The sequence below is a fragment of the Serratia sp. 201 genome, assembly GCF_037027545.1.
Lineage (GTDB): Bacteria > Pseudomonadota > Gammaproteobacteria > Enterobacterales > Enterobacteriaceae > Serratia > Serratia bockelmannii.
Map to the genome: position 1 here is coordinate 1 of NZ_JAXCHC010000004.1, position 115,343 is coordinate 115,343.

104 protein-coding genes, 1 tRNA gene and 6 pseudogenes are annotated in these 115,343 nt (G+C 51.1%); 81 read left to right on the forward strand and 30 right to left on the reverse strand.

Annotation, left to right across the window (positions count from 1 at the left end):
• The first annotated feature begins 439 nt into the window (after positions 1–439).
• From WA302_RS18750 to WA302_RS18905, 32 genes are all read left to right on the forward strand, one after another.
• The gene (locus WA302_RS18750; RefSeq protein WP_336064654.1) at positions 440–1,357 is read left to right on the forward strand and encodes a ParA family protein; all 918 of its coding nucleotides are present in this window, start codon (positions 440–442) and stop codon (positions 1,355–1,357) included.
• Positions 1,354–2,016 carry a hypothetical protein gene (locus tag WA302_RS18755; RefSeq protein WP_089186702.1) on the forward strand — a complete coding sequence of 221 codons (663 nt, stop codon included), beginning with the start codon at positions 1,354–1,356 and terminating at the stop codon, positions 2,014–2,016. The genes WA302_RS18750 and WA302_RS18755 overlap by 4 nt, the downstream gene beginning before the upstream one ends.
• Positions 2,009–3,358: an SPI-7-type island replicative DNA helicase gene (gene dnaB-PI / locus WA302_RS18760; protein WP_197804291.1), complete on the forward strand. Its 1,350-nt coding sequence runs from the start codon at positions 2,009–2,011 to the stop codon at positions 3,356–3,358. Before WA302_RS18755 ends, dnaB-PI begins: the two co-directional genes overlap by 8 nt.
• 2 nt (positions 3,359–3,360) lie before the next feature.
• Positions 3,361–5,097, forward strand: coding sequence for a ParB family protein (locus tag WA302_RS18765; protein ID WP_336064655.1), 1,737 nt, complete (start codon positions 3,361–3,363; stop codon positions 5,095–5,097).
• A complete protein-coding gene (locus WA302_RS18770) occupies positions 5,097–5,819 on the forward strand; it encodes a DUF2786 domain-containing protein (protein WP_336064656.1) in 723 nt (240 codons plus the stop codon). Before WA302_RS18765 ends, WA302_RS18770 begins: the two co-directional genes overlap by 1 nt.
• 204 nt (positions 5,820–6,023) lie before the next feature.
• Positions 6,024–6,653 carry a DUF2857 domain-containing protein gene (locus WA302_RS18775; RefSeq protein WP_336064657.1) on the forward strand — a complete coding sequence of 210 codons (630 nt, stop codon included), beginning with the start codon at positions 6,024–6,026 and terminating at the stop codon, positions 6,651–6,653.
• Entirely contained in the window at positions 6,650–6,913 is a 264-nt protein-coding gene (locus WA302_RS18780; RefSeq protein ID WP_043143926.1) for a ParE family toxin-like protein, read from the forward strand. Before WA302_RS18775 ends, WA302_RS18780 begins: the two co-directional genes overlap by 4 nt.
• 113 nt (positions 6,914–7,026) lie before the next feature.
• Positions 7,027–8,307, forward strand: a complete 1,281-nt coding sequence (locus tag WA302_RS18785; RefSeq protein WP_336064658.1) for an STY4528 family pathogenicity island replication protein — start codon at positions 7,027–7,029, stop codon at positions 8,305–8,307.
• A 762-nt stretch (positions 8,308–9,069) separates the two neighbouring features.
• Complete coding sequence (locus tag WA302_RS18790; protein ID WP_336064659.1) at positions 9,070–10,356, forward strand: MFS transporter; 1,287 nt, start codon at positions 9,070–9,072, stop codon at positions 10,354–10,356.
• Positions 10,353–12,086: a ThiF family adenylyltransferase gene (locus tag WA302_RS18795; RefSeq protein ID WP_197665649.1), complete on the forward strand. Its 1,734-nt coding sequence runs from the start codon at positions 10,353–10,355 to the stop codon at positions 12,084–12,086. Before WA302_RS18790 ends, WA302_RS18795 begins: the two co-directional genes overlap by 4 nt.
• A complete protein-coding gene (locus WA302_RS18800; protein WP_089181336.1) occupies positions 12,076–12,801 on the forward strand; it encodes a methyltransferase domain-containing protein in 726 nt (241 codons plus the stop codon). Before WA302_RS18795 ends, WA302_RS18800 begins: the two co-directional genes overlap by 11 nt.
• Positions 12,789–13,616, forward strand: a complete 828-nt coding sequence (locus tag WA302_RS18805; protein ID WP_336064660.1) for a YqcI/YcgG family protein — start codon at positions 12,789–12,791, stop codon at positions 13,614–13,616. The genes WA302_RS18800 and WA302_RS18805 overlap by 13 nt, the downstream gene beginning before the upstream one ends.
• A gap of 2 nt (positions 13,617–13,618) precedes the next feature.
• A complete protein-coding gene (locus tag WA302_RS18810; RefSeq protein ID WP_336064661.1) occupies positions 13,619–14,410 on the forward strand; it encodes a class I SAM-dependent methyltransferase in 792 nt (263 codons plus the stop codon).
• Entirely contained in the window at positions 14,410–15,573 is a 1,164-nt protein-coding gene (locus tag WA302_RS18815) for a diaminopimelate decarboxylase (RefSeq protein ID WP_336064662.1), read from the forward strand. The genes WA302_RS18810 and WA302_RS18815 overlap by 1 nt, the downstream gene beginning before the upstream one ends.
• Positions 15,551–16,108 carry a GNAT family N-acetyltransferase gene (locus WA302_RS18820; RefSeq protein ID WP_211130724.1) on the forward strand — a complete coding sequence of 186 codons (558 nt, stop codon included), beginning with the start codon at positions 15,551–15,553 and terminating at the stop codon, positions 16,106–16,108. Before WA302_RS18815 ends, WA302_RS18820 begins: the two co-directional genes overlap by 23 nt.
• Before the next feature lie 794 nt (positions 16,109–16,902).
• Positions 16,903–17,652 carry a PFL_4669 family integrating conjugative element protein gene (locus tag WA302_RS18825; RefSeq protein ID WP_072008282.1) on the forward strand — a complete coding sequence of 250 codons (750 nt, stop codon included), beginning with the start codon at positions 16,903–16,905 and terminating at the stop codon, positions 17,650–17,652.
• Entirely contained in the window at positions 17,649–18,221 is a 573-nt protein-coding gene (locus WA302_RS18830) for a hypothetical protein (RefSeq protein ID WP_195880173.1), read from the forward strand. Before WA302_RS18825 ends, WA302_RS18830 begins: the two co-directional genes overlap by 4 nt.
• A 13-nt stretch (positions 18,222–18,234) precedes the next feature.
• On the forward strand, positions 18,235–20,274 hold the full coding sequence (locus WA302_RS18835; RefSeq protein ID WP_336064663.1) for a DNA topoisomerase III: 2,040 nt from the start codon (positions 18,235–18,237) through the stop codon (positions 20,272–20,274).
• Between the two features lie 714 nt (positions 20,275–20,988).
• Positions 20,989–21,456, forward strand: coding sequence for an STY4534 family ICE replication protein (locus tag WA302_RS18840; protein WP_089186710.1), 468 nt, complete (start codon positions 20,989–20,991; stop codon positions 21,454–21,456).
• Between the two features lie 72 nt (positions 21,457–21,528).
• The gene (locus WA302_RS18845; RefSeq protein ID WP_089195180.1) at positions 21,529–22,080 is read left to right on the forward strand and encodes a single-stranded DNA-binding protein; all 552 of its coding nucleotides are present in this window, start codon (positions 21,529–21,531) and stop codon (positions 22,078–22,080) included.
• Between the two features lie 15 nt (positions 22,081–22,095).
• Complete coding sequence (locus tag WA302_RS18850) at positions 22,096–22,332, forward strand: DUF4160 domain-containing protein (RefSeq protein WP_012146806.1); 237 nt, start codon at positions 22,096–22,098, stop codon at positions 22,330–22,332.
• Positions 22,313–22,585, forward strand: a complete 273-nt coding sequence (locus WA302_RS18855) for a DUF2442 domain-containing protein (RefSeq protein ID WP_049209680.1) — start codon at positions 22,313–22,315, stop codon at positions 22,583–22,585. Before WA302_RS18850 ends, WA302_RS18855 begins: the two co-directional genes overlap by 20 nt.
• A gap of 146 nt (positions 22,586–22,731) precedes the next feature.
• Positions 22,732–23,376: a PFGI-1 class ICE element type IV pilus protein PilL2 gene (gene pilL2, locus WA302_RS18860; protein ID WP_089186713.1), complete on the forward strand. Its 645-nt coding sequence runs from the start codon at positions 22,732–22,734 to the stop codon at positions 23,374–23,376.
• Positions 23,373–24,116 carry a hypothetical protein gene (locus tag WA302_RS18865; protein WP_197804672.1) on the forward strand — a complete coding sequence of 248 codons (744 nt, stop codon included), beginning with the start codon at positions 23,373–23,375 and terminating at the stop codon, positions 24,114–24,116. Before pilL2 ends, WA302_RS18865 begins: the two co-directional genes overlap by 4 nt.
• 10 nt (positions 24,117–24,126) lie before the next feature.
• The gene (locus tag WA302_RS18870) at positions 24,127–24,837 is read left to right on the forward strand and encodes a TIGR03759 family integrating conjugative element protein (RefSeq protein ID WP_089186715.1); all 711 of its coding nucleotides are present in this window, start codon (positions 24,127–24,129) and stop codon (positions 24,835–24,837) included.
• Entirely contained in the window at positions 24,816–25,508 is a 693-nt protein-coding gene (locus WA302_RS18875) for a transglycosylase SLT domain-containing protein (RefSeq protein WP_089186716.1), read from the forward strand. Before WA302_RS18870 ends, WA302_RS18875 begins: the two co-directional genes overlap by 22 nt.
• A gap of 2 nt (positions 25,509–25,510) precedes the next feature.
• Positions 25,511–25,693: a hypothetical protein gene (locus WA302_RS18880; RefSeq protein ID WP_126027005.1), complete on the forward strand. Its 183-nt coding sequence runs from the start codon at positions 25,511–25,513 to the stop codon at positions 25,691–25,693.
• The gene (locus WA302_RS18885; RefSeq protein WP_089186718.1) at positions 25,690–25,917 is read left to right on the forward strand and encodes a hypothetical protein; all 228 of its coding nucleotides are present in this window, start codon (positions 25,690–25,692) and stop codon (positions 25,915–25,917) included. Before WA302_RS18880 ends, WA302_RS18885 begins: the two co-directional genes overlap by 4 nt.
• Positions 25,918–25,919: 2 nt before the next feature.
• A complete protein-coding gene (locus WA302_RS18890) occupies positions 25,920–26,444 on the forward strand; it encodes an integrating conjugative element protein (RefSeq protein ID WP_089186719.1) in 525 nt (174 codons plus the stop codon).
• On the forward strand, positions 26,441–27,067 hold the full coding sequence (locus tag WA302_RS18895) for a restriction endonuclease (protein ID WP_089186720.1): 627 nt from the start codon (positions 26,441–26,443) through the stop codon (positions 27,065–27,067). The genes WA302_RS18890 and WA302_RS18895 overlap by 4 nt, the downstream gene beginning before the upstream one ends.
• Complete coding sequence (gene traD / locus WA302_RS18900) at positions 27,060–29,174, forward strand: type IV conjugative transfer system coupling protein TraD (RefSeq protein ID WP_089186721.1); 2,115 nt, start codon at positions 27,060–27,062, stop codon at positions 29,172–29,174. The genes WA302_RS18895 and traD overlap by 8 nt, the downstream gene beginning before the upstream one ends.
• The gene (locus tag WA302_RS18905) at positions 29,155–29,913 is read left to right on the forward strand and encodes a TIGR03747 family integrating conjugative element membrane protein (protein WP_089186722.1); all 759 of its coding nucleotides are present in this window, start codon (positions 29,155–29,157) and stop codon (positions 29,911–29,913) included. Before traD ends, WA302_RS18905 begins: the two co-directional genes overlap by 20 nt.
• A gap of 96 nt (positions 29,914–30,009) precedes the next feature.
• Here WA302_RS18905 and WA302_RS18910 read toward each other — a convergent pair whose 3' ends face one another.
• The gene (locus WA302_RS18910) at positions 30,010–30,639 is read right to left on the reverse strand and encodes a hypothetical protein (RefSeq protein WP_336064664.1); all 630 of its coding nucleotides are present in this window, start codon (positions 30,637–30,639) and stop codon (positions 30,010–30,012) included.
• A gap of 176 nt (positions 30,640–30,815) precedes the next feature.
• Here WA302_RS18910 and WA302_RS18915 point away from each other — a divergent pair, with 176 nt between their 5' ends.
• The 19 genes and pseudogenes from WA302_RS18915 (at position 30,816) to WA302_RS19005 (ending at position 48,032) form a co-directional block, all read left to right on the forward strand.
• Positions 30,816–31,145, forward strand: a complete 330-nt coding sequence (locus WA302_RS18915) for an integrative conjugative element protein, RAQPRD family (RefSeq protein ID WP_089186723.1) — start codon at positions 30,816–30,818, stop codon at positions 31,143–31,145.
• On the forward strand, positions 31,145–31,387 hold the full coding sequence (locus tag WA302_RS18920) for a TIGR03758 family integrating conjugative element protein (RefSeq protein ID WP_043143717.1): 243 nt from the start codon (positions 31,145–31,147) through the stop codon (positions 31,385–31,387). Before WA302_RS18915 ends, WA302_RS18920 begins: the two co-directional genes overlap by 1 nt.
• A 62-nt stretch (positions 31,388–31,449) precedes the next feature.
• Positions 31,450–31,815: a TIGR03745 family integrating conjugative element membrane protein gene (locus WA302_RS18925; RefSeq protein ID WP_049209667.1), complete on the forward strand. Its 366-nt coding sequence runs from the start codon at positions 31,450–31,452 to the stop codon at positions 31,813–31,815.
• Positions 31,816–31,826: 11 nt separating this feature from the next.
• Positions 31,827–32,192, forward strand: coding sequence for a TIGR03750 family conjugal transfer protein (locus WA302_RS18930; protein ID WP_086580534.1), 366 nt, complete (start codon positions 31,827–31,829; stop codon positions 32,190–32,192).
• Complete coding sequence (locus WA302_RS18935; RefSeq protein WP_336064665.1) at positions 32,189–32,860, forward strand: PFL_4703 family integrating conjugative element protein; 672 nt, start codon at positions 32,189–32,191, stop codon at positions 32,858–32,860. The genes WA302_RS18930 and WA302_RS18935 overlap by 4 nt, the downstream gene beginning before the upstream one ends.
• Positions 32,857–33,765 carry a TIGR03749 family integrating conjugative element protein gene (locus WA302_RS18940; protein WP_336064666.1) on the forward strand — a complete coding sequence of 303 codons (909 nt, stop codon included), beginning with the start codon at positions 32,857–32,859 and terminating at the stop codon, positions 33,763–33,765. Before WA302_RS18935 ends, WA302_RS18940 begins: the two co-directional genes overlap by 4 nt.
• Positions 33,758–35,250, forward strand: a pseudogene (locus WA302_RS18945) (TIGR03752 family integrating conjugative element protein). Before WA302_RS18940 ends, WA302_RS18945 begins: the two are co-directional and overlap by 8 nt.
• Before the next feature lie 149 nt (positions 35,251–35,399).
• Positions 35,400–35,825 (forward strand): TIGR03751 family conjugal transfer lipoprotein, encoded by a 426-nt coding sequence (locus WA302_RS18950; RefSeq protein WP_336064667.1) that lies wholly within the window; start codon positions 35,400–35,402, stop codon positions 35,823–35,825.
• Positions 35,825–38,680: a conjugative transfer ATPase gene (locus WA302_RS18955; RefSeq protein WP_336064668.1), complete on the forward strand. Its 2,856-nt coding sequence runs from the start codon at positions 35,825–35,827 to the stop codon at positions 38,678–38,680. The genes WA302_RS18950 and WA302_RS18955 overlap by 1 nt, the downstream gene beginning before the upstream one ends.
• Entirely contained in the window at positions 38,677–39,072 is a 396-nt protein-coding gene (locus tag WA302_RS18960) for an acetyltransferase (protein ID WP_336064669.1), read from the forward strand. Before WA302_RS18955 ends, WA302_RS18960 begins: the two co-directional genes overlap by 4 nt.
• Before the next feature lie 374 nt (positions 39,073–39,446).
• Positions 39,447–40,076 carry a hypothetical protein gene (locus tag WA302_RS18965; RefSeq protein WP_145957285.1) on the forward strand — a complete coding sequence of 210 codons (630 nt, stop codon included), beginning with the start codon at positions 39,447–39,449 and terminating at the stop codon, positions 40,074–40,076.
• A gap of 5 nt (positions 40,077–40,081) precedes the next feature.
• Positions 40,082–41,287 (forward strand): XRE family transcriptional regulator, encoded by a 1,206-nt coding sequence (locus tag WA302_RS18970; protein ID WP_336064670.1) that lies wholly within the window; start codon positions 40,082–40,084, stop codon positions 41,285–41,287.
• Between the two features lie 31 nt (positions 41,288–41,318).
• On the forward strand, positions 41,319–41,837 hold the full coding sequence (locus WA302_RS18975; protein WP_145957284.1) for an RFX family transcription factor: 519 nt from the start codon (positions 41,319–41,321) through the stop codon (positions 41,835–41,837).
• A gap of 216 nt (positions 41,838–42,053) precedes the next feature.
• On the forward strand, positions 42,054–42,887 hold the full coding sequence (locus tag WA302_RS18980; protein WP_089186731.1) for a TIR domain-containing protein: 834 nt from the start codon (positions 42,054–42,056) through the stop codon (positions 42,885–42,887).
• Between the two features lie 343 nt (positions 42,888–43,230).
• On the forward strand, positions 43,231–43,635 hold the full coding sequence (locus WA302_RS18985; RefSeq protein WP_060558333.1) for a TIGR03757 family integrating conjugative element protein: 405 nt from the start codon (positions 43,231–43,233) through the stop codon (positions 43,633–43,635).
• Position 43,636: 1 nt separating this feature from the next.
• Positions 43,637–44,644, forward strand: a complete 1,008-nt coding sequence (locus tag WA302_RS18990; RefSeq protein WP_443018046.1) for a TIGR03756 family integrating conjugative element protein — start codon at positions 43,637–43,639, stop codon at positions 44,642–44,644.
• Positions 44,645–44,654: 10 nt separating this feature from the next.
• Positions 44,655–46,136: an integrating conjugative element protein gene (locus WA302_RS18995; protein ID WP_336064728.1), complete on the forward strand. Its 1,482-nt coding sequence runs from the start codon at positions 44,655–44,657 to the stop codon at positions 46,134–46,136.
• 16 nt (positions 46,137–46,152) lie between these two features.
• Entirely contained in the window at positions 46,153–46,524 is a 372-nt protein-coding gene (locus WA302_RS19000; protein ID WP_336064671.1) for a hypothetical protein, read from the forward strand.
• Positions 46,521–48,032 carry a conjugal transfer protein TraG N-terminal domain-containing protein gene (locus WA302_RS19005; RefSeq protein WP_336064672.1) on the forward strand — a complete coding sequence of 504 codons (1,512 nt, stop codon included), beginning with the start codon at positions 46,521–46,523 and terminating at the stop codon, positions 48,030–48,032. Before WA302_RS19000 ends, WA302_RS19005 begins: the two co-directional genes overlap by 4 nt.
• 54 nt (positions 48,033–48,086) lie before the next feature.
• On the opposite strand, the gene WA302_RS19010 is transcribed toward WA302_RS19005, so the two are convergent.
• Both WA302_RS19010 and WA302_RS19015 read right to left on the reverse strand, forming a co-directional pair.
• A complete protein-coding gene (locus WA302_RS19010) occupies positions 48,087–48,470 on the reverse strand; it encodes a hypothetical protein (protein WP_336064673.1) in 384 nt (127 codons plus the stop codon).
• A 1,100-nt stretch (positions 48,471–49,570) separates the two neighbouring features.
• Positions 49,571–49,779, reverse strand: a pseudogene (locus WA302_RS19015) (tyrosine-type recombinase/integrase); the annotation flags it as partial.
• Between the two features lie 497 nt (positions 49,780–50,276).
• On the opposite strand from WA302_RS19015, the gene WA302_RS19020 reads away from it, so the two are divergent.
• From WA302_RS19020 to WA302_RS19030, 3 genes are all read left to right on the forward strand, one after another.
• Positions 50,277–50,618 carry a hypothetical protein gene (locus tag WA302_RS19020; protein WP_336064729.1) on the forward strand — a complete coding sequence of 114 codons (342 nt, stop codon included), beginning with the start codon at positions 50,277–50,279 and terminating at the stop codon, positions 50,616–50,618.
• A 175-nt stretch (positions 50,619–50,793) separates the two neighbouring features.
• On the forward strand, positions 50,794–51,318 hold the full coding sequence (locus tag WA302_RS19025) for a YagU family protein (protein ID WP_336064674.1): 525 nt from the start codon (positions 50,794–50,796) through the stop codon (positions 51,316–51,318).
• Between the two features lie 367 nt (positions 51,319–51,685).
• Positions 51,686–51,871 (forward strand): hypothetical protein, encoded by a 186-nt coding sequence (locus WA302_RS19030; RefSeq protein ID WP_336064675.1) that lies wholly within the window; start codon positions 51,686–51,688, stop codon positions 51,869–51,871.
• Between the two features lie 37 nt (positions 51,872–51,908).
• Here the strand turns inward: WA302_RS19030 and istB are convergent.
• From istB to WA302_RS19045, 3 genes and pseudogenes are all read right to left on the reverse strand, one after another.
• Positions 51,909–52,642: pseudogene (gene istB / locus WA302_RS19035) on the reverse strand (IS21-like element helper ATPase IstB).
• Positions 52,643–52,698: 56 nt separating this feature from the next.
• Positions 52,699–53,078 (reverse strand): annotated as a pseudogene (locus tag WA302_RS19040) (Mu transposase domain-containing protein); the annotation flags it as partial.
• A 639-nt stretch (positions 53,079–53,717) separates the two neighbouring features.
• Complete coding sequence (locus tag WA302_RS19045) at positions 53,718–53,882, reverse strand: hypothetical protein (protein ID WP_443018047.1); 165 nt, start codon at positions 53,880–53,882, stop codon at positions 53,718–53,720.
• 633 nt (positions 53,883–54,515) lie between these two features.
• Between WA302_RS19045 and WA302_RS19050 the strand changes: the two genes are divergently transcribed.
• Positions 54,516–56,135, forward strand: a complete 1,620-nt coding sequence (locus WA302_RS19050) for an ISL3 family transposase (protein ID WP_336064676.1) — start codon at positions 54,516–54,518, stop codon at positions 56,133–56,135.
• Positions 56,136–56,932: 797 nt separating this feature from the next.
• Positions 56,933–58,582, forward strand: coding sequence for an electron transfer flavoprotein-ubiquinone oxidoreductase (locus WA302_RS19055; protein WP_443018048.1), 1,650 nt, complete (start codon positions 56,933–56,935; stop codon positions 58,580–58,582).
• A 32-nt stretch (positions 58,583–58,614) separates the two neighbouring features.
• Here WA302_RS19055 and WA302_RS19060 read toward each other — a convergent pair whose 3' ends face one another.
• From WA302_RS19060 to WA302_RS19115, 12 genes are all read right to left on the reverse strand, one after another.
• Positions 58,615–59,376 (reverse strand): FadR/GntR family transcriptional regulator, encoded by a 762-nt coding sequence (locus WA302_RS19060; RefSeq protein WP_336064678.1) that lies wholly within the window; start codon positions 59,374–59,376, stop codon positions 58,615–58,617.
• A 169-nt stretch (positions 59,377–59,545) separates the two neighbouring features.
• Positions 59,546–64,330 (reverse strand): NAD-glutamate dehydrogenase, encoded by a 4,785-nt coding sequence (locus tag WA302_RS19065; protein ID WP_336064679.1) that lies wholly within the window; start codon positions 64,328–64,330, stop codon positions 59,546–59,548.
• A gap of 274 nt (positions 64,331–64,604) precedes the next feature.
• Complete coding sequence (locus WA302_RS19070; protein ID WP_336064680.1) at positions 64,605–66,203, reverse strand: APC family permease; 1,599 nt, start codon at positions 66,201–66,203, stop codon at positions 64,605–64,607.
• A 129-nt stretch (positions 66,204–66,332) separates the two neighbouring features.
• On the reverse strand, positions 66,333–67,268 hold the full coding sequence (locus WA302_RS19075; protein WP_336064681.1) for an electron transfer flavoprotein subunit alpha/FixB family protein: 936 nt from the start codon (positions 67,266–67,268) through the stop codon (positions 66,333–66,335).
• A gap of 2 nt (positions 67,269–67,270) precedes the next feature.
• On the reverse strand, positions 67,271–68,020 hold the full coding sequence (locus WA302_RS19080) for an electron transfer flavoprotein subunit beta/FixA family protein (RefSeq protein ID WP_336064730.1): 750 nt from the start codon (positions 68,018–68,020) through the stop codon (positions 67,271–67,273).
• A 28-nt stretch (positions 68,021–68,048) separates the two neighbouring features.
• Entirely contained in the window at positions 68,049–69,485 is a 1,437-nt protein-coding gene (locus tag WA302_RS19085; protein ID WP_336064682.1) for an aldehyde dehydrogenase family protein, read from the reverse strand.
• A 337-nt stretch (positions 69,486–69,822) separates the two neighbouring features.
• A complete protein-coding gene (locus WA302_RS19090) occupies positions 69,823–71,496 on the reverse strand; it encodes a thiamine pyrophosphate-binding protein (protein WP_336064683.1) in 1,674 nt (557 codons plus the stop codon).
• 13 nt (positions 71,497–71,509) lie between these two features.
• Positions 71,510–72,697 carry an NAD(P)/FAD-dependent oxidoreductase gene (locus WA302_RS19095; RefSeq protein ID WP_336064684.1) on the reverse strand — a complete coding sequence of 396 codons (1,188 nt, stop codon included), beginning with the start codon at positions 72,695–72,697 and terminating at the stop codon, positions 71,510–71,512.
• A 20-nt stretch (positions 72,698–72,717) separates the two neighbouring features.
• Positions 72,718–73,527: an NAD-dependent epimerase/dehydratase family protein gene (locus WA302_RS19100; RefSeq protein ID WP_336064685.1), complete on the reverse strand. Its 810-nt coding sequence runs from the start codon at positions 73,525–73,527 to the stop codon at positions 72,718–72,720.
• Positions 73,528–73,587: 60 nt separating this feature from the next.
• A complete protein-coding gene (locus WA302_RS19105; protein ID WP_336064686.1) occupies positions 73,588–74,790 on the reverse strand; it encodes a pyridoxal phosphate-dependent aminotransferase in 1,203 nt (400 codons plus the stop codon).
• 27 nt (positions 74,791–74,817) lie between these two features.
• On the reverse strand, positions 74,818–76,488 hold the full coding sequence (locus WA302_RS19110; protein WP_336064687.1) for a hydantoinase B/oxoprolinase family protein: 1,671 nt from the start codon (positions 76,486–76,488) through the stop codon (positions 74,818–74,820).
• A gap of 23 nt (positions 76,489–76,511) precedes the next feature.
• Positions 76,512–78,614: a hydantoinase/oxoprolinase family protein gene (locus tag WA302_RS19115; protein ID WP_336064688.1), complete on the reverse strand. Its 2,103-nt coding sequence runs from the start codon at positions 78,612–78,614 to the stop codon at positions 76,512–76,514.
• 382 nt (positions 78,615–78,996) lie between these two features.
• Between WA302_RS19115 and ydiJ the strand changes: the two genes are divergently transcribed.
• A complete protein-coding gene (gene ydiJ / locus WA302_RS19120) occupies positions 78,997–82,038 on the forward strand; it encodes a D-2-hydroxyglutarate dehydrogenase YdiJ (protein ID WP_336064689.1) in 3,042 nt (1,013 codons plus the stop codon).
• A gap of 204 nt (positions 82,039–82,242) precedes the next feature.
• On the opposite strand, the pseudogene WA302_RS19125 reads toward ydiJ, so the two are convergent.
• Positions 82,243–82,461: pseudogene (locus WA302_RS19125) on the reverse strand (integrase core domain-containing protein); the annotation flags it as partial.
• A 13-nt stretch (positions 82,462–82,474) separates the two neighbouring features.
• Between WA302_RS19125 and WA302_RS19130 the strand changes: the two are divergent.
• The 13 genes and pseudogenes from WA302_RS19130 to WA302_RS19195 all read left to right on the forward strand — a co-directional run.
• Positions 82,475–82,615: pseudogene (locus tag WA302_RS19130) on the forward strand (Rpn family recombination-promoting nuclease/putative transposase); the annotation flags it as partial.
• Between the two features lie 1,912 nt (positions 82,616–84,527).
• Complete coding sequence (locus tag WA302_RS19140) at positions 84,528–85,427, forward strand: integrase domain-containing protein (protein WP_336064691.1); 900 nt, start codon at positions 84,528–84,530, stop codon at positions 85,425–85,427.
• A 557-nt stretch (positions 85,428–85,984) separates the two neighbouring features.
• Positions 85,985–86,323, forward strand: coding sequence for a hypothetical protein (locus tag WA302_RS19145; RefSeq protein WP_094143130.1), 339 nt, complete (start codon positions 85,985–85,987; stop codon positions 86,321–86,323).
• An 88-nt stretch (positions 86,324–86,411) separates the two neighbouring features.
• Entirely contained in the window at positions 86,412–86,786 is a 375-nt protein-coding gene (locus WA302_RS19150; RefSeq protein ID WP_262190613.1) for a hypothetical protein, read from the forward strand.
• A 101-nt stretch (positions 86,787–86,887) separates the two neighbouring features.
• Entirely contained in the window at positions 86,888–87,427 is a 540-nt protein-coding gene (locus WA302_RS19155; RefSeq protein WP_084827132.1) for a hypothetical protein, read from the forward strand.
• A complete protein-coding gene (locus WA302_RS19160) occupies positions 87,424–87,798 on the forward strand; it encodes a hypothetical protein (protein ID WP_262190608.1) in 375 nt (124 codons plus the stop codon). Before WA302_RS19155 ends, WA302_RS19160 begins: the two co-directional genes overlap by 4 nt.
• A gap of 134 nt (positions 87,799–87,932) precedes the next feature.
• Positions 87,933–88,418 (forward strand): hypothetical protein, encoded by a 486-nt coding sequence (locus tag WA302_RS19165; RefSeq protein ID WP_084827133.1) that lies wholly within the window; start codon positions 87,933–87,935, stop codon positions 88,416–88,418.
• An 85-nt stretch (positions 88,419–88,503) separates the two neighbouring features.
• Positions 88,504–89,106: a DUF3085 domain-containing protein gene (locus tag WA302_RS19170; protein ID WP_336064692.1), complete on the forward strand. Its 603-nt coding sequence runs from the start codon at positions 88,504–88,506 to the stop codon at positions 89,104–89,106.
• A gap of 75 nt (positions 89,107–89,181) precedes the next feature.
• Positions 89,182–90,189 carry an ArdC family protein gene (locus WA302_RS19175; RefSeq protein WP_336064693.1) on the forward strand — a complete coding sequence of 336 codons (1,008 nt, stop codon included), beginning with the start codon at positions 89,182–89,184 and terminating at the stop codon, positions 90,187–90,189.
• Between the two features lie 11 nt (positions 90,190–90,200).
• On the forward strand, positions 90,201–90,479 hold the full coding sequence (locus WA302_RS19180; protein WP_049209639.1) for a TA system toxin CbtA family protein: 279 nt from the start codon (positions 90,201–90,203) through the stop codon (positions 90,477–90,479).
• Positions 90,472–90,744 (forward strand): hypothetical protein, encoded by a 273-nt coding sequence (locus tag WA302_RS19185; RefSeq protein WP_103681924.1) that lies wholly within the window; start codon positions 90,472–90,474, stop codon positions 90,742–90,744. Before WA302_RS19180 ends, WA302_RS19185 begins: the two co-directional genes overlap by 8 nt.
• 110 nt (positions 90,745–90,854) lie before the next feature.
• On the forward strand, positions 90,855–91,778 hold the full coding sequence (locus WA302_RS19190) for a DUF1281 domain-containing protein (RefSeq protein WP_336064694.1): 924 nt from the start codon (positions 90,855–90,857) through the stop codon (positions 91,776–91,778).
• A 114-nt stretch (positions 91,779–91,892) separates the two neighbouring features.
• Positions 91,893–92,582 (forward strand): N-6 DNA methylase, encoded by a 690-nt coding sequence (locus tag WA302_RS19195; RefSeq protein WP_262190599.1) that lies wholly within the window; start codon positions 91,893–91,895, stop codon positions 92,580–92,582.
• A 53-nt stretch (positions 92,583–92,635) separates the two neighbouring features.
• On the opposite strand, the gene WA302_RS19200 is transcribed toward WA302_RS19195, so the two are convergent.
• From WA302_RS19200 to WA302_RS19215, 4 genes are read right to left on the reverse strand one after another with little or no spacing between them, the layout of a single operon-like run.
• Positions 92,636–94,348, reverse strand: a complete 1,713-nt coding sequence (locus tag WA302_RS19200) for a hybrid sensor histidine kinase/response regulator (RefSeq protein ID WP_336064695.1) — start codon at positions 94,346–94,348, stop codon at positions 92,636–92,638.
• Complete coding sequence (locus WA302_RS19205; RefSeq protein WP_262190595.1) at positions 94,345–94,848, reverse strand: molybdopterin-dependent oxidoreductase; 504 nt, start codon at positions 94,846–94,848, stop codon at positions 94,345–94,347. The genes WA302_RS19200 and WA302_RS19205 overlap by 4 nt, the downstream gene beginning before the upstream one ends.
• Entirely contained in the window at positions 94,841–95,827 is a 987-nt protein-coding gene (locus WA302_RS19210) for a glycosyltransferase family 9 protein (RefSeq protein ID WP_262190594.1), read from the reverse strand. The genes WA302_RS19205 and WA302_RS19210 overlap by 8 nt, the downstream gene beginning before the upstream one ends.
• Positions 95,828–95,833: 6 nt before the next feature.
• Positions 95,834–96,667: a helix-turn-helix domain-containing protein gene (locus tag WA302_RS19215; protein ID WP_079451172.1), complete on the reverse strand. Its 834-nt coding sequence runs from the start codon at positions 96,665–96,667 to the stop codon at positions 95,834–95,836.
• A 664-nt stretch (positions 96,668–97,331) separates the two neighbouring features.
• Between WA302_RS19215 and WA302_RS19220 the strand changes: the two genes are divergently transcribed.
• From WA302_RS19220 to WA302_RS19230, 3 genes are all read left to right on the forward strand, one after another.
• A complete protein-coding gene (locus tag WA302_RS19220; protein ID WP_336064696.1) occupies positions 97,332–98,780 on the forward strand; it encodes a UvrD-helicase domain-containing protein in 1,449 nt (482 codons plus the stop codon).
• Entirely contained in the window at positions 98,774–100,474 is a 1,701-nt protein-coding gene (locus WA302_RS19225) for a TraI domain-containing protein (RefSeq protein ID WP_336064697.1), read from the forward strand. The genes WA302_RS19220 and WA302_RS19225 overlap by 7 nt, the downstream gene beginning before the upstream one ends.
• An 85-nt stretch (positions 100,475–100,559) precedes the next feature.
• Positions 100,560–101,591, forward strand: a complete 1,032-nt coding sequence (locus WA302_RS19230; protein WP_143779448.1) for a tyrosine-type recombinase/integrase — start codon at positions 100,560–100,562, stop codon at positions 101,589–101,591.
• A 192-nt stretch (positions 101,592–101,783) separates the two neighbouring features.
• Here WA302_RS19230 and WA302_RS19235 read toward each other — a convergent pair.
• The 6 genes from WA302_RS19235 to aspA form a co-directional block, all read right to left on the reverse strand.
• Positions 101,784–101,859: transfer RNA gene (locus tag WA302_RS19235), tRNA-Phe, on the reverse strand.
• Between the two features lie 160 nt (positions 101,860–102,019).
• Positions 102,020–102,595 (reverse strand): division control transcriptional repressor DicD, encoded by a 576-nt coding sequence (gene dicD / locus WA302_RS19240; RefSeq protein ID WP_004929655.1) that lies wholly within the window; start codon positions 102,593–102,595, stop codon positions 102,020–102,022.
• A gap of 42 nt (positions 102,596–102,637) precedes the next feature.
• Positions 102,638–104,353 carry a protein-disulfide reductase DsbD gene (locus WA302_RS19245; RefSeq protein WP_261456582.1) on the reverse strand — a complete coding sequence of 572 codons (1,716 nt, stop codon included), beginning with the start codon at positions 104,351–104,353 and terminating at the stop codon, positions 102,638–102,640.
• On the reverse strand, positions 104,329–104,652 hold the full coding sequence (cutA, locus tag WA302_RS19250) for a divalent cation tolerance protein CutA (protein ID WP_004929657.1): 324 nt from the start codon (positions 104,650–104,652) through the stop codon (positions 104,329–104,331). Before cutA ends, WA302_RS19245 begins: the two co-directional genes overlap by 25 nt.
• Before the next feature lie 109 nt (positions 104,653–104,761).
• A complete protein-coding gene (locus WA302_RS19255) occupies positions 104,762–106,063 on the reverse strand; it encodes an anaerobic C4-dicarboxylate transporter (protein WP_016929379.1) in 1,302 nt (433 codons plus the stop codon).
• A 125-nt stretch (positions 106,064–106,188) separates the two neighbouring features.
• Positions 106,189–107,625, reverse strand: coding sequence for an aspartate ammonia-lyase (gene aspA / locus WA302_RS19260; protein ID WP_004929659.1), 1,437 nt, complete (start codon positions 107,623–107,625; stop codon positions 106,189–106,191).
• 369 nt (positions 107,626–107,994) lie between these two features.
• Between aspA and WA302_RS19265 the strand changes: the two genes are divergently transcribed.
• From WA302_RS19265 to WA302_RS19285, 5 genes are all read left to right on the forward strand, one after another.
• A complete protein-coding gene (locus WA302_RS19265; RefSeq protein ID WP_004929660.1) occupies positions 107,995–108,483 on the forward strand; it encodes an FxsA family protein in 489 nt (162 codons plus the stop codon).
• A gap of 189 nt (positions 108,484–108,672) precedes the next feature.
• Positions 108,673–108,966: a co-chaperone GroES gene (locus tag WA302_RS19270; RefSeq protein ID WP_004929661.1), complete on the forward strand. Its 294-nt coding sequence runs from the start codon at positions 108,673–108,675 to the stop codon at positions 108,964–108,966.
• A gap of 44 nt (positions 108,967–109,010) precedes the next feature.
• Positions 109,011–110,657, forward strand: a complete 1,647-nt coding sequence (gene groL / locus WA302_RS19275; protein WP_004929662.1) for a chaperonin GroEL — start codon at positions 109,011–109,013, stop codon at positions 110,655–110,657.
• A gap of 224 nt (positions 110,658–110,881) precedes the next feature.
• Entirely contained in the window at positions 110,882–112,507 is a 1,626-nt protein-coding gene (locus WA302_RS19280) for a methyl-accepting chemotaxis protein (RefSeq protein WP_049295091.1), read from the forward strand.
• Between the two features lie 303 nt (positions 112,508–112,810).
• Complete coding sequence (locus WA302_RS19285) at positions 112,811–113,155, forward strand: DUF4156 domain-containing protein (RefSeq protein WP_025305007.1); 345 nt, start codon at positions 112,811–112,813, stop codon at positions 113,153–113,155.
• A gap of 87 nt (positions 113,156–113,242) precedes the next feature.
• Here the strand turns inward: WA302_RS19285 and epmB are convergent, their stop codons facing one another.
• Positions 113,243–114,271, reverse strand: a complete 1,029-nt coding sequence (epmB, locus tag WA302_RS19290) for an EF-P beta-lysylation protein EpmB (protein WP_049295092.1) — start codon at positions 114,269–114,271, stop codon at positions 113,243–113,245.
• Positions 114,272–114,313: 42 nt separating this feature from the next.
• On the opposite strand from epmB, the gene efp reads away from it, so the two are divergent.
• The 3 genes from efp (at position 114,314) to WA302_RS19305 (ending at position 115,334) form a co-directional block, all read left to right on the forward strand.
• Positions 114,314–114,880: an elongation factor P gene (gene efp, locus WA302_RS19295; RefSeq protein WP_004929666.1), complete on the forward strand. Its 567-nt coding sequence runs from the start codon at positions 114,314–114,316 to the stop codon at positions 114,878–114,880.
• 70 nt (positions 114,881–114,950) lie between these two features.
• Positions 114,951–115,082, forward strand: a complete 132-nt coding sequence (locus WA302_RS19300) for an entericidin A/B family lipoprotein (RefSeq protein ID WP_004929667.1) — start codon at positions 114,951–114,953, stop codon at positions 115,080–115,082.
• 120 nt (positions 115,083–115,202) lie between these two features.
• Positions 115,203–115,334: an entericidin A/B family lipoprotein gene (locus WA302_RS19305; protein WP_004929668.1), complete on the forward strand. Its 132-nt coding sequence runs from the start codon at positions 115,203–115,205 to the stop codon at positions 115,332–115,334.
• Positions 115,335–115,343: the final 9 nt, after the last annotated feature.

The following is a 115,343-nucleotide window of genomic DNA, read 5'->3' on the forward strand; positions in this document are numbered from 1 at the left end:
ACTCGGACAACCGGCGCTGGCGCCGCGTTGAACAGCGCTTCAGCGCTGGCCCGCAGGGTGAGGTCTTTAGACCGAATAATCGAACGCAGTTCGATGGAGAGTCCGTACCCCAGAAAGCGAAAAACCCGCCATAGGCGGGTTCTTCTGAATAGGGCGACCGGACTCGGACAACCGGCGCTGGCGCCGCGTTGAACAGCGCTTCAGCGCTGGCCCGCAGGGTGAGGTCTTTAGACCGAATAATCGAACGCAGTTCGATGGAGAGTCCGTACCCCAGAAAGCGAAAAACCCAGCCATAGGCTGGGTTCTCTAAATAGTGGTGCCCGGACTCGGAATCGAACCAAGGACACGGGGATTTTCAATCCCTGTGCTTGTTGCAAAATTGTTAAAGGATATATGATTTAACCGTTTACACGCGAATTGATAAATTCGAGTGTAAAACATGCATAAATTAGCTAAATCCATATCTATGAGTGTTAGCCACCCGGCACCTCGCGTTATCCCTATGGTCTCAACCAAAGGGGGCGAAGGTAAATCCACTCAAAGCGCCAACCTTGCCGGCTTCCTTGCCGATGCAGGTAAAAAAACTCTCCTCATCGATGGTGACCACTCCCAACCCACCGCAAGCAGCATTTTCTCCCTGGAATATGAAGCCCCCAACGGTTTGTATGAACTGTTGATGAAGACAGTCGATCTCAATCACCCCGAAGAAATCATCTCCCGTTCTGTTATCCCAAATTTAGACATCATCGTTTCCAACGATCCCCACGACCGTTTATCCTCTGCCATGTTGCATGCCCCTGATGGTCGTATGCGGCTGAAGAATGTTCTGCAGCACCCTTTGTTCAACGAGTACGACGTTATCGTTATTGACTCCAAAGGTGCAGCGTCTGTGATGCTCGAACTCATTCTTGTTGCCAGTACGGAGTTCGCCGTCGGTGTTATCAAGCCTATATTGCCGGATACGCGTGAGTTTCTGCGTGGCACATTGGGGTTGATGGAGGGATTATTGCCGCTGACCAGCTACGGTATTGCGTTACCGCGTATCCGTATTCTGACGAACTGCATGGAGTATACGAATCTGGATTGGCAGACCCTGAACAGTCTGCGCGGCATTATCGCAAACGGGCAGTATCTGCGTGCAGATACCTTCGACGTCTCCCTTCTCGACACCATCATCCCCAAGCTTGAAATTTACAAAATGGGGCATGCTTCCGGCCAACCTGTTCATCGTATCGAAAGAACCACCACCCGTACATCAACGCTCGCTGCTGCTGACACTATGTATGAGCTGGCCAGCGAGTTGTTCCCTGACTGGGTTGCCGACTTCGACGTTCTGCGTCAGGAGGCAAATCAATGAATATTGAACAGCTAGTGACCTTTCTTAATGAACAGCGCGAGTTAGCCGCACCTGCACCGTGGCAGGTTCTTGAGCTATACAGCGATGCAGTAACTGTCGTGGATACCAACGGTTTTGAGCATGTGGAAATCCCTAATGTCGCGATTGTTCCAGACTGGGAAAAACTTGGGCTTGAGCACTGGTCGGATAACGGTGGGAGCCGTGATGTGAGTCTTGAGGAGCAACGGGCTAATGGTTATCTGGCCGCAGCAGCACCACAGCTACTGGCTTACGTCAATGTGCTTAACCGTAATTTGGAAACCACGGAGAATGCGCTGCGCCGCATGTTGAAAATGCATGCGTTGATGATGGCAAAAACCAATCATGCTGCCAGCTTCTATGATGCCGAATGTCTTCACGAAATGGCCGAGGCTCCGTATGAGGCAGCCGCGGTACTTGAGCACATCCGTGGCGCTGATGACGGTAATACGGACCTAAAGGCAACTTGCGTAGGGTGCGGTTGTACAGATGACCACGCTTGCCTGGATAAAAACAGCAAGCCATGCAGTTGGCTTAAGGTCAATCGGGAAACTGGGATAGGGGTATGTTCATGCTGTCCGACTTTTCTTAAGCACCCGTTAACAACTGACGGTGAAGGATCGGAGGTGCGTCATGGCTGATATGCATATTCCTTATTCTTCGGATGCCGAGCAGGCCGTTCTCGGTGGCTTGATGTTGGATAACGAGCGTTGGGATGACATTCTTCCATTAGTTGGAGATCGTGATTTTTATCTGGCGGTACATCGTCGCATTTTCCAGGCTATGGCTCGCCTGATGGCTGTTCAGCAGCCGATTGATCTGATTACGCTCCATGAGTCATTGGAACAAAATGGTGAGCTCGAGCAGGTCGGCGGTTTTGCCTATCTGGCGGAGTTGTCTAAAAACACACCGAGCGCAGCCAATATTGTCGCCTATGCCGGGATTGTCGCTGAACGAAGTCGACTGCGTAGCCTGTTGCAGATCGGGCGTGAATTGAGCGCAGATGCTGCTCATCTCCGCGCAGATTCTGCCGCCCTGACCGAAAGGGCAGAACAGCAATTGTTCCAGCTCTCGGAACAAACACAGTCACAGCAGAATGTCAGCCTGACCGATGGGCTGAATGCTGTCGTGACCTATCTGGAAACGGTGAATGGCGGTAATGGTATCACCGGCACCCCGACCGGCTTCTCTGAGCTCGATGTGATGACGTGTGGTTTGCAACCGGGGGATTTGGTTTTGGTTGCGGCACGGCCATCGATGGGTAAAACCGCCTTTGCGTTGAGTGCTTACACCGGCGCGCTTCGTGGCACGGAGAAACCTGCATTCTTCTTTAGTCTGGAAATGCCGCGCGAGCAGTTGCTCCAACGCCTTATTGCTGTTGACGGGCGGGTTGAACTTTCAAGGCTGCGCAGCGGCCAGTTGGATGATGAAGACTGGGCGCGTATTTCCAAAGCGATGGAGCGGTTGTTGCCATTGGAAAACCGCCTGATTATTGACGATGAATCGTATTTGACCCCCGCACTACTGCGTTCCAGGGCACGGCGCTATACCCGGTTGTATGGTTATCCGGGTTTAATTATGGTCGATTACCTGCAGCTGATGCGTTGCCCTGGCCAGGAAAACCGCACCCAGGAAATTTCAGAAATTTCCCGCAGTCTGAAAGCACTGGCCAAAGAACTTGATTGTCCCGTTGTGGCGCTATCTCAGCTGAACCGTCAGTTGGAAAGCCGTGCTGACAAACGCCCCTTTAATGGTGACCTGCGAGACTCCGGTGCGCTGGAGCAGGATGCTGATGTGATCGCCTTCATCTACCGGGATGAGGTCTATTACGCTGACTCTGATGATGCCGGCACGGCAGAAATTATCATTGGTAAGCAGCGTCAGGGGGCAACGGGCACCGTTCGCGTCAAGTTTGAAGGACAATTCACCGCGTTCAGTGACTTTCACGATGGTCAGTATGACCAATACTCGGGGAGGGCGTAACTATGGCGCGTACTAAAACCAAGATCCTCGATCTGAACAGTGCTTTGCTCCAGCAGGGAAAAACAGCTGCAGGCACTCATGCAGTAACTTCGACATCATCTGTACTGCCAGTGAGTGATATGCCGTTGGTGCTTACTCTCGACCAGCTAAGCGTATCGCCGTATAACCCACGAATTTCGAGGAATCCTGAATATGATGAAATCAAGGCAGGGATTAGGGTTCGCGGTCTGAGAACTGTGCCATTAGTTACTCTTGATCCTGAACAACCCGAACTGGGTTATTTTTTCAGTGATGGTGGCAACACCCGTTATTCAATCTTGCAAGAACTATGGCAAGAAACAGGGGATGAACGGTTTTACCGCATTTCTTGTGTTTTCAAGCCATGGCCCGGTCGTTTGTCCTGTCTTCTTGGCCATCTGGCCGAGAACGAACAACGGGGAGATCTGGCGTTTATCGAAAAAGCGCTGGGGATCAGGGATGCCCGTGCCCTGTATGAAGAAAAATTGGGTAAAGCTGTTTCTCTGCGTGAGCTCTCAAGTTTAATGAGTGCTGATGGATATCCGGTGCATTTCTCCAGTATCAGCCGTATGGAAGATACGGTGAAATACCTATATCCATTCATGCCATCTCTTCTTAAATCGGGATTGGGAGCCCCCCAAATTCGTCAATTGCTTGCTTTACGAGCTGAAGCTGAAAAAACTTGGGAGGAACATAGTGTTACTGTCGAGGTTCAAGAACCGTTTGATAGCGTCTTTGGCAAAGTCTGCAGCCAATTTGATGACCCCGAAATCTACTCACTGGATATGTTTCGTGATGAGTTGATTGGTGCGCTCATCAACGCGTTGCCACACCCGTTGCTCAATTATGACCGCTGGCTACTGGAGCTCGATCCCAAAGAGCAAAACCGGCGTAAGCACCTCGGTGAGCCTGAGCCGGCATTAACGCCTGAGCTGTCAGGCAAGGGCAATACTGTCGAGTTGGCGCCAGCACTGCAGCAGGAAAATACCAGCGGACCGACGGCACCTGAAGTACAGGGGGAGGGCTCTTCTTTGGTACTGGACAGCGCGTTGCATGAGTCAACGGGTGATGCCTATGATGAGTCACAGAACGCTCAGAAAGAGGAAACGCCCACAACTCAAACTGAACGCCGTGTCGAAACTCAGCCTGACTTATATGGTGCGCCTCCGGTGTTGTCGGGTGACGTTGAAACGGCTTTAGATGGTGAGAATACCAGCGTCCCCCTGTCGGACCCTAGTGAGTCGACAGCCCCTCACAGCAATACCGTGGCACAGCCAAAGCAAGGTGTAACCCCTGTTGCAGAGGTGCCTTTTGCCGAGGTAGGGCTTGAGCCGGTCTCCTCCATTTGGGCTATTTCTTCCCTGCAGGATGATATCGAGCACCTGCAGGTGATCACCTTCCGATTGGCATTCGAACTGGCCGAAGTGGCGGGCTGCGAGGCTGAAATCAAAGCTGATAAAGCCGACTTGCAGGCTGCCGGCTACGCATTGACTGCCGAACGTCCCTCTCGCTTCACCGCGTTACTCCTGACCCTTGCCGGCAACAACCCGGACGGCGCCTTATCCAGCTCGCTCAATGAAGCCCTCATCGGGTCGGAAAATGCTGCTGACTGGCCGTTGCTTGACGATATTCATGCCGTGAAATTGATGCGTCTTATTCGCGTCTTACGCCGTCTGCGTGAACTACAGCGTGACTTATCTGCAACAGAGGAGACAGCCTGATGAGCCATTCACAACGACAGGTGCGCCTGGTGAAACTGGTGCGAAAACTGCTTGAGCTGGCCCGTAGCAACAGTAATGCGCATGAGGCTGGACTGGCGTTAGCCCGGGCGCAAAAACTGATGGAGAAATACGGTATCAGCGAGCTGGAAGCCAGCCTGTCATCTATTCAGACGGCACCGAGCCGGGGAGCGCCTTCCGAAGCGAAACAAAAACTGCCTGAATGGATGTCCGGGCTGGCGTGGGCGATTGCCCGCGCCTTTGGATGCCGTTTGTATTTTTCCTGGCGGGATAGCGAGTCTGGCCCGCGCCGCAACGTGACGTTCTACGGTTTTAGTGAGCGGCCGGCCGTTGCGGCTTATGCGTTCGATGTGCTGAGCCGGCAGTTGAAAGATGCGACTGCAGACTACCTGAAAACCCAGAATAAGCGCCTGAAAATGAGCACGCGGCGTGCCCGAGCTGAGCAGTTTCGTGCCGGCTGGGTTGTCGGCGTTCGCAGAGTCATCACGACGTTTACCGTGTCAGAACAGGAATGCGAGCTGATGGGAGCCTGGCTGGAAAGCCAAAAGATGGGGGAGCTGCAAACGCGCGCCTCGAAAACCTGCCGCGGTGATGATATTGCCCGTTTACGTGGATTCGAAGCAGGCCAGAACGCCCGTTTACACCAGGGTGTTCAGGGGGCTGTGACCACTGGCATTGGTTATCAGGGAGGACGCAATTCATGAACCTTTATCTATTCCTTATCACAATGCTGTCCTTCATTTTTTGGTTCCTGTTTATGCGCGACGTTCCTGATCCCAGAACGTGGTTTAAGGACAAGGGCAAAAACTTCATTTCAGCGTTGCCATTCCTGTTCGTTTCCATGGTGTTGCTGGCATGCTTGTTTGCTGTTTTTTCGAGATATTTTTCCAAAATCCAGGGGGGGCACTATGAGTAATAGCTTGTCTCAGGCGACGAACAGCCTGCTCACTCAGCTCGTGATGGAGCTTAAATCAGGCTATATCCGCCGCTGTGAATCTCTGGGGCTGACCACGGAGGAGATGCAGCTGCTGCACGGTTTGACCATTGAAGACCTGCATTACCTGATGAACAGCTCTGTATCGGTGCTGACCTTTCAAATCCATCACGAGAATTTCTCCCTGATGCTGCAACATGCGCGCCGTGAGCAGCAGCGCATGCAGCGGATTGACCGTGCACTGGCGTTGGGGGGCTCTATCGAAATGATGCAGCATTATTTTGGTCTTTCCACCGTTGAAGTTGCCGCCCGCCGGCGCATGACCGGTATCAGTATTCGCCAGGGGCGCTGTGCAGCGCTCAGCGACGACGAGAATGCGGCATTGTGGCGCCAGTGGCAAAAAGCCGACATCGATGACGCCTCCAGTGCGGATGGACTGGACGTCATGATGCTGGCCGCCGAACAGATGGATGTTTCTCTGACGGCTGTCTGGCATGCAGTTCGCAGCTTCGATGCCCTTCAGACTGCGACGGCCAGAAAAGCCATTCAGGCCGTGCGTACGCCACGCGCTACGCCGGGAGCAAATACAAGGAGGTTGGCATGAAGCCTGTGATGTTAATGCCGGGGTTGCAGGTCCCCCGTTCGGCGCCACCATCCTGCCAGAGAAAGGCGAAGGAGCAGGTCAGGCGTTTCCGCCGCGGGGAACGTAACTATAAGCACCTTCATGTTAAAGGCAAGCACGCCCCCGGGCGTGCCTGGATGAAGATTGATATCGGTACCAGCTGGCGACTGCTCAGCCGAAACAGTGGTGATGACTGGGAGCTGTTGACCCATGAACGCTACAACAACGAACTGTGGAAGTGATGACACTGACCCTGTACCTGATGTCGGGTACAGGCCTGAGTTCCGTTAGGCCAACAACCGCTTGATGCTTTCGCCCTGTGGGCGTGGGCTGCGTAAAAGGATGCGCAAAATCGATGAGCATAAATAAAACACCTGATGACAGCCTGATCACCTTTACGCTCGAACAAATGAATGCCCGCCTGGCGGAACGAATAGGCGCGGAAAAGCACGCGGGGAGTCCCGATGTCACGAATCTGCGCAGCGGCCTGCTGTACATGGGCAATGTGCATGACTCCATCCCCCGCCGGTTGCTTCTGGACACCCGCCTGTCACCGCTTGATAAAACCGCGTGGATAATGATCCGCCTGTACGCACAACAGAACCAGGGCGCCGTGTTCCCGACCTATGACGAACTGCAGCTGCAGCTCGCCTCGCCGTTTAACGGTAAGGCGTCCCGCGAGACCGTCAGCCGCGTGCTGCTGATGTTACGCCTGACCGGCTGGCTCAGTTTGTGCCGGCGTGTGCGTGACGACAAGGGGCGGGTGAAGGGCAACATCTATGCCCAACATGATGAACCACTCTCGGCCCTTGATGCGGAGACATTGGATCCGACCTGGCTGGATACGGTCGCCATGGGCTGCGCGCATAAAAACCGCACCGTCAGCCAGACGGCCTGGTCGGTACTGACCGATATTCAACATGACCCGACAATGCGTCATCAGCATTCCCAGATGGCGGCGATTGCTGAACGGCTGGGGTCGCCACAAACCCCGCAACAGATGGCCGTCAGAGTGTCTCAACGACAGGAAAATATCCCCAGTTCGGACGCCGAACTCAGTAAGAAATCCCCGGGTTCGGATACCGAACTGAGTCAAATTAAGCCCGGTTCGGATACCGAACCCAGTGTAAAACAGGGAGGAAAAACACCGAGTTCGTTTTCCGAACTCATGGTGAAATCAGTTACTTACGGTGCATCAACGAAACCGAACTGTAACGTACGTTCTTTCACACAGAGTGTGAATAAAACAACGTACGTACCTGAGTTGCCGGCCGAACTGCAGAACATCATCGCGACGGATGATCAGCGGCAGATTGGTGTCCAGCTTAAGGCATTGCCTGCAGAGGTTTCCCGTCAGGTGCTGGAGAGTCTTGAGCAGGCGATGGCCAAAGGCACCCTGAATAACCCCACAGGCTGGCTGCTGGCGGTGATCAAGCGCGCCCGAAACGGTGAGCTGTATGCGAGTGCCAAATCCCCAGAACCTGCCAGGCCTGTACCGCGACGCCAAATACCTTGCTCTGCGGCGCCAGCAAAACCAACAGATACGGTCCGCCAACACCTTGCTTCGCGGGAGCATGTCAGCGACATAGTTGCGAAGTTACGTTTGGGAATGGCACGCGCAAAAAATAAGTCATAAATCTGAACAGGAATAGTTGTTTAAAAAACACACAGTGTTGGCACTGCCAACAGTGGCTAAAAAATGAGCAAAATTCATGTCATCACTTTTCCTTTGGAAATGAAAAAGAGTTTTGGATTGTTGCTAATAGTGTCTGCCGAAAACCACACGCCTTCACAGATGGATGCTCCTAATAGCGGCCTGGTAGCTTTTACCTGGAGCGGGGATGAATTATGCGGTTCATCCACCACAACTCGCTTACTGGGAGGTAAGGCCCCGCTCAGGAGGTGCCTGTACTGTATTTTTATGCACTAGCACTTCACGGGGCTAGTGGGCAGTGGAGAGTTAATTATTAAATAAATTTACTAATAATTCAAAAAATTGTGCACTAATTTTAATGAAACAAAATATTTCCAATGATGTCAAGATAATGCGTGCATAAAAATAGTTATATATTACAATGCGTTATGAGTTAATGGTTTGGGTGATTAATGTTTGATCGATTCGTATGATTTATGATAAAACTTTTTTGTCACAGCAAAATGTTATCATTTTTGTTGTATGACATAAACAAATTACTAACTCAAAGGATGGTAATATGAATAATTCTACGATCAAACCGACTAAAAAACTGAAAGTAAAACGTGTTGATGTGACCAAACTTAAAGAGCAACAGAAAAAAGTTCTATCTTGTGGCATGACCTGTGGTGCGAATTAATTAAATAGTATCAATGTGTTAGGGTGGCGATCGATTGATCGCCATTTCTAACTTAAGGAAAAGTCATGGTAATAATTGATCCAGAGATAAAAAAACTATTACACAGTTGTTCTGCAATGAATGCGATTAGAATGGTTACTGGTTCTTTTCATGTTTTTTTCCTTTTTTCAATGGGAGTTTCAATCTCAGAGATAGCAATTTTGCAAATGGTTTTTAGCATATCTATCTTTGTATTTGAGTTGCCAACCGGAATATTGGGTGACAAGCTAGGTGTAAAACAAAATGTAATTCTATCTTGCTTTTTTTATGCTCTATTCTTTCCATTATGTACGTTTGCTCCGAACATGTATTTACTGATTATAGCTGAAATTTGTTATGCCCTCGGCGCATGTTTTTGTTCTGGTGCAGATAGTACATGGATTAAGGGGTTAGTCGATAGGCTGCCAGGAGAAAGTCGTGAGTCTAATATATATCACCACTACATGTCATATGTAAGAGAAGTAAATGCATTAATGAACTCTGTATCAGGTGTCATTGGTGTAATTATTGTTGTATTAATTGGGAGTTATAGTGCCGCGTATTACTTATGCGGTGCATCATTTATATTTTTGGTGTTCGCTTTTAGTAAAATAGACTCAGTGAGCGAAAAGAAAGATGTACAAAACATTAAAGAAAGATTTAATGTTTATTTGCATACAAAAAGTGCATTACAGTTGTTAGTATCAACAAAGGTTGGTATTTACTATATATTAATATGCGGATTGGTTGTGGCAGCAATGCAACCTGTGTTTCATTTCTGGCAACCATTCATTTTAAATCAAACTGGATTACTGAATAATGCCACAAAGAATCAAGAGATCGTGATCTTAGGCGGGTGTTTTTTCTCCTATTCATTTACAAAGTATCTCTTCAATAGATATTTTAGGAAAGCTTTATTGACTAGATACAACCCAATGAAAATTACTTTGTTGGCGACAGTTTTTGCGGCTGCATCTATGCTTGCACTGATTTTAATAAATGGGCAATGGCTTCCAATAGTGATTTTCACTATGTTCCATAGCTTCTTTTCAGTCCCGATGAGTCAATTCGACTCTGAGTTCTTTAAACACTTAAATAATAATAACTCAAACACTGTTTTATCTATTGTTAGTTTGCTTGCGCGTGTTTTTGGTATCGTATCTCTTCTCATCATAGGGGTTATGGCAGAAAGCTTACCTTTATCATCGGCGTTTGTGTTTTCTTTTATTTGTATATTAAGCGTGATTCCGGTCACTATCGCATGGATAAGATATATTGATAAGAATGAAGAAAACAAAGAAAACAAAGATGGAATCATTGGAGTTGCGGAATGAAAATTCAATTAAATAGATCTCTTCCAATAAAGTATGTAGAAGCAGAAAACAAAATTGTATGCGGTCAAACCTTTATGGACATAACGGAGATAGAAGATTGTCCTGCATTCTTACTTGAACTTCTTGAGGAACTGAACGTTCCTGCAGAATTTGACTATATTGCCGAAAGATACAATCAGCCTGCTTCTGAAGAGGCTTATAATATAAGCGAAATTCTTAACAATTTGATTGAGGAAAAAATAGTATCATATACTTGGGAGCAAGATCGTTATGATAGGCATAGATTGTTCTTTGAACTCTCAGGAATGAATCAGGCCGATTCAATGAACGCCTTGAGGGACGCAACCGTTGGAATCATTGGAACTGGGGGCATCGGTTCCAATGTTGCGACTCTTTTAGCTGCCGCGGGTATCGGTCGCCTAAAAGTTAGTGATGGCGATTTAATTGAAGAGTCTAATTTAACTCGTACGACTACGTTTAAGGAATCGCAGATTGGTACGCCCAAAATTGATTCTTTAAAAGCGAATTTAGCAGAACAAAACAGCTCTTGTGAAATACATACTTTGCCACACCTCCTATCCAGAGATAAATTACACGAGTTTATCTCTTTCTTTTCGGACTGTGATATTCTTGTTTTATCAGCAGATCCAAGTAATGCATTTGAATTGATTGGGGTGTTGCATAGTGAGATCAACATCCCCGTTATTAATGCGGGCTATTTAGGAAGGATGGGTTTAGTTGGTCCAATGATGGATGCATATTCGAAACCAGGGTTCGAACAATTGTTTAAAACAGATGTGTTTGAGAATGTAAATACTACTGTTAAAATAAATAAAAAATATCAAGCTCCATCATATGGCCCATTAAATTATATAGTTTCATCAATATGTTCGAACGAGGTAATAAAATTTGTTGCCACTGGACATAGTATTCTTAAAGAGAAAAGGCTAATAATAAATCCGGATAATTATGAAACGCTAGTTTATGATTATAAAAAAGATCTGAACTTAAATAGTCTTACGCAACATTATCCAGACAATGAAGTGACTGATCAATTTGATATAATTGCAGATTTTTATAAGAATCATAGAGAGGGAGCAAGTTTAAATAGAGTAATTCTCGATGACTATGTAAGAGAGGTAATACTCAAAAAAGAGTATGCTAGTGCGTTGGACATAGGTTGCGGAATAGGCACATATAGTAGAATGCTCGACCTTTGTTCTGCTCGAGTTGTAGCATTGGATACTAATAAAAAAATGCTAGATGTTGCCAGAGAGAAAGGTGGGGGAATTGAATATATTCAATGTGACTTAATTGAATATGAGAGTGATTGCTTGTTTGATTTTGTTATTTTGTCCTTAGTGCTAGATCATATTAATGACTATTATTCATATATAAAAAAAGTTAGGTCCGTAGTGAACCGAGAAGGTAGAGTTCTATGCATAGTACCGAGTCATGTAAAAGACTCGTGCACTAGCCATCAGAACGACAAAATGGTAATAGAAAATTACTTCTACGAAGGAACTCAAACTAAAAGTAGACTTGACGAACATGGGAATTTTTTATGTGAGCTTAATTCATTCAAAAGAAACCTATCAACTTATGTAAATAGCTTTATCGACGTGGGATTCTCATTGGTCTCAATTAAAGAGCCACGGCATCCTGATAAAATGCATTTAGGTTATAATTTTCCTTACTTCACAGTATTGGAGTTTAAATATGGGAATTGACAATGTATTTATTAATAAAGACAAAATGAAGTCATTTGAGTTTAATGAAGATGTATGCAATGTTTTTGATGATATGGTTTCACGAAGTGTTCCAGGATACGAAGACATCCAGGATCTAATAGCATTGATGTTTGATTCTTTTTCATTAGAAAAAATATTTCTTGATGTAGGGTGTTCTACCGGGACAACAATGAATAAGCTGTTATCAACGACACAAGTTAAGCATTGTTATGGAGTCGATGTTTCTGCATGCATGCTTGAAAAAGCAAAAGAAAAGTGTGAGCCTTACAAAGAAAAAGTTACATTAAGTGATCATAACTACCTAAGCGGAGTAAATAAAAACATCTGCGATATTATGAGACCTGATTTTGTTATTCTAAATCTTGTGCTTCAATTTATACGTCCACCAGAAAGAGAGGAGTTTATAAAAAATATAAAGTCATCATGTTCCGATCAAGTCACTATGATTGTCTTCGAAAAGATTATATTTGAGGATCCTGTAATAAATACAACCTACATTGAATCGTACTTAAAATGGAAATATAGTAGAGGATATTCTAAAACTGAAATTGAAAACAAAAGATTAGCTCTAGAGAATAAATTGATACCATATCTTGATTCTGAGAATATAAAATTGTTTAATCGCTGTGGTTTCAGTATGGTCGAGCATTGTTTCTCCTTTTTAAACTTTAGAGGATATCTATGTCGTTGTTAATAGCGGATGTTTTAAATGACAGAATTTATGTAAAGCTCAGTGAATATGAAGTTATTCATATTGAGTCGGCCTCTATTATTAATGAGAATATATTTCATGAAGTGAAAAATAAAAACCATGATGTTATTGAAAAGATAAACGATGTGATTCGAGATGAACTCGACTTTAAAATAAGCCAGGATATTGACGAAGTGATTTTAATTAATGAAGATAAGTATAATCTAAAACAAAAAAGCATAATGGCATTCTCCAATGTGAAGTGTATATATGCACATAGAGGACGACATTGGTTTGATATATTTGATGAAAATGACACAAGCTTTACAGAAGTACTGAGTCGATACTTAAAAACTTATGACATTCATAATCTTGATGGCCTGTATTTGATTTTTGAAAATACAAATGTGACCAATGATAATGACCTAGGTATTAAATTAGCCAATTTCCTAAAAACAATTCAGGACAACTTTGCATCTAATTTGCTTAAAAATATAACAGATGAAAAATGGCGTTTTAGAATAGATGGGGTTGAACTTTACCTACTCGTTTTCTCAAATCATTACCCAAAAAATCACTCTAGGTATTTACCGCTTAACAATACCATTTCATTTCTTATTCAACCAGATCAATCGTTTGATCGGTTTGCTGATAATGATTCTAATCTTATAACAAAAGATAACAAAGAAAAAATCAGGGAAAACTATAGGAAAGAAGGGTGTATCTACAATTATTTACTTTCTGAGTCAAGTGACCATAGAGCTAAATTTGTAAAATCAACTGATACTACTAATGTTATAAACTGGTGGAGTAACTAGAAATGTCTGCTAACAATATCAAAAACTGTGATTTAGTGAAATTATCCTATCCTGATTTCCTTGGTTTTTTTGGAGTGGATAATACTCCTCCTGGAGGAAATGTAACATTGGAAAGCTGGATAAAAAATAGCAAAATAAACAAGGAGTCTTATCTCCTTGACTTGGCTTGCTCAACAGGATTTTCATCAAGAAATATATCGTTAAAAACTGAATGCCGAGCAGATGGAATAGATATATCGCCTCCATCAATTGAGTCAGCAAATGCCTTAGCAATTAAAAATGGGATTGGTACACGAGTAAAGTTTTCTGTTGCAAATGCGGAAAGCATTCCATTTTCTGATAACACTTTCACTCATATTACAGCAGGGTGTTGTTTCGGCTTCATTTCTGATAAAGAGACTGCCTTAAAAGAATGTCATAGAGTTTTGCGAAATGATGGGTATTTGTGCATTTCACCTTTCTTTTATGAATTAACACCAGATAGAGAGCTAATTGATTTGGTGGAAAAACATATAGGGTATCGTCCAGATACAAATAGAGATTATGATTATTGGTATGGTTTTTTCAGTACACGATTTCATCTTATCAGTGAGGAGCTTTTTGATTTGCCTGTTTATACAGATGATGAGATCGAGTTAATTACTCAAACAGCTATTTGTAGCAAGCCTCCTTTCTTGATGTTAAGCGAAGAACAGCAACAGATTTCATTTGATAGATATTATAATACTCGTGTTCTTCTCAATGAGCATGCTAAATATCAGTCAGTTGCATTATGGACAATGAGATCTAAATAATGGCTATTAATTTTAATGAGCTTATTAATAAATATAATAAAGAAGATTATTATTACATTATAGATCTAGATGCTGTCAGGAAAGCAGTGCGCAGATTAAAATCTCATTGGGAGTATTACTTTCCTCAGTTGGAGGTTGCATACTCTTATAAAAGCAATAACTTATCAACGGTGACGGAGTTAATGCTTTCTGAAGGTTTATCTGCCGAAACAGTATCGTTACACGAAATAAATCTTGCTTTAAATGATGGTTTTACAGGCGAGAGTATTTATTTTGATGGGCCAGTTAAACTAAATGAAGAAATTGAGTTCGCTATATCAAATGGTATTAAAATACAGTGTGATAATGCTCTGGAGGTAGAGAGGGTTATACTCATTTCCAACCATATTAAAGTAAAGCCAAAAATATCGTTTCGTCTAAGTGTCGATTATAAATCTATGGGGTTATCTCGTTTTGGAATGAATCGGGATGAATTTCATGAGTCATTGTTGTTACTCCAAGAAAATGGTATTCATCTTAACGGGCTTCACTTTCATTCTGGCTCAAATCTCACATCTCATGACTACCTGATAAAAGCATTAGAGTATTATTCAATTGAAATCAATAAGTTAAAGGATATCATAAATTTTATCGATATCGGAGGGGGCTATCCTGCATCCACTGCAAATTGTGATGCTGTTTTGGTCAATGATAATTATCCAGGACGTGTGCGTGAAGCACTTTTAAAACATGGTATAGATATCAATAAGGTTAGTGTTGTAATTGAGCCTGGTAGGATCTTAACTGAGGATTATGGATATCTAATTTCCGGAATAGCCTCAGTAAAAGAACGCAATGACATTAATATTCTAACCCTATCGGTACCAGGTACAAGTGTGAGATCGGCGCAGTATCATAATAATAGATTTGCGCTTATCATTCCTCAGAGAGATGGAAGTATTGAAACTAGCTTAGCTCATGTTTTTGGCTCTAATTGCTATGAGTCTGATATTATTGCGATGAATATGTCAATACCTGTTGATCTTTCTATTGATGACAAGGTGCTAATATCATCATGTGGTAGTTATGATATAATGAATTCATCGAATTGGATTAGAAGCAAACCTAAGTTAATTGTTATCTCTAACGGGGAGCACCTTCATGATAATTACAGACCTGCCTGAGCAACTTATTACGGGGCGAAAAGTAAAACTATTGCCTCCAGATGTATCATATTATCGTGATGTCTATTCACTTATTTCAAAATTTTCTAAAATACATTTTGAGTTTCTTTTGTGGTCAAATTTAGAGCACACTCTTGATACCTGTTATAAAAATCTTGAAATTGCCTCTGATAATTTCATAAATGACAAAGATGAATACAGGTTCTTAATTATGGATATTCATTCAAATAATTTAGTTGGATGTATTAGCTTATTTATTGTAAATCCTAAAATACCTTTCTATGAAATCGGTTATTGGGTTTCAACTCAATTTATGGGTAAGGGGTTTGTTAAAGAAGCTTGTATTTTAGTAAGAGATATTGCTTGCCATTACTTAAAGTGTCAAAGATTAGAGATCACAATGGCCAGCAGGAACGTACGAAGTGCAGAAGTAGCTCTTCGTACAGGATTCCAGTTAGAAGCTAAACTGAGGAAACATCGATTGGATGGCTTTGGATATATTGATGATACTTGTATATATAGCTATCCTATATAATACCATATATCGTCAGTCGAGTAAGGTAAACATGGATCTATAAGGTCGGAAATCTCTACATCTATAAATTAATGCTTTAAAAAAGTGGTGCCGAACTGCAATTTTGCAACATAATGACGGTCGGCATCTATTGCCTTAGTAGAACGAGCCAGTACACCGTGATGAAAAATTACATCTGCAATAAGAGCTTTTGTTGGGTTGGATAAATTTTTACACACTATCGTATAGAGTCTCGATTGATGCAAGGATATCGGTTCTCTGATACTTCTAGCTTCACTCGTATGTTGTAATGATATGATTTTACGCTATTGTAGTAGATCTACATATAGCGACTGATTTGCTGCTGGGTCTCCTTTTTGCCCACGTAGCCACCCATCATGTTTTCAAACTGCGGATGAAGGGCTCTATCTGACAGTTATCTCATCAGCCTTCACCGCCAACTGACGCATTGCTTTATTCTTTAACGCCATATAACTTGCTGATTTCAATTTTATATCCTGGCTTACACTAGTGCTATGGAATATGGCATCACGTGGTTGGCTACGCCTCTCATATACCATCGCAGAGTGTTGCTTATCAGAGAAGTATCTGTATGAGCTGACATGGAATCAGCCACAGATGAAACCTGTTGCGCTTAAAAAGTAGTCACTGTTGGCACTGCCAACAGCGGCTAAAAAATGAGCAAAATTCATGTCATCTCTTTTCTTTGGAAATGAAAAAGAGTTTTGCATTGCTGCTAATGGTGTCAGCCGAGACTATTTCAAGCCACACACATTTCCGGAAGGATGCTTCTAATGGTTGAATCAGCAAAGAATAATGAACAAAAACCGGCGGCTGCACGCGCTGGTGCATTAAAATCCACTCTTACCGTAGAGCTTCATACCCTCTATGCCATTCGTTTATGGGAAGGGCGACGTAGCCAAAACGCTGATCCTGAAACATCGGGGAAGCGACGCCCTGATATTTATAGTATGCCCCGTTTTATTCTACGAGCAGGGCAGATCAATGAGGCTTCTGGTGAAGATAACCCTTATGCTGATGCTGCAATGGTCGCCCTGGAAGAGACCTTAAATAAAGGTACGCAGTTACTTCAACAGGCTGTTGCCGAGCTGGACAAAACACTGGCAAACATCCCTGCACAAATTTCTCTTTCAGATGTTGCTTCCGTGTCTCCTTTAAATATTGGTGTATTTAGTCGCACTCCTGTGGGATATCGCTGTGTTTTCCTTCTGGTCGGTTATGACCAGCTTGCGATGAAAGCCTTTCAAGCCTGGCACTATGGGCTTATATCACGTTCGGAACGCGACACTCTATTGGACCGAGGGGGGCATTGGATCCGTAGCGTATACGGTGTCGTCCAACACTATCGTCCCGCGAAGGTGACTCGAGATGATATTCGTCTCGAAACCCCCGCAGGTAAGGATGCGATCACCCGTTTGGGTATGCCTGACGAAGATATTATGTCGGGCGCAATACGCTCCTCTTTCTCTCCACCACTCAAGACCTCTGCATTAATTTCCTCTAAAAAAGGAGCTAAATCATGAGTATGAATCGACAGGTAACGTCTTTTTTGATGCCAGGTGTACTCTGCACCGCGTTATTGTTAACGGGGTGCGCAGGCACCGAATTGGGTGAATGGAACAAAAAAATCAGTGACGCTGCCCATTCGCTGGCAACCGGTGGCAGCGGCGGCTCCAGTGAGGGTAGCATGCCCTGGATGACCCGGGCCGGTATTTCGGGGCCCCGGCAGGACGTGCAACATACGTATAGCCTCCCGGTGGATGTTGATATCGCGGCGGCACGGCTGAAAAGTCATTATCAGTTCATCTCCTCCGAGGAGCTTGAAAGTCTGCGCCAGCGTGATCAGCACGGTGACTGGAGTGCGAGCTCCATTGATGAAGCACGTCCGGTCTGGTCAGCAAATCGGGGCAGTTATTACAAGATGGGGCAGGAATGGAAAGGCAATGATCGCCTTGAGCTCGAAGTGGTCAAGTCCGGCGTTGGCAGCCGTCTGAAAGTGACATACAGCTCACCGGATGCGTCACACCTGACCGATGCTTACCTTGGGAGACTGATGACGCAGTTGCAGCAGGTTGCCAAAGGTCAGGGCTGAGGGAGGTTATCTGATGCAGCTCTACCTGTGTGAGAAACCCAGCCAGGGTAAAGATATCGGCGCCATTCTCGGGGCGACCCAGCGTAAGCAGGGCTATCTGGCGGGCGCCGGCGTCATCGTTACCTGGGCAATCGGGCACCTGCTGGAGCAGGCTCAGCCGGAAACCTACGGTGAACAGTTCGGTAACCCCTGGCGAGAGTCTGTGCTGCCTATCGTGCCTGCTCAGTGGAAAATGGCGGTAAAAAAAGACACTGCCGATCAGTTTGCGGTCATCCGTGGGTTGCTCAAACAGGTTGATTCTGTGGTGATTGCGACCGATGCGGATCGTGAGGGGGAAGTGATTGCACGAGAATTACTCGAGCATTGCCACTTTACCGGCCCGGTCCAGCGGCTCTGGTTGTCAGCGCTGGACGAGGCCAGTATCCGGCATGCTCTGGCAAACAAACTCCCTGGCGAGAAGACCGCACCACTGTATGAGGCCGGCCTGGCACGCGCCCGGGCTGACTGGATGACGGGGATGAATTTAACCCGACTTTACACGCTTAAGGCCCGTGAGCAGGGATACGGCGAGGTGTTATCGATCGGGCGGGTGCAGACCCCCACGCTGGCGCTGGTCGTGAACCGTGACCGCGAAATCGCCAACTTTATTTCCAAGCCGTACTGGCAAGTCAGGGTCTCGCTGCAGAAGGGGGGGATCGCTTTCCCTGCAAACTGGGTACCTGCCGCCAACTACTGTGATGAGGAGAAGCGTTGTATTCAGCAGAATGTGGCGCAGGCCGTCGTGCAACTGTGTCAGCAAACAGGTCATGCCGTTGTGCTTGAGGTAGGGACCGAGCGCAAGAAAGAATCGGCGCCGCTGGCCTTTGACCTGGGCACCCTGCAGCAGGCTTGCTCACGCAAGTGGGGGATGAGCGCCAACCAGGTGCTGAGTATCGCGCAGTCGCTGTATGAAACGCACAAAGCGACCACATATCCCCGGACGGATTGCGGCTATCTGCCGACATCGATGCGGGAAGAGGTTGCCGATGTGCTGAGTGCGGTTACCCGCACGGATCCAACGCAGAGCGAAAACGTGGCCAGGCTCGACAGGGCCTTTGTTTCCCGCATCTGGAACGACAAAAAAATCACGGCGCACCATGGGATTATCCCGACCAAGCAGCCGTTCGATTTGAGCAAGCTGTCTGCCGATGAGCTGAAGGTCTATCAGCTGATCCGTCAGCATTACCTGGCACAGTTCTTGCCGTTACATGAAGTGGATGTAACTGAGGCTACCTTTAATATCGGCGGACAATTGTTCCGAACCCGTGGCAAGGTCGAGGCGGTGGTAGGCTGGAAAGCACTGTTCCAGCATGACGTGAGCGAGGCGAAAGAGGAGTCGGCAGACACGGATGATGTCCGGTTGCCGGCGCTGGTAAAAGATGAATCCGTCGCGGTTGCCGGCGCGGAGCTTAAAACGCTGCAGACGAAGCCCCCTGGGCATTTTACTGACGGGACACTGATCGCCGCCATGAAAAATGCTGCGGCGTTCGTCAGTGACCCGCAACTGAAGAAGGTGCTGAAAGAGAATGCGGGACTGGGTACTGAAGCGACACGCGCCGGTATCCTGGAAACGCTGTTTAAACGCGGCTACCTGGAGAAGAAGGGAAAAATCCTGCTCTCCACGCCGATTGCCGGCGAACTGATAGATGCGTTACCGACCGCGCTGACCAACCCCGGGATGACGGCGCTGTGGGAGCAGGCGCTGGACGAGATTGCCCAGGGGCAGATGACACTCGAGACGTTCATGAGCCGCCAGGCACAGTGGACGGGCCATCTGGTGGAGAAAGGGAAGACGCAGGCGGTGAAGTTCACCGCGCCTCCTTCACCGCCGTGCCCGACATGCGGTGGGACGATGCGCCGGCGTGCGGGTAAGAAAGGTAGCGGTGCCTTCTGGGGCTGCAGTAATTATCCCACTTGCCAGGGTATCATCAACATTGATGCAAAAGGTGGTCGTAAGGCTAAGCGCTATAAAGCAAAATCACCGGCTAAAAATAAAACAATCGGAGCGGAGTAAGAGATTGTCTGGTGTACATAGCTGAAAGTTTTGCTAATGTGGGCGAGCTTTGATGCAGAGCACCCCGTGGCTGCGGATGGCAGGAAAGTTTAATGCATGGACAATTCTGCTTCAGCCCGTATCGATGGCCTCCACACTCAGGTTGATTGATTAAGCGCATGCGACTTCGTGAAAAGCGCGCCAGGAGTTTACTATCTCTCCTCGAAGTCAGATGAGATCTACTACCAGTTATGGTGCAAACTCCGCGGCGCAGTCTTTGACTGTGCCGTTTTTGTTTTCTCAATTCACAAAATTGATATTCCTGGTTGACAGCAGCAGCACCTGAACTAAAAATGAACAGGCTTACTTGTTGTCTTCGGACAACCACCAATGCTCAGTGGGTCTGTGATGAGCGCCTTCGGGTGACCCTGCTGTTAATTGACAGCCACTAATGATCCCATTACCTGAGAGGATCGCCTTCGGGTGGTAACAAAAGAACGCTTCCTTAGCCTGAGAGGGAGTACGTAGCTTAGCTGCGTGGTACATCTGCCCGCCTTTGAGAGTAGATATCGTTGATAGTGAGCGCGACTTTGCGTAACGATTAAGGCTTATTCAATCTGATCAGACTGTCAGGATATGGCGTATGGCCATACCTGGCTCCCGACGGGAAATACTTTTCCCGTCAGGGAAGGTGTATTTCTCCGTCACCGAATCTTTACTCCTGGAGAAAACATCATGTCTACCCAATCTCAGCAAACATCTACCAAAACTGAATACTTCAACCTGACTATCAAAGGGATGGGGTACCTCAGCAACATTCGTCAAGTTAATGGCCCGAATGGCACCTTTATCAGCTGTGTCATCAATGGACTTTCCGGTCCTACCGATAACGCCAGTTACACGCGTTTCGATGTGACGGTCGCTGGTAAAGAAGCCAGCAGCCTGATCAACCGCTGTCAAAAGTCAGTTGATGAAGACAAAAAAGTCCTGATTGGTTTTGTGCTCAGCAATCCCAAAACGGACATCTTCACGCTCAACAGCGGCGAACATGCCGGTGAACAGCGCGTCAGTCTTAAAGCCCGCCTTATCAAGGTCGATTGGATCAAAATCGGTCAGGAAAAGGTATATCAGGCTGAGAAATCCGACTCTACGCCGCCTCAGCAGGGTTCCGCACAGCAACAATACGCGGAAAACTCTTTCTGATAACGCCCTCTACGCCTCGATTTTTCGGGGCGTTTTTCCCTTTCTAATTCTATTCCCTATGAGGATTCGATTATGGCGTCTCGCGGCGTAAACAAAGTCATACTTGTCGGTCATCTCGGCCAGGATCCTGAAGTCCGTTACATGCCAAATGGCGGTGCGGTGGCTAACATTACCCTGGCGACCTCTGAAAGCTGGCGCGATAAGGCAACCGGTGAGCAGAAAGAAAAAACCGAATGGCACCGTGTTGTGTTGTTCGGCAAGCTTGCTGAAATTGCCGGTGAATATTTGCGTAAGGGCTCACAAGTCTACATTGAAGGCTCCCTGCAGACACGCAAATGGACCGATCAGGCCGGTGTTGAAAAATACACCACTGAAATCGTCGTCAACATTGGCGGCACTCTGCAGATGTTGGGTGGGCGTTCGCAACCTGCCAACGCAGGACAATTAGGTCAGGGCAGTTGGGGCAAACCTCAGCAACCGCAACCTTCGCACAGTGGTACGCCGGCTCAGCAACCCCAACCAGCGCAATCGGATGGGAATGCCGCGCCGATGGATTTTGACGATGACATACCGTTCCTTGGGTTTGGTTATGGTATCGCAAAATCAGCCATTTACGCTTTGTGATCGTCGGGAGACATTATGCCGACAATACTTAGAGTAGGTGGTTTTCGCTTTTACTTTTACAGTCATGAACCTAACGAACCGGCGCATGTCCATATTGATAAGGGCAATGCAACCGCTAAAATATGGTTACATGATGTCAGTATTGCGCGTAGTGTGGGATTTGCATCACATGAACTGCGTATACTGCAGCGTCTGGTGACTGAACATCGGACACTTTTACAGGAGGCCTGGGATGCTTACTTTACGCAATGAAAATGATCTGCGTGTAATGAATGTCCGCATCGATGATGACCGTTTGTCGGTTGATTTGATGGATGGCCGAACTATTTCGGCACCGTTAGCTTGGTATCCCCGGCTTGCGGCCGGTACGCAGGCGCAACGGGAAAACTGGGAACTCTGCGGGGCTGGAATGGGTATACACTGGCCAGATCTGGATGAGGACTTAAGTACGGAAGGGTTGTTGATGGGAGCGAAAGGCATTACTCGTACCCCTTCATTATCCTGATGTTGTTCCTCGTCATCTGACACTAAACGCTGACCTTCGGGTTGGCGTTTTTTTTTGAATAGCAATAAAGAGTTGTTAATTGAGCCTCCCGGACGGTAACCGCACAGTGACACCTGCCAATTGTCACTGAACAGGAAATCTTCCGGATGAAAAAAACAATTCTCTTCTCTTCCCTGGCTGCACTCATGCTGACCGGGTGCGTTACTCAGCAGCCACTGCAGCAACGCGATATTTCCCCTGTCACGCCTTCGGTTACCGTCACCCGCAACGTTCAACCGGTCAGCCCGGATGCTTACGGGCAGGTGCCTGAGGTCGTGCGCTACGACCGTTATTTACTGGTCAGCACCGACCCGGCAGCCGTTCAGCGTGATCCGCTCTCGCAAATCATCGATATCCGTATTCCGGCATCAGTAAAACCGACGGTGGCTGACGCGTTGCGTTATGCGCTGCGCCAGTCTGGCTATTCCTTGTGCGCGACCGGACCTGCAAACGGCGTGCTGTACCGGCAGGCGTTGCCGGCGGTGCAGTACCAACTGGGACCGATGCGTTTGCGTACCGCGCTGCAGGTACTGGCAGGCCCCGCGTGGCAGCTCGAGGTAGACGACGTGCAACGTGTTGTCTGCCACAGCCTGCGTGACGGGTATCAGTTGCCGGCGACACAGCTGCCGCCAGTGACGGTGGCGCCGGCCAGGGCGGTTTCAGCACCGGTTTCAGCGCATCCTGCTGCGACGGTCATTGCACCTCAGCCCGTTAACGCGGTACCGACAACCGGCGGGTGGCTGAAAAAATGACTGAGCATAATGAAGACATGGTGCCGATGACACCGGCAAAAAAAGGGTTGCTGCGAAGCCCAACCTTCTGGGGGGCAACGGCCGGCGTCGTTGTTGTCCTGGTGGCTGGTCTCGTCGGTTCAGGGGCTATCAGGCATGTGGACCAGCGTATTGCCCTGCTTGAGCAGGCACAGAAAGCACTGGCACCGCAGGATGGCATGAACTCTATGGCCGATGAGCTGCAGGCGCAGGCTAAACAGCTTAAAAGCCTGGCTGAACGTCAGGACTCGCTCACGCGGCAGATTGGTGCGCTGACGCTAACCAATGGGTTACCGGAAAAACTTGAGCAGCAACTGCAGGCTCAACAGGTTGAGTTAAATGCGCTGAAAGACAGCATTGAGTCCGTGAAAAAGTCAGCGACTGAAAAGCTTGTACCGACTGTAGCCCCCTCAACGGACGTCCCCGCTGCACCTTCAGCGACCGCCAAAATCACCCCAAAGCACAAGCCCACGCCAATTAAATCCTCCCCGCGTAATGCGGGACCTCGTGTGGCGCGCAAAGCGCCATTCGTGCTGACCGGGGTTGAGCAGCGCGGGACATCGGCCTTTGCGGCTGTGGCGCCGCTGGGGTTCAGTGATTTGTCGCAGGTGCGGTTAATCGGGGAAGGGGAGTCGGTCGCCGGCTGGATCCTGGTCAGTGCCGGCTATGGGCAGGCGACATTTCGTGTGAACGGCCGCCTGCAGACTGTCAGCGCTCAGTAAGGAGAAGATGATGAAACTGAAATACAGCGTGATTGCCCTGATGCTGCTGAGCCCGTTATCACAGGCAGCGCAGCAGACGACTATTGAGAACAGCCAGTCTACCCTGAGCGAGATTCAGCAGAGCCAGGCCAACAAGACGGCGCAGCAGGGCAGACAGTGGGGCCTCAGTGGGGAAGAGTACCAGCGTTATCAGCAGTTGATGGATGGCCCTCGCGGGACGCAGTCTCCGGGGCTTGATCCGTTAACTGCCCTTGGTATCGAGGCACAGAGCGATGCCGAACGTAAAAAGTACGCGCAGCTGTGGGTAAAGCAGGAGTTCGCCCGCACAGAAAAAGAACTCAAGTTCCAGCGTGAGGTGGATGCGGCCTGGCAGCGCCTTGGTGTGTTGCCGGTGAACATGGGGAATGCGGCCGGTATCGCACATGACACCGGCGGGCGACTGGCGCTGTTCGTGAAAGCGAAGGACTGCGGGCAGTGCGATGCACGCCTGGCGGCGGTGCTGGCAGATAACCGGCCGGTCGACATTTACCTGGTTGACAGCAAGGGTAATGACAGTCTGCTGCGCGAGTGGGCCCGGGCGCATCACATTCCCGTCGACAAGGTACGCGCACGTCAAATCACGCTGAATCATGACGGTGGCCGCTGGATGAAATTCGGCAACGGCCTGATGCCAGTGGTGCTGCAACAAGGGGAAAACGGATGGACACTCGCCGCATTCTGACCCGGGGGCTATTGCCCCTGTTTGCCCTCCTCACCGTTGTGAGCGGTGGCGTCGTTCACGCCGCCACCCAACAGGTTCCTTCCGGTTATCGGGAGGTGGCGCTGCGCCACGGGGTGCCGCCGGAGTCCCTGTACTCGGTGGCACTGGCCGAGACATCGATGGCGCCGAAAAGCATCATCTCTGTGACTCGCGGGGCTGGCCCGGCCCCGGATGTTGAGCGTCCCTGGCCCTGGACCATTAACGTGGCCGGCAAAGGATATCGTTACGCCAGCCGCCTGCAGGCCTGGGAAGCACTGCAGCGCTTTTTGAAAACACATCCTCGCAAGCGCATCGATGTCGGGATTGCCCAGGTCAATCTGGGCTGGAACGGCCATCACTTCACGTCGAGCTGGGAGGCGTTTGACCCTTACACCAATCTCAACGCGGCAGCGGCCATCCTGCGGGAATGCTATGACCGCAATCCCGGAAGTTGGCTGGTTGCCGCCGGGTGTTATCACCACCCCGCCGGCGGCGCACCGGCAGCCCGGTATAAATCCATCGTGAGTGGCAAGCTGGCACGCCTGAACGGCAGGGATTCCGCTCCGAATCGGAAGGTCAGTACAACCCCCACGGCCACGGCGTTACCGGCACAAACGGCGGCGCTGACGTGGGTTGAACCACGGAGCCAGTAAGCATGATGAACGTTAGTTTGACGAAGCAACTGGAAGAACTGAAAGACCAATTGCCGGCGGCGCTGGCTACATGGCAGCAGTCGAAAGGCGGGAAAATCACCGTTGGATGGATGCATGCCGCTAACCCTGAAGTCATCGGCGCTTTGCTTGAGCTGCTCGATGGCCATGAGCAGGAGGACGCATGAAAACGCTTGAGATGATTAAAAACCTGGCAGAACGCAACGCCGTTGTTGTCAGTGCTGACGTACTCGCTGTGTTTGCAGCGCTGGAAAAATCGCATCAGCGCATCGGAGAGTTGGAGTCTCAGCTGCAATCGGGGTTTACGCCGGAGGCGCTGGCTCAGGAAGAACGAGCGGAAAATGCCGAGCAGCGCGTAGCAGAGTTGGAATTCATGCTGAGGAACACATAATTATGAAAAAATTGAATTTCCTGCTGTTTGGCCTGAGTCTGGTGACCACCACTGCGCTGGCCAACCTGAACGTGATCGCCGATATCGGTGGTGAAGATGCTTCGCCATATTTTGAAGGTATCAACCGTCAGGAGGGAGCGCAATCGTCTCCGGTCGTGCCGCCAGCGCCGGCATCGCCCGCTGAGGCCGAGGCGGCCGCGTTGCCTGTGGCAACGCCAGAGCTGACACCCGGCGATGTGGCTGACAGACCGCTGCAGTTACCGGGGATTGGTTCGTTGTTTATTGTGGGGGATGACGATGCCAGTCGTCTCTGGCTGCAGGCGAATGCGGAACAACTCAAATCCCGGCATGCTGTGGGTCTCGTCGTTAACGTCAGTAACCTGCCTGCCCTGCAGGCGCTGCGTGAGCTGGCGCCGGGTGTGCCGATGGCGCCAGCCTCCGGCAGTGAGTTGGCGCGCCGGCTGCAGCTGTCGAATTACCCGGTTCTCATCACTGATACCGGTTTGTCCCAGCAGGTTACACCATGATGTCTCCGCAGCATGTCGGTATCGCGCTGATGGCGAATCCGGTGCTGGCCGTCCTGCTGACAGGGCTGTTTATTGCGGTGATGGCCGGGTTGAATCTGCGTGGCCGTGAGTCGGCCTCCGTACGCCGCCACCGGCGTTACCGTGCGACTGCTGCCCGTGTTCTGCAGCGACTGCCCCAGTTGGGCGGCAATGGTCAGCGTCTGGCCTATCTGCGCAAAATCAATCCCTACGTTTTTGAAGAGCTGCTGCTCCTGGCGTTCGAGCGTCAGGGGTATGCGGTTATCCGCAATACCTCCTACAGCGGCGACGGCGGCCTGGACGGTCAGGTCATTATTGAAGGCAAGACCTATTTCATCCAGGCCAAACGGTACGGCCGGGCAATCACACCGTCTCATATCAAGAGTTTTGGTGCATTGCTGAGACATCACCATTGCGACGGTTTTTTCATTCATACCGGCCGTACCGGCCAACTGAGCCATGCTTTGCTGCAGAACCATCCCCACGTCCACCTGGTTAGTGGCCAAAAGCTGCTGGCGTTACTTGCCGGCAATACAGAGTGGATGTTTTTTTTAACCGTGAATTCGGTCACCAACCTGAATGATAAGGAAGGTCGTCATGAGTAATCGCCATGTGATGGAAGCGCTGCTGCGCCCGGCGGTAGAATTGAATACCGCGATCGTTGCCGGTGCTGCGGCAGCGATTTGTTTTGCTGCTCCCTGGTCGGTCGCCCTGGCGCCGTCGGTGAGTTATGTTACTGCCGGCGGGTTTGCGGTGCTGTCCGCGGTACGAGCACGGCAGGGCCTGCGGGTGGTCCGTTATCGCCGTAATCTGCGTCGGTTACCGCGCTATGTTATGACCAGCGCACAGATCCCGGTGAGCCGGCAGCGGCTGTTCCTAGGGCGGGGTTTCCGTTGGCAGCAAAAGCACACCCAGCGCCTGATGGATACCCGTCGGCCGGAAGTGGAAAAATATGTCCAACCGTCGCAGTTGTACCAGATGGCGCGCCGACTGGAGCTTAAAACCGAATATACCTTGCCGTGGTTGTCCCAGCTGCTGCGCAAGGATTCTCCACTCAATCCGGTGCGGCCGCTGCCACCGGTCGGGGGGAACCCGGCGATCCATGGTATTGAACCCGATGAGCTCGATGTCTCAATGGCACTGGGTGAACGCGTAGGGCATAGCCTGGTGTTGGGCACTACCCGTGTCGGTAAGACCCGCCTGGCGGAACTGCTGATCACCCAGGATATTCGCCGCGGTGATATCACCATTGTGTTTGATCCGAAAGGGGATGCTGACCTGCTGCGGCGTGTTTGGGCTGAAGCCCACCGTGCCGGCCGTGGGGATGAGCTGTTCATCTTCCACCTGGGCTGGCCGGATATCTCGGCACGCTATAACGCCGTCGGGCGCTTTGAGCGTGTGTCCGAAGTGGCCGGGCGTATTTCCGGGCAACTGAGCGGAGAGGGCAATAGTGCTGCGTTCCGTGAGTTTGCCTGGCGATTCGTCAATATTGTGGCGCGTGCCCTGGTCGCGCTGGGTCAGCGTCCGGACTATCAGTTGATCACCCGTTACGTGAACAACATCAGCGAGCTGTATGAGACCTACGCAAAGAAAGTGATTGAAGCGCGTATGCCGGCGCTGCAGCAACAAATCGACAACAGCCTGCAGGTGCTGACGGAGGACGATGTCCCGCGCAATATGCAGGGCCAGCCGAACGCGATAAAAATCATGGCGGTGGAAATGGCGCTGAGTTCCGAGGCCGGCAAGCAGCTGTATGATCCCATTCTCGATGGACTGCGTAGTGCCGTGAGATATGACCGTACCTACTTCGATAAAATTGTGGCGTCACTGCTGCCGCTGCTGGAAAAACTTACCACCGGCAAGACCGCCGAGCTCCTGGCGCCGAACTATATGGATATGAGCGACCCGAGGCCCATTTTTGACTGGGAACAAGTTATCCGCAAGCGCGGTATTGTCTACGTGGGGTTGGATGCCCTGTCGGACGGGGTGGTCGCCTCTGCCGTCGGCAACAGCATGTTTGCCGACCTGGTGTCGGTTGCCGGTCATATTTATAAACACGGCATGCACGGCGGGTTGCCGACCCGGGCAGACGGTAAACTGCCGATCAACCTGCATTGTGACGAGTTCAACGAGCTGATGGGGGACGAATTTATCCCGCTTATCAACAAAGGCGGCGGCGCCGGTATGCAGGTGACGGCCTACACGCAAACCGAGTCGGATATCGAGGCGCGCATCGGCAGTACCGCGAAGGCGGCTCAGGTGACAGGTAACTTCAATACCCTGATTATGCTGCGTGTGCGTGAGAACCGCACTGCGCAGTTGCTTACCACACAGTTGCCGGAAGTGGATATCTACACCAAAACCCTGGTATCAGGGCATGCCGATACGGCCGATGTGGAGAAGGGACAGGATTTTACCTCCAATACCCAGGACCGCGTCGGTACTGTGAAAGCCCCTCTGCTTGCCCCGGCGGATGTGATTAACCTCCCGAAAGGGCAGGCGTTCGCGCTGCTGGAAGGTGGTCAACTGTGGAAGATTCGGATGCCACTGCCCAGCGGCGACAGGGATGATGCGTTGATGCCGGCCAACCTGCAGAAGATTGCCGAGGAGATGCAGCGCAACTACCGTACCAGCGAGTCCTGGTGGTCTGCCAGCACGGTAATGCCGGATGTTGCCATCCAAGGGGGGCTGAATGTCGCAAGCGGTGAATAATCAGCCTCAGCAGCTCGCACAACCCCGTAAGCATGGGCTGTTTTACAATGTACTGTGGGGCTGGCCGTGGATGCTGATCGGTATGTTCCTGGCTTCGCTTTTGGTGAGCCTGGTGATCGAATATGTCGGGATGGCATTCATCTGGCCGGAGCTTGGCGCGTCGCACAGTGAAGCGGTGATGAACACCGAGTTGGGGTATCTGTCCTCTGAGTTTACACGCAGCCTGCTGTTGTCTGAACCGTCAGTGACCGTCACCCGCTGGATTATGATGGCGTATCAATGGACCTTCGTGGACAGTGGCTTTTTGGACTGGATTAAGCAGGCGTATGACACGCAGGTACACAGCCAGAATGCCGTGGCCAGGGAGTTGAACAGCTGGAGCGGTTGGCTGGCAGCCACGCTTAAAGAGTACCTGATGGCAACGGTGTACGTCACCGTGATCACCCTGGTACGCGTGACCATTTTAGTGCTGTCCATCCCGCTGTTTATCCTGGTGGTCCTGGTTGCGCTGACCGAGGGGTTGGGGCGGCGTGATATTCGGCGCTATGGTGCCGGCTATGAGTCAAGCTTTGTCTACCACCACGCCAAGCTGATGGTGAAGCCGGCGGTGTATATCCCCTGCATGCTGTACCTGTCCTGGCCAACGGCGGTATACCCCAATCTGCTGTTGTTGCCGGCCGCTATCCTGCTCGGCATTGCGGTGACAGTGACGACAGCGTCGTTTAAGAAATATTTGTAGGTCAGAAATCCAGGCTGGACGGCGGCGTACAAAACTGGCTTTTGTGCGCTGCCGTCAGCAGACAAGCCGCTCGCGGCGCGGCAGTTCTTAACTAACTTAGTGTACGATAGAGGATTTTTTTATTAACTCACCTGCTTTATATAATCTTGACATTTTGTTTAGACTAATAATGACAAGGAATAAACCTGATAAGGTTAAGTAGATGGTTATTCCTATCTGCGCGTTAGTTGTTAATTTTCTGAAGATGTCACCTATTATTGAATCTCTAAAAGGTTGGTAAAATATTGGGCTGAATAGCATTGCTGCACCAATGAAATAGATCGTTGATGTTGTTATTGATACTATATTTTTATAAAGTGTGTTGTTATAGCGTTGTCTTTTCCAAATAAAGGTCCTATCTACTACATTAATTTTTAGGTAGTTTGAGCAAGTATGATAATCCTCGATGCCTTCAACTGGATTGAGCATGTTAAGTAAGGTGTATCTTTCATCTCGTGTTAACCCTTTCTCTCTTATTATTGCCGCGTAGCCATACTCTCCGGCAATTTCCTTCAGTCTTTGCTCACCTAGCTGGTTACCAAGTTCGAATGTAAATTTGCTTAACTTTGAGTACCTTTCGAATAGGTGGTCTGTTCTCAAACCCCATTTTTCTTTATGCCCAATTGCGGCTAATAATATTGTTAGTGTAGGTAGTATTATTTTGGTGAATATATCAATTGCACTCATTTTGCGATGTCCTTTCGAGTGTTAGGTAATTGAAAAAACTAATTTGATTTGTAACACGTCGTTGAGTATTACCCTATTTGGGAAATTTTCAAAATTCCATAAAGAGTTATCCGCTGACCTCCCGCCCCATCTGCCGCACCCTGAGAGCACCCTAAATCATCAAGGAGTGCTTGTGTATGCCTATCCCCGTTGTTCGTGGTCTCGGCGCCAGCTGTTTGCTGGGGCTGACTTTGCTGACTGCATTGCCTGCCTTTGCCGCTGAAAAAGATGAGTTGGCTTCTGCCCAGCGCATGCTGATCCAGGTACAGGCAGCGCTTGAACGTGCGCGTGTCGCCGCCGTTCAGGCTGATCCGTCGGAGCGCGGTCGTTTCTTCTTCGACTATGCCCGCGCTACCGCCGATCTCAAGACCATCAATGCCGGCATTGACCGCTATCTGGAACCTTCGCGCGCGCAACCGCGTGATGGTAGCGCGGTGGCTGGCAATTATCGTCGGGAGCGCCCCTGATGGCCATGAATGCGGCGCAGGAACAGGCCTTCAAGGCGGCCAGCGGCGGCGTTGAAGTTAATATCCTGTCGCTGATTTGCATCGGCGGGTTGCTCGCGGTGCTGTTTGTCTGGGCGGCCTGGGCTTTGGTTGATGTTTACCAGGGCTGGAGCAACGAAAAAGTACGCAATGGGGCGTTGGTTCACTTCGTCATCAAAACCGTGCTGTTGCTGGTTGTTTCAATCTGGATGTTTGCCAGCTGACCTGTGAAGGCGCTGGACCGTATTTCACGATGATATTTTCACACACCAATAAGGAATGTTTTATGAATGCTGTAGTTCGTCTTTTCCGTCAACTCTGCGCGCGTGCCGCAGTAGCCACTTCCCTGGCGTATGTCGCCAGCCAGCCGGTGCAGGCGGCTCTGCCATCGGTTGAGCCCCCGTCCTCCGGCGGTGGCGGTGGTCTGATGGATACCATCAAAGGCTATTTCCAGGACGGGATCGTTATTATCGGTCTGGTCGCCGCTGCGGTGGCCTTCCTGATTGTCGCCAACGCCGCGATCCATACCTTTGCCGAGGTCCGTGATCAGAAGGCGACCTGGGCCAAGTTCGGCGCCATCGTGCTGGTTGGTGTGGTGCTGCTGGTCACTGTCATTTGGCTGGTTGGCAAGTCTGCCGAAATCCTGTTCTAAGGTTACCCGCCATGCAGACTATCCGATTTTTACCTGACCGCCTCAATGCCGAGCCCGTTGTTTTCCGGGGGTTTACGACCCCGGAGATGGGACTGGCGGCGTTAGCCGGCGTGGGACTGGGTCTGCTCGTGTCGTTGCCGTTTCTTCCTCTTGCCGGTTGGGTCGTGATACCCACCGGCATGCTGGTGACGCCGCTTCTCGTCATCTGGTTTGGAGGCAGTCGGCTGACGCGCCTTAAGCGCGGTAAACCGGAGAATTATATCTGGCAGCGCCTCGAGGCGCGTAAACGTCGCATGGGGTGGGGGGATCCCACCCTGATTATCGACAAACAGGGCTGGTCGTTGCGTCGCAGCCGCGTTGTTAAGAGGTCCACATGAGCCGTTTCAGACATGCGGTTAAAAACCGCGATCAGCACATTCTCACGTTACGTATTGCCTGCGGTGTGCTGGTCGTTTTCCTTCTGGTGGCCAGTATCGGCTGGATGCGGGCGCCAGATAATTTGACTATCCATAACCCGCCAGACCTGCGCAGTGGTTCTACCCGTGCCTGGTGGGAGGTGCCACCGTCCACGGTTTACAGCTTCGGTTTTTATATCTTCCAGCAACTCAATGCCTGGCCAAAGAACGGTGAGGTGGATTACCCGGGTAAAATCAATGGCCTGTCACCGTACCTGACGCCGTCGTGTGAGCGCTTTCTGAAAGCGGACGCCAAAAAGCGTAGCGAAAGCGGTGAGCTTGCCGGCAGAACGCGCGTGGTGTTCGAAATCCCTGAGCACGGCTACAACGGCCGCTATAACCAGAGCCCGGTGACGGTCAAAGGCCGTGATAACTGGGTAGTGCGTCTTGACCTGGTGGCGGATGAGTCTTTTGCGGGCGAACCGGTGAAACGTGCACTGACACGTTACCCGCTGAAAGTGGTGCGCGCAGAAGGGGATCCGGAGCGTAATGAGTTTGGTCTGGCGCTGGATTGTTACGACAGCATGCCACAGCGTCTTGCTGCGGCGCCGGCGGAACCCGCGCCTGAGAAAAAAGGAGTCTTCCAATGATGAAAGCACGTGTTCTGGCGCTTTCCCTGAGTGTACTTCCCCTGGCGGCGACGTTCAGCGTGCCGGTTACCCAGGCGGAAGAGCTGATGAAATGGGAGCGTATCCCGTTGCAAATCCCGCTGGCCGTCGGCAAGGAGCGGGTGCTGTTTGCCGATAAAAATGTCCGCGTCGGTTTCCCGCCGGCGCTGAACGGCAAGCTGCGGGTACAAAGCAGCGGCGGTGCGGTTTACCTGAAAGCCGATGCGGCTTTCCCGCCAACGCGTCTGCAGCTGCAGGACGTCGAAAATGGGGAGATTATTCTCCTGGATGTGACGGCATCGGACAAAGGCTCGGCCGAACCGGTGCGCATTGTTTACAGCGGTGACGTGACCGCAGTCAGCAGCAGTAATGACACGCCTGCTGCTTCAGGGGGAAACAACGCGGCGCCCGGGGCGGATAACGGCACCCAGGCGAAGCGTAAAAAAGTCAAATACAACGCGCCGCTGCCGGTCGTCCTGACGCGTTACGCAGCACAAAGTCTGTACGGCCCGGTGCGCACGGTTGAAGCGGTGCCAGGCATTCATCCGGTCAACCCGCACCTGCCGAAACGTATCACCACTCTGTACCCGTCAGAGCCGGTGGCCATCACGCCGCTGGGCGGCTGGGGCATTGGCAGCCGCAACGTGGTGGCGCTGAAAGTGCAGAACACGGCCAGCCGCAAAATCACGCTCGATCCCCGGGTACTGCAGGGGCAGTTTGTGACGGCGACGTTCCAGCACCGCTATCTCGGCCCGGTGGGGACCCCGGAAGACACCACAACGCTGTATCTGGTCACGTCCGGTCGCCTGGACGGGGCGTTTGTCGCGGAGCCATCAGTGGTTCGCAAAGCCGTAAAAGCGGTGAAGAAGGGGACTGGTCATGGCTGATGTGAAATCCAACATGCTGCCGAAAGTGATTGTGTTCGGCGTGCTGGCTGCATCCATTGTCGTCGGACTCAAAGCCTGCAGCGGTGGTAAAACGCAGGAGGAGACTCAGCAGGCGCATAACGTGCTGGCCAGCATGTCGCCGGAAGAGCTGCGGGCGCTGGGCGTGGAGGGGGATACCCCGGAGGACACGCTGCGTACCCTGGTGGGCACCCTGCGTACTACGCGAACCCAGCAGGCCGAGTTGCAAAGCAACATCGACAAGGTGTTGAAAGAAAACGAAGCGCTGCGCAAGCGTAATACCAATGTGTCCGGCCAGGTCAATGAGGCCGTGGCCGGCTTCCAGAAGCAGGCCGAACAGCGCCAGCAGCAGCTCCAGCAGGAGCAGCAGACGCTGATGGGGAAAGTCCAAACGCTGACCGAGCAGTTGGCCGGAAATAAAGACAAGGCGAAGAACGACAGTGATATCCCGCTCGGTCTGGGGCTGGATGGCATGGGCGCGGGCGAGGGCAGTGCGGCGGCAGGCCAGGACGGGTTGATGTGGGTCGGACCGAAGGACATGAAAGAACCCGACCCACGTAATCCGAACAGCGCCAAAGACGGCCCGCAGTTTCCGACGTCGTTCTTGTCGGACAACGCTATCACGCGCCAGAAAGCGGCCTATGAGCAGCAGGTGAAAGGGCATACCAATGAAAAAGGGGCGGAGGAGAGCGCCGAGCCGGTGTTTACCCTGCCCGAGAACTCCACCCTGGTGGGCAGTAGGTCCATGACGGCGCTGCTGGGCCGCGTGCCGATTAACGGCACGGTGACCGACCCCTACCCATTTAAGCTGATGATTGGCAAAGACAACCTGACGGCGAACGGCATCGAGCTGCCGGACGTGGAAGGGGCGATTGTCTCCGGGACGGCCAGTGGCGACTGGACGTTGTCGTGCGTGGCCAGGTCAACAGCATCACCTTCGTGTTTGCGGACGGGACGGTACGCACCTTGCCGCATCCTGACACCAATATGAAGGCCAATAGCAACAACAATAGCGGTAACAATGGCAAAGACGTCAGCACCACCGCCGGCATTGGCTGGATCTCTGATGACAACGGCATCCCGTGCATCGGTGGAGAGCGTAAGTCCAATGCCTCGACCTACCTGCCGACTATCGCCGCCTTGTCAGCCGCCAGCGCCGCCGGGGAAGGGATCAGCCAGGGGCAATACACCACGCAAAACAATGTGAATGGCATCACCTCGACCATGACCGGTAATGCCGGCCAGGCCGTGCTGGGCAAGGCGCTGTCAGGCGGGATGAAAGAGACCGCCGATTGGGTGCGTGAGCGCTACGGCATGATGTTCGACGCCGTGTACGTTCCCCCGGGCCAGAAACTGGCCGTGCACATTACCCGCCAGCTGGCGATCGACTTTGAGACCAAAGGGCGCAAGGTGCGTTACGACTTCAGCCTGCCTGGCGAAGACGGTAGCACCGGCGGACTGGATTAACACGTCATTCAGAGGAGGAGAAGCATGCTGTGGCGTCAATGTGAAAAGATGAGTCGCCCACAGAGTTGGGCGCTGGTCTTGCTGTCCTGCAGCGCGTTTTGGTTAGGTGTGCTGCTCCTGCTGTGTTTGCTTGTAAGGGAATGATAATCATGCGGAAAAATCTGTTTAACCGGGGCCTGGCGACCGCTGTCATTGTCAGCGCCATGGCGTTGGCCGGCTGTTCGACGTCGAAAGAAGAAATGCTGCCGCCAGGCGACAGCTCGATGCTGGAATTATGGCAAGGTGAGGATGGTGGTGGCACGGTGCGCAATGCGGTGGCGGCGCGCGACAGCCTGCGCCGGCCGCTCACCGAGAGCGAAAGCCAGGCAACAGCCGCGAGCGATCGCAGCTACAGCCGCACGCAGGAAAGCGAAATCAGCCAGCAGTTCCCGCGCCTGCCGAATCCCGACCTGGTGATGTACGTGTTCCCGCACCTGGCGGATGGCAACGCGCCGGTGCCGGGCTACAGCACCGTGTTTCCCTTCTACAGCCAGGTGCAGTATGCGATGCCGGGTGAACGGACGGAGGCTTACTGATGCGGTTTTCCCTGTTTGATAAAAAGCGCCTGATGCGAAAAAAGCCGGCTGCTGCTGCCCAGGGCGCACTGAACGTGACCGAGGATGGTGTGCCGCTGTCTGTCGACGGCCGTGAGCCATTACGGCGCCAGGGCAAGATGACGGTAAAGGATGAGCAACAGGTGTATCACGCCAATCCGTCCATCGTTGATTACCTGCCCTGGGCGGAGTTTCTCGACCGTGAGCAGTGTATCCTGCTCGATGACGGCGTATCTGTCGGCGCTGTGTTTGACATCACGCCGGTGGCGACCGAAGGGCGGACGGACGATCGCCTGGAGCAGATGCGTGACACGGTGGAGGATGCCCTGCAGGACTCGTTTGACGAACATGATGAAAACCCCTGGATCGTGCAGTTCTTCTGCCAGGATGAGAACAATGTCGAGGCGTATATCGACAGGTTGCGACGGTATGTCAAACCCCACGCGCAGGGCAGTGCGTTTACTGAAGACTGGCTGAAAGAGACCGAGCGCCATCTGCGCGGGATTGCCCGTCCGGAAGGCCTGTTCAAAGATACGCTGATAACAGACCAGCCGTGGCATGGGCAGCAGCGACGGACCCGCATGGTGGTCTATCGCTGGGTGGGTAAGAGCAATCATGATCCGATGCCACCGATTGCCATGCTCAATCAGACCTGTGAGCGCGTGACCGGTGCCCTGGCCGGTGCCGGCGTTGCCTGCGTGCGCCAGAACGGTGCGCAGGTCCATGACTGGTTGCTGCGTCATTTTAACCCCAGCCCGGAGTGGGTGGATAAAGAGACGCTGTACCGCGATGCCGCCTATTTTGACAGCCGTGACACGCCGGAAGGTGCGATGCCGGTGCAGAATGATTTTGCCGAAACCCTGCTGTTCACCCCGCCCGTATCCGATCCTGACCACGGTGTATGGTGGTTCGATAACCAGGCGCATTGCGCGATCCCGGTCGAGAAACTGCGCCGTCCGCCGGAGCCGGGCACGATCACCGGTGAAATGAAACGCGGCGAGAAGAAAATCAATGCGCTGATGGATCTGTTCCCGGAAGGGACGATGGTATGTATGACCATCGTGGTGCAACCGCAGGACACGCTGGAAAACGATTTTAACCGACTTGCTAAGAATGCCGTCGGTGAGAATACCGAATCCGGGCGCGTGCGTCAGGACGTGGCGCAGGTCAAGGAATACCTGGGTAATCGTCACAAGTTGTACCGTGCCGGTATCACCTTCCTGCTGCGTGCCGGCGATCTGACCGCGCTCAATCACAAGCGTGTCGATCTCACCAACGTGCTGCTCGGCGCCGGCCTGCAGCCGGTTCGCCCGGAGTTTGATGTGGCGCCGCTCAACACCTACCTTCGCGCATTGCCGATGTGTTTTAACCCGGAGACGGACAAGAAACACTGGTATACCCGGCTGACCTGGGTGCAACATCTCGCGGGGCTCTTACCGGTGACTGGCCGCGAAACCGGGACCGGTCACCCCGGCATGAGTTTTTTCAACCGCGGTGGGGATACGCTGACGTTTGACCCGCTCAACAAGCACGACCGGAGTCAGAATGCGCACATGCTGTATTTTGGTCCGACCGGCGCGGGGAAATCGGCCACGTTGTGCGCGACCCTGTCGCAGCTGATGGCAATACACCGGCCGCGGCTGTTTATTGCCGAAGCAGGGAACTCGTTCGGGCTGCTGGCCGATTATTTCGAAAGCCTGGGGCTCAGTGTCAACAAGGTGAGTATCAAACCGGGCAGTGGCGTCTCGCTGCCGCCGTTCTCCTACGCGCATAAACTCGTCGACGATGCGTTAACCTCGCTGGCCCTGGATGAAAATGAACTGCCGGACATCGATGCCGATGACGACGAGGATGAAGATAAGCGCGATTACCTGGGAGAAATGGAAATCTCGGCGCGCATGATGATCACCGGCGGCGATGCGAAGGAAGAACATGAACTGAAACGCGCCGACCGCGCGATGATCCGTGAGGCGTTGCTGATAGCAGCGCGGCAGACCTATGACGAAGGACGGCAGATGTTGCCGGCAGACCTGCAGAAGGCACTGTACGCCATATCCAAAGACGAAGGGAGTGATATCCGTAACGTCCAGCGCCGGGCCAAAGCGGCCGAAATGGCGGAGTCGCTCGGGATGTTTACCCAGGCCGGCAGCTTTGAAGCGGAGCTGTTTAACCGTGAGGGCAGCCTGTGGCCAGAGGCGGATGTGACCCTGATTGACCTGGGGCATCTGGCACGTGAGGGCTATGAGGCACAGATGGCGCTGACGATGGTGAGCCTGACCAACACCATCAACAACATTGCCGAACGAGACCAGTACTCGGAGCGGGATATTGTGTTCGCGGTGGATGAGGCGCACATCGTGACGGTGAACCCGCTGCTGGCGCCGTACATGACCAAAATCGTCAAGATGTGGCGTAAGCTCGGCGCCTGGCTGTGGCTGGCCACGCAGAACCTGAAAGACTTCCCGGATATTGCCGAGAAGATGCTGAACATGGCGGAGTGGTGGGTTTGTCTGACCATGCCGCCGGAGGAGGTCAACGACATTGCCCGCTTCAAGGCGCTGACCGAGGAACAAAAGGCGGTGTTACTGTCGGCCAGCAAGCTGTCCGGCTGCTATACCGAAGGTGTGGTGCTGTCGAAAAAACTCGAGGCGCTGTTCCGTGCTGTACCGCCGAGCCTGTACCTGGCGCTGGGGATGACGGAGAAAGAAGAGAAGGCCGAACGCCGCGCGCTGATGCAGGAATTTGGCTGCAGCGAGCTCGATGCGGCGCGCAGGGTAGCGCAAAAGCTTGACCGACTGCGCGGTCTGGCGGCGAACGGGGAGGCAGCGGTAGCATGATGACGCTGAAATATCCGGAACCGGTTGTTCGACCGCATGGCCAAGTCTGCCGTGAGCCGTCGTTATTCACCCTTCCTCCGCAGGGCGTGGTCACCTTAAGCGAAACGGATGCGCTGGCGCTTGATACGTTCTGTGCGGCTATCCGCGATAGGCTGTTGGGACCGATCCAACTTACCGCCCACCCGCATCGTATCGGGAGTCGTACCAGTGTGGCACTGCATCTCGAGGGGCGCCTTGGGCGTTGCATCGATGTGCTGATCACGGTGACCGGCAGTACGTTGTGGCCCCAGAAGGAGGAGTATGATCACCCGCGCTGGTATGTCACGGTGCCGGACGCGGCCGATGTAGTGTATCTGTTGCTTCATTTGAGCGAACGATGCTGGGTTAATTAGGTGAAATTTTATTATTCTGCGCTGGCCTGTTGCCCGGTTTTTTATGCGGGGGATGAGGAAAATATGATAAGTCGGTGTTAACGTCCTGCTAGAAAGAGTTGTGGGGTTTGGATTCTGATGTACGTCAGCATATGGATGTCCACTATGTGCTAAAAGCGGACGCTAATTCACTCCAATATATTGTCTTTGGTATCAATCGGTTGCTATAGCGCTGGCTTCATAAATGGCTGTCAGAAACAATACTTCCACTAACGGAGTATCAATATGAGTTGAAGTTTCCCTGCAATTGAAAACGATAATTTTCATTAAAATCCTCGCACGCGAAAAAAAACGGGTGTAAAATCCTCGCTAACGAAACATGAGAGGGCGGCAAGATGCATCAAGATATCCCAAGTACCTTAGTAAAAAACTTAACCAAGGATTTGGTTATGGGGATCAATGAGTCACTCTATGCAGGAGCAGAACGAGCTTTTATTCGTGCCAAGCATGATGCTACAGGTCATCGAGCATCTATCCTCGGGAACATGCGCCATTGGTGTATGAACGAAGAGTTTCATAAGTCCCTACTAGCGAACGGTTGTACTCCTAGCGCATTGAAGGGTAACAATTTAGTTACTGGGAAAAGCGGGATTTTCAATATCGGACGCATCAATGACAATAACGTGTCATGGAACAATTTAACGCGAGCAAAAACCAGACAAAGACTGGCTGAGCATAATCGTTTCATCGAATCACTTATACAGCCGAGCCTTTTTGGTGACCCTGATGATATCCCTACAGCTACCGTGTTTTTTCTGGCTCGCTTTTCGGGTAGTTTCTCCGAGCAACCAGAAGCTCCTCTTTCAGTAGAACTGGTTGTTCCAAGTCATAACATGCGATCTTGGCTTTTCCGTGAGGATATAGCCCTGTTTTTGAGTAGGTATGATCAGGTCACCTCGCAAAGCGACAAGGCGTTACCAAAACTTAAAAGCAATAAAGTTAAAAAAGATGGAACAGAGGAATAAATTGAATGAGTAGAGGTATTGCAGAGTTCCAGCCAGACAGGTTAGTGCAGGTACTCGCAGCGAGGAGACTCTCTCAAACTCAACTAGCTACGATGGTTGGGGTATCCCCTGCAACTGTCAGTAAATGGCGTTCGGCACAGCAAGCTCCTGAGGCAGATGCACTTCAGAGGCTAGCTAGTGTAGTTAATGTTGCTCCTGAATGGTTCACCCGTCCACTTCCTGCAAAAATGTCCAAACCACTTTTTCGCAGTAATGCGAGCGCACATGCGGCCGCGCGAGCTATGCTGGGGGCTCGAATAGAATGGGCTAATGAACTGGTGGTCAGGTTAGAAGAATATGTAGATTTACCTGATATTTGTTTACCGATTCGCTTTTTCTCCAATATTGATGAGATAAGTGATTCTGATATTGAAGATGCTGCGCTTGAATGTCGAGCTATATGGGGTTTAGGAAAGAACGAGATCCCTGATTTGGCATTAGCTGCTGAAAGTAATGGTATAATCTTAATCCGGGAAGAAACTGGTATTGCGCAAATCGAAGGGCTATCAGCATGGAGCTCTGAGCTTGAAAGGCCATTTGTTCTGCTTTCTTCTGATAAAGATAATGCTTTCAGGAGCCGCTTCGATCTTGCTCATGAGATTGGGCATCTTATCCTACATAAGCATGTGGGCAATGAACTTGACTCTGAACGTTATAAACTCAAAGAGAGTCAGGCTCATAAATTCGCAGGAGCCTTGCTGCTACCAGCAGAGCCACTAGCTGAACAGATCAGATTGCCTGTGACGCTTGATAGTCTGTTATTATTAAAACAGCGTTATGGCGTTTCCGTCGCAGCAATTATCATGCGTTTACATGCTCTGAATTTAATATCTGATGAAGATAAATTAAATCTCTTTAAGCGTCGCTCTGCTCGCTGGGGTGCAAAATCTGAACCGGGGGATGACTACCGACAACCTGAATTGCCTCGATTACTTAAACGCACAATCGACCTATTGCTCTCTTCAGGGTTGTTTACCTTGGATGGTATTACTGGTTTCTTTGGGTTGTCAGCCACGGATCTCGAAATGCTACTGGGTTTGCCAGTTAACTATCTTAAAGGGCAAGCCTCAGTTGTGCATTTGGCAACTTTAAAAAATCAGATCCAGAAGGCACGAGAACAATCTTGGTCAAATGAAAGCAGTGTAGTCGAATTTATCAGCCGGAAAAAATAGAATGGTTTTATCCAATCAAGGAAGATAGAATATGAAGAATTTCAATTGCCTTAGCTTAGCTATTGATATAAGGACTATTTTTGAAAAGGAGAATGATATGTTGAATGATCTATCGTTCCCTTTTTTTTATCAATTTCCCAAAGACTGTTGCCAGAGTGCGTCTATATTTTTGGGGGTGTGTCTCAAACAAGTTTTTCCAGATGCAGAGGTTAAAATTGTTCGAGGTACAACAAGAGGTGATGATAAATATCATCACTATTGGGTTGAAGTGGATAAAAAAATCTATGACCTTACACTGGATCAGTTTGAAAAATGGTTAGAGCCTAAGTTTTCAGGAGTATCCAAACCAATTTATTCCGAAAAAATACATCCGCTTGCTAAATATTATTTTTATAAAAAGAAATATAACATAACAGATGCTTTTGTTGATTTCATAACCGAGTATGCAAATCTCAATGAGGTTTTGAATGCCTTCAATTACTGCTATATCGAATTAGGAAAACTAGGATGGTTTTCTGATTTTAAAGATTTAAAACGAGATTTATATTGAGGTTATTTAATGGTAATGTTTTATGGCTCATTGCGAAAGGAGCGTGTAAATACAATTAAAGGAAGAAGGTTGTTTAATTTTTTAGATTGTTATTGAATTTAAGTATAACTTCTTTTTTTTGTTAATGGAGGTCTGTAATCCACGAAAGCTAGCTTATAGATTATATTTATAACGATTCACCACAACTTACGTAACATCCACTAAAAGGAATTAAAAATGTATTATCAAGTACTAATCGAAACATCGGAAAAGGTTGGAAAAGCTGATGGGAACAAACAGTACTTTGAACTGGATAAAACTGATTTGACGGAAATTGAGGAGCGAATTGTCTATCCATTTCTTAGGAAAGAAGATTTCCAGTTTGATGGTTACTTTCTCAAGGTTGCTGAAATTAAGCGAATTACAATTAAAGAAACGCAAAAGACAACAAAGGAGCTGTCAAAATACGAAAATGATAATATGCCAGCGGGCATAATCATGTTTATATCACCTAAAGATATTGTTAGTTATGATGAGCACACCAAAGATATTACTACGATGATTTTTGACAAAGCTAAATCTTCTTTGCCAACTAAGAGTGTGACGAAAAATAATCTCCCTACACTGGATTTAACAAAGGTTTTTATTGTTCACGGCAGAGATGATCTTGCAAAAACGGAGACTGCACGATTTATCGAGAGGCTTGGTTTTTCCGCAATTATTCTTCATGAACAGGCAAGTTCTGGAAAAACAGTCATTGAAAAAATCGAAGCGCACACAAATGTAGGATTTGCCATCGTTTTGTACACGCCCTGTGACACTGGTGGCCTTGTTGGTGAGAATATACAGAAATCACGAGCAAGACAAAATGTTGTATTTGAACATGGTTATTTAATCGGCAAGCTAGGGCGTCACAATGTTTGTGCATTGGTTAAGGGAGATGTAGAAATTCCAAATGATATTAGTGGGGTGGTTTATATACCTTTAGATAGCCATAATGCATGGCATCTTTCAGTTGCAAAAGAGCTACGTAATGCTGGGTACTCCGTCGATATGAATAAAGTAATTTAGGCTAATACCTAATTTCTCGGAGCAGCAGAATGGCTACTTGAGATCAGTACACTGGTTGATTGGGCAGCGTTGTTTGTTCATCTGCTTCTTATTCACTATGATGCATAATACGTCATTTTAGCCGACCAAACTAAAGCAAAGCAGATAGATTGATCAAACCTCAGGTTTAACTGTGCTGATATTTTTCGGTTAATTCAATGTCTGCTCCCCGCACTTAACCGACAGAGGCCTGACTAAAGTATCAGCGGTTAAAATTATCACAATCCAATAAAGACTTCTTTGCTGTCTTTCTGAGCGCTCCATAGCACCCTGTGTGGATTCTATCCACGCAGGAGTGCACGCCATGAAAATCAGCACGTTGCTGACGTTGTTTCCTCTGCTGATGCCGGCATCGGTGCTTGCCGGCACGGTACTGTATACCGATTCCCACCATCCCCCGACGAATAATGATGCTTCCGTGACCGTGATTTATCTTGACGGTCCGGAGCAGTTGCAGACGCAGCTCTTCGGCGCACTGTCGTCGAACCCGGATGAAGCGCAGCGGCAGGCGCAAGCCGTACTGCAGTCACCACAATGGCAGGCGCATGAACAGGAGCTGGCCACGGTTTACCGTGCGGTGGTGCGCGCCTGGGAACTGGGCGTCAAAAAAGTCCCCGCTGTCGTGTTTGACGATCGGGATGTGGTGTATGGCACCGCTGATATCGCCCGGGCCACCGCGTTGCGCGCGAAGTCACTGGAGGGCCAGTGACATGCAACGATTTCCCTTGCAGTTGGCGTCTTCCGGACAACCCCGGCTGACCCTTAAATCCCTCGGTGTGGCCATGATGCTGTCTGCGGCCGGCGTGCCGGCGGCGAATGCCGCGCTCAACAGCGCACAGATTGTTGTCAGTGCGGTGTCGCAGTCCTGCATCAGCTGGCGCGTCAGCGGCATTTGCTACTGGTTGTTCTGCAGTTGGGGCGGCTGCACTGTCCGAACTTCGGTCAAAGTTAGCCATTTCATCCCGGAGGCGGTGGTGTCGGCGTATAACACCCCGGGAGGCAATCCGTGGCGTGAGATGTCGATGGTCAGTCAGGCCGCCGGCGGACTCGAGAGCAGTATCACCAGCGCACTGGGCGGCGTTGCAGCCAGCGGTGGCAACAATGAGCTGAAAACCCCCGGGCAGCGCAAAACCAACCTGCATTTCAAATACGCTGACGCCATTGGCCATCCGGCGACGACCCTGATTGGCGGCAGCATTGCCGGCTATTCGTGCCGCAGTGCGGCGACCCCCTTCGTGCCGTATTTCCTCAGCACGCTGGACAGCCTGGCATGGCGTACTGGCATGCCGGAATCCCTTTATCCCGAAGCGTTGGTGCCTGGTCAGCGTGAGGTCGGCAGTCAGGCGGCCGCGAATATGTGGGGCAACGTCTACCCCCGTTCGGGATTTGTGACTCAGGTCGATGACGACAAGGCGGGGGCTCTGGTGGCACAGCGGGTGGCGGACATCATCACTCGCTCTGGTCAGCCGCACGTCTACCAGCCCCTGATGGGTCAGCGCTCGGAAGGTTACTGGCCACCAGGGGCCGTTCAGGAAAATACCGGAACCAGCAACCACAAATGGCAGCGCCTGGCGCCGCAGCTCAGCCAGTCCTGCGCCGTGTTCCCGGATGGCGATCATCCGCCGGCTGCGGATGCGAACGCTGCCTTTGCCCTGTGGCAACCCTACAGCTGCTGCCAGCGCCGCGGGCAGCGTTTCCTCTACAGCACGGATTTTTGAGGCATAAATGATGAAAAAACCAATGAATAAATCTCTCTGGGGACGGCGCAGTCTGCTGTCCCTGTTGATTGCCGGCAGCCTGGCACTGGCCGGCGTGAACGCACACGCTGACGACAATGACGATAACGGCACCCTGTTTGGCATTTCGTTGCCCCAGGTGAATGACAGTAATGTGGGGTACGGGAAGAGCGCCAGCGGCGCGGTCTCGGACAAGCTGTTCTATTCCCTGGGCGGTGGCTCGGTGATTTCACAGCCAGCGACGCGTGGCAATATGCAGCGGCTGGGGATGAATCTGGGCTGGAGCTCGGATTTGATGTGCGGCAACTTCGACCTGAAGAGCACCATCGGTAACCAGCTCAATGGCGTGACGGACGGGTTCAAGAGCCTGATGGGTAACGTTATTCAGGGCGCTACCGGTGCGGTAGCCAGTCTGCCGGCGATGGCTATTCAGCGTGCTAACCCGGGCTTGTATGAAATGCTGATCAACGGGGTATTGCAGGCCAATGTGGCATTCGACAAAGCCCAGCTCAATTGCCAGAACCTCTCCAAACGGATGATGGATATGGCGGACTCCGGCGGCTGGAGCCAGGCGGCAGCGATGGAGGAGGCCAAAAGCCTGATCAATAACGGGGATGCCGATGCAGTGCGGTCGATGAATGCCACGGAGAAAGTGACCGGACAATCCGGCCAGACCTGGATCGGTGGACAGAAGCGTGGCGGCGCCGGTCAGCCGGCGATTAAGCCAACGCACGATCTGGCTGCAGCCGGCTACAACATGATGAATGCGTTGCCGGTCACCAGCACCTCCAGCGTATCCGGCAGCAGCTGTACCGGCGGTGCCTGTACCAAATATGCCAGCAGTGAAGAAGCGGCAGCGGCTGTAGTGAAGGTGTTGGGCGACACCTCGCTGCGCACCTGCAAGGACGCAGCGCAATGCACCAGTGGCGAAGGGACCGAACAGCCAGGCAGCACCGTCGCCGGTACGGGGTTTGCGCCGATGCTGGAAGATGCGACGAAAACGAATAACGAGCAGTTGGCCAGGCTGGTCAACGGGGCAGAAAAACCTACCGCGGGCAACCTGGCCAAACTCAAGACGGGCAGCCTGGCGGTGACCGCCGGCGTTATCAAGGCACTGCAGCGCGATCCGGATAATGCCGCCCTGGTTGGGCGCCTGGCCAGTGAACTGGCGATGGCGGATACCATCGAAACGGCCTTTATCATGCGGCGCATGATCACAACCGGGATGTCTGAGCCGAATGCCTCTGCGCAGAAAGTCGCGATGGAAGAAGGCGATCGGCGTATCGAGGCGCTGGATCGTGAGATCACGGCGCTTAAGAACGAGATGGAGATGAAGCGTGAGATTGCGCGTAACGCGGTGCTGACCATCATCGACAGGGAGAACAATCGGGCGGAAACCAACCCGCAGCGTCAGTCGGTTGACAGCCCGGATACCAAGTTCAACCAGCTGGCCGTGCCGGAAAGCGACCAGTAATCGTGAGGATGAATCAATGACCGGAACAGAGAAGAAAGCGGTGACGCCCGCCAGGGGGCACCGATTTGGTCTGCGGGCTAAGCGTGTTCTGCAGATGTTGGGTATGTTGGTGATAGCGATGATTGTCGCGCTGGGCATGGCTCACTGGGGTGTCAATCACCCGGGAGAGAGTGCCGCGCTGCGTGACTGGGTGCACAGCACCCGTTATGGCTGGCTGAGCTGGCGCCTGGCGCTATACGCCGCGCTGGTCTGGGGATTCTGGAAAATCTGGCACGCGCCGGGTTGCAAACCGGCATACCGGCAACCCCTCAAGCGCATGGCCATCGCCTGCGCGGTATTTGCCCTGGCCTGTGAATACAGTCTCTTTGGTGGAGGGCTGTCGTTATGATGACCAACAGCTATCTGGAGTATTTTCTGACGCTGCTCGGCTGGCTGATTAACAATGGCCTGTGGGAGCTGCTGGTCAGCACGGGGCTGTTTGTGCTGCCGTTGCTGTTCAAGGTGGCAGCCATCTGGCTTAAGGTGCGAGAGGAAGGGGAGGATGAGGGCAACAAAGGGATGTTGTCTTTGCCACGCATCGAAAATCTGCTCTACGGGGCATTCTTTGTGATGCTCGCCTGCTGTCTGCCGCTGATGAATGTTAGCCTCGACACCATCAAGTACGACAGCAGCCGGGCGGCGACCTGTGGTACATGGACACCGAAAAAGCCGGATGAAACGGGCTACGCCAACATCATGTCGAGTATGAACGGCCAGACGGCGAAGGTGCCGGTGTGGTGGTTGGTGGTGCATAAACTCTCAAAAGGCATCACGTCGGCGGCCGTTGCAACCATTCCGTGTCGGCCTGATCTGCGGCAGGTGCGTTTTGAGGTTCAGCACAGCCGGGTCAATAATCCTGCACTGGCGAAGGAGCTGCAGGACTTCACCAACGACTGCTATGCGCTGGCATTGTATACCTGGCAGAACCGCGACCAGGGCCAGACGACGGACAAAGCCACCCTGCGTGACATCGAGTGGCTGGGGTCGAAAACCTTCCTGAACGGCGGGTACTACAACAACCTGCAGTCCAAAACTCCGCGTAGCAGTTTCCCCTGGAATGAGGGGCGGGACAGCGGCCGGCCAAACACTGGACGAGGGGGCTATCCAACCTGCAGCGAGTGGTGGTCAGCCGGCGAAACGGGGCTGGAAGCCCGCGTGGTGAAACAGGTCGATCCGGGCGTCATGCTGCGGATGTCTGCCGCGCTGAAGATGATGGGGCAACCGGATGCGGACTATAAAGAGGCGGTGGTGCGCCGCCTGGTCAGTCCGGATAACCTGACTGTCTCCCAGGGCGGACGCGCTTATGCCGGTTACGGCGGCAATGCAGACTTTACCCTGGACAACTCGGTTAACCGTATTGCCTCTATGGGCGGGACAGCACTGGGGAGCCTGGCGGCGTATCCGGCTTTTGATGCGATGCGTCAGGCATTGCCGATGGTACAGGCGGTACTGTTGATGGCGGTGTACATCATGGTGCCACTTATCCTGGCCTTTGCGGCCTACGAGTACAAGACGGTGATCACCGTGACGTTTGTGGTGTTTGCGCTCAATTTCCTGACGTTTTGGTGGGAACTGGCGCGCTGGCTTGACAGCTGGTTACTGGAGGCATTGTATAGTTCGGACTCGCACAGTCGCTGGAATGTGGCCGGGTTCCAGAATAGTGCCGATGACCTGATTATGAACCTGGTGATGGGCTGCATGTTTGTTGTGTTGCCGGCGGTGTGGCTTGGGGCATTATCATGGGCAGGGGTTAGTATCGGGCAGGCAGTTGGTAGTGCTTTAAGAACTGGCGTTTCCAAAGCCCAAGAAACTGGTGGAGACGCAGTTAATACACTCAAAAAATCCATTAAATTGTAATATCGATGCTTTTATGGGGAGTATACGCAAGTATTCTCCCCGTATTTTTACAGTTCAATCAAACCGTTCTGAAGTGAGGTCATCAGAGCTTGAGTAATAACCGTAACCGTCATTACCATGCCTGATTGATGGACCAGATGCCCTTTCTTCATCGAATGTATTCTCATCAGATGGGGCGACATTTTGAAGAATAAACGCGATCGCCCAAATAAAAAACATACTGCCAGCAACGATAAGTCCCCCGAACAGCATAGCTGTGACCGAACCGATGAAAGCGATAACAATCGGAACATGGCCTATCCAGGCAGGAAGCCTGTTTTCTCGTGCCTTAGATACGCAAAGCCGATCCCATCTCATAATCACATTTTTCAGACGACTCCACTTATGGGCAGCCCAGACACCGCGCTGATAGGCCTGTTGATCTCTGGTTTGGCTCATAATGCCTCCATTCGCCTGATTAGTCGTTTGACCACTTTAGCCTAAATAACGACCAATGGCTATTCATCAGGTTCCTCAGGTGGTAAGCGACCAAGACCGCCTTTTCAAATGGGATTTTCTGAGTATTATTAATTAATGGTTTTTTATATGAACAGAGCATGATTTTCAGAATTTTCATTTTTTATACTGAAAAATTCTTGCTCTCAACAAAGCTTGAAATACTATCTGGTTTTATAGTGTTAAAATCAACGGGTGCCTGTCTTTAATCAGAGCTAAGGAATATAACGCTAACACTCCCATCCCTTAAGTTTTTTGCATAAATTGCTATGCTTAAAATCAAGTTGGTTAGCAAGGAGGTATATCTTTTCATTTAATTTTGAATCATTGAAATTGTTACTTACCCAAAACCAAGAGAAGTAGGGGGAGCATTAGTGTTAGGGTAACGAAACAGATTTAACCCCAAGGGAACTCTCTTTCATTTTCACCATTTAAAACGTCCTTTATATAAATTACTATTAAAAATAAGTTTAATAATGCTGCAATTAATAAGTTGTAGATAATCGTGTGTGTGTAAGTTAAAAATATGAAGTTAAAAGCTTCTGGTAAATTTGGAGTAAGAATGGTAATTTAAAAAATATTATTTATTTGAAGTGATCCTGTGGTTGTGGAGAAAGACATTAATGCGGAATCCGATAGGAATACCATTATTTTAGTTATGCTTAATCTCCAAAATCCATTAAAAAAATAAGGTTTTCAATGTTAACCAATATCCAAATGGTCGTAAAGGAAACTGATGCAAAATATGATAAATCCTCCGCTCTACCAAATGTTCAGAGTCACCATATCGGTTGATTGAAAATATTAGCATCAAAATGGTTAAAATCGCCAGGCCGTTAAGTGTGCTAATGACTCACCACTTAGTTTTTTCTTCTTCGTGTTTTTTCTCTTGTTTTATATGTGTTACTGCGTCTGCAATGTCTTTTATCAATTGTTTTGTGAGTTTATTTTATTTTATTTTTGAATCGTGATTGTTCATCAGTATTTTTCTCTGATGCCCGTGCGGCAACATGGGGTGAAGTGCATGTTTGTTTGTAAAATCATTAAATCACAATATGCAATCTAACGGCATCGTTCGTGCTTCCGGTATCCTGTGCCAAAAACGTGACAATGCCGCTGAACTTGCTCAAATACTCACCACTCAGATGGGCATATTTATTGATCATCTCCAGCTTCTCCCATCCCCCAGTTCTTTTAACACCATCAATGGGGTTCCGTTCCGAACATACCAGCTTGCCCATGAGTGGCGGAGTCGGAACCTCGTCAGAAATGGCGGGGTTTTTTGCTTTTACAGCCACGCCGCCGGGCGATCGCCGGTCTCCAAAACCGTGTGAAGCAGGTTCCACTCCTTGTGGGGCTGCCAAATTCGCCATGGGATTTGAAGACCTCAGCAGAGGCCGCGTTTCGGGAGGTGTGAGTGGTATCAGTGTTACCTACAGGTAGGCGCTGAGATAAAAGTAGGTAGCAGCTATCATGCTGGCGATACTTACAAGAGTAAGAATATAAAACCAGGTTGAACCCATGTTAACCTACCAAGGCTAGTGTGATGTTTTCCATTATAGCAAGTTTGCTCCCCCGTGATTTGACAGCTACTTATTAAGCTTTCTTTACAAAAATATGCGAATTTGATCAGGAGAGAATTTTATTGTAAGTAAAGCTCATTGAGATGAAAGTTTAGTGAAAAGCATCTTTTTTGTGATCCGTTTTGGGGGTATGTTTCCCTTGGTTCCTTCAAACGAGGTCGATATAATGAAGAATGTTCTTAAGGTAGTATCTATTCCTTTCATCGCAACTGCACTCTTTTTTAGTGTTAGTGCGTTATCTGCGACAGCCAATGCTGATAAGCAGCGTTCTCCAGTTTCTCAGGACGCGCGGGATTTTCCACCACCACCGCCTCCTGGTGAGCACATGTCGAAGCCGGGACTTTGTAATGGAGGGGAGTTATTCTGTACAGTATCTACCAGTGATAATCCGACAGAAACGATCAACAAGCTGACATCGGTCATACCAGCCAGTCAGGCTAAGCATTACGAAGTTCGCATCTCGGTTATAGCATTACCTGAAAAACGTGACCATCAGCCAGCGCCATAAAGAGTTTATTAACTAGCATTACAGAAAACCTCGCTTCGGCGGGGTTTTAATGATTGAAAAGAAAGTATCAATGCGAGCAGGTCAATTTTGAGTGTACTTATCTGATGTGAACAATTGTAGATGGAAGCAGATCTCGAGTAGAGTAAGGATACTAACTATCCAAATGGAGTTTGATATGTCCTTATTTTCCATGACAAAACCAGGGGGGCGTAATTATGCAGTTGCGTTATGGGCTGGTTTTTTAGGTGGTAATCTGTCTAGTTTTGTTAAGTGGGGTACAGAGAACCCCCTGCCACCACGTACTGCAGACCGAGCCATACCTCCGGCCGAAATGCTTCAAGACCTTGGATTTAAAGTCAATGAGATGGTATATACTTACTCTGGACATATTGTTAACTGGGGTATTGCGGGCATTCACCACTTGTTTTCAATCGTTTTTGCGATGTTTTATTGTTCAGTTGCTGAGGTATTCCCATCAATCAAGCTTTGGCAAGGGGCTGCTTTCGCGATACTGGTAACGATAGGGTTCCACGGTGTTTTGCTACCAGTTTTCCACTGGGCACCTCCGTTGTGGCGACTTCCTTTCGATGAGATTTTCTCAGAGACGATTGGGCACATTCTTTGGATGTGGGCGATTGAGGTAGTTCGAAGAGATATAAGAAATCGCATTACGAAAAAGCCTGATCCAGAATTCCAATAGCAGATAAACCATCACTTCAGAGCCCTCGCTAACTGCCGGGGCTTTTTTGAGCACAACAGGTAAGAGGATTACAAGCGTTGGGTTATAGACAGCGCGGAAACATGAGCAGTTATCTGGCGGGCCTGAGAAGCCTCATTTGCCTGATAGCTGTTGAATTAAGCAGTGCTCTTTCCGTTGTGGTGAAGAACAAGATGACAGTCAGGTCGCAACATCGGAACCCTTGAGCTGGCGTGTATGAGGATAGCAGAACGGCGACTTCCTGCAACACAATCTCATCCGATGACCAACCGTTTGGGATTTTTGTTATACCTTAAATTGTTGAGTTGTTCTAATGTTTTTTCTCTCATTAATATAAGTGGAGAGGGCTATGAGTCAGTTTGGAAATACAGATAGCATCAGCTACGAGATCGGTCGAGCGGTTCGCAGTCTTTACCGCAAGGGTTACGTTGTTTGTTTGAATGGCATACTCGCTAAACTAGCAGAGGAAAGCGTTACTGAGCAGCGTTTTATCCGCAGGCGTGTTCTAACTAGGGCTATTGAAGAGTTAACTTGATTAATGTGTTTTGATGCGTGTTTATGTGAGGCCACGACTACAAGCCCTGCTTAATTCGCTGGGGCTTGTGTGAAGTGGCCGACAAAAACTGGCCACTGCGTAAGAATTTAGAATGGTAGCCCTCCCCCTTGATATTCAGCGTCGTTGAGTGATGCAGCAACCTATCCAGGATCGCCGTTGCCAGCACGTTATCGCCGAACATCTCTCCCTAGTCCGCGAATCTCTTGTTCGACGTCAGGATGATGCTGCCTTCTCGTAACGCCGATTCAGCAGCCTGAAGAACAGGCTTGCCTCCTCACGATTCATCGGCAGGTAGCCGATTTCATCAAGGATCAGCACGCGTGCATAACTTAGTTGCTGCAGTTGACGCTCCAGCCGGTTTGCCTGCCGCGCCTTCATCAGCGTCGCTATCAGCCTGTCCAGCGACATGAACAGCCCCGATGCCCTGCATCAGCCGCTTTCACGCCCAGCGCCACCGCCAGATGCGTTTTGCCCACGCCCGGTGGGCCCTGCAGGATCACGTTTTCGCTTCGCTCTACGAACGCCAGGCCGGCAAGCTCTCACCACCTTACGGTCGATGCCCGGCTGGAAGCTGAAGTCGAACTGCTCCAGCGTTTTCACCCAAGGGAGCCGGGCTTGCTTTAGCGGGGACTCTATGCCGCATTGATGGCGCCCGCTCCATTCCTGTGCCGCCTGCTCCAGTAGACTTTCCATCCAGTACCCCAGATGCTCTATTTTCAGACGACCCAGCAGCGTCTCAAGTTCATGCATCACAACAGCTCCTCATAAGCGCTCAGCGGTCGGTGTTCTACCCTGCTCATCTGTTGTCACAGCGGTGCATGGTGCTCCGGAACGGTCTGCCACCCAGCACCACGATTGTTCAGGCGATGAGTGGCCACAAGCTGCTCATTGCCGTAGATCCTCTGCTCATCATCCAGCGTGATCCGGATGGAGACCGGACGGGTGCACAGGTCTTGGGCTCGGAGTAACGATTACCACGCACCTCGATATATCCGTCCCAGACCACATGACGGATATCGAAGTCCGTTGCCGGCAACGCTTGCAGGTGCGCTTTTTCTTCCTCGAAGCGGATCGCCGGCGTTTGCCGGAACTGGCGCAGCTCGCGCTGGTTCGCAACCTCGGTAACCCATTGCTCCAGCAACAGATTAACGTGCGTGAAGCTGTCGAACTGCCTGTAACGGACGAAGATTCAGGTATCACCTCTGTTCAGGTGGCCAAATTCAGTAAACCACTTTAAGCCGATACAGAGTTCTCGACCGATAGTTCTGCAGATCGAGTTATCGATTCAGCGATGGGGGTCGTATACGGATACGCGGTTTGATGGTATTCACTGGGATACGCATGGGCGGCAGTACAGCGCCTACCAGTGCCTCTATTCGTTTTATGCCTGGGCGTGTGTTCAGTAACACTGTGCCGGGAGGGATCCCGACAGAAAAAAACTGGCGCGGAACTTGCGCCAGCTAAAGCGGACTATCCAGAGTAGGTGCTAAGCTATGACTGCTTTCAATAAAACGATAGCAGCAAAATTGTGAGAAGCCAGAAAAAAACCGCCCGAGCCGGGCGGTAACACGAAGAAGAGCTACATGTAACGATATTGTCAATGAGCTGCAGGACAGCTGCAGCACGCTTAAAAATTAGACTAAAATTACTTGATTTTGCAATAGTATCAGAGTGGGATATCCTAAAATAAGAATTTCCCTAGGATGTGGTGGTTACTGATTACAGGGGGGAATGGAGTTAAGCAGGGATGGCTCGTCCTTTGCGATGAGGTAAGAACATGCTGCGGCGCGTTGATGTGCACAAAAAAACCGGCGAGGTGGCCGGGTTAATCGTGTGTCAGATTGTATAACTGGAATACAAGCACGCAAAGGAGAATGAATGATGCCGCAGCAACGCTGATTGCTATGGTTGGTAGTATATAGCTATTCATACTGGAGAGCAGGAGCACTCCTGAAAAGAAGAACATGCGAAGCTCAACAAAATAAGGCAATTAAGCAAGGCCATGAAAAAAGAACAAGTCCCACATAACCAATAAACATAATTATTTTTTTTCGGCTCATCTTATCCCCTAGAAAATCGAATAGCGGGATTGTAAACAGAAAAAAGAAAATCGGGACTGCCGTCATCAGCAAACTTTTCCCGGTGTTAAAGTTTTAGGTGCTAATCAGCCAGTTTGGGATATAGGTCAGGATAATAAATAGTGGAATATTTCACCTATAATTAATCCGGCAGAGTACAATGATGATTTTTATTATTCTTCCCATTGCTCAATGGGATTCGATCGGAACCATAAGTTTGTCTCTTCTGTGTTGTAACAAATAACGGTGCCTCTTCAAGCCAGTGACGAATATAGAATCCAATGAATGCCATTGGTGCCGCTAACAGAAAAGGACGTTGCCATGACCAATCTAATAGCGACTCTTAGGCGAAAATAATGCAACCCCCGATTGTCAATGCACTGAATATAAAACCACTGATGCAACCAACTTCTACCTAATTGGTCATAAATGATCGGTGATGATCTTTACTGTCAATACCGATCGAATTCTGGGTCTTCCGCAACTTGGGTGGAGAAATATTGATGAAACTTTCTAGTTAACAAGGATCTAAGCTGTTTTAAGTTATGAACAACACTATGCCTTCACTTAAGACGCTTTTGCAGTTGCCTTGCGGGTGGCAATCCAGCCGACAAGATGTTAGTTCTGATGGGATAACCCTCCATCTTCGTGCCACGCGTAAAACTGCACTATGTCCTGAATGCCTTAAGCGCAGCAAATCGGTTCATAGTTGTCGGCGGCGCCGAATACAGCATCTACCTTGTTCAGGCCAGGCGCTATGGCTGGTATTTTCCGTCCGTCACTGGTACTGCCGTAACCCAGCTTGTTCACGCAAAATTTTTGCCGAGTCGCTGGCTCCCTTCGCAGGGGCACGGCAGCAGTCTTCACAGGCGTTACAAAATTTACAGCGTCAGCTGGGACTAATAGCCGGAGGTGAAGCTGGAAGACGGGCGGCAACGGCAGCGGGTCTCCGTAGCAGTGCAGATACTCTTCTTCGCAGAGTTATCAATACCCCGGAGACGAAACTACCAGGCACGCCCCATGTTGGCATCGACGAGTGGGCGTGGCATCGGGGCCACCGTTACGGCACGTTAATAGTCAATCTTGATACTCACCGTCCCCTAGTCCTGCTTCCCGGCCGCGATCAGCGTACGTTGGCTGCCTGGTTCAGAAAATATCCGGAAATACAGGTTGTCTCGCGCGATCGCGGCGGTATCTATGCTATAGCAGCACGTGAAGGCGCTCCTCAGGCCAGGCAGGTGGCCGATCGCTGGCACTTGTTGAAAAACATTGGTGATGCACTCGAACGGATGATGCACAGACATATGCCGCTGATACGTCTTGTTGCCGGTGAGTTGTCACCAAAGAAATCACCTGAGCCAGAACGGGTACAACCAGCTCCATATATCCGTCGCCCGGAGCGACTTAAGCAGCAGACTCGTAATAAACGCCACCAACGCTGGGTGGAGGTAATCACCCTGCATAAGAATGGATGTGGGCTCCGTCAAATATCCCGTACCACCGGGTTATCACGCGTAACTGTCCGGCGCTGGCTCCAGTCAGGTACATTCCCTGAAATGTCGACCCGTCCTCGGAAACCAAGCCTTCTGGATCCCAGGCATGAGTGGCTGGAGGAACAGCGTGAAAGCGGTAACCACAATGGTAGCCAGATATGGAGGGAGATGGTGGCAAAGGGGTTCACCGGTAGTGAAACCACCGTCAGGGATGAGGTTGCCAAATGGCGTAAAGGTGGGAGCACATCTGTTACTGCGTCAGCCCGTCTTCCATCAGCTTCGCGCGTGAGCCGTTGGTTGGTGCCCTGGCGAATAATAAGGGGCGAAGAAAATTATGCCTCCCGCTTCATCGGGCTGATGTGTGAAAAAGAGCCGCAGCTGAAAATAGCACAACAACTGGCATTGGACTTCTACCGGATCCTGAAAACCAAAAATAAGCCACAACTTAGCAGGTGGTTCACTCATGTCAGCGAAAGCGGCCCGGTTGAGCTTCAGCGTGTTGCTGCCGGGATGGAAGCTGATGCAGCAGCAATATGTGAAGCCATTACCAGCAGATGGAGTAACGGTGTAGTCGAAGGTCATGTAAATCGCCTGAAAATGCTAAAGCGGCAGATGTATGGGCGTGCTGGGTTCGAGTTACTGAGGCGACGGGTGATGAGTCCTCTGGCCTGAAAGGTTCCACCCAAGTTGCGGAAGACCCATTTTTACATCGGTACTAACACTTTACTTTACTCGGCGGAAAATATCGCGATACCGGAAGTTTCACAACCACTTGAGAACCTCAGAATTAATCTAATTAATACCAGAAGTATCGGGGCGATTATATCGAAAGAGGCATATGAATGGAGGGTTCCGATACCCAGAGTTGCAAGGGAAATTATTATCAATGTTAGATTCAGTGATGTTTTATGACTAATCCGGTCACCAATCAGACCGAAAACGCTCTCGCCAAAAAGGCGTGCAAAAAAAAGCAACAGAAAATGTTGCGAAGGACGCAATAAGCTGCATCGCCGGAGAATCGTTAGCAATAAAGATCTGTCCCATTATCGCGGCCAGCTATCCGTAAACGGAGAATTCAAACCATTCGATAAAACTGCCGTCCATTGCGACAACAACCACCCGTTTGAGAATGACGCTCTCTTTCTTTTACGCAGAACTCGCGCTTGTTTGACAGGAATGGCTTTCTAAATTTACGCTCTTGCCCATCATTTTCTCCACGTCATCTGACATTATCAGTGGCGACAGACTGGTAGTAGTTCATGCCGTCTAATTAGTGAAATTGATGCATATTAGATCCTATTGCAAATGCTAATATGCATTAAATATCATTACGTTATGTTGATTTTCTCTCAGTGAATTTCATTGTCACACTGTCTGTCATCTGATAACCTGATGACGGTAAACTCTATGTTAAATGAAATAAGTTTTACTGATGCATCTTCAGTACAAGAAAGATCGGGAGCATGATGATGGAATGTGAATCAATGGAGTTTGACGTTGTTATCGTTGGTGGCGGCCCCGCCGGGCTATCAACTGCTTGTATGTTGATGAAGCTAGCCAGCAACAACAATCGTGAGCTCAGCGTATGTGTAATTGAAAAAGGTTCAGAAATTGGCGCTCATATTCTTTCCGGAGCTATACTTGATCCGCGAGCATTAACAGAACTGTACCCGGATTGGCAGGAGCGCGGGGCTCCTGTTGGCGTCCCCGTGGTTAAGGACGATATCTATCTACTGACCAGCGAAAAGTCAGCCCATCGTATTTCGGACCGTTTTGTTCCGCATACTATGCATAACCAAGGAAATTTGATTATCAGCCTGGGTAATGTGTGTCGCTGGCTTTCCCTGCAGGCTGAAGAAGCAGGGGTTGATATTTTCCCTGGCTTTGCGGCCACGGAGATTATCTATGACGAACAGGGGACGGTACGCGGCGTATTAACTGGCGATATGGGCGTAAAAGCTGATGGCGAGCATAAATCCACTTATACCCCAGGGATGGAATTATTGGCTCGTTATACCGTGTTTGCGGAGGGGTGTCGCGGTCATCTCGGTAAGGAACTGATTGCCCATTTTGGCCTTGATGAACATGCCGATCCTCAGCATTATGCTATTGGTATTAAAGAGTTATGGGAAATTCCTGCCGAGCAGCACCAGCCCGGATTAGTGGTACATTCAACGGGTTGGCCGCTGGACAAAGAAGCTTCCGGCGGCGCATTTTTCTATCATGGAGAGGATAACCTGATTTCGGTAGGGCTAATTGTTGACCTTAACTATAGCAACCCGTGGATGAGTCCGTTCGACGAATTCCAGCGGATGAAGCACCATCCGGTATTCAGTCGTTATTTGGCGGGCGGAAAACGTATTTCTTACGGTGCTCGCGCCATTGCTAAAGGCGGTTTTAATTCATTACCCAAGATGCATTTTCCCGGAGGCTTGTTAGTTGGTTGCGATGCCGGGACGTTGAATTTCGCCAAGATTAAAGGTACACATACGGCGATGAAAAGCGGGATGATTGCCGCTGAGGTTATCTTTTCTGCTCTTGCAAAGGAACCGGATGCGTCACGGGATCTGGATGAATACACTCAGGCCTTTGCTGATTCATGGGTCTATGATGAGCTGTATCGGGCACGTAACTTTGGTCCAGCGTTGCATAAATTCGGTAAACTGGCTGGCGGGGTATTTAATTACCTTGAACAGAACTGGTTCCAGGGAAAGCTGCCGTTTACTTTGCGCGATCGTCTCCCGGATCATCAGAGTCTGAAATTGTCCAGAGAAAGCCATAAGATTAGCTATCCCAAACCCGATGGTGTCCTGAGTTTTGATAAATTATCGTCAGTATATCTATCAAATACCAATCACGAGGAAGATCAGCCCTGCCATCTGAAATTGTTAGATCAGCAATTACCAATTGAGGTCAACCTGCCCGACTATGATGAACCGGCACAACGTTATTGCCCGGCAGGAGTGTATGAGGTTATCAATGAATCAGGAAAAATGAAATTACAGATCAATGCACAAAACTGCGTTCATTGTAAGACCTGTGATATTAAAGATCCCCATCAAAATATTTTCTGGACTCCACCAGAAGGTAGCGGTGGACCTAACTATCCAAATATGTAAGCTATTTGCAGGGAGCTGGCGCTTCCTGCATTTCATTCGTCGTCAGCTAAATATTTTTCCAGATCCTGGTAATACTGTGAAGCATTCGATAGGTGCGCATTCATTAATTCGCGGGCCAGATTACTATCTTTGTTGGTAATCGCACTCAGTAAAGCCTGGTGCTCGCGTAGAGCATTACTACGATAAGTATTGTTAGAAAAACGGCGGGAACCTTTATATTTGATGCTTAAGCCCAGAGTGATCTGGTTACGCAGGTAAATCAAAAAGTCCGGGAAAAACTTGTTATTTGTCGCCTGAGCTACGGCCAGATGAAAGCCAAAATCCTCAAGCCCAATGTCGCTTTCGTTTTCAGCATATGCTTTTTCCAGCTTTTTATATGCCGCGGTGATATTTTTCATCTGCTGTGAGCTACGTCTTTCTGCTGCGAGACCAGCCGATTCAATTTCCACCGCCTTGCGCAACTCCTGCATCAGTGCAATATTTTCTAAGTCGGTGATATCGTTAATCGAAATTTTAAAGGGTTCTGACGGGAGTGGATCAATAACAAATACGCCAATCCCTTGTCGTGACTGTAACAACCCATCTGACTTTAATGAGGCGATAGCTTCACGAACCACACTACGACTGACATTATATTTACCAATGAATTCTCTTTCGGTAGGAAGTTTTTCACCTGGGCTGTATTTACCAGAACGAATGTCATTGCTTATTTTTTCAACAAGCCGCTCGGTCAAGCTCTCCTTACGATTAAACGGCTCAACGGTATCAATGTTCAATGGATCGTTATAAAACATATAGTTACTCTTATTCACCGGTTCAAGTTTGCGCAAAACTTACACGACATATGATATCATATCGCTTAACATTCGCACTAGTAATATACTTTGCTCTGCGATTAATTATGCTCATAACCAAACGCTCTGCTTTACTTCTGCAAGCGGAGCGTTTCTTAATTTTATATACCTAATTTGTGTTGCTTTTTGGGGTTATATCCCGTAACTCACCAAGGATAAGTGCAAAGACAGAAATTTCATCTGGATCATTGTCAAAGAAACAACGCGTCTTTTCATCCCAGGCAGCGAGTACGCTCTGCTGTTTAGCCAACCAGCTGCCCACCGTATCTGCCGATACGCTATTGTTGCGTAACAACGCCACAATCAGTTTTCGGTAGTGGCGGGTGAGATCGTAAAGCCAATTTTCCTGTGCCACGGATTGCCATTCGTTAATAGGCTGATAGCGCTCAAGCGCCTGCTCAATGCGGTCGAGCTTCAATCGTGCGCGCAGCGCCAGATAGAGATGGGCAACATCTTCCAGCTCACGCCCGCTGAGGCGAGAAACAACAATAATTTCAGGCAAAGCAAGATACAATTTCTGGTTGCACACCAGTTCTATCAGTTGGGAATCGATACCAACTGCCTGTAATTCCTTCACCTTACCTGAGTGGTTGTCGCAGCCATAGGCTGGAAGCAATGTCGGCATGATGGCAAACAGCCGTTGTATATCAGCGCTGAATTGCGGTAACTGTTGGAGAAACTCTGCCAGATTCTTCTGGTTCATCAGCAGCCAACCGCAGATGCCTTCGGCGAATCGCATCAGCGCTTCGAGTAGTTCGGCCTGAACTTCCCATTTCAGACTAGCTTCTGAACGTTCAATTTCCTGCCAGTAGCTCCCTAGAGAAAAGAGCTGTTTGCTGAGCAACCAGGCAATGGCGGTATCGGCGGCGGAGACATGACATCTCTTCTGAAGCAGATGACTGAAGTTAAGCCCCGGGCGGTTGACCATTTCATTAGCGATTCGCGTTGCGACGATTTCCCGATATAGCGGATGTTGCGCTATTTCCTGGCGAAATTTTCTCGTCAATACTGGAGGGAAGGCGAGCAACGCCTCTTGCGCTGCACAAGGCCAGGCAGAGAGATCGCTTTCAATAAAAGCCTGTTTAAGATTGCTTTTGGTGTAGGAAAGAAGCACCGCCAGCTCTGGTCGGGTCAGCCCTTTATTATCACGCTTACGTGCCAGCAGAGAGGCGTCGTCAGGCAGATATTCCAGCTCGCGATTCAGTTCGCCGCGCTGCTCAAGTTGGTTAATCTGCTGGCGACAGAGATCGAGATTCTGTACCGCGCTACGCTCTGCCATGCTGAGAGCCAGCACCTGGCGGCGATTATTGTTCAGTACGCTGTTGGCTACTGCATCGCTCATTGAGCTCAGGAGGGTGTTGCGTTCATTCAGCGTCATTTTCTGGCGTGCAACCTGCATATTAAGCAGGATCTTAATGTTAACTTCGTGATCGGAACAATCCACGCCGCCGGCGTTATCAATAAAATCGCTATTCACTGCGCCGCCCAACGAGGCGAATTCACAGCGCGCCAGTTGTGTAAGACCGAGATTGCCGCCTTCTGCGACCATTTTGCAACGCAGTTCACTGGCGTCAATGCGCAGACTGTCGTTATTTTTGTCGCCGACATCTGTATGGCTCTCGCTGCTGGATTTGACATAAGTGCCAATCCCGCCATTCCATAGCATATCGACTTTACTGCGTAGCAGCGCCTGGATTAGCTCATTAGGCGAAAGCGTATTTACCTCAATGGAGAAGCGGCGACGCATTTCCGGGGTAATAGTGATACGTTTTTGCTCCCGAGAGAAAACGCCACCGCCAGACGACAGCAGTTCAGCACTGTAATCGTTCCAGTTTGAACCCGGCAGCGTGAACAAGCGGTGGCGCTCCTGGAAGCTGGCGACGCAGTCAGGATCTGGATCGATAAATATGTGTTTATGATTGAAGGCGGCAACCAGACGAATCGCTGGGGAAAGTAGCATCCCGTTGCCAAACACATCGCCCGCCATGTCGCCGATACCAACTACCGTAAAGGCGTCGCTCTGGGCGTCGCGCCCCTGCTCATAGAAGTGGCGCTTAACGGATTCCCATGCCCCTCGGGCGGTAATCCCCATTTTTTTATGATCGTAGCCATGGCTGCCGCCGGAGGCGAAGGCATCGCCCGCCCAGAATCCGGCGACATTCGCCAGATCGTTCGCAATATCGGAGAATGTAGCAGTCCCTTTATCTGCCGCCACAACAAGATAGGGATCGTCGCCATCGTAACGCCAGGTATCAGACGGTGGTATCACTCGGTTATCCACGAGATTGTCAGTTAGCGATAATAAGCCGCGAATAAATAGTTGATAGCAGGCGATACCTTCGGCATGAATTTCTTCGCGACTGGCGTTTTTGGCCACTTGACGCACTACGAAGCCTCCTTTTGCACCTACCGGCACAATCACCGCGTTTTTAACGCGCTGGGCTTTGACCAATCCAAGAACTTCGGTACGGTAATCTTCATTTCGATCTGACCAGCGCAGACCGCCGCGCGCGACTTTCCCGAAACGAAGATGAACGCCTTCCACCCGAGGGCTGTAGATGAAAATTTCATATTCAGGGCAGGGCTGGCGGATACCTGAAATAGTCCCCGGTCGTAATTTAAAGGCGATAAAAGGCAATGACTCCCCGTCAGCTGTACTTTGCCAGAATGAGGTTCGCACTATCGCCAGGATAATATCATTCAGGGAACGGAAAACCCGCTCGTCGTTAAGGCTGGTGACCTGCTCCAGTTGTTCCAGCAGGCGCTTTTGATGGTGTTCAACGCGAATTTCACGCTTTTCGCTATCAGGATCGAAACGTGCTTTAAACAGCAGGAGTAACTCTCTGGCGAGAAGAGGATATTGCGCCAGGATATCGATAATATACTGTTGACTGAATCCCAGCCGTAGCTGGTGCATATAGCGTGTCAGCGCACGTAAGACGGTAATATCGCTACCGGTTAAACCGGCATCAAGCACCAGGCGATTCAAACGGTCGTTTTCCGCCTTATTTTGTAAAATCGCGAGGATGCACTCACGCCATGCTTGTAGGGTGGCGATATCTGGTGCTTGCTCCAGTGGCGTATAGAACAGTGTGAACTGGTGGAGCCACAACATTCTATCTTCGGTAACAACGGGCCAGGTGTTTTCACTTTCCACCGTGACGCCGGTATTATCGAGGATCGGTACTATCCCGGAAAGCATAAGCGGTTTTTCACAGCTAAACAGCTTGATGTTAAGTCGGGTATCGTCATTGCCGTCGGGAAGATCGACGTGGATCGTTAGCGGGTTATTTTCCTTCAGCAGGCATAACGAACCGATATCTTTTACCGCATCTTGAGCGGGGTTGGTCTCTTTATATCCTTGAGAAAAGGCCTGTCCGAAGCAGTAAAACATGGTATTGCCTGCTTCTTCGCCTAACTGTGATTGAAGGGCCTCATATAACTGATCCTGCCAGGAGAGCGAAACGTTGGCGATATCCTGATTAAGAGAAGCTTCATCAAGGTTCAGTGGAATGGCAGCGCTTCGGGTCAGATAAAAATGCGTACGGGAAAGAATGGAGTCGCTGTAGAAGGTGTTGAAGGTGATATTCGATGCGGAAAAATGTTTTCGCAAAACCTCCTGGACACGTAAACGCAGCGCTGTGCAATAGGTGTCTTTGGGCACAAAATAGAGGCAAGAAATATACTCTTCTCCGGGTGCTACACGAAAAAAGAGCGTGGAACGGCGGCGTTCCTGTAAATTGTAGATGCCCATTGCTGTCTGCCGTAGTTCCTCTGCGTTGGCTATCAGCAACTCTTCCCACGGATAGGTATTAAGAATACGGGTCAATTCACGGGTATTATGGCCATCAGGTTGAAGCCCGCTTAGTGTCCTGACCTGAGCGATTTTTTTACGGACCAGCGGAATTTGTTCCGGGGGCGTAATGATCGCATTGGCAGTAAATAAGCCATAAAAACGTGCCGCACGCTGTTGGTCGTCGAGGACCACCATGAGTTGATGGTAATAATGCTGGCGATAGACTTCGGCGCTATGCACATCTTTTTTAATGGCGATTAATCCGTGAGGAGCCGCGAGTTCTTTACTTAATATTGTGCCATCCTCAGCGTCTTCGCTGAAAATAACCGGGCCAAGTTGCTGAGTACGCTTAACCAATGGAACGCCATCCTGTTGCTTAATAATGAGTTCTTCACACCCCAGAAAGAGAAAGTTGTCTTTGGTTAGCCAGTCGATAAAGGCGTCGGTTTCGCAGCACTCATTTTCCGTAATGGCGTGACTCTGCGCCGCCCGGCTGGTGACGGCATGGCGAAGGCGGGCAATGATCTCCTCGCGATTTTGCCGGGCTTGGTAGAGCAGATCCAGCACGTTGGCTAACTTCGACTGAATATTATCAAGAGTACGATCATCACTATGACGATCGATTTCGATATACATCACGGCTTCGCGGCTGGTGGGGTAAAGTTCGGCATCATCGTAGCTGACTATGCGTTGTTGACGATCCCGCTGGACCCCTAACACGACATTCTGCAGATGGTGAATAGTAATGTTATTGCGATTCAGTTCAGTACGTATCGACTCCACAAGCCAGGGCATATCTTTGGCGATGACGATCAGTATGGTGTGCGCTGTGGTGACAGTATCGTCGGGATGAGAAGTGCTCAGGATCACCGTCGCTTTCTCGATCGGGGAGGATTGCAGCGCCTGCCAGCAGGCACGTAAACTGAGAGCATGCTGGGGTGGTGTTTTTTCATTGAGAGTTTCTACTGACAACGAATGCAGAAACAGCCTGGCAAAACGTAGATAGTCATTATCTTCCTCTGCATTGCTGGTTTCAGAAGCGTGGGTGAGCGTCTGTTTGATAACGGGTTGTTTCTCTTGCAAACGTATGTTCGTCATTGTCTCAATGTGTCCGTTATGATCGGGAAAAGGGATAAGTGGCTGAGTCACTATCTGGTTTGTTCGCGTACCACGGAATACTGTTATTTATAAACGAAAGAACAGGGTGTATACGTTATATCTTCAGGCGGCCTCCTGTTTGCTTGCCAGCAATTCCCCGGTCACGACCTAAGCGTGCGTCACCGGGGATGCGTTTTGTCATTCAGTCTGAAGTATGACGGTTATATAGCTTGTCCGCTTAACCTGAAATAAAGGTCTGGTCTGTCGCCCCCCCTTATTCAGAGATAAATAGGTTGATTTTATCTTTAGGAATTCCGGTAAACGTTCCCCAGTAATAACAAACGATTGCGATAGCGGCTACGATATAAAGGTCATAAGGATGTGGGATAATATCTTTGCCGCCAAAAGAGCCGAGATATGAGATCCCTAATAACAGAATATAGTAACCAATTAACCATAATGAAGATTTAATCTGCTGTTTAATACCAACATATTCTTTCGGCACAATCTTAATGAAGCAAAGATAAGCGATATACAACACGATTTGTGAAACGAAGAGCCAGCTCAGGTTGTCCCAGCCGCACCAGTAAACGATAAGCGTGGCGATAACAAAAGAAATCGGTCCGACGATAGTGAAGCTACGCAGGTAAAACGGACGCGGCATATCAGGAGCATTACGGCGCAGAGCGGCGACACAAACAGGTGCTATCGCATAGCTTAATACCAGAGACGCGGAAACGACGCTAATCATCGCTTCCCATGAAGGGAATGGCATAGTCCAGAATACCGCAAGCACAAAGGTCAGCCACAGTGCAGGGCGCGGAATACCAGACTCTTTATCAACATGGGAGAAGTACTTGAAGAACGTTCCAGAACGTGACCAGGCATAAACGATACGCGGCGTGGCGTTCATAAAGATGTTGCCGCAACCACTGGGGGAGACAATCGCGTCCATTACCACCAAGATCGCCAGCCAGCCTACACCGAGATAGATAGCAATATCGTGGAAGGGCAGTTTAAAATTCGCCGCAACGCCGCCCCAGCCATTTAGTAACATATCTGACGGAACCGCTCCCAGAAAAACGATTTGCAGCAATAAATAGAGCGTCCCGGAGATAATAATCGACAAAATCAGCGCGATCGGGATCGTTCGTTGCGGATTTTTAACCTCATTAGCGACTGAGACAATCGGCGTCAGGCCGAGAAATGCAAAGATGACCCCACCTGCCGAGACCGCCATCTCTATACCTGAGAAGCCAAAAGGTGCAAATCCATGAGCGATAAAGTTTTCTGGCTTAAAGAAGGTGAAAAGGACGACAATAATGAGTATTGGCACGGTGAATTTTATAATGCTTATAAGATTATTGAAGGTAGAGAATGTACTGATACTGCGGTAATTGAGCCAAAAGAAGAAACACAACATTAAGAACTGGCAACCCCAGCCTAACATCGTGGGATCGCTGGTGCCCGGATGGGCCATAAATGGAAACCAGGCGGCGGCATACTGTCTGGCGGCCACTACTTCGATGGCCACCATACTGGATGAGTAGATTACCGTAATTAAACCGATTAAATAACTCATCAACGGGCCGTGGGAGATCATTAAATAGCTTATCGCACCGCCGGTTCGCGGTAGTGCAGCGCTAAGCTCGCAATAAACCAATCCCAATGTTAGCACCGCGACAGCAGCAAAAAGCCAGGATAATATCCCTGCCGGTCCTGCGTAGGTCGATACATGGCTGGCGGCAAATAACCATCCCGAACCGAAAATAGTGCCCAGTCCAATAAACGTCAGATCGAACGTGGATAGTTTTTTCTTGAAATGAGTTGCCTGGTTATTGCTCGTTTCATCACCTCTGAGTAATGTAGACATTATTACCTCGCACTTATTGTTAGCACTCCCCACATTTTATTTTAAGGGTGTGGGGAGTATTATGTTATTTGAGAAACAGATGTTGATAGGGGATGTAATAAACACCGTCCCTGATAATAAAATAAATAACTAATTTGCTAACTTTTGGCTTAGTTCCGGTAAGATCTCAAACAGATCGCCGACTAAACCATAATCAGCGATTTGGAATATTGGCGCTTCTTCGTCCTTATTAATCGCAACAATAACTTTGGACTCTTTCATACCTGCGAGATGTTGAATCGCACCCGATATACCCACCGCGATATAGAGATCGGGGGCGACAACCTTTCCGGTTTGACCAACTTGCAAATCATTCTGGGCATAGCCGGAATCCACGGCGGCGCGTGACGCCCCGACGGCAGCACCCATAATATCGGCCAGTTTCTCGACCAGGGCGAAGTTTTCCCTACTGCCGACGCCCCGGCCGCCAGAAATGACAATCCGCGCCGCATTCAGTTCTGGGCGTTCGGATTTAACCAGGTCTTCTTTCACAAAGCGGACCTTGTCGCTGAGGAAAACACTGGAGATACTGTCTACGGTAGCGGAACCGCCTTCAGCTGCTGCCGGCGGGAAGCTGGAGGTTCGGACGGTCAGCACTTTCAGGCAATCGTCTGATTTCACTGTGGCAATAGCATTACCGGCGTAAATCGGCCGCTTGAAGGTATCCGGGGAGATTACGGCAGTAATATCCGATAATTGCGCCACGTCGTACAGTGCGGCTACGCGAGGCATAACGTTTTTACCCGCGGTGGTCGCTGGCGCCAAAATATGGCTATACTCCTGGGCCAGTTCGACAATCAGCGGTGCGACGTTTTCTGCCAGTTGATGGGCATAGGCTTCGTTGTCGGCCAGTAAGACACGTGAGACCCCACTGATTCTGGCCGCCTGTTCGGCAACCGTCTGACAATTTTTACCCGCGACCAGAATATGAATTTCATGGCCAATCTGGCTGGCGGTACCTACGGTATTCAACGTAGCAGGGTTGAGCTGCGCGCCATCGTGTTCAGCAATAATTAAGGTTCGCATAGTCAAATCACCTTCGCTTCATGTTTCAGTTTATTCAGTAATTCATCCACGGAACAGACCCGTACTCCGCTTTGTCTCTGGGACGGTGCTTCTACAGCCAGCGTTTGCAGGCGAGCACGGGTATCGACGTCATAATCGGCGGCAGAGATAACGTCTAATGGTTTACGCTTCGCTTTCATAATATTGGGCAGTGATGCATAGCGCGGTTCATTGAGGCGCAGGTCGGTGGTAACAATTGCCGGAAGCGTCAGCGACAGGGTTTGCAGTCCGCTGTCCACTTCGCGGGTTACCTCAACGCTGCCTTCGTTGATATTGACCACGGAGGCAAAGGTCCCCTGTGGGTGGTCGGTCAACGCAGCCAGCATTTGTCCGGTCTGGTTTGCGTCGGAATCAATGGACTGTTTGCCTAAAATCACCAGATCCGGGCGCTCAGCTTTCATGACTGCGGCCAGAAGTTTGGCGACGGCGAGTGATTCCAGGTTATCTTCAGCTTCCACGAGAATAGCGCGGTCAGCGCCCAACGCCAGTGCGGAACGCAACTGTTCCTGGCAGGCCTGACTGCCAATTGACACGACGACAATTTCGTCAGCGATCCCTTTTTCCTTCTGGCGAATTGCCTCTTCAACGGCGATTTCGCAGAACGGGTTCATCGACATTTTCAGGTTACTGGTATCAACGCTGGTTTGCCCTGGCTTGACAGAAATTTTTACGTTGTAATCAACAACGCGCTTCACCGCGACTAAAATCTTCATCTTTACGTCACTCATGTTGTTACAACCATTAAGGCTGAATGTAAGAAGTTTTCACCGATGTATAGAACTCAAGGGCGTAACGACCTTGTTCACGGGGACCGTAACTGGAGGCTTTACGGCCACCAAAAGGAACATGCGGATCGACCCCGGCAGTTGGCGCATTTACCATCACCATTCCTGCCTGGGAATAGCGCTTAAAGGCGGATGCATACTTCAGGGAACGAGTCACGATGCCAGAAGAGAGGCCAAAACGTGTGGCGTTGGCCAGCGCCAGCGCTTCATCGAAATCAGTGGCTTTCATCACCGATGCTACCGGGCCGAACACTTCCTCCTGGTTAATACGCATCGTGTTGTCGGTGGCGATAAACAGCCCTGGCGACATATAGAAACCCGGAGTCGGGCAGTCAAGGTGTTCACCGCCGTAGACCAGTTCCGCTCCTTGTTCCCTGCCGATATTGACGTAGTTAAGATTGCTCTCCAACTGACGGGCATCGACTACCGGGCCGATATTCGTGTCGGCAGCGAAAGCATGGCCGACTTTGAGCGCCTTCAGTCGACCAGTTAAGCGTTCGACGAACTGGTCATGAATGGCCGCGCCCACAATCAGACGTGAAGAGGCGGTACAGCGCTGACCGGTAGCGTAAAACGAACCGTCGAGAGCACATTCAACCGCGATATCGATATCGGCGTCGTCCAGTACGACCAGTGGATTTTTACCGCCCATTTCAAGCTGACAGCGGATCATTCGCTCGGCGGCGATTCTGGCGATGTTATGACCCACACCTTGAGAGCCAGTAAACGAGATGGCATCAATACCCGGATGTTCGATCAGCGCCTGGCCGACGATGGAACCTTTGCCTAGAACCAGATTGAATACTCCGTCCGGCAACCCGGCCCGGTGAAGAATATCGGCCAGCGCGACGGCGCTCGCTGGAACCAGCTCTGCCGGCTTGAGTACTACGCAGTTACCAAAAGCAAGAGCTGGAGCCGTTTTCCATGCCGGGATCGCCAGCGGAAAATTCCACGGCGTAATCATACCGATCACCCCTACCGCTTCGCGAGTGATCTCCACCGTCATGCCGAGACGAGTGGAGTCAAGGACTTCGCCTGGGATACGTAGTGCTTCACCCGCCATAAATTTGAAGATCTCACCGGCACGAGTGACTTCGCCAATCGCTTCGCGCACAGTTTTTCCCTCTTCGCGGGCAAGCAACTGGCCAAGTTCTTCACGGCGAGCGAGGATTTCGTTTCCGGTAATATCCAGAATGCGGCTGCGTAACTGCACCGGGCTGGTGGACCAGGTGGTGAATGCTTCGCGGGCGGCATTCACTGCCGCATCGATCTGCGCTGCGTCGGACACCACTGCCAGACCAAGCACATCATTCGTATCAGATGGATTGATGTTGCGCATGGAGGCATCCGTACCCCCCCATTTTCCATTGATGAAGTTCTTGTAAATTTCCATCGTGGCCTACTCATTTAGCTCTTGTGGGGTAATAAGATGTCAGACAACCTATCGCATCTTTTCGGTATGCGCAATTCATTAGTTACAAGTATGTAAAATACTTATTGCATAATTTGAGGCGCATTACATTTTTTCCACAGGGTCTTATTTAACGCATTGATCTGATGTGAAAATAAAAATGTGCGCTGCATCATACTTTTCACTTCTCACGCTTCTCATAACGGAGACTTATATCTACTGATTAAAACGCGAAGCGTTGGTTGTCAGGTGAAAGCGAACGACTTCTGTCAGATAGCGCCGACAACCGATAAGTCACGATTGCCGGCTTTGCTATAGATCAGCGATTACGTAACGCCGAAAGTGTCGTGTTAGGGGAGATAACTTCTTGATCGAGCAGAATCTCGATCAAGGCTGGTTTACCAGCTGCGCGGGCACGCTCAAAGGCCTCAGCAAACTGTTCGGTGCAGGTGACCTGTTCCGAATAAGCGCCGTAGGCTTCCGCCAGAGCGCAGAAGTTCGGATTCTGTAACTCCGTGGCCACCACGCGGCGAGGATATTCCCGTTCCTGATGCATACGAATTGTGCCGAACATACTGTTATTAACCACAATGACGATGATGTTGGCGCCATACTGAGCGGCCGTCGCCATCTCCTGGCCATTCATCATAAAGCATCCGTCACCGGCAAAAGCGATAACAGTGCGTTCCGGCGCAATCAGTTTAGCCGCTACTGCTGCAGGAAGGCCGTATCCCATAGCGCCGTTGGTAGGAGCAAGCTGGCTACGCACCTTATGAAAACGCCAGAAACGATGGACCCAGGCGGTATAGTTACCTGCGCCGTTGCAGATAATGGTATCGTCAGGCACTGCGTTGCCAAGCCAGTCCATGATTTCCGCCATCTGAATATTGCCGCTAACTTTGATGGGTTTATTCCAGTTATCAAATTCGGCTCGTGCGCTATGGGTTTGCGCCTGCCAGGCTGGCTCGCCGGAGGGGGCAACCTTGTTAAGCGCGGCGATAAATGCTGCCGGCGCCGCGTTCACTGCGACATCAGCATAGTAGACGCTGCCCAGCTCTTCGGCGCTAGCGTGAATATGCACTAATCGCTGCTGTGGTCGGGGAATATCCACCAGCGAATAGCCACGCGTGGTCATTTCGCCCAGACGGGCGCCAATGACCAGAAGGAGATCCGCGTTTTTGACGCGTTCAGTGAGTGCCGGGCTGATACCAATCCCGAGATCGCCCACGTAGCAGGGATGATCGTTATCGATATAGTCCTGGCAGCGGAAGGAGTTGGCGACCGGCAACTGCCAACTGTCGGCAAAATCCTCCAGCTGGCGACGCGCCTCTTCATTCCAGCCGCTGCCTCCGATGATAACCAGAGGACGTTCGGCGCTTTCCAGAGCTGCGCAAACGCGACGGATGTCCTTTTCGCCAGGCGCGGTGATGACAGGCTGCCAGGCAGGGAGGTCGGCGCTGTGGGTTTCGTCGGTCAGCATATCTTCCGGCAGCACCAGCACCACCGGCCCAGGGCGACCAGAGGTGGCTGTTGCCCAGGCGCGGTTAACATATTCCGGAATACGGGAGGCATCCTCGATTTGCGCCACCCATTTAGCAACTTCGCCGAACATGCGTCGGTAATCTATCTCCTGGAATGCTTCGCGATCCATATCCTGGCGCGCCACTTGGCCTATCAGCAGGATCATCGGCGTGGAGTCCTGACGGGCGACATGCAGTCCACAGCTTGCATTGGTTGCGCCAGGGCCGCGGGTGACGAAGCAAATACCGGGTTTCCCTGTCAGTTTGCCATAGGCGTCAGCCATATATGAGGCGCCGCCTTCGTTACGGCAAACATGCAGCGCCACTTCCGGGGTATCGTGTAACGCATCCAGGGCGGCAAGGTAGCTTTCACCAGGGACACAAAAGACGCGATCCATACCGTTATTGCGCAAGGCGTCGATCAGAATACGCCCCCCGTTACGCCCCGTGACGTGCTTATTCGTTGTAGTCATCGTTTCCCCCGGACTAAATGATCAATTTTTCAAGGAAAGGTGTCTGGCTCTCAATGCGCGCGTAGCCGAGCGGAGAAAGATCCAACGTGCGGTATTGACCGTAAGTAATCAATTCCGATAGCCCACGTCCGACGGCAGGGGATTGCTGAAGACCGTGTCCGCTATAACCGTTGGCAAACAAGAAGTTTTTTACATGACTGTGTGGGCCAATGATCGCATTGTGGTCAAGGGTGTTGTAGTCATAATGACCGGCCCATGAGTTGACGACTTTGATGGCTTCAAAAGCGGGAACACGTTCGGCCAGCGGTAGCCAGATACGCTCTTCGAATTCGGCGTGGATGACTTCGAAATCATCATAATCCGCATCGGGATCGGGAGTCGGTTCGACTGTGCTCAGATAGAATTTCCCTTCCGGACGACAAAATACGCCAGTAGGATCGATAATTGCCGGCATTTTGTCGGCCACTTTTTCACGACAGTCGAAAACAAAGATACAACGCTTGCGCGGGACTACCGGGATATGAAGGTCGGCCATTTGACAGACTTTATTGGCACGCGTGCCCGCGCAGTTTAGAACGTAACCACAGTTAATGACTTCGCCGGAAGCGAGATGCACGCGTTCTATTTTGTCGTCATTACGCGTCAGACCAACGACTTCATCGTGAATGTAGGTTACGCCGAGTGAACGCGCCTTTTTACGGAAGCCTTGCAGCAGTCCAAAGCTGTCAAACCAACCTTCCCCGGATAGCCCCAGACAACCTGCCGCAACACCTTGCGCGTTAATCCATGGAAAGCGCTGCTCAATCTGCTCTGGTGTAAGCAGGGCCATCTGTGAACCGAGCGCGGTTTGCAGATTGTAGTTTTCGGTCAGGATTTGCTGGTCTTTTTCGCTGACCATATAAAGGTAGCCGTTTTCCTGAAAACCCAGTTCTGGGACATCGCCCTCTACCGCACAGTGGTCGCGGAATGATTTGATGAATTCCGAGCCGAATTGCGAAATTTTAATATTGATTTCGTTAGAAAACTGATGACGGATCGAGCTGGATGACAGCGCCGTCGCTGATTTGGCATAGGTGGGATCGCGTTCAACCACCAGTACGGAACCATTAAAATCCGGATTGCTTGCCAGAAAATAGGCGGTTGCGCTCCCCACCGCCGCACCACCAATAATGACGACATCATAGGATTTATTATTGGACATACTACACCCTCTGCAGAAAATTAGTGGTTGTCTTCGTAGTGACCAGCCGCGGGGAAGCTACCGCCACAATAGATGATGGCGGGGTCGAAGGGATCAGGCGTTGGCGTATTCGCTTCAATTTGTTCACGCCAGACTTCGGCGCTGTCCTTCGGCTGGTAGCCAAGGAATTTCGCTTCTTTATCGCTCCAGAATTGTTCACGGTTGGCGGAGGTGCCATATACGACAGTGAAGCCGACGCGCGGAACGCTCAGACTACGATCAACGAGTCCAACGAAATCCCGGAAGCTGAGCCAAGTAGCGAGCATACGTCGATCGGTAGGCTCCTCAAAACTGGAACCGATTCTGATAGAGACCGTTTCAATACGGAACTTGTCATAGTAATAACGAGCGAGATCTTCGGCGAAGGCCTTACTCACTCCATATATGCTGTCCGGGCGATGCGGCACATCGCTTCCGATCATCGCTTCGCGTTCGTAAAAGCCAATTGCGTGGTTAGAGCTACCGTAGACAATCCGTTTTACACCATTACGGCGGCAGGCTTCATAGACGTTGTAGGTACCGCGTATATTCGCATGCAGGATATTTTCAAATGTGTTTTCCAGCGGGATGCCGCCAAGATGCACGACTGCGTCAACGTCGCGAGTGATTTCCAGCATTTTTTCAAAATCGCCCTGGTCACACTGAATAATTTCTTCATTAACGGCCGCTTTGCCCATATCGACAATATCGGTCAGACGTAAAGTGCCCGCCAGATAGTGGGCATGACTGCGTAAAACGCTCCCCAGTCGACCTGCGGCTCCGGTTATAAGAAGCCGTTTGAATCTTGCCATGAGATAACTCCCTACTGTTTGGTTTTGTTGCCCGCCTTCTGGCGGGCAAGGCATGCAACATCAACACAATTTATTAATGGCTGCGGATAACTGCTTCAGCGCCAGAGAAATCTGCTCTTCCGAGGTCGCGAATGAGAAACGGACAAACGGTTCCAGACCATAAGCGGCACCTGGCACGCAGGCGACGTGGGCCTCCTTCAGGAAGTAGTTTGCAACATCGGTGTCATTGGTTAAGCGACGACCCTCCGGCGTAGTCTTATTCAACAGCGCCTGACATTCAGCGAAGAGATAAAACGCTCCTTCCGGTGAAAAGGCTTTTAACTGCGGAATGTCGCGTAAACCGTCCAGCATCAAGTCCCGGCGTTTCTGATATTCCAGACGACTACTCTCAACAAATAGCTGATGCCCGCCGATTGCTTCGACGCTGGCGATTTGTGAGATTGAACAGGCGCTGGTGGTGCTCTGCGATTGCAGTTTATTCATGACCTGGATCAGACCGGCAGGGCCTGCGGCATAGCCGATACGCCAACCGGTCATCGCATAACTTTTCGAGACGCCGTTGATAATTAACGTTCTGCCCCGTAACGCAGGGCAAGCCTCGCCGAATGAGACGAAGTCGGTACCTTCGAAAACGATCTTTTCGTAAATCTCATCGGACATCACCAGTAGACGTTCAAATGGGCGAACGACTTCGCCGATCATTTGCAGGTCTTCTTTACTTAATACCGCCCCGGAAGGGTTGGACGGCGTATTAAGGATAATCCAGCGGGTCTTTTCGTTAATCGCCGCAGCCAGGTCTTCCCGTGTTGGACGGAAGTTATTTTCCGCATAGCAGCGAACGATACGTGGCGTACCACCGTGTAGCTTCACCAGGTCCGGATAGGAGACAAAATAGGGCGCCAGTAGCACCACTTCATCGTCTGCTTCAAGGGTTCCCATCAGGGCATTAAAGATTAGCTGCTTAGCACCATTTCCAACGGTGATTTCTTCCGCAGTGTATTCCAGTTTATTATCGCGAGCCAGCTTGGCAATAATTGCCGCTTTCAGTTCCGGGATCCCGGCAGACGCAGTGTAGCGGGTCATCCCCTGACGCATACCATCCACTGCGGCATTGATGATATTCTCCGGCGTATTAAAGTCAGGTTCGCCCAGGCTTAAATCAACGACATTAATCCCCTGGCGCACCATTTCTTTAGCTGCCTGGGAGACCGCCATGCTAGGTGACGATTGAATACGAGAAATTCTTTCTGCCTGATAATTCATAATCTGCTCACATTTGTCCTGCCTGCATTAGCGGGCGTTGAAAGAGTAGCCATACAAATCAAAGGCTTGCGCTTCGGTGATATAGCCGAATTCCACATCACGTTTGATCTCTTCCGGGTCACGGGATTGCGGCGCGCCGTGGCCACCACCTCCCGGCAACTCCAGAACTAACGCATTGCCTTCCGGGACCAGTTGGGTTCCTTTTGCCTTTAATGACGTGCCATCAGCCAGCGAAACACGTCCCGCGGCGCCTGGCAGGCCGCCGTCACGTCCGTTGGCCGGGTGATCAACGCGGTCGAACATGGCATTAAAGCGAAATTCGAAACCAGGGTTAGGCGCGATCTCCATAATTTGTCCCAGACCGCCCCGATGTTGTCCCGCTCCGCCGGAACCGGGGCGCAGTTCTTTACGCCAGATGGTAATCGGGCCAACATGTTCAGAGGCTTCAACCGGCATCGTATGGACGCCGCTCGGAAAGGCGGTGGAGCTTAAACCATCGAATTTGCTTCGCGCGCCGGTGCCGCCGCTGTTAAACATCAGTATTTCAGCGTTGAGGGCAGGATTGGCGTCCGGGGCGGTTGGTCGCACGCTGACATGGAGATTCCACAGGCAGCCGGAACCTTCCGCAGGCACATCAATACCAGTTAGCTTATGCAGTGCGCCGAGGACCAGATCCGGCACAAAGTGACCGAGAACGTGGCGCACGGAGACCGGTGCCGGACGCTGGGCATTAAGAATGCAGTTTGCTGGCGCTTTAACCTGAAAAGCGGCCAATGACGCTTCGTTATTGGGAATTTCCGGCGCTAAAGCGCATTTCAGTCCGTAGCATGCATAGGCTTTGGTATAGATCAGCGGTACGTTAATCCCAAATTTGCTGATCGGAGAGGTGCCAGCGAAATCGGCGATAATCGCGCCATTTTCAACCGTTAACGTCACATTCAGAGTGACGGGCTCGTCATAGCCGTCCAGCGTCATGCTGTTGCTGGCGCTTGCCCCTTCTGGTAATTCAGCCAGACGGTCAGCGGTGGCCTGAGCGCTGTTGCTAAAGATAAATTCCGCCAGATCCTGCAGGTCATCCAATTCGAACTCGTCCATCATGTCGAGCAAGCGGCGCGCCCCCACTGCGTTGCAAGAGGAAAGCGAGAATATATCGCCGATAACCTGATCCGCTTCGCGGACGTTGTTGCGCAGAATATTAAGCAACACGCTATTGGCAGTGCCCTGGTCGAAGAGTTTAAGCAGCGGGATAAACAATCCCTCTTCATAGAGTTCGCGCGAATCCGGGCCGAAGCCGCGTCCACCGATATCCACCACATGAGCGGTGCAGGCAAAGAAGCCGATTAGTTTCCCGTTGCGAAAAGTGGGGGTCACGATAGTGATATCGTGCAGATGCCCGGTTCCCTTCCAGGGATCGTTGGTAATGTAGACATCTCCTGCCAGCAGATTGTCCGGCCCAAACTCTTTAATAAAGTGAGCTACCGACTCGGCCATCGTATTAACGTGGCCGGGGGTTCCCGTAACGGCCTGAGCAATCATGCGCCCGCCAATATCGAATACGCCTGCTGAGAGATCCCCGGCTTCACGTACGCTTGGGCAGAATGCCGTACGGATTAGCGTGACGGCCTGTTCTTCGACGACGGAGATGAGACGATTCCACATCACCTGTTTCTGTACTTTCGCTAAAGTCTGATTGGTCATGGTGATAATCCTGATTGCCGGGCTTAATTTGCTACGTTTTTGTGCTGCAACAGCAAGCTGCCGTCGTTCTGTATGATGACGTCGAAGCTGGAGGTTACGATGGTCGAGGTCTCCCGCTCCACGACGATAGCCGGGCCGCTGATGCGTTGGCCTGGGGCAAGGTTTTCCCGTTCGCAGATTTGCGCTCTGGTAAACTCACCCAGCGCGGCATCAAATAACGGACGATGAACCTCGCTGCAGACCTTGCTGGTGTCCTGCAGAGGCGCCACTTTTTTCACCGGCGGGAGTTGTGAACTGGCTTTTACCGTCCAACTGATGATTTCGATCGGTAACCCCTCAATCGGGCGGCCAAAGAACTGGGTATAGGCCTGCTCAAAAAGCTGGGCGAACTTTTCGCGCTGCGTTTCGTTATAAGGACCTTCTGGTAGGTCGATAGGAATTTCCCATCCCTGACCCTGATAGCGCATATAGGCGCGACGTTCCCAGATGATGGTCTGGCCGCTGGCGCCTTCTTCAAGAACTGTCGCGGCGGCAGCGGACAACTCTGTCAGCGTGGCGTCAACCTGCTGCATATCGCACAGATCGAGACGCATAAAGGCGCTTTTTACGACTTCGTAGCCGAATGGCGCTTTCAGGAACCCTACCGCCGAACCTACCCCAGCGCTGCGCGGGATCAGAAGACGTTGAATCCCCAGTTTTTCGCACAAACGAGAAGCGTGAATGGGGGCGGCGCCGCCAAAGGCGATCATCGTGTAGGTTTCTAATGCTTTACCGTTTTCTACCGCATGCGCGCGGGCGGCGTTGGCCATGTTTTCATCAACCACTTCGCTGACGCCAAATGCGGCCAGCGTCGGTGAAAGCGTCAGTTTTTCGCCAACTTCGCTCTGCATCGCGGTTTCTGAGGCTTCCACGCTAAGTTTGATTGCACCGCCAGCGAAATTGTCGGCGTCAAGGCGGCCAAGGATCAGGTCGGCATCGGTAACCGCCGGGCGTTTACCGCCTCGCTGGTAACAGGCTGGACCGGGTTCGGACGCGGCGCTTTCGGGCCCGACGCGGATCTGATTCATTGAGTCGACAGCAGCGAGCGAACCGCCGCCCGCACCGATTTCCACCATCTCAATAACCGGGATGGAGATCGGCATCCCACTGCCTTTCTTGAAGCGATAGCTGCGATCGACTTCGAAGGTTTTAGCTGTTTTGGGGCGTCCTTGCTCAATCAGACAGATTTTGGCGGTCGTGCCCCCCATGTCGAAGGAGATGACGGAGTTGAGATCAAAACGGTTGGCGATGTCAGCGGCAAACATGGCGCCACCTGCCGGGCCGGACTCCATCAGACGTACAGGAAACGCCGCGGCGTTTTGCACGCTGATAATGCCACCACCTGAGTGGATCATAAAGACCGGACACGGGATACCCGTTTCTTTCAGACGTTCGACGAGAGAATGCAGGTAAGACTCCATTACCGGGCGAACATAGGCGTTTGCGCAGACGGTATTAAAGCGTTCAAACTCGCGCATCTGAGGCGACACTTCGGAAGAGATGCTGACTGAAAGCTCAGGAATATGCTTCAGGAGAATATCGCGAACTTTTGCTTCATGCTCGCCGTTAAGATAGCTATGCATAAAGCCGATGGCTACGCTGGTATACCCCCCCTGTTTGATGACGCTGGTTAGCGTTTCTGCTTCATCAATGTCCAGAGCCTTTAATACCTGCCCCTGAGCGCCGACACGCTCGTTCAGCGTGTATCTGTCCGGGCGGGCAATCAGTGGTTTTGGCAACGTAATATTAAGATCGTACTGCTCGAAACGGTTCTCTGTGCGCATTTCGAGCACATCGCGGAAGCCCTGAGTGGTGATAAAGGCCGTTTTTGCGCCGCGCCGTTCAATTAGCGCGTTGGTTGCCAGTGTCGTACCGTGGATCACCATATCGATATCGCTAAGTTTAATGCCGGCATCTTCTACTACTTTCAAAATGCCATCGAGAATCGCCTGTTCAGGTGCTGAATAATTGGTCAATAATTTGGTGGAGTAAATTTGAGTCCCAATTTCGAGGGCAACATCAGTAAATGTTCCACCAATGTCTACACCAATTCGCACAGGTAGTTTGCTGCTGTTTTGTTCGATCATTTCTCTACGTCCAGTTTCATCAACCCACCCTGGAACAGGTGGTCAGGGATCCAAAAAGTGCTGACTCACACTCGTTCTGAGTAACAAATAAACAACATTGTCATATCGTTATAACATGAGATAAGATGTCTGACAACTGATAAGATGATAGGCATTTCTTATCGCTCTAGAATGCTTTAGTGAAAGAGGGGGTTGTTTTATTTGATTGAAAATTAATAAGAAATAAATGGCCATGTAAATGGCCCTCTTAATTGGTCAGAGGATTGACCTATAAAATAATTAAGTGAGGGGCTGGGGATGTTGCAAATATGTGAACTAAAACACAATACTGCGACGCCCAGGGAAGACAACGTTTGGTATTCAATTGAGCATGCAGATATCTATGATTCCAAAACTTAACGATGTACCTGGACTGCGCCAACAGACCCGACAGTTTCTTATGGCACTGGAAGAAAAAGGTTTCACCGGCGATATTGCTACCCGCTATAGCGATCGTCTGTCTATGGCGACGGATAATAGTATTTACCAATGTTTGCCTGAAGCGTTGGTATTTCCGCGCAGCACCGCGGATTTGGCTCTACTTGCCTGCCTGTCTAGTGAAGAGTTCCCCTCTGTAACCTTTACCCCTCGCGGCGGAGGCACCGGGACAAACGGCCAGTCGCTCAATAACAACGTGATCGTTGACCTCTCGCGCCATATGAACAAGATTCTGGAGATAAATACTGAAGAGAGATGGGTACGGGTAGAGGCTGGCGTGGTAAAAGATCAGCTTAACGCTTTCCTTAAACCATTCGGTTTTTTCTTTTCGCCGGAACTCTCTACCAGCAACCGAGCGACGCTGGGAGGGATGATAAATACCGACGCCTCCGGTCAGGGCTCTCTGGTGTATGGTAAAACCTCGGATCATGTACTGGCGCTCACCGCAGTGCTCAGCAATGGTGAAACGATTGGCACCGGAACTATCCCTGTTGCCGAAGCGGAGAGGCGCGGAAGCCTGGACTCACTGGAAGGGGCTATTTATCGTTGCGTGGTTGATCGCTGCCGCCAACAGCGGGAGCTTATTGTCAATGGTTTTCCGAAGCTGAACCGTTTTTTGACGGGCTACGACCTTTATCATGTCTTTAACGACGATCTCAGCCGCTTTGATCTGACTCGCGTGCTGACGGGCTCGGAAGGAACTCTGGCCTTTATCAGCGAGGCGAAGCTGGATATCACGCCACTGCCCAAAGTTCGACGGTTGCTGAATGTCAAATATGACGCCTTCGATTCTGCATTGCGTAATGCGGAGTTTATGCTGGAGGCTAGGGCATTGTCGGTTGAGACGGTGGATTCCACCGTGTTGAACCTGGCGCGGGAGGATATTGTCTGGCACTCAGTGAGCGCTCTGATCACCGATGTGCCCAATAGAACCCTGCTTGGACTGAATATGGTTGAGTTTGCCGGCGATGATAGGGAGCTCATCGATCGGCAGGTCGATTCGTTATGCCAACGCCTGGATAAGTTAATTAAGGAGCAAAAGGGCGGTGTGATTGGCTGGCAGCTTTGCCAGAATGTGGCGGAAATCGAGCGTGTCTATGCGATGCGCAAAAAAGCTGTTGGATTGCTGGGAAATGCGAAAGGCCGGGGAAAACCGGTCGCTTTTGTTGAAGATACCTGTGTACCGCCGCAATATCTGGCCGATTATATTACCGAATTTCGCGCATTGCTGGACGGCCATAAACTACATTACGGCATGTTCGGTCATGTCGATGCTGGCGTCCTTCATGTCAGGCCCGCCATAGATTTGACCGATCCGCAGCAAGAAACGTTAATAAAGCAGATCTCCGATGAAGTTGTGGCGCTGACCGCGAAATATGGTGGCCTGCTGTGGGGAGAGCATGGTAAAGGCTATCGGGCGGAATACAGTCAGTCCTTTTTCGGTGATGCACTCTATCAGGAACTGCGTCACGTGAAGACGGTCTTCGATCCTCACAACCGTCTCAATCCAGGGAAAATTTGCCTGCCGTTCGCCAGTGAACCGTCGGAAATGATGCAGATTGATGCTGCCAAGCGCGGTACTTTCGATCGCCAGATTCCAGTTGTGGTGCGCAGTGCCTGGCGCGGGCCGATGGCGTGCAACGGCAACGGCCTGTGCTTTAACTACGACACCTTTTCACCAATGTGTCCGTCAATGAAAATTACCGCTAATCGGGTTCATTCTCCGAAAGGGCGGGCCACACTAGTTCGCGAATGGTTGCGGCTGCTGGCGAATAAAGATGTTCAGCTTTCGGGCGGAGAGATTACACAAGGTTCTTTGTGGCGCAGGGCGCGGAATACGCTTGCGGCAAAACGGGGTGAATATGACTTCTCACATGAGGTCAAAGAGGCAATGGCGGGATGTCTGGCCTGTAAAGCCTGTTCAACGCAGTGCCCAGTGAAAATTGATGTACCTTCATTCCGTTCGCGTTTTTTATCGGCCTATTACACCCGCTATCTGCGCCCGCTACGGGATCATGTGGTGGTTAATGTCGAACGCTATGCGCCGCTGATGGCCCGAATGCCGAGGACGGTGAACTTCGTTATGCGCCGCAAACTGGTGCAGAACGCCACGCAGAAAGTTATTGGGATGGCCGATCTGCCGTTACTTTCAGTGCCAACCTTAAAACAGAGGCTTCAGGATATCCCGGATATTCAACTCTCCCTCGCGGAGGTGTTACAGCTCGAAGCGCAGCAACGACGGCAGTATGTCGTGCTGGTTCAAGATCCCTTTACCAGTTTTTATGATGCCCAGGTAGTGGAGGATGCGATACGCCTTATCGCCAAGTTGGGTTTTCGTCCTCTGCTTCTTCCTTTCATACCGAACGGTAAGGCGCAGCATATTAAGGGGTTCCTGCAACAGTTTGCTGACACTGCGCGACAAACGTCCCGGTATTTAAATGAAATAGCCGCTCTTGGTCTGCCTATGGTCGGTGTTGATCCCGCGCTGGTTCTCTGTTTTCGTGAAGAGTATCGTGAAATTCTCGGTGAGGCGCGTGGCGATTTTAAAGTTCATTTGATGCACGAATGGCTGCGGGAGAGTGTTGAAAAGTCGTCGCTGAGCGGCGCAAGAGGGGAGTCGTGGTATCTGTTCAGCCATTGCACTGAAGCTACCGCGCTCCCCAGCGCAGCAGAAGACTGGCGAACTATTTTTTCCCGCTACGGAGCCAGGCTGGAGAGTATAAATGTCGGTTGCTGCGGAATGGCCGGCACTTATGGTCATGAAGTTCCTAATCTGGAAAATTCCAAAGGAATCTATGCTCTGTCATGGCAGCAAAAGCTGCACGAACTTCCCCCTGAACGCTGCTTAACCACGGGTTTTTCCTGTCGAAGCCAAGTGAAAAGAATGGAATCTTTCCGCATTCAGCATCCGATACAGGCGCTGTTAAAATTATTGGATAATAATTGAATAGAATCACTTGGGAGCACTGGCACATTGTGCTTTCTGTATCACTTAATCACAAACTATCGCGCTCATAACTCCATATGGGCGAACGCTTTGTTTGAATATAATACGGCATTTGGTCTCGGTATGAGGTTGACGGTGACATCAATATTATGGCGTTTGATACCGAGACTCTCTTTCGGTTGCTTTGAAATGGCTATGTAGCGGTCAACAAAAACTGGCCACCGCTTTAGAGTTTTTCCAGTATCGGTTTTCCGATTCGTTTGGTGATAACCAACCGTTATATTCATGCGGCCTGAGCACGTTGTAATACCCAACGATATAGTCTGTTATTGCGTGGGCAACCTCATTGGAGCTCATGTAACCCGTGACCGGCACCCATCCGTTCTTCAGACTCCTGAAGAAACGCTCCATTGGACTACTTCCGCCGGCGTTACGCCAGGCATGCGACCTGAGCACCCTGCGCCTGGAGTCCGGTTCGTTTGTCGAGGACGATCTGCGCGCCCACTACTCCGACGTGCTCTATTCGCTGAAGACCGGGCAGGGCGACGGCTACATCTACGCCCTCATCGAGCACCAATGTAAGCGTCAATACGGTTCAAATGTGACGCTTACTAATAGCGCTCAACCTGTGTTACTAGGAATCGCATACCCACCAATGATGAACCAAGCCAAGAGCACAACAGCCGCCACGATGATGGCGACGGGAAACAGGTATCCGATCTTCATGTTTTTCTCGTTATCTGGCGGCACCTTCCGCCCAAAACACGATGCCAACGCCCATCAGCTGATTATGTTTGGAAGGTGCCATTGATGCATTGTAAGATACTACCCAAGGACATAGAGCAATGTATGATCCATCCATAGAGCTATGACAGCAGTGATGCCGAGAGCTATCCATTCAGCATACTTATCCAACGAGTAACCTCCCTGTAATGGAACTTCCAGTTTGACCAGCACGCCTCCCAAGGATGTTGGTCAAAGCGATGCTAAAAATTTGTTGCGATTATATTAGGATTCTTCTTGTTCTGGAATGCTGTGGATTTATCAGGGGGAAGATGTAGCGAGAACTTCGTGGGTATCTGCCTATCGGCGAGGGTGATGCCCCCCATTTGACTGCTCCGCTCGTTGGTATGCCGTAATGGTAGCTGGTAGTGAGAAGTTTAGGCGGGAGGTGTGACAAATTTGCGCCAAAACACTGACACAAAAAAAACAATGAAAGGCAAAAATCAGCAAACGCACTTTGTAGCGACTGGCTTGTGGTGCGGCTTTGGTTGTTAGTTTAGTATATGCATCCTTTGTAAATCATCAGACTGAAATTCTGCTGCTAGATATTTTATGGTATCATCTTTTTATATTGTTGTTCATTGACTTCTCGTTTTTTTATAGAGTTATTATAAAAATTATATTTGCGTCAGACTGTATTGTGAATGCTATCCTTGTTAAAGGAAAGTATTGGTCACTTTTAAGTAATTATATCTAAGGAAACGTATCAAATACCAGAAAAATGTCTACCCTCTAGTTTGACGTGGTTTGTTCAGATTGTTAGGATAGCCCTGTTATACTGTCGTCTTCGGACGATCACCAATGCTCAGTGGGTCTGTGATGAGCGCCTTCGGGTGACCCTGCTGTTAATTGACAGCCACCAATGATCTGGCCATCTGCGAGGATCGCCTTCGGGTGATGGCAAAAGAAAGCTTCCGTAGCCTGAAAGGGAGCACGCTAGGTATGGTGTGGTACATCTGCCCGCCTTTGGGAGCAGATATCGCCTGCATAACGTAGTATTCGGGGCGGTTAAGGCTGCTGAAAAGTCATCACAATGCCATGGTGCTATTAGCCTGGCACACATCTACATATGGCAGTCCTTGCCTGGATAATTCAGTCGCAACAGACTGATATCACTTACTTCTTTAAAGCTGTTAAGGCTTTTATGACGTATTGCTGACGATGTGACTTTTGAACGCACGTATAAGGCCATTTGGTACATTTGGCCGCTTACGTGAGTCTCATTAGGAGCAGAGGAGCGCGTCACTTGTGAAGTGGCGAAGACACTACCAAGTGACGCGCGTAGCGCATAACGTCTCAACCCACGTACGACGTGGCTTTCAACGTTTAACTACCATCTGACCAATATGTAGTCTGTGTCAGTACGGTTTTAAACACTCATTCACTTCAACGTAATTACGACGGAAAACACCGTTTTGAACGTTTCACTATCTAAAAGGAGGAAATCGACTCGGTATCGATGGCGACACTACGAACAGTAGTGTTGGAGGCAGCTTGACGAAAGTCAGCTCTGCATTAGCAGCAAACGGATCAGAGATCTGGGGTGCCTCGCAAGAACTCAACATTTCGCCGCCCCGATGCACAGATACCAGTCGAGACGCAGGAAGCGCAAAAGCAACCGTGTCGTCGGGGTTGAAATTACTGAGGTACAGATCCGTCTGCTTCTGTTAAAGCAGAAGGACGTGTATCCCATTGGAGATGTTAAGATGTCCAGATTCGGTAAACAGCTGGGAAAACAACTTGTCACGCTTGCTCGTCAGGGAAGAGGGAGTTTTAAAACCGTTGCTGACCGTTCCAGAATTGCAGAACGTTTTTCTGAACGTCTGGCAAAGTTGAATATTCAAATTCGTGATGTAAAACACATCAAGACGGTCCATATCGAAAAATACATTCATAGCCGGCAGGCTGAAAACCTGTCGCTCCGTACATTGCAAAACGAGATGGCAGCAGTGCGTTCAATCATGTCAGCTGCGGGTCGGAATAAACTGGCCGATCCCAACCATGAGAAATTGAGTAACCAGGCTTTAGGGATTTCAGGTGCTAACCGTGATGGAACAAAAGCCCCTATTTCGGATGAAAAGTTAACTGCTGTCATAAATCACGTCTTAAAAAAAGATGCAGGGGTAGCATTAGGTGTTCAGTTGTCTCGCTATGTAGGTTTGCGAACGGAAGAAACGGTTCAGTCAGCAAAGTCATTAAAAACATGGCGACAGGCTTTAATTAATGGAGGCGAGCGTGTTCGGGTTGTGTTTGGCACGAAAGGAGGTCGTCCTCGTGATACGACCATTTTTAATCGTGAGAAGGTTTTATCTATTTTAGAGGCGGCAATAAAACATTGTGATGAACATAATGGGAAACTGATTGATAAGCCTTCATTGCATACAGCAATAGAACGGTACAGAAATATTGTTCGTGAAGCTGGAATGACAGGGAAAGATGCTCCCCATAGTTTGCGATACGCGTATTCACGTGATGCGGTGACTTATCATGTTAAAAATGGAATGAGTCGCGTAGAAGCAGAGGCATTGGTATCGATGGATTTGGGCCATGGTGATGGGCGAGGTCGTTATATTAAGCAAGTCTATTTCAAAGGTGATGTGGAGTAACAGATTAATTGCATAGTATGCGGGATTTTATTAATTTAAAATTTTATCAACTGTATGCGTGAATATGATGGTTCGTACATAACGTTCGCAGCTCTCACAGGGCTGCGACCTCAAAATCATAATGGTACTGAGACGTTACGTTATTAGGATAATAGGAAATATTATTCCAAAAACAGGTGCTCATGGTCTCTTGACAGATCAGCGATTTGCTCGGAAAATAAACATGCTTACTCGTTGTCTTCGGACAACCACCAATGCTCAATGGGTCTGTGATGAGCGCCTTCGGGTGACCTAGCTGTCAGTCGACAGCCACCAATGATCCAGCCACTTGTGAGGATCGCCTTCGGGTAGTGGCAAAAAACGCTTCCGTAGCTTGAAAGGAAGCACGCCGTTTACGGTGTAGTACATCTGCCCGCCTTTGAGAGTAGATGTCATCGTAGTTTTGATGAACAAGGCTTACTTTCTTACCTATGATGATTGCGTGTGACGCAGTCAAATCCCAAGGGAAATACCTTTCCCCTGGGAGCGGTGTTTCCCTTTTTTACAGGAGAAACACCATGTCTGTTTTTACTTCTTCAGTTGTTCCTGATTTCTTCTCAACCCTGCACCGTGTCAAATCGGCTGTCCAGCGAATACCTTTTCGCCTGGCGCCGCCGCGTTTTACTGACTGGTACGTCAATGCAGCAGGTAATTTTGCCGTTCGCGCGCATGTTATCTGCAGTGATGATGGTTCGGTCAGCGCGTTACTGACGCTGCGCAAGGGGTGGTACAAAGGCGAATATACCTACGCAAGCACCCACGTTGTGCTGTCTTGCAAGCATACCGAGCGCAGAAAAGCTTACCGACTCGCCAGTCAACATGCTGAGCATTTGGCCAGACTGCGTTACCGTTTTTAGAGCGGTCGGTTTACCCACTTAATACCCTGACGGGGATTTACACCCGTTATGGGGATAAATCCCTCGGCATTTTATGGAGGATTTATCGATGCATACCCCGTTACCCAACGTACTTGACTTAAAAACCGCGCTTGATGCGTTTCATTTCCTTTGCCTGGTGGAAGGCAAGCTCATGAGTATCCGGGCTTACCAGCGTCTGGGACTGGGTCTTGAACGTGAAGACCCCACTGAGCTGAATGATGTGGAAAATGCCGTTATCAATGCGGGTGAGGCCTTTGGAGGTTTCCTGCTGGTCATGCAGTACGGCTATATATCGACACTTTCCGCTAACGGGCAAGCGCTCATGGCTCGCCTGGATACTCTGAGCAAAGATATTCACGCGTCTTATTGGGCGCAGGCCGTGGAGCAAGGCAAGCGCGATGTCGAAGCCGACATTGCGATTGGCGAGCTCGAGGTTTGGTGATCGGCACTGCAGCCTGACAGACACATACCCTGACGGGGATTTATTCCCGTCCGGGGGATAAATCCCCCCAATTTTTTGTTACCGGAGGATTTATTGTGAGTATGAACGTGTATTTTGACTCGCCGCCGTCCCAGGACGCGTGGATTGATTTCACCCTGGCGGTGACCGAAGTGTTCTGGTTGTTGCCGGCGACAGCACGGCCTGCGGATATTGACCAGGCCAGTGACCTTTTCAGCGATGCGGTACTCGATGTGGCCGGTCTGCGGTTTTCTCAGCAACCGGGACACATGCAGCCTGTACAGCAGATGCTCTGGGCCGACAGTCGGCAGAGTTTTTTCGGTCGGCTGATGCTGCTCCTGATACATAACCTGTGTCCGGGCTCTGTCCGCATTGAACGGGATACACAAACTGCCGAATGTGGCTGGGAGCAACCGCTTATCTGGTTGCGCCATCATCTTCAGCGCCCTGAACTTCAGGCGCCAGAAGCCGTGAATGAACGGGTGCTTACGGATGATTCCGTCTGCAGACACCTGGTGCAGTTCAGGGACAGCATTAACACCGACGCGCTCGCCTACCACTGGCGAGTGATCGCCTTGATGGATAACGTCTGGCTTACTCCGAAAGAGGAAAAAATGTCATGAGTATGAACATCGCTTTTTTAACCACCGCACCTCAGACGCTGACTCAGGATTTGTGCGATCTGGCCAACCTGGAAGGGCATTTGTTGTCTGTACGCGCGCTGATGCGTCTCGATGCCGGCAATGAAAAGGGTGAGGGTGAAGTCCACTCGTCTAACCAATGTGAGGTGGCTCATGTCGCCCACTCGTTTGGTTTTGCCTGGAATGGGGGGCGCTTCGACCGTTTGGCCTGTGAACCGCTTATCAACGCACTGCACCAGCTCGGGACCGCAATCGATCCGGCAGTATGGCAGAGCAGCTTTGATGACGGGTGTAATGACGCAGAGATTGAACGGGAGCAGGCGCGAATGAACCTGCTCATCTCCCTCATCTAGTCCACATTGTGGATGGATGAGGGGCTACCTCATCGCATCCCCTTCACTGAACGCATGGCCTGATTAGGCTCGCGTTTTAACCCGGCAGGGCTTTCCTGCGGGGGAGCTCCTGCCATTGTTGAGAGGAGTACCCCATGGGGCTGGATATCAACTTTATCCGTCAGCGCAAGGCGGACTACCCGATGTTGCCGGTTAACGGCGACTGGACACCCGTCGGTGACTGGGTGCCGTGTTCACCAGCGTGGCTGGAGGACGGCGGCGATTGTGCGCAGACGCCGCGAATATACAACCATAAAACATGCTGTCACTACCATCCGCCTGTTCAGGTTTATACCTGTCATTTTCGCGGCTTTACCGCGTTAATGAACTGGATGGGCGCCAGCGTCGCTGAGGTCAACAATGGGGCATTGCTTGAACTAGGTCGTAACGACATCCAGATGTTGGATTTGTGTCTGTCGCGGCTGAATGAAGCAAACTGCCATGACGATTTTCCGTCTGAATGTACGGATTACAGCGACATGTACTGGTCGCAGGTCGAACTGTTGAAGGCGTATATCAATAGCGTCATGACCGGTTTCGATTTTCACCAATATCACCTTTACTTCCGGGCATCCTGGTAACACGACGGCGCCCATCATTTTACTTTCCCTGGAGGGACTTTCCCCTCCCGGGGAAGGTCCGTCTCCGCAACTCAGGAGACTTGTCATGTTGCATTTTAACCCTGCAGAACTGCGCGCCGTGGTGGCTGAAGTCCGCGCCAATCAGTGTGCGCTGGTGTTGGCCAAAGACAATGGCGTCTATCTGATGCCGGCCGTGGGCGAACGAAACGCCACCGGCCGTATCAAGCACCTGGCGTATGCCGACGGGTGTCATCCCGACAAGGATGAGGCCTGGTATGAAACGTCCCGGCAGCTTGCCGGCGGCGACGACTTTGGCGAAGAGCTGGTGCTGAACGACAATTGTATCGAGCGAATACTGTCACAAGGCCATGAGCTCTGGATACACCTGTTACCCGAAACGGTCTGTATGCACGTTGCCAGGGTTAACTGGGTGTGTATCGCCGATTACCGTCGGGTGACCGCGCGCATGCTGCAGCTGGCCGAGGTCCATTACTCGGTTTGCGTCAGTCAGGATGAGTTTAAACACTGGCGTGAGCGGGCCATCAACCTTCTGGCCACGGCCTGTCATACCGATTGCAAGCGGGCAAAGCCTGCCGACAGAGACGACTATTTGAACCTGTTCGAACGGCTGAAACAGCGTGTTGACACCGTCAATCCGAAAGGGGCGCTGCGTTACCCCGCGTTCTGACCACTTTTCCTGTCCCCTGGGGCGTATTCTTCGCCGTCAGGGGAGGAATGCGCCTTTTTCATTGAGGAGTATTCCATGAAGAAAAGATCACCATCACGTCAATCAAAGAAACGTGCAGAGCGTCCTGACCTGTACCAACAGGTCACGGACAACATCATCGGCGCCATTGAGCGTGGCACCTTACCCTGGCGCAAGCCCTGGCGGACTGACCGGAACCGGGTCTATACCGGGTCGGTCATGCCGCAGAACGGCACGACGGGTTACCACTACAGCGGCGTGAATGTGCTGCTGTTGTGGATAGCCGCGGAAGAGCGCGGTTTTCAGTCGAACCGATGGCTCACCTACAAGCAGGCGGAAGCCGCCGGTGGCCATGTACGTGCCGGCGAGACGGCAACCCTGGCTGTGGTATTCAAACCCTGGGACAAGCAGGTGGAGGACGCTGATGGCCGGCAGCTGTTTGACGAAGAGGGGAAACCGCTGAAAACGCGAATACCCATGCTGAAGCCGCTGTACCTGTTTAACGTTGCCCAATGCGACAACCTCCCCGAGATCGTTGTCGGCGTTATGCCGACAACCGAGATGGATGAGGGTGATGCGTCGGTCGATGCGAAAACGCAGGCTCAGGTTAACACCCTCGTTGAGGCCTGCGGCGTTCGGGTTGAACAGGTTTACCAGGACAGGGCGTTTTACTCCCCACTCCGGGACCAGATTGTCCTGCCACAGGTTCAGCAATTTCGGACTGAGGCGGATTACTGGTCAACGTTGTTGCATGAACTGGTGCACAGCACCGGCCATGCTAAACGGCTTAACCGGGAAGGGATCACGTCTTCTTCCCGGCGGTTCGGCGACCCGGTGTACGCGTTCGAGGAACTGGTGGCGGAGCTCGGCAGTGCTTTTATGTGCGCGCAGCTTGGCGTCTTTGGTGACATCCAGCACGACAGCTACCTTGAGCACTGGCTCAGGGTATTACGTGAAGATAAACGCGCGCTGTTTCGTGCGGCCAAACAGGCCCGTGAGGCGTCAGAATTTTTGCTGAAGCCCTTGGCGAACCCGGTGACAACCGATCCAGCCGTTGCGGCATGAGGAGTCTGGTGATGACGATTGAACAACGTTACTGGCAGACCATTGCCGGCAGGTTACTGGCCAAATATTTTGGCCTGGCGTTAAACGATACCGATCTGTGTGAAGCGGAGTGCGTAATGGCTTTACAGGAAGCGGGAGTGCGGCCGTTTGAGGCGATCAACAACCTGGTGGATAAATACCACCTGGTACGCCTTGGCGCCAATCCCTTTACCTCATCATCACCGTATCTGCGCCAGGTGGAAGAGCTGGGCGTGATCGGTGAAACAGAACAGGAGATAACCGATGACTAAAGCCACCAACAAGGGGCTGCAGATAACCGTTGACCCTGAGATTGCCAGCGAGCTGGCCTACATGCTGAAGCTTCAGCAGACCTGTGGCGCCGCTGTTCAGCTTGAGAATGTCGAGGGCCTGATCCATTACATTCTGGCGAGTATCGCCGATGGTAGCCGACGTCCGGGCTCGTGGGAGCGCGGAATATTGGTACAGCTGGGATTGGTCGCTAATGGCGACGAACATCAGGTATACCGGGCTCACTATGGCGAGCAAGCCCACTAAGGACAGGATCAGCGTCCTGGCCATCATGAGGTAACACCTAACCCAACGGGGGAGACTTTCCCCCGCTGGGGAAAGCTCCCTCTTTTTCTTGTAAGAAGAGGAGAACGACCATGTCGAACTGGTGCAATAACCGTTTAGTTATCACGGGCCAATCCGTTTTTGTGGATGAACTGCAGCAATGGGCCAATGGCCATGTTGTTCCTGACTACCGTCATGCTGTTCAACAAAGCTGCCGGCTGTTCCTGGCCGGGTGTGCCGGCATACTGAAGCCGGTGACGACAAAACCCGGTGTTTATGTGCCTTACCCGGGACTGTTAACGCAGCCGGGGATTGCATCGCCTCAGAATCTGGCCTTTGAACACTGGTTCGGGTTGCTGAAGGCGGATGTACCGTTAACGGGTGAGAACATTCGCCTGATAGAGCGACTCTACCGCCAGTCGGGTATCGATGCGGTGAAATGGGAGAACATCCCCAACGTCGCGAAGGAGCGTATGGCGGATGTATTATCGCGCCAATATGCGGACTGGTTCGGACTGGTGGGGGTGAGCCCTGACATCGATGCCGGCATCTGCTGGGAACGTTTGAGCGTGATGCCTGAGTATACCGCGCCATGCGATATGCTGATGTTGATCCCGACGCGTCTGGCAACTGAACTGAATGGCTCAGGCGGGCTGCTGCGTGATGTGCCGTCCACCACTGATCTCTATGGTCGGCAATACGGCGTCGAGTGGCCGGCCGGCCATAATGTCGGTTGCGTACGTGATGGCATCAACACGTTGACGGTACACTTCGATTCTCCGTGGTACCCGCCAGCCGGCGAGGTTATCGGGAGAGTGTCTGAGTTGTTCAGTTGCCAGGTGGAACATACCTGGTATATGCCTGATGCGGAACGCAGCGGCTACGATCGTTACGACCGTGGTGAGCATGTCGACGGTGGACGAATAGCGGCTAAGGTTGAGGAAGGTGAGATGATCCACCTGACCTACGCCGACCAGGATTCTATTCCCTTGTCACCGAATGCAGCAGCCGGCTAATCACCGTTTTTTGCTGAAGCACTAACCTATGGCCACCGGTATCCCGGTGGCCTTTTTTTCCCGTGGGGGGAGTTCTCCCACTGCGGGTGAACTCCCTTATTAATGGAGTTCACCATGCTGACGTTTACTGAAGCACAAAACCAATTCATCAGCCTCTTTGGCCAAACGGCCCGCTACCATCACCGGTACAAGGTCTTTTCTGACTTTGTTCAGTGCGGCGCGATAGCAATACACAACCGCTTTTGTCCGGAAGACGCGTTGGAGAAGCAGTACATGTCGCTCATCAAAGGGTATGAACGTGAGGATGTCGAACGCCTGGCGCACTTACTTGCTCTGGTACGAATAGCACTGGCCGCTAAACCTTGTGATTTTTTGGGCATGGCTTTCATGAGTCTGGAGCTTGGTGATAAACATCGTGGGCAGTTTTTTACACCCTGGAGTGTGGCATCCATGATGGCCAAACTGCAATTCACCGGACTGGAGCAACGGTTGTTGACTCAACCGTTCGTGACGATCAGTGAGCCTGCGTGTGGTGCCGGCGCCATGATGATCGCCGCTGCGGCCGAGATTCAGGCGTTGGGGTACATGCCTTCACGGCATATGTGGGTTTCCTGCGTTGATATCGATGTGGTAGCGATGTCGATGGCATATATTCAGTTGTCTTCGCTTGGCATTCCTGGAGAGGTTGTGTTGGGGAATGCACTGGCAGATGAACGGCGATTGGTGATGTGTACCCCGATGCATTGGTTAGAACAATGGCCACTTCGATTACAGACTCTTAGAGAGTTTAAAGCGATTAGTTGACAACAATCGCCCCTGACTGGGGCGATTTTTTCGTATTAATTACGGGATGTATTTTATAAGTCCATGTTCCTGGCTAGAACTGACTCTATGGCTTTTTTGATGTCATTCAATCTAACTGGCTTGGTTAAGATCTCAACATCTTTAATGGGGCTTTCGTTCGTATATGCACTGATGAATATGAATGGCGTACTTTTATTTGGGCCTTTATTTTCTTTGACCATTCTATACAGTTCATCACCTGTGATAATAGGCATTTGTAGATCGCTCAAAACAAGGTCAAAAGATTTCCTATATAATTTCTCCAAAGCTCTTTCTGGGGATGTCGTATACTCTACTGAGAACTCACCTTGAAGAATTGATACCAGTGATTCGCATGCCATTTCATTGTCGTCGATAATTAAAATGCTGATTCCTTTAGCTGAGAAAGGCGTATCTTCTATATCAGTAGTAGTGTCAATCTCTTCAGGTGTTGAAAGTTCAATAGGTAGTGACACGGTAAATGAGCTCCCTTTACCGATGTCACTTTTTACATCAATTGTTCCGTTCATGGCTTTAACAACACCATGAACAATTGCCAAACCCATTCCAAAACCGGGAACCTTATTATCATTCCCAACCCGGATGAACGGATAGAATATTGTATCAATCTTGTCCTTCGGAATGCCTTGACCTGTGTCTTTGACTTTGATAACCAAACTGGATTTATCGTGGATATTTGCGCTTACCTGCACGAGACCATTGTCTGTGTATTTTATTGCATTGGTGACAATATTCTCTATGATTTGCATGACCCTTGATGGATCGCTTTTAATATATGTATCTGGAATATTATCTATGCTTACACTAACATTTTGCTTGTTCAATATGGTAATACTTTGTTCGACAGTATCATGAACAATCTTTCGTATGTTAAATGATGATTTTTTTATTTCAACGTTACCATTATCGACTTTGGCAAACTCAGCGAGGTCTTTCATCTGACGTTCCATTTTCATGGCAGCATTCTCTAATCGCTCAAAGTGATTGAATGCTATAGCATCTTTTTTCTGAATAATCACTTCAACCGACGAGATTATTGCCTGAAGTGAAGTTCTTAATTCATGACCCAGCACTCCGAGGAAAGCATTTTTATTGTTAAAAGATTTCTTTTCGGACTCTAATTGATTATTGATGGACTTTACTTGTCGATATGAAATAAAAAGCATTAACAAAAACAGGAAGTACAGTGTAGCAATTGGAAACTTCATTGAGTTAGCTTTGTCGATATAGTCCTGTTGAATTATGTTTCTTTGCCTGACTTCTGCATGGTCAGATATTACCACTAGATCTTTATTTTCTTGCCCTATTAATTCGATGTTATTAAGTATGATCGAATAGTCAGGGGTTGATTTATTTAGTTCGGTATCGATATTTTCAAGGTTGGCATTTATTTGCTCTACAGTTTTAGCATAGCCTTCTTCCTCATATAAATATCTAGTTGAAACGCTTTTATGTAATAGCACATTTGAGCTTGAGAATAGGAGGTCAAGTTCTGTTTGTAATTCCTCTTTATCATTGTTACCTAACCGAAGTTGGCGCTCAATTTTTGCATTAAATCCTGCTAGTCTGATCGTGAATTTAGCAATTGCCCAAGCGTAGTTCTCTTGAGGTCCTGCTGAGTTCATATTATGGCTTGTGGAGAAGTACTGTTCATACATCCACGCAAACCCACCCGTTAGCACCAGGAAAACTAATAAGTACTGGATGATAAGCCTTTTCAGTTTCATTTTTCTAATACCGTTATGCCGCTGACCTGCCAAATATGACGAGCTTGATAAGTAGGACTATTGAGTTTATCGTAAAATTTGTCCATCGGGTAAATGACGAAGTATGGTCCAAAGTCTCTTACTTTCAGAGGGTTCCCATCCATTTTGTTTGCCAGCAAGATGTCGAATTGTTCTATGTCTGAGACTGGGATGTCGACCCAGTAATCATTTAATGCCCTAATTCTTAGCGTTTTTCCACGGGCACCAACAAGTTTCAACAAATCTTTGAATTTTACGCCTTCAAAATCAACAATACGCCCCGGAACAGTCCAGGAAGTTGTCGTCTTTATATGGCTTTTTTCCAGCATGTTGAACTCTTTTGCTGATAAGATGTATCCATCTTCGTAATTTCTATTAGTTATTTCGCCATCGATATAGATATCTCCTTTATTTGCGGAAGATGGCGCTGAAATAAATAAAGCGACTAAAAAAGACAATGCTAGAGATATTAATTTACGCATAATAATCCTCAAATTCCTTACTGATTAAATCGAGTAAAAATACATTCTCACTGTTATGTATGCCCTCTGTTTTATTATTTCCTATGTAAATAGAGGTGCAGTTATCATAGTATAAGCTGCGTAGTTCAGGTTTCACTGTTGTGAATATACAAGTAGTGGGTATTTTAAATCCCGCGCCAATATGCAAGGCTGCTGAATCACACGTGTAAAGATGCTTCGCATTTTTAATGATGGATGTAAAATAAGTCGTGTTTTTAGATAATGAAGTGATGTTCGTATAATTATCATGGTTAATATCACTAAACCCTAAGACCTTAACCTTAAATTTATCGCCGAGGTAAGATATTATTTTTTTATGATATTTACTGGGTATGCTTCTTATTTTTGTACTAGCGTATGGGCAGAAAAGAACATACTCACCCAAGTTTACATCTTCGATAGGCGCTTTATTGAGCCATGAGTTGATCTTTAAACTGGCTGATACATGTTTGTGTTCTATGCCTAAACTTCTTAAAAAGAAGTCATGCATTTCCAGTGTGTTAAAATCTTTCCAGTATAGTTGGTTTCCGATATCTATTACTAGGTCTGCATCGGTAGCCCTGGTAATGTCAAACGGCATATAGGAAATGTCATCTATTATATGCTTTGCCAACGTATAAACTTCATTAACATAGTTAGGGCAGTTTTCAGGACGAATGATTCTGATGTCGATGTTTGGATTGAATATTTTTATTACATTCAGTGCTGATATTCCTACAACTGAATCACCCAGTGTAACCCCTAACCCATTGATGATGGTAAGGCTTTTTGCCGTTGAATAGTCCACAGATATTTTACTGATTGCATTATTATGAATAATAGAGTCATTCAAGGGAGATATTTCTCCACACAGATTATCTTTACCCACACCATAGGGAGACACTATGTATCTTCCATCAAGCAATAGACTTCCTGTATACGTCAGTAAATTATCGTTCATAATTATTCACTTGGGAAAGTGTTTATCCACTAATGATTTTATCACACTGGCTTTGATAGGTTTCTCGTGAGGTCCTGTTATATCATAATCATTTATAGCACTTGCGATCTCGCTATCTACGATCCCTGACAGTTGCCCGGTAAGAACCAGTATCATGGCATTATTATTTTCAGTTTTTCTTATCTCTTTAATCGTGCTGAACACGGTCTTTGTTCCTACGACCCAATCTAGAATATACGCATCATAAGGCTTATTTTTCAGGCTCTCTTCTAATGAATCAATATCATAAAAGGCATCGACAAGATATTCATTGTTTACAATGATTTCTTTGAGGCTATCGACGATGTTTTTGTCATCATCAAGAATTGCGATTCTGTGTTTTTCTTCATTTTGTTTTTGAGGATATAACTGAATCACTTCAATGTTGCGTTTTGAATCGAATAAAACATCATCTTTTATATCGTTAGTATGAAAAACAACCCACTCATCATTAATCTTTAAGGCCGAATATTCAGTTGTATCATTAGCGTTCACATTAGATAGGTATATTTTGCATTTAACATTAGTTTTGCCATCATTCCATATAGCATCATGTACTTCGTTTATTGAATAATTATAAATGTCAAAGAAGTCACTCATCCTCATATCGATAGAGTCAATAACTTTAACCAGCTGGGATACCTCCCAGTTTGAGGCGCCGCTCATCTTTTTTTGGGCTGCAGCTGTTGTGATGTCCAGTACGTGGCTCGTATGGCTGATGTGTTTTTGCTTTGGAATTCCTTTCATCGTCATCGCTTTGGCAATGACTTCCCCAAGTGCAGTTTTATTGTTGGTTACCATCTCCCACCTTCAGCCTTTTTAGGTTTAAAAAACAAACATCATTCTACACTCCAAGTTGTTTAATTCAAGAAAACCGCACAGTTGTATGTCGCAGAACGATTTATTGAATCATGAAAGTGTCATTTGTGTTGACATGGGGTCGCTGTAGTTGTTAGAAAGGAGCCTGAGTGTGGAGGCTCGCGGTGCTTAACTGAGGCTTCTAAGCGTTATGTTCATCTCCTTTCGGGAGAGCATAACGCTCAGGTGATGCTACAGCGCACAACACCAGAGAAAGCGCCCACTCAACGTTTGGAAAAACCAAACGATGCGGAGGGATGCGCAAAAATCATGAGGGTGGACATTTCATTTGTAGATGCATTTTGTGAATCGTCGGAACGCCCCGTAATAAAAATCACCTGATATTTGTTGTTCTTGGCACCAGGGAAACCTGATAAAAACACAATAAAACAATAGATTGTTAGCTTTGGGGTTGCCTTCGGAGGTATAGGCTTCCCCACGGTTTTTGCCCTAAGAGACTCCAGCAATGAGGGGTTGATAGCTGTCTATCAACCTGAAAACGGCTGACTGCGGGAATCTATTTCTTTCGGGAAAAGGTTTTTCTGTGGTGCTGGCTGTACTGACCTGCGCAGGATAAGCGCCGGTCAAGTTTTACGGAGTGCTGCTTATGTCTTATTGTGATACACCTGAACAGGCCGCCATCATTGGTTGGTCCGGTCACCGCCTGGTGGTCAGGGCGTTTGCCGGCACTGGTAAAACGTCTACATTGGTCCGTTTTGCCCAAGCAAACCCGGATTGCAGAATGCTTTATCTTGCCTATAACCGTGCAGTCAGGGATGAGGCTGAGCAAAAATTCCCGTTTAACGTTGAATGTAAAACGTCGCATCAGCTGGCCTGGCCTAACTTCGGGCGCCATTATCAGCGGCGGTTGACAGCTAACCTGCGGATCACTGACGTTGCTCGCCAACTCAATACCCGCTATTGGCCGCTGGCACGCACATCTATCACGACCTTTAACACTTTCCTCTGCAGTGGGGATGGCGAATTGGGTTTGCAACACTTGCCTGATGAAGACTCACGCAGTGGTTTGTCGCCCGATAAAATCCTGGCAGCGGCGCAATTGCTTTGGCGCGAGTCTGCACGCCAGGATGGTACTTTCCCTGTCACCCATGACGTTTACCTCAAGCTGTATCAGCTCTCTCAGCCCGACCTTTCCAAACGCTGGCAGACGCTCCTGTTTGACGAGGGGCAAGACGCGAATCCGGTGACGCAGTCACTGGTACTGGCGCAGGGCTGTGATGTGGTGTTGGTTGGCGACCGGCATCAACAAATCTACCGATTCCGTGGCGCGGAAAATGCCCTCGATGCTCCTGAGTTGGCCGATGCGGACCGACTTTACCTGACTCACAGTTTCCGTTTTGGTCCTGCCGTGGCACAGGTGGCCAATATGCTGCTTGCCCGGCAAGGCGAAACGATGTCTGTGGTCGGGGAGGGGGGAAACGACAGGGTTGTTGGGTGCATACCTGATGACGTGAAGGGGCAGCCTGTTGCCATATTGAGCCGAACGGTGGCGGGGGTCATCGGCGCTGCGCTGGATGCCAGCCTGGCAGGGAAGAAGGTCTACTGGGTTGGGGGTATCAGCGGCTATAAAACGGAAGAACTGGAAGATCTGTACTGGTTCTCGGCTGACATGCCTGAGCGGATGAAATCTCCGCTGCTGGCGCGAGAATACCGCAACTTTGAGGAGTTTGAGTCGGTTGCCAGAGCAACCCGGGATGTTGAAATGAACCAAGGCCTGCGGTTACTCGAACAGTACTTCCCGCTGCCACAAAAGCTGCAGGTGATGCGCGAGCATGCAGTGACTGATGAACGCCAGGCTCAGGTAACCGTTTCGACGGCGCATCGAAGCAAAGGGCTGGAGTGGCCTGTGGTGGTGTTGAATCATGATTTTGCCGATATCACAGATCCTCTGATGGCCGACAGCGAACGTACCGATGAAACCAACCTGCTGTATGTCGCTGTGACCCGGGCCCGGCAAACGCTGGTACTGAATGAATTGCTCCAGGTGTTGATGGACAACGTGGGTAATGATATCGCCGGAGACCTGGCATGCTGAAGGCTATCAAAGAACTGCTGGTTGGAACCCGGGTTATGTCGGCAAATCCAACGGCAAGCATTTCAGCCTCTCAATGTCCTGTAGGTTATTTTATGCCGGCATCCGCAGAGCAGCTTTTGAGCACGGCCTCTCGTCAGCAGTGTTTACAGCAGCTGTGGGAGAACAGCGCTCTCCCCAAAGATCTCTATGAACATTTCTATCTGCAACCCTTGAAGCAGCTTGTTACGCTGATGCAGGTACTTCCGGCCGCGTCCCAGGGGGAGTATGCCAGGGAAGGAGGACTGGTCGATGTTACCCTGCAGACGACGACGTATGCGGTTCGACTGGCCAAAGGACACATGTTGCCCCCAGGGGCAGCGCCCGAAGAACAATCCGCCCAGAATGTGCAGTGGAATGTCGTGGTGTTTTATGCAGCGCTATGGCACTACCTGCCGCTGTTGACTCAGCTGCAGGGGGAGCTTCAAAGTGGCCGAGCCTGGTTACCTGGTTTGACGGTGCCGGGTGAACCTTACCGTTTTCGCTTCAGAGCCACTCCGTTAGCCCCGACTCTGGCCAGCAGTCAGAGTGCAATGATTGCGGCACGACTGCTGCCTGAAGATCTTATTGAATGGTTGTCAACACTACCAGCGGCGATACATTCGTTGATGACGATAGCGTCCAGGCAACCGAGCACATTACCTGCAATTGACGATATTACTCTGGAGGCGGCCAAACTGGCTCGTGGCGATGGTTTGGCCGTATCGCTTTTGCCGATATCCAACCCCGACACACTGGCAATAACCTTACCGTCAGTGGCGCCGGCGACAGAACATATCACCTCTTCAGTACCCGAGACTGATTTGCAAGGTGCAGTCAACAGTATCCATCCTCCTCTCGCTCAGGAGCAACTGCCGGCAGAGACATTAGATCAGCCCAACGAAAATGCACCGTTAGTCACGGAAGTGTTACTTAGCTCGGCCCTGGATGCGCCGGTCAACGATAAGCCTTTGGCTGAGATGGTCCTAGCACCAGAAACGGTGGTTGGTGTGGAAGAAGATATGCAGGCTCTGTTGTCATTGATGGCGGTAGAGGTGTCAGTACCGACTTGCCTGGATAACCAAGAAGAGGGAAACGCCCCTCAGAAAGAGAGCCTCCTTCCTGAAGAAGAGCAGGGGTCGGTACATGACATAACTACTGTAATTGAAGATGACTGTGTTTTACCAGGCGTAATAGAACCTGAACTACCAAAGAGCACGGACACAACGGCTATTTTAGAGGCTCAACATTTATCAAAGGATCCACGGTTAGAAGAAAATAACGTGGAAGGTATTTTGAATGCGGAGAGTAATGTTGGGAACGCATTTCTACAGTGGTTGAGTCTTGGGGTAAAAAAAGGGGATATATCCGTTAATACCTTAGGTTCCAGAGCACATATTGTCAGTGGGTTCGTTTTTCTCTGCGTTCCAGATATTTTTCATCTGTATATCAAAGAAAATAATTTGGAGCGTACTGACCGAAATGCTATCCAAAAAGCGTTTGAAAAACTGGGAAGACATCGGATCCGTAAGGGGCAGCGATTCTTTATTGGCCATCTTTATGAAAAGCCTGAGGGGGTGGGTACATATCGTCGTATCAATGGTTACCTGATTAAGGCAAATAGTTTGTACGGTGGGACACGCGTGCCAGAGGACAGTCAGTTACTCGTGATCCCGTAGTCTTTTGATGCAGGGAGAATCTCATAAATGTTGGGTAAAACTGACGGATTGTGAGTGGATAAATGAACTCATTCGAGGTTATGAAATGAAAAGTGAAGAAAAAATGCACGATGAGTGGGAGTTCTTGCTCGAGGAATATTTTTTCACCAAACAACTACGCGCAGCAACGGAATGGAGTTATAGGAAAGTAGCACTAACATTTACGCGTTTTATTGGTGGAACTATAACACCCGCTATGGTGACGCAAAGGGATGTGTTGCTTTGGCGTCGGCATCTGTTAAAGGAGAAAAATCTTTCGGTACATACCTGGAACAATAAGGTAGCCCATCTGCGGGCAATATTTAATTTGGGTATAAAAAAAGCGTTGGTTCAGCACGGTGAGAACCCTTTTAATGGAACGGTAGTTCGATCTGATACTAAGAAAAAACGAATATTGACGAAGTCTCAATTGACCCGTCTTTACCTCGTGATGCAACAGTATGAACAGCGGGAGAAGGAGAGAAAACCAGTGAAGGGGGGAAAGTGCGCACTCTATCCTACCTGGTTCTGGATGACGGTATTAGACACATTTCGATATACCGGTATGCGTAACAATCAGATGATCCACATCCGCCTGAGAGATGTGAACATTGAGCAAGGTTGGATCGAACTTCGACTTGAAGGTAGCAAAACACATCGAGAGTGGAAAGTACCGGTGGTTCGTCAATTAAGGGAGCGAATAGAGCTGCTCATGATGCGTGCAATCGAGCGAGGTGCGGGTCAGCATGACCTGCTTTTTGATGTCAAACGGTTCACCAATCCACGGAATACTCATTACATCTATGACGAGAAAAACGTTCTGCAGTCATTTCGTAGCTTCTATCGTCGGTTGTCCAGGGAGAGTGGTTTCGATATTTCCTCACACCGTTTCCGTCACACACTTGCCACGGAGTTGATGAAATCCCCGGACAGAAATCTAAAACTGGTGAAGGATTTGCTGGGTCACCGTAACGTCAGTACCACAATGGAGTATATCGAATTGGATATGGAAGTAGCAGGAAAAGCACTAGAACAGGAGCTTGTTTTACATACGGATATCACTGCTACGAGAAGCTTACAAAGCTTGACACAGGCATGATTTGCTGTGAATATCGCCAGTGATCGAGAAAAGGACGCCTGTGGGCCAACACAGGCATCCTTCTTGAGGAATTCAACTTACAACGTCGCGGTAGTAAACAGTTACTCTGTTATCACTTTGACAAGTCGATTCCGTATTAACCACCCGTTAAAGTTCTCATCCTTTAACCAGTGTGCATTGATGCAGAATTAGTGGTGCCCGGACTCGGAATCGAACCAAGGACACGGGGATTTTCAATCCCCTGCTCTACCGACTGAGCTATCCGGGCAACGGGCAGCATTAAACCGTATTGGCCGAAAGCCGTCAACGGCTTTATGCGTGAAAGACGTTAAAATGCCTCCGGTTGCTGGCTTTTCAGGCAAAGGGCGCAAAAAATGCGCCTGTTCTGGCTATCACCTTGGGTTGGCTGTGCCGCCAACCCTGCCGATTCAGCTCAACGCCCCGTTGCGGCGGCACTGCGCCACCTGCAAGATGTCTTCCGCCAGCCGTTTGGCGACCGATACGTCCTGGAGCTGGCGTTTTACCAGCAGTTTGCTCAGGCAGCCTTCCTGAATCAATTCCATTTGCTGCGCCACCATGTCGGCGTCGTCGGCGTCCATGTCGCGCAGCAGTTCGCGGGTTAGCTCCAGTGAGGTCAGCTTTTGCTGCTCCGCCAGTTGGTGGATCGGATGATCCGTTTCCGGGAAGAAGCTGCAGGCGGCAATAAACAGGCAGCCGGGGTATCGGTCTTGCTGCACGTATTCCGCCAGCACGTCATAGCGCGCCAGCAGCTTTTGCTGCGGGCTCAGGCTTTCGTCCAGCAGCAGCTGGCGGCGCCAGGTGTCGATCTGTTGGCCGTGGTAGCGCAGGCAGTCGTACAGCAGGGCTTCGCGATCCGGCCAGAACCGTTTGAGATCGCCGGGCTGAACGTCGAGTTTTTCCGCCAGCATCTCTAATGTGGCGGTCGCCAGGCCCTGTTGTTCCAGCAGGCCTAGCGCGGTATCAAGGACGTGTTCACGTTGCACTTGTGCTTCCTCCCATTCGCTTCCGATCTTCAGTGTCAGTTATCACATCACTTTCTGCAAATGCGCGTTAAAGGCCTCCGCCTTCATAAAACCGGTGACGCGCTCGGCCGTCAGCTCGCGGCCCGCCGGATCGAAGAACAGGATCGTCGGCAGCCCCAGCACCTGCAGATGCTTCAGCAGCGCCGCCTGTTCCGCACTGTTAGCGGTGACGTCCGCCTGCAGCAGCACCGCGTTGGCCAGGCTCGCCTGCACCGCGGCGTCGCTGAAGGTGTATTTCTCGAACTCTTTGCAAGCTACGCACCAGTCGGCGTATAGGTCCAGCATCACCGGTTTGCCCCGCGCCTGTTGCAGCGCGAGATCGAGCTGTTCGACGTTGTTGATGCGGGTAAAGGCCAGATGCGGTTGAGCCGCCTGCTGCGCCTGGTCGGTGCCGAAAGCCCAGTCCTGCAGCGGCCGCGCGGCGATCACCGCCGCCGCCAGCAGCAGCAGTTGCAGGGCACGCGCCCAGCCGCGTGTGCTTCTCAGGCTCAGGGCGAAGGCCCAGCCGAAGAATGCCAGGCCGAGCAGGCTCCACAGGCGCATACCCCACAGGTCGCCGATCACCCGCTCCAGCAGGAACACCGGCAGCGCCAGAATGACGAAGCCGAAGGCCTCTTTCACGTACTGCATCCACGGGCCGCTGCGCGGCAGCAGGCGGTTGCCGAACAGGGTGACGATCACCAGCGGAATGCCCATCCCCAGTGCGTACAGGTACAACGTACCGCCGCCGGCCCACAGATTACCGCTCTGGGCGATATACAGCAGGATGGCGCTGAGCGGTGCGGTGGTGCAGGGGGAACAGATCAGCCCGGCCAGGGCGCCCATCAGGAACACGCCGGTCAGTGAGCCGCCGCGCTGGGTGTTGCTCCAGTTTGCCAGCCGGGTTTGCAGCGCTGAGGGCAACTGCAGGGAATAGAGGCCGAACATCGAAAGCGCCAGCGCGATGAACAGCACCGACAGGCCAATCAGGACGTAAGGATGCTGCAGCGCCGCCTGGAACTGCAATCCGGCGGCGGCCACCACCAAGCCCAGCAGGGTGTAGGTGAGCGCCATGCCCTGCACGTAAACCACCGCCAGCGCCAGAATGCGGCCGCTGCTTTGCGGCCGGTCGCGGCCGAGGATGATGCCGGAGATCAGCGGGTACATCGGCAGTACGCACGGGGTGAAGGCGATACCGATGCCGATCAGCAATGCCCACAGCGGCGAGAACGGCAGGCTGGCCGGTGCGGCAGGGGCTTCAGCCGGCGCAGAGGCCGAGAGCGGCGCGGCGGCGGTGGCGCTGACCGCGTCCAGCGGGATGGTTCGGGTTTCCGGCGGATAGCAGAAGCCGGCCTCGGCGCAGCCCTGATAGGTGACGCTGAGGCTGGCGTTGGCCGCCGCCTGTTGCAGCGGCACCTGCAGATTCAGCTGCTGTTTGAAAATCGCCACTTCGCCGAAGAATTCATCCTTGTGGCTCAGCCCGTCCGGCAGGGTAAACGCGCCGAGCGTCGCCTGCTGCGGCACCAGTTTGATCTGCTGACGATACAGGTAGTAGCCGGGGCGGATCTGCCAGTTCAGCGTTACCTGGTTGCCTTGCTGTTTGAAATCGAAAGCGAAGGCCTGATCGACAGGCACGAACTGGCTGCCGCCCTTCGGCGCGAACAGCGAAGCCTGTGCCGCCTGCGGCAGGAAGCACAGGCTGCACAGCAGCAAAATCAGTTTAAGGAAGCGTTGATCCATAACAGGTAGTCTTTATCTCCGGCCATCACCGGCAAGACCAGCAGCTCGGGCGTCTGGTAAGGGTGATGTTGTTTCAGGGTGTCGAGCAGGGCTTGCTGACGGCGGCGATCGCTTTTGAACAGCATCTGCACTTCGTATTCCTGTTCCAGTTTCCCTTCCCAGTAATACAGCGAGGTGGCGCCGGGCAGCAGCGTGGCGCAGGCCGCCAGCTTATCGCCCAAGACCCGCGCCGCCAGTTCCTGGGCGCTGGCTTCATCGGGTGCGGTACAGAGTATGACGACAGCTTCGCAATCAGACATCTTCAGCCCTCTCATCGGTTTGAATGGGCACTATACCCTGAAGGCGGATTGGCTAGAAGGCGAGTTTATCGCCAGAAGGAAAACCGGGGCCGCAGCCCCGGTCTAAGCCTTACAGCATGACGCTGCCGAGCAGGAAGCCGAATACCACCGCGAAAATCACGCCCATGGTGCCGGGAATGAAGAACGGATGGTTGAACACGAAGCGGCCGATGCGCGTGGTGCCGGTATCGTCCATCTGCACCGCGGCGACCAGCGTCGGGTAGGTCGGCAGGATGAACAGGCCGGAAACGGCCGCGAAGGAGGCGACGGCGGTCAGCGGCGACACGTTCAGCGCCAGCGCCATTGGCATCAGCGCCTTGGCGGTGGCGGCCTGCGAGTACAGCAGCGCCGAGCAGAAGAAGAAGATCACCGCCAGCAGCCACGGGTGCGCCTGAATGACGCTGCCGGCCGTCTCTTTGATCCAGTCGATGTTGGCCTGCACGAAGGTGTCGCCCAGCCAGGCGACGCCGAGGATACAGATACAGGCGCTCATGCCGGCCTTGAAGGTGCTGGAGTTCAGCACCATGTCGGTGTCGACGCGGCACAGCAGGGTGGTCAGCGTGGCGACGCTCAGCATGATGATCAGGATGGCGTTGGTGGTGTTCATCAGCGGCTTGGCCACCAGGCCCAGGCCCGGGCTGTTGATGATGGCGTAGGCGACCACGCACAGCACGCCCAGCAGGAACAGCAGCACCGAGGTTTTGGCGCGTGGTTTGATCGCCAGCGCGTTGTTGCCGCGCAGGGTGATCAGGCCTTCTTCCAGGCGTTTCAGGTACACCGGATCGTTAGACAGCTTGGAGTCGAACAGCCAGGTCACCAGCAGCGACATCACCAGCACGGCGCAGAAGGTGGATGGGATCACCACCATCAACAGGTGCAGGTAGCTGACGCCGTGGCCTTCCATCACCGAAGACATGTACACCACCGCGGCGGAGATCGGCGAGGCGGTGATGGCGATCTGGGCGGAGACGACGGCGGTCGACAGCGGGCGGCAAGGCTTGATGCCCTGCTCTTTCGCCACCTCGGCGATCACCGGCAGCGCCGAGAGCGAGATGTTGCCGGTGCCGGCGAAGATGGTCAGGAAGTAAGTGACGATAGGGGCGAGAATGGTGATGTGTTTGGGGTTCTTACGCAGCAGTTTTTCGGTCTGCTGCACCAGATAGTCCATCCCCCCGGCGACCTGCATCGCGGAGATCGCCGCGATCACCGCCATGATGATGGAAATCACGTCGAAGGGAATGCTGCCTGGCTTGACGCCGATCAGCGCCAGGACCAGAACGCCCAACCCCCCCGCGAACCCGATACCGATACCGCCCAACCTGGCCCCTAAAAAGATGGCCAGCAGAACGATAACCAATTCTACGGCTAGCATAGTGTTTACTCCTTAAAATGAGAGAAATTGAAAATCAAACGTTAAAATTTTGTGGGCGCCGGAAAGTAAAAAGGCACGCTATCCAGAGGATTTAGCGTGCCTTTCAGGGCTACCGGGTAGGTCTGTTATTGTTCATTTTCATCCGTATAGCGTTTAGCTTTATAAGCCGGGTGCATCAGGTTCTCCACGGAGAAGATGTCATCCAGCTCGGCTTCGGTCAGCAGGCCGCGTTCCAGCACCACTTCGCGCACGCTCTTGCCGGTTTCGGCGCAGATCTTCCCGACGATGTCACCGTTGTGGTGGCCAATGAACGGGTTCAGATAGGTGACGATACCGATCGAGTTGAAGACGTAGTGTTCGCAGACTTCTTTATTCGCGGTGATGCCGTTAATGCATTTTTCCAGCAGGTTGTAGCAGGCGTTGGTCAGGATGTGGATCGACTCGAACATCGCCTGGCCGATCACCGGCTCCATCACGTTCAGCTGCAGCTGGCCCGCTTCGGCCGCCATGGTAACGCAAGTGTCGTTGCCAATCACCTTGAAACACACCTGATTGACCACTTCCGGCACCACCGGGTTCACTTTGGCCGGCATGATGGACGACCCCGCCTGCAGCTCCGGCAGGTTGATTTCGTTCAGGCCGGCGCGCGGGCCGGAGGAGAGCAGGCGCAGGTCGTTACAGATTTTGGACAGTTTCACCGCCAGGCGTTTGAGTGCGCTGTGCACCATCACGTAGGCGCCGCAGTCGGAGGTGGCTTCGATCAGGTCTTCCGCCGGTACCACCGGCAGGCCGCTGACTTCCGCCAGTTTTTGCACCGCCAGCGGCTGATAGCCTTCCGGGGTGTTGAGCGCGGTGCCGATGGCGGTGGCGCCCAGGTTAACTTCCAGCAGCAGCTCCGCGGTGCGGTGCAGGTTGCGGGTCTCTTCGTTCAGCAGCACGCTGAAGGCGTGGAATTCCTGGCCGAGGGTCATCGGCACTGCGTCCTGCAGCTGGGTGCGGCCCATTTTCAGGATGGTTTCGAACTCTTTCGCCTTGCGATCGAAGCCTTCACGCAGCTGGTTGATGGCGTCGATCAGTTTCTGGTTGGAGGCGTACACCGCGATGCGGAACCCGGTCGGGTAGGCGTCGTTGGTGGACTGGCACTTATTGAGGTGATCGTTCGGGTTCAGGTACTGGTATTCGCCTTTTTGATGGCCCATCAGCTCCAGGCCGATGTTCGCCAGCACTTCGTTGGTGTTCATGTTCAGCGAGGTGCCTGCGCCGCCCTGGAACACGTCCACCGGGAACTGATCCATGCACTTGCCTTTATCCAGCACCTCGTCGCAGGCCTGGATGATCACGTCGGCGATTTTGCGTGGGATGGTTTTGAGTTCTTTGTTGGCCATCGCCGCGGCCTTTTTCACCATCACCATGCCGCGAACGAACTCGGGGACATCGCTGATTTTGCTGTTGCTGATGTAGAAGTTTTCAATCGCACGCAGAGTGTGAACTCCGTAGTAAGCGTCTGCGGGGACTTCACGTGTTCCTAACAGGTCTTCTTCGATACGAATGTTGTTTGACATGAGAACCTTCTCTATGTGTTGCTGCCGAATTAATAATTTGTCAGGTCAAGGCTAGTAAGGGCACAGCCTAAATTAATGTTGCCGAAGGCTTGGGGCGTGAAACGATTAACCAAATCGCCCGTTGCTGCCCAGATCATATGCTGGTTGATAAGAAATGACTGAATCCAGATCACCTTATGGTGTTTAAGGATATGCCCTTTTCCGGTTCTGTGACTTCTTTCACGTTTGTGAACTTTAGCAATAAAAACCGGCTCTCGGTTGAAATGGTGGGGGGATGCCCTCATTGTAATGGTGTCGGCCGTTTACGGCCTCTTTTTTCGCGCCGTCGCCCCGTGGCGGCCGTGCCTTACCTACCGATAGGAGAACCAGGTGCGCTGGTTACCGCTACTGCTGATATTTCTGCTGGCTTACATAGAAATATCCATCTTTATCAAAGTCGCCGCCGTGCTCGGCGTGGCTGTCACCCTGCTGCTGGTGGTGTTCAGCTCCTGCGTCGGCATTTCGCTGGTGCGCAATCAGGGCATGAAAACCTTCGTGCAGATGCAGCAAAAACTGGCGGCCGGCGAAAGCCCGGCGGCGGAAATGGTGAAAAGCGTTTCGCTGGTGCTGGCGGGCTTCCTGCTGCTGATACCGGGCTTCTTCACCGACTTCCTCGGCCTGTTGCTGCTGCTGCCACCGGTGCAAAAATCGCTGACGCTGAAGCTGATGCCGCACCTGTCGGTGTATCGCCCCGGCGGTTGGACGGGCGGCGACGCCGCCAACGGCAATACCTTCGACGGCGAATTCCAGCGCAAGGACGACGAACGCCCGGTGCTGGAACACCGCCCGGACGAGGATCGCAAACCTCACGATCGTTAAGCAAACGCGGCTCAGGCCGCGTTTTTCATCTCTGCGGCACTCGCCGAACCGAAAATGCGAAATTTTTTTTGTTCGCCCCCTTGAAGGGGGCTGGAACGCCCCCATCTCAAATGCCACGAGGCCGGTAATAACAACCATCCGGTGTACAACCCTAAATCTGATAGAGACCTTCTTACAGGAGAGCGTTCAATGAGTATTCGTCCATTGCATGACCGCGTTATCGTCAAGCGCAAAGAAGTTGAATCAAAATCTGCTGGCGGCATCGTCCTGACTGGCTCTGCTGCGGGTAAATCCACTCGCGGTGAAGTGGTTGCAGTGGGTAAAGGGCGTGTGCTGGAAAACGGCAACATCCAACCGCTGGATGTGAAAGTTGGCGATATCGTGATTTTCAACGACGGCTACGGCGTGAAAGCAGAGAAGATCGACAATGAAGAAGTGTTGATCATGTCCGAAAGCGACATTCTGGCAATTGTTGAAGCGTAATTGCGCTTTATCTTCTGAACTGAACGAGTTGAAGGGAAATACCAATGGCAGCTAAAGACGTAAAATTCGGCAATGACGCTCGCGTGAAAATGCTCCGCGGCGTGAATGTTCTCGCTGATGCAGTAAAAGTGACCCTGGGCCCGAAAGGCCGCAACGTAGTGCTGGATAAATCTTTCGGCGCACCGACCATCACCAAAGACGGCGTTTCCGTTGCGCGTGAAATCGAACTGGAAGACAAGTTCGAGAACATGGGCGCACAGATGGTGAAAGAAGTGGCCTCCAAAGCGAACGACGCGGCGGGCGACGGCACCACCACTGCAACCGTACTGGCTCAATCCATCATCACCGAAGGCCTGAAAGCGGTTGCTGCAGGCATGAACCCGATGGATCTGAAGCGCGGCATCGACAAAGCGGTTGTCGCTGCGGTTGAAGAACTGAAAAAACTGTCCGTACCTTGCTCCGATTCCAAAGCTATCGCTCAGGTCGGCACCATCTCCGCCAACTCCGACGAAACCGTGGGTAAACTGATCGCGGAAGCGATGGAGAAAGTGGGCAAAGAAGGCGTTATCACCGTTGAAGAAGGCACCGGCCTGCAAGACGAGCTGGACGTGGTTGAAGGTATGCAGTTCGACCGCGGTTACCTGTCTCCATACTTCATCAACAAGCCGGAAACCGGTTCTGTTGAGCTGGAAAGCCCGTTCATCCTGCTGGCCGACAAGAAGATCTCCAACATCCGCGAAATGCTGCCGGTGCTGGAAGCCGTTGCCAAAGCAGGCAAACCGCTGCTGATCATCGCTGAAGACGTAGAAGGCGAAGCGCTGGCGACCCTGGTGGTCAACACCATGCGCGGCATCGTGAAAGTGGCTGCCGTTAAGGCGCCTGGCTTCGGCGACCGTCGTAAAGCCATGCTGCAGGACATCGCTACCCTGACTGCCGGTACCGTTATCTCTGAAGAGATCGGTCTGGAACTGGAAAAAGCCACCCTGGAAGATCTGGGTCAGGCGAAACGCGTTGTCATCAACAAAGACACCACCATCATCATCGATGGCGTGGGCGACGAAGCGACCATCCAGGGCCGCGTTGCTCAAATTCGTCAGCAGATCGAAGAAGCGACCTCTGACTACGATCGTGAAAAACTGCAGGAGCGCGTAGCGAAACTGGCCGGCGGCGTTGCCGTTATCAAGGTTGGCGCAGCCACTGAAGTTGAAATGAAAGAGAAGAAAGCCCGCGTTGAAGACGCCCTGCACGCAACCCGCGCCGCAGTGGAAGAAGGCGTGGTTGCCGGCGGCGGCGTCGCGCTGATCCGCGTTGCAGGCAAAATCGCCGCGCTGAAAGGCGACAACGAAGACCAGAACGTGGGTATCAAAGTTGCGCTGCGCGCAATGGAAGCCCCTCTGCGTCAGATCGTGGTCAACGCCGGTGAAGAAGCTTCCGTTATCGCCAACCAGGTGAAAGCGGGCGAAGGCAGCTACGGCTACAACGCTTACTCTGAAGAATACGGCGACATGATCGCGATGGGTATCCTGGATCCAACCAAAGTGACCCGTTCTGCTCTGCAGTACGCGGCTTCCGTGGCTGGCCTGATGATCACCACCGAATGCATGGTCACCGACCTGCCGAAGGCTGACGCACCGGATCTGGGCGCAGCAGGCGGCATGGGTGGCATGGGCGGCATGGGCGGCATGATGTAATCATCCCCACACGCTTGTGTGCTGAGAACCCCGGTCAACTGACCGGGGTTTTTTTTAGCTTAAAAATCAATTAAAAGGATGTTTTGTTAGCTTGTTATTAGTTTGGTGAATGAATAATTGCATTATTTTGTTTTTACCCTAAACCGTTGTCGTTTCGTACCGATATAGCCCCTACCAGGCGGGGAATTTCCCCTCGCCGGTGTGACTGTCAACGGAGACGACTTATGCTGAAAAATATGAAAATAGCCACCTGGCTGATGATGATGCTGTTGCTGCTGGGCTTGATGCCCATGGGAACTGGCGCCATTGCCTTCTATTTCATGCAGCAAAACGGCCACAGTATCGACAGGATGAGCACCTTCTCCGACGAGGAAGCGGCGCTGAACCGCAGTTGGCGTGCTTTGCTGCAAACGCAGACGCTGATCGACAACATGGCGTTCGAGCGCTGGGCGCAGACCAGCAGAGCCGATATTCAGCAGGGTATCGATGAGGCGCGAGGTGAGCTGCGCAGCGCCGACGTCGCGTTCAACCTGTTTTGGGAGACGCCGGGCCTGACGGTATCGCGCCCGGATCTGGGCGAGGCGATGAAAAAGGTTTACCTGGCGCAGCAGGCGGTGCTGAAGCAAGAACTGACGCTGTTGGCCGACACGCCACAGACGGCGCTGATCGAGCGGCTGCACGCCATGGCGGCAGAGAAGCGCCAGGTGCGCCAGCGGCTGGATAACCAGTTTGCCGACTACATGCGGGCCACGGTGGCCGCCCACCGTCTGGCAGTGGAAGAGGCGGAGCAGACCCAAAAAGTCTTCGCCCGCCTGCTGAGCGGCACCCTGGCAGCGATCCTGTTGCTGCTGGTCGCCGTGCAGCGTGATTTCCGCCGGCGCTTGATTCTGCCGCTGCGCCAGATCGCCGAACACTTGCAAAAGGTTGGGCGCGGCGATCTACGCAGCGAGATCGCGGTACGCAACAACAATGAGATCGGCATGCTGTTCGCCAGCCTACGGACGATGCAGCAGGAGCTGAGTGCGACCGTGCAGCAGGTGCGTGACGGTGTGGAGTCGATCAACCACGGTACGCACGAGATCGCCGTCGGCAACGCCGATCTCTCCAGCCGCACCGAAGAACAAGCCAGCGCGCTGACGGAAACCGCCGCCAGCATGGAGCAGATTACCGCCACGGTGCGGCAAAACGCCGATAACGCCACTCAGGCCGCCGGCATGGTCAATCAGACCGCCGGCATTGCCCGCAACGGCGAAACGCTGATGGCCAGCGCGATCGACAAGATGCGGGCGATCAACGACAGCGCGCGTCAGGTGGGGGATATTACCAGCGTGATCGACGGCATCGCCTTCCAGACCAACATTCTGGCGCTGAACGCCGCCGTCGAGGCCGCACGTGCCGGGGAGCAGGGGCGGGGTTTTGCGGTGGTAGCCGGCGAAGTGCGCAATCTGGCGCAGCGCTGCGCGACTTCGGCCAAGGAGATCAGCGGTCTGGTCGACGGCGTAACCGGCGATATCGCCGCCGGCGTGCGGCTGGTGGAACAGGCGGGCGAGACGATGAATGCCATCGTCGGCTCGGTGAACCAGGTGACGTCGCTGATGGATAACATCTCCTATGCGTCGGAAGAGCAAAGCAAAGGCGTCGAGCAGGTCGGGGTGGCGGTGACCCAGATGGATCAGGTGACCCAGCAGAACGCCGCGCTGGTGGAGGAGGTGGCGACCACCGCCGTCGGCGTGGAGGAACAGGCGGCCCTGCTGGCGCAGGCGGTGGCGGTATTCAAACTGGCGGAGGGGGAACCGCGCCAGGGCGACGTGGAGGCGCAGGCATCGGCGGCCGTTGCCGGTTGGGTATAACGCCGCCGCACTGTATTTGATGATATTTTTGCCGCCCGGGGCGATTTAGCTGGTAAACTGGTAAGTCATCAGCTGTCGCTCAAGACGTTGGCCCGCTCGCGCGGCAACGGATGCTTAAGAGATGGCATCGCTTTCTGATATACCCTATGAATTTCAAGTTGTAGCTAGGCGGCCAGCTCGTGAGTCCCCAGGCGCTTACTTGAGTAAGTAACTGGGGTGAGCGAGCGCAGTCAACAACGCTACAGCTTGAAAGGCGACGGGTAGAAGATTTTGCGTAATTCTCAACATCGAATGGGGAACAAGATGCGGATTAAAGCCTTACTGGGTCTTTCGGCAGCGATGCTGCTGGCGGGTTGCAGCACCACTCATGAACTGACCGCTGCGGGTCAGCAGATCAAGTTCACCGACAGCAAGCCGGCGGCGGAATGCCAGCTGCTGGGGGAAGTGACCGGCACCCAGAGCAACTGGCTGTCCGGCAACGGCGGTGAAGGCAGCTCCATGCGCGGTGCGGCCAACGATCTGCGCAACAAGGCGGCGGCCATGGGCGGCAACGTGATCTACGGCGCCAACAGCCCGAGCCAGAATCTGCTCTCCAGCTTCGCACCGCTGGACAGCAAAATGGTCGGCCAGGTTTACAAGTGCCCGTAAGGCGCTGAGACCGCAGTCGCAAAGAGATAAAAAAAGAGGAATGCCACGGCATTCCTCTTTTCGTTCCATCGGGCCATGTGGCGCGCGTCACTCCGGCATCAGGCGCAGGTCGATCGGCGTTTTGCTCGGTTCGCCGCCCACTTCACGCGTCAGGCGCGGTACCAGGTAACCGGACACCTTGCTCAGCAGCGCCTGCATGATGGCGCGCGCTTCATCGTCGCTGACCATGAAGTGCGCTGCGCCCTGCACCTTGTCCAGCACGTGGATGTAGTAAGGCAGGATACCGGCGTCGAACAGCGCGTTGCTGAGCGCCGCCAGCGTGTCGGCATCGTCGTTGACGTCGCGCAGCAGCACGCTCTGGTTGAGCAGCGTGACGCCGGCGAGGCGCAGCTGCGCCATGGCGCTTTGCAGGTCGCGGTCAATTTCGTTGGCGTGGTTGATGTGCGTGACCATCAGCACCTGCAGGCGCGAGGCCGACAGCAGGCGGCACAGCGCCGGCGTGATGCGCGCCGGGATCACCACCGGCAAACGGGTGTGAATGCGCAGGCGTTTCAGGTGCGGGATGGTCTCCAGTTCGCCAACCAGCCATTCCAGCTCGCTGTCTTTGGCCATCAGCGGATCGCCGCCGGAAAAAATGATCTCGTCCAGTTCCGGGTGTTGGCGGATATAATCCAGTGCCTGCCGCCAGTTGTTCTTATTGCCCTGATTATCCTGATAGGGGAAGTGGCGACGGAAGCAGTAACGGCAGTTGACCGCACAGCCGCCCTTGACCAGCAGCAGTGCGCGATTGCGGTATTTGTGCAGCAGGCCCGGCACCACGCTGCGCTGCTCATCGAGCGGATCGGTGGTGAACCCTGGGGCGTTGATGAACTCCTCTCTGGCGGTCAGCACCTGGCGCAGCAGCGGGTCGTTGGCATCGCCGGGGCGCATGCGCGCAGCGAAGGCGCGCGGCACGCGCAGGGCAAACAGCCGACGGGCATCGCGCCCCTGCGGCAGTTCCGGGTGCGTATTCAGTGACAAAAGCTGCAGTAATTCATCAGGATCGGTAATAACATCGGCGAGTTGATGCAACCAATCTTCTCTATGTGCCGTACTTTGGGTTATAATGTGTGCCATTTTTTTGGCTAAGCTACCAGTTCAAATATTCAGAGGGCCATCATGGCGACTTATTCTAGCAACGATTTCCGTCCGGGTCTTAAAATCATGTTCGAGGGCGAACCTTACGCCGTCGAAGCCAGTGAGTTCGTTAAGCCGGGCAAAGGCCAGGCGTTCGCGCGCGTGAAAATGCGCCGTCTGCTGACCGGCACCCGCGTGGAAAAAACCTTCAAGTCTACCGATTCTTGCGAAGGCGCAGACGTGATGGACACCAACATGAACTACCTGTACAGCGACGGTGAGTTCTACCACTTCATGCACCCTGAGTCTTTCGAACAGCATCAGGTTGACGGCAAAACCGTCGGCGACGCGGCCAAATGGCTGCAGGATAACGCAGAGTGCATCATCACCCTGTGGGATGGCCGTCCAATCGCCGTTCAGCCGCCGAACTTCATCGAAGCGGAAATCACCGATACCGATCCTGGCCTGAAAGGCGATACCGCAGGAACTGGCGGCAAGCCGGCAACCCTGAGCACCGGCGCCGTGGTGAAAGTGCCGTTGTTCGTCCAGATCGGCGAAGTGATCAAGGTTGACACTCGCTCTGGCGAATACGTCTCTCGCGTTAAATAAGTTTCAAAACAGAGGAACCCACGCGGTTCCTCTGTTTTATCCTATCCCCGTTCGTTGGCAGAAAATCCGCATGTTCAAGAAAACGTTGTTGGCCGTGCTCTCCCTGTTGTTCCTTTTCTCCCTCAGCAGTTGCAATACGTTTCGCGGTTTCGGCGAAGACGTTCAGCATCTCGGCGGCGCCATCTCCCGCACGGCCAGCTGATCCCGCCTTTAACCCGATGTATTTGCGCCACAAAGCCGGTCACGATCCCACACCCTCCGTCAATTTTGACTACGCTTAGAAAGCCGTACTTTTTCATCAACGACAAATAAGGACTTTCTTATGCTGAAGAAAAGTATTATCGCGATCTTCTCTTTGATGATTTTGAGCTCGCTGACCGCCTGCAATACCACCCGCGGTGTGGGTGAAGACATTCAGGCCGGCGGCAAGGCTATTCAGCGCAGCGCGGAATAATCCGTTCTC

Coding starts and splice junctions, on each gene's coding strand:
- WA302_RS19005 (WP_336064672.1), top strand. CDS start 46,521: ATGATGACCAACAGCTATCTGGAGTATTTTCTGACGCTGCTCGGCTGG.
- WA302_RS18935 (WP_336064665.1), top strand. CDS start 32,189: ATGAGCCGTTTCAGACATGCGGTTAAAAACCGCGATCAGCACATTCTC.
- WA302_RS19205 (WP_262190595.1), bottom strand. CDS start 94,848: ATGCGTAAATTAATATCTCTAGCATTGTCTTTTTTAGTCGCTTTATTT.
- WA302_RS18970 (WP_336064670.1), top strand. CDS start 40,082: ATGAGTAGAGGTATTGCAGAGTTCCAGCCAGACAGGTTAGTGCAGGTA.
- WA302_RS19190 (WP_336064694.1), top strand. CDS start 90,855: ATGTCGAACTGGTGCAATAACCGTTTAGTTATCACGGGCCAATCCGTT.
- dnaB-PI (WP_197804291.1), top strand. CDS start 2,009: ATGGCTGATATGCATATTCCTTATTCTTCGGATGCCGAGCAGGCCGTT.
- WA302_RS18975 (WP_145957284.1), top strand. CDS start 41,319: ATGAAGAATTTCAATTGCCTTAGCTTAGCTATTGATATAAGGACTATT.
- WA302_RS19160 (WP_262190608.1), top strand. CDS start 87,424: ATGAGTATGAACATCGCTTTTTTAACCACCGCACCTCAGACGCTGACT.
- WA302_RS18750 (WP_336064654.1), top strand. CDS start 440: ATGCATAAATTAGCTAAATCCATATCTATGAGTGTTAGCCACCCGGCA.
- WA302_RS19090 (WP_336064683.1), bottom strand. CDS start 71,496: ATGACTACAACGAATAAGCACGTCACGGGGCGTAACGGGGGGCGTATT.
- WA302_RS19080 (WP_336064730.1), bottom strand. CDS start 68,020: ATGAAGATTTTAGTCGCGGTGAAGCGCGTTGTTGATTACAACGTAAAA.
- WA302_RS19075 (WP_336064681.1), bottom strand. CDS start 67,268: ATGCGAACCTTAATTATTGCTGAACACGATGGCGCGCAGCTCAACCCT.
- WA302_RS18835 (WP_336064663.1), top strand. CDS start 18,235: ATGCAGCTCTACCTGTGTGAGAAACCCAGCCAGGGTAAAGATATCGGC.
- WA302_RS18850 (WP_012146806.1), top strand. CDS start 22,096: ATGCCGACAATACTTAGAGTAGGTGGTTTTCGCTTTTACTTTTACAGT.
- WA302_RS19185 (WP_103681924.1), top strand. CDS start 90,472: ATGACTAAAGCCACCAACAAGGGGCTGCAGATAACCGTTGACCCTGAG.
- pilL2 (WP_089186713.1), top strand. CDS start 22,732: ATGAAAAAAACAATTCTCTTCTCTTCCCTGGCTGCACTCATGCTGACC.
- WA302_RS18895 (WP_089186720.1), top strand. CDS start 26,441: ATGATGTCTCCGCAGCATGTCGGTATCGCGCTGATGGCGAATCCGGTG.
- WA302_RS18795 (WP_197665649.1), top strand. CDS start 10,353: ATGAAAATTCAATTAAATAGATCTCTTCCAATAAAGTATGTAGAAGCA.
- WA302_RS19305 (WP_004929668.1), top strand. CDS start 115,203: ATGCTGAAGAAAAGTATTATCGCGATCTTCTCTTTGATGATTTTGAGC.
- WA302_RS19070 (WP_336064680.1), bottom strand. CDS start 66,203: ATGTCTACATTACTCAGAGGTGATGAAACGAGCAATAACCAGGCAACT.
- WA302_RS18800 (WP_089181336.1), top strand. CDS start 12,076: ATGGGAATTGACAATGTATTTATTAATAAAGACAAAATGAAGTCATTT.
- WA302_RS19055 (WP_443018048.1), top strand. CDS start 56,933: ATGGAATGTGAATCAATGGAGTTTGACGTTGTTATCGTTGGTGGCGGC.
- WA302_RS18990 (WP_443018046.1), top strand. CDS start 43,637: ATGCAACGATTTCCCTTGCAGTTGGCGTCTTCCGGACAACCCCGGCTG.
- WA302_RS19150 (WP_262190613.1), top strand. CDS start 86,412: ATGCATACCCCGTTACCCAACGTACTTGACTTAAAAACCGCGCTTGAT.
- WA302_RS19170 (WP_336064692.1), top strand. CDS start 88,504: ATGTTGCATTTTAACCCTGCAGAACTGCGCGCCGTGGTGGCTGAAGTC.
- WA302_RS18875 (WP_089186716.1), top strand. CDS start 24,816: ATGGACACTCGCCGCATTCTGACCCGGGGGCTATTGCCCCTGTTTGCC.
- WA302_RS18915 (WP_089186723.1), top strand. CDS start 30,816: ATGCCTATCCCCGTTGTTCGTGGTCTCGGCGCCAGCTGTTTGCTGGGG.
- WA302_RS18965 (WP_145957285.1), top strand. CDS start 39,447: ATGCATCAAGATATCCCAAGTACCTTAGTAAAAAACTTAACCAAGGAT.
- WA302_RS18955 (WP_336064668.1), top strand. CDS start 35,825: ATGCGGTTTTCCCTGTTTGATAAAAAGCGCCTGATGCGAAAAAAGCCG.
- WA302_RS18940 (WP_336064666.1), top strand. CDS start 32,857: ATGATGAAAGCACGTGTTCTGGCGCTTTCCCTGAGTGTACTTCCCCTG.
- epmB (WP_049295092.1), bottom strand. CDS start 114,271: ATGGCACACATTATAACCCAAAGTACGGCACATAGAGAAGATTGGTTG.
- WA302_RS18950 (WP_336064667.1), top strand. CDS start 35,400: ATGCGGAAAAATCTGTTTAACCGGGGCCTGGCGACCGCTGTCATTGTC.
- WA302_RS19060 (WP_336064678.1), bottom strand. CDS start 59,376: ATGTTTTATAACGATCCATTGAACATTGATACCGTTGAGCCGTTTAAT.
- WA302_RS18820 (WP_211130724.1), top strand. CDS start 15,551: ATGATAATTACAGACCTGCCTGAGCAACTTATTACGGGGCGAAAAGTA.
- WA302_RS19050 (WP_336064676.1), top strand. CDS start 54,516: ATGAACAACACTATGCCTTCACTTAAGACGCTTTTGCAGTTGCCTTGC.
- WA302_RS18870 (WP_089186715.1), top strand. CDS start 24,127: ATGAAACTGAAATACAGCGTGATTGCCCTGATGCTGCTGAGCCCGTTA.
- WA302_RS18890 (WP_089186719.1), top strand. CDS start 25,920: ATGAAAAAATTGAATTTCCTGCTGTTTGGCCTGAGTCTGGTGACCACC.
- WA302_RS18855 (WP_049209680.1), top strand. CDS start 22,313: ATGCTTACTTTACGCAATGAAAATGATCTGCGTGTAATGAATGTCCGC.
- WA302_RS18905 (WP_089186722.1), top strand. CDS start 29,155: ATGTCGCAAGCGGTGAATAATCAGCCTCAGCAGCTCGCACAACCCCGT.
- WA302_RS19255 (WP_016929379.1), bottom strand. CDS start 106,063: ATGCTAGCCGTAGAATTGGTTATCGTTCTGCTGGCCATCTTTTTAGGG.
- WA302_RS19225 (WP_336064697.1), top strand. CDS start 98,774: ATGCTGAAGGCTATCAAAGAACTGCTGGTTGGAACCCGGGTTATGTCG.
- traD (WP_089186721.1), top strand. CDS start 27,060: ATGAGTAATCGCCATGTGATGGAAGCGCTGCTGCGCCCGGCGGTAGAA.
- WA302_RS19110 (WP_336064687.1), bottom strand. CDS start 76,488: ATGACCAATCAGACTTTAGCGAAAGTACAGAAACAGGTGATGTGGAAT.
- WA302_RS19105 (WP_336064686.1), bottom strand. CDS start 74,790: ATGAATTATCAGGCAGAAAGAATTTCTCGTATTCAATCGTCACCTAGC.
- WA302_RS19000 (WP_336064671.1), top strand. CDS start 46,153: ATGACCGGAACAGAGAAGAAAGCGGTGACGCCCGCCAGGGGGCACCGA.
- WA302_RS19065 (WP_336064679.1), bottom strand. CDS start 64,330: ATGACGAACATACGTTTGCAAGAGAAACAACCCGTTATCAAACAGACG.
- WA302_RS19210 (WP_262190594.1), bottom strand. CDS start 95,827: ATGAACGATAATTTACTGACGTATACAGGAAGTCTATTGCTTGATGGA.
- WA302_RS19115 (WP_336064688.1), bottom strand. CDS start 78,614: ATGATCGAACAAAACAGCAGCAAACTACCTGTGCGAATTGGTGTAGAC.
- WA302_RS19195 (WP_262190599.1), top strand. CDS start 91,893: ATGCTGACGTTTACTGAAGCACAAAACCAATTCATCAGCCTCTTTGGC.
- WA302_RS18920 (WP_043143717.1), top strand. CDS start 31,145: ATGGCCATGAATGCGGCGCAGGAACAGGCCTTCAAGGCGGCCAGCGGC.
- WA302_RS18775 (WP_336064657.1), top strand. CDS start 6,024: ATGAGTAATAGCTTGTCTCAGGCGACGAACAGCCTGCTCACTCAGCTC.
- efp (WP_004929666.1), top strand. CDS start 114,314: ATGGCGACTTATTCTAGCAACGATTTCCGTCCGGGTCTTAAAATCATG.
- WA302_RS18805 (WP_336064660.1), top strand. CDS start 12,789: ATGTCGTTGTTAATAGCGGATGTTTTAAATGACAGAATTTATGTAAAG.
- WA302_RS18910 (WP_336064664.1), bottom strand. CDS start 30,639: ATGAGTGCAATTGATATATTCACCAAAATAATACTACCTACACTAACA.
- WA302_RS18980 (WP_089186731.1), top strand. CDS start 42,054: ATGTATTATCAAGTACTAATCGAAACATCGGAAAAGGTTGGAAAAGCT.
- WA302_RS19230 (WP_143779448.1), top strand. CDS start 100,560: ATGAAAAGTGAAGAAAAAATGCACGATGAGTGGGAGTTCTTGCTCGAG.
- WA302_RS19085 (WP_336064682.1), bottom strand. CDS start 69,485: ATGGAAATTTACAAGAACTTCATCAATGGAAAATGGGGGGGTACGGAT.
- WA302_RS19020 (WP_336064729.1), top strand. CDS start 50,277: ATGAAGAATGTTCTTAAGGTAGTATCTATTCCTTTCATCGCAACTGCA.
- WA302_RS18960 (WP_336064669.1), top strand. CDS start 38,677: ATGATGACGCTGAAATATCCGGAACCGGTTGTTCGACCGCATGGCCAA.
- WA302_RS18780 (WP_043143926.1), top strand. CDS start 6,650: ATGAAGCCTGTGATGTTAATGCCGGGGTTGCAGGTCCCCCGTTCGGCG.
- WA302_RS18830 (WP_195880173.1), top strand. CDS start 17,649: ATGAGTATGAATCGACAGGTAACGTCTTTTTTGATGCCAGGTGTACTC.
- WA302_RS18815 (WP_336064662.1), top strand. CDS start 14,410: ATGGCTATTAATTTTAATGAGCTTATTAATAAATATAATAAAGAAGAT.
- WA302_RS19245 (WP_261456582.1), bottom strand. CDS start 104,353: ATGGATCAACGCTTCCTTAAACTGATTTTGCTGCTGTGCAGCCTGTGC.
- WA302_RS19300 (WP_004929667.1), top strand. CDS start 114,951: ATGTTCAAGAAAACGTTGTTGGCCGTGCTCTCCCTGTTGTTCCTTTTC.
- WA302_RS19095 (WP_336064684.1), bottom strand. CDS start 72,697: ATGTCCAATAATAAATCCTATGATGTCGTCATTATTGGTGGTGCGGCG.
- WA302_RS19025 (WP_336064674.1), top strand. CDS start 50,794: ATGTCCTTATTTTCCATGACAAAACCAGGGGGGCGTAATTATGCAGTT.
- groL (WP_004929662.1), top strand. CDS start 109,011: ATGGCAGCTAAAGACGTAAAATTCGGCAATGACGCTCGCGTGAAAATG.
- WA302_RS19155 (WP_084827132.1), top strand. CDS start 86,888: ATGAACGTGTATTTTGACTCGCCGCCGTCCCAGGACGCGTGGATTGAT.
- WA302_RS18995 (WP_336064728.1), top strand. CDS start 44,655: ATGAAAAAACCAATGAATAAATCTCTCTGGGGACGGCGCAGTCTGCTG.
- WA302_RS19180 (WP_049209639.1), top strand. CDS start 90,201: ATGACGATTGAACAACGTTACTGGCAGACCATTGCCGGCAGGTTACTG.
- WA302_RS18865 (WP_197804672.1), top strand. CDS start 23,373: ATGACTGAGCATAATGAAGACATGGTGCCGATGACACCGGCAAAAAAA.
- WA302_RS19280 (WP_049295091.1), top strand. CDS start 110,882: ATGCTGAAAAATATGAAAATAGCCACCTGGCTGATGATGATGCTGTTG.
- WA302_RS18880 (WP_126027005.1), top strand. CDS start 25,511: ATGATGAACGTTAGTTTGACGAAGCAACTGGAAGAACTGAAAGACCAA.
- WA302_RS19145 (WP_094143130.1), top strand. CDS start 85,985: ATGTCTGTTTTTACTTCTTCAGTTGTTCCTGATTTCTTCTCAACCCTG.
- WA302_RS18825 (WP_072008282.1), top strand. CDS start 16,903: ATGGTTGAATCAGCAAAGAATAATGAACAAAAACCGGCGGCTGCACGC.
- WA302_RS18810 (WP_336064661.1), top strand. CDS start 13,619: ATGTCTGCTAACAATATCAAAAACTGTGATTTAGTGAAATTATCCTAT.
- WA302_RS19285 (WP_025305007.1), top strand. CDS start 112,811: ATGCGGATTAAAGCCTTACTGGGTCTTTCGGCAGCGATGCTGCTGGCG.
- WA302_RS18790 (WP_336064659.1), top strand. CDS start 9,070: ATGGTAATAATTGATCCAGAGATAAAAAAACTATTACACAGTTGTTCT.
- WA302_RS19175 (WP_336064693.1), top strand. CDS start 89,182: ATGAAGAAAAGATCACCATCACGTCAATCAAAGAAACGTGCAGAGCGT.
- cutA (WP_004929657.1), bottom strand. CDS start 104,652: ATGTCTGATTGCGAAGCTGTCGTCATACTCTGTACCGCACCCGATGAA.
- WA302_RS19270 (WP_004929661.1), top strand. CDS start 108,673: ATGAGTATTCGTCCATTGCATGACCGCGTTATCGTCAAGCGCAAAGAA.
- WA302_RS18985 (WP_060558333.1), top strand. CDS start 43,231: ATGAAAATCAGCACGTTGCTGACGTTGTTTCCTCTGCTGATGCCGGCA.
- WA302_RS19200 (WP_336064695.1), bottom strand. CDS start 94,348: ATGAAACTGAAAAGGCTTATCATCCAGTACTTATTAGTTTTCCTGGTG.
- WA302_RS18925 (WP_049209667.1), top strand. CDS start 31,450: ATGAATGCTGTAGTTCGTCTTTTCCGTCAACTCTGCGCGCGTGCCGCA.
- WA302_RS18840 (WP_089186710.1), top strand. CDS start 20,989: ATGTCTACCCAATCTCAGCAAACATCTACCAAAACTGAATACTTCAAC.
- WA302_RS19140 (WP_336064691.1), top strand. CDS start 84,528: ATGTCCAGATTCGGTAAACAGCTGGGAAAACAACTTGTCACGCTTGCT.
- WA302_RS18770 (WP_336064656.1), top strand. CDS start 5,097: ATGAGCCATTCACAACGACAGGTGCGCCTGGTGAAACTGGTGCGAAAA.
- WA302_RS18930 (WP_086580534.1), top strand. CDS start 31,827: ATGCAGACTATCCGATTTTTACCTGACCGCCTCAATGCCGAGCCCGTT.
- WA302_RS19215 (WP_079451172.1), bottom strand. CDS start 96,667: ATGGTAACCAACAATAAAACTGCACTTGGGGAAGTCATTGCCAAAGCG.
- WA302_RS19010 (WP_336064673.1), bottom strand. CDS start 48,470: ATGAGCCAAACCAGAGATCAACAGGCCTATCAGCGCGGTGTCTGGGCT.
- WA302_RS18845 (WP_089195180.1), top strand. CDS start 21,529: ATGGCGTCTCGCGGCGTAAACAAAGTCATACTTGTCGGTCATCTCGGC.
- WA302_RS19100 (WP_336064685.1), bottom strand. CDS start 73,527: ATGGCAAGATTCAAACGGCTTCTTATAACCGGAGCCGCAGGTCGACTG.
- WA302_RS19220 (WP_336064696.1), top strand. CDS start 97,332: ATGTCTTATTGTGATACACCTGAACAGGCCGCCATCATTGGTTGGTCC.
- WA302_RS19165 (WP_084827133.1), top strand. CDS start 87,933: ATGGGGCTGGATATCAACTTTATCCGTCAGCGCAAGGCGGACTACCCG.
- aspA (WP_004929659.1), bottom strand. CDS start 107,625: ATGTCAAACAACATTCGTATCGAAGAAGACCTGTTAGGAACACGTGAA.
- WA302_RS18755 (WP_089186702.1), top strand. CDS start 1,354: ATGAATATTGAACAGCTAGTGACCTTTCTTAATGAACAGCGCGAGTTA.
- WA302_RS18785 (WP_336064658.1), top strand. CDS start 7,027: ATGAGCATAAATAAAACACCTGATGACAGCCTGATCACCTTTACGCTC.
- ydiJ (WP_336064689.1), top strand. CDS start 78,997: ATGATTCCAAAACTTAACGATGTACCTGGACTGCGCCAACAGACCCGA.
- WA302_RS18765 (WP_336064655.1), top strand. CDS start 3,361: ATGGCGCGTACTAAAACCAAGATCCTCGATCTGAACAGTGCTTTGCTC.
- WA302_RS18885 (WP_089186718.1), top strand. CDS start 25,690: ATGAAAACGCTTGAGATGATTAAAAACCTGGCAGAACGCAACGCCGTT.
- WA302_RS19030 (WP_336064675.1), top strand. CDS start 51,686: ATGAGTCAGTTTGGAAATACAGATAGCATCAGCTACGAGATCGGTCGA.